At 72.3% G+C, this 115,343-nt stretch carries 94 protein-coding genes, 2 tRNA genes, 1 other RNA gene and 1 riboswitch (1 of these 98 running past the window's edge); of the genes, 62 read left to right on the top strand and 35 right to left on the bottom strand.

The window, feature by feature from the left end; all coding sequences use genetic code 11:
• Positions 1–869 carry the 5' portion of an ABC transporter permease gene (locus tag EST92_RS00490; protein WP_129278993.1) on the bottom strand. 67 nt of this gene lie to the left of the window's left edge, so 869 of the gene's 936 nt are visible here — the first part of the coding sequence; the start codon lies at positions 867–869; its stop codon lies beyond the left edge, outside the window.
• Between the two features lie 139 nt (positions 870–1,008).
• Here EST92_RS00490 and EST92_RS00485 point away from each other — a divergent pair, with 139 nt between their 5' ends.
• Entirely contained in the window at positions 1,009–1,632 is a 624-nt protein-coding gene (locus EST92_RS00485; RefSeq protein ID WP_129245769.1) for a TetR/AcrR family transcriptional regulator, read from the top strand.
• 90 nt (positions 1,633–1,722) lie between these two features.
• Here the strand turns inward: EST92_RS00485 and EST92_RS00480 are convergent, their stop codons facing one another.
• Positions 1,723–4,119 (bottom strand): bifunctional glycosyltransferase/CDP-glycerol:glycerophosphate glycerophosphotransferase, encoded by a 2,397-nt coding sequence (locus EST92_RS00480; protein ID WP_129278992.1) that lies wholly within the window; start codon positions 4,117–4,119, stop codon positions 1,723–1,725.
• Positions 4,120–4,332: 213 nt separating this feature from the next.
• On the opposite strand from EST92_RS00480, the gene EST92_RS00475 reads away from it, so the two are divergent.
• A complete protein-coding gene (locus EST92_RS00475) occupies positions 4,333–6,528 on the top strand; it encodes a PIG-L family deacetylase (RefSeq protein WP_129278991.1) in 2,196 nt (731 codons plus the stop codon).
• Here the strand turns inward: EST92_RS00475 and EST92_RS00470 are convergent.
• From EST92_RS00470 to EST92_RS00460, 3 genes are read right to left on the bottom strand one after another with little or no spacing between them, the layout of a single operon-like run.
• Positions 6,486–6,914 carry a GtrA family protein gene (locus EST92_RS00470; protein ID WP_129278990.1) on the bottom strand — a complete coding sequence of 143 codons (429 nt, stop codon included), beginning with the start codon at positions 6,912–6,914 and terminating at the stop codon, positions 6,486–6,488. The two genes, EST92_RS00475 and EST92_RS00470, sit on opposite strands and share 43 nt — an antisense overlap.
• Positions 6,914–7,888 carry a glycosyltransferase family 2 protein gene (locus tag EST92_RS00465; protein ID WP_129278989.1) on the bottom strand — a complete coding sequence of 325 codons (975 nt, stop codon included), beginning with the start codon at positions 7,886–7,888 and terminating at the stop codon, positions 6,914–6,916. The genes EST92_RS00470 and EST92_RS00465 overlap by 1 nt, the downstream gene beginning before the upstream one ends.
• Before the next feature lie 50 nt (positions 7,889–7,938).
• Positions 7,939–10,596 carry a YfhO family protein gene (locus EST92_RS00460; RefSeq protein WP_129278988.1) on the bottom strand — a complete coding sequence of 886 codons (2,658 nt, stop codon included), beginning with the start codon at positions 10,594–10,596 and terminating at the stop codon, positions 7,939–7,941.
• Between the two features lie 117 nt (positions 10,597–10,713).
• Between EST92_RS00460 and EST92_RS00455 the strand changes: the two genes are divergently transcribed.
• Both EST92_RS00455 and EST92_RS00450 read left to right on the top strand, forming a co-directional pair.
• The gene (locus EST92_RS00455) at positions 10,714–12,663 is read left to right on the top strand and encodes a glycosyltransferase (protein ID WP_129278987.1); all 1,950 of its coding nucleotides are present in this window, start codon (positions 10,714–10,716) and stop codon (positions 12,661–12,663) included.
• A gap of 131 nt (positions 12,664–12,794) precedes the next feature.
• On the top strand, positions 12,795–13,067 hold the full coding sequence (locus tag EST92_RS00450) for a DUF1876 domain-containing protein (RefSeq protein ID WP_129278986.1): 273 nt from the start codon (positions 12,795–12,797) through the stop codon (positions 13,065–13,067).
• A 120-nt stretch (positions 13,068–13,187) separates the two neighbouring features.
• Here EST92_RS00450 and galE read toward each other — a convergent pair whose 3' ends face one another.
• The 3 genes from galE to EST92_RS00435 form a co-directional block, all read right to left on the bottom strand.
• On the bottom strand, positions 13,188–14,165 hold the full coding sequence (gene galE, locus EST92_RS00445; RefSeq protein WP_129278985.1) for a UDP-glucose 4-epimerase GalE: 978 nt from the start codon (positions 14,163–14,165) through the stop codon (positions 13,188–13,190).
• 52 nt (positions 14,166–14,217) lie between these two features.
• Complete coding sequence (locus EST92_RS00440; protein ID WP_129279015.1) at positions 14,218–15,873, bottom strand: glycosyltransferase family A protein; 1,656 nt, start codon at positions 15,871–15,873, stop codon at positions 14,218–14,220.
• A 264-nt stretch (positions 15,874–16,137) separates the two neighbouring features.
• Positions 16,138–19,770 carry a bifunctional glycosyltransferase family 2 protein/CDP-glycerol:glycerophosphate glycerophosphotransferase gene (locus EST92_RS00435; protein ID WP_129278984.1) on the bottom strand — a complete coding sequence of 1,211 codons (3,633 nt, stop codon included), beginning with the start codon at positions 19,768–19,770 and terminating at the stop codon, positions 16,138–16,140.
• 250 nt (positions 19,771–20,020) lie between these two features.
• On the opposite strand from EST92_RS00435, the gene EST92_RS00430 reads away from it, so the two are divergent.
• The gene (locus EST92_RS00430) at positions 20,021–20,707 is read left to right on the top strand and encodes a class I SAM-dependent methyltransferase (protein WP_129278983.1); all 687 of its coding nucleotides are present in this window, start codon (positions 20,021–20,023) and stop codon (positions 20,705–20,707) included.
• Between the two features lie 40 nt (positions 20,708–20,747).
• Here EST92_RS00430 and EST92_RS00425 read toward each other — a convergent pair whose 3' ends face one another.
• From EST92_RS00425 to EST92_RS00405, 5 genes are all read right to left on the bottom strand, one after another.
• Positions 20,748–21,692: a class I SAM-dependent methyltransferase gene (locus EST92_RS00425; RefSeq protein ID WP_129278982.1), complete on the bottom strand. Its 945-nt coding sequence runs from the start codon at positions 21,690–21,692 to the stop codon at positions 20,748–20,750.
• A 375-nt stretch (positions 21,693–22,067) separates the two neighbouring features.
• Complete coding sequence (locus tag EST92_RS00420) at positions 22,068–22,982, bottom strand: carbohydrate ABC transporter permease (protein WP_129278981.1); 915 nt, start codon at positions 22,980–22,982, stop codon at positions 22,068–22,070.
• Positions 22,979–24,361 (bottom strand): sugar ABC transporter permease, encoded by a 1,383-nt coding sequence (locus EST92_RS00415; protein ID WP_254068364.1) that lies wholly within the window; start codon positions 24,359–24,361, stop codon positions 22,979–22,981. The genes EST92_RS00420 and EST92_RS00415 overlap by 4 nt, the downstream gene beginning before the upstream one ends.
• Positions 24,362–24,397: 36 nt before the next feature.
• The gene (locus EST92_RS00410; RefSeq protein WP_174243882.1) at positions 24,398–25,768 is read right to left on the bottom strand and encodes an ABC transporter substrate-binding protein; all 1,371 of its coding nucleotides are present in this window, start codon (positions 25,766–25,768) and stop codon (positions 24,398–24,400) included.
• Positions 25,769–26,025: 257 nt separating this feature from the next.
• Positions 26,026–29,364, bottom strand: a complete 3,339-nt coding sequence (locus EST92_RS00405) for an FHA domain-containing protein (protein ID WP_129279012.1) — start codon at positions 29,362–29,364, stop codon at positions 26,026–26,028.
• A 490-nt stretch (positions 29,365–29,854) separates the two neighbouring features.
• Here EST92_RS00405 and EST92_RS00400 point away from each other — a divergent pair, with 490 nt between their 5' ends.
• The 4 genes from EST92_RS00400 (at position 29,855) to EST92_RS00385 (ending at position 35,417) form a co-directional block, all read left to right on the top strand.
• Positions 29,855–31,486 (top strand): serine/threonine-protein kinase, encoded by a 1,632-nt coding sequence (locus tag EST92_RS00400; protein ID WP_129278980.1) that lies wholly within the window; start codon positions 29,855–29,857, stop codon positions 31,484–31,486.
• A gap of 196 nt (positions 31,487–31,682) precedes the next feature.
• Positions 31,683–32,990 (top strand): serine/threonine-protein kinase, encoded by a 1,308-nt coding sequence (locus tag EST92_RS00395; RefSeq protein WP_129278979.1) that lies wholly within the window; start codon positions 31,683–31,685, stop codon positions 32,988–32,990.
• Between the two features lie 145 nt (positions 32,991–33,135).
• Complete coding sequence (gene prfB, locus EST92_RS00390; RefSeq protein WP_129278978.1) at positions 33,136–34,242, top strand: peptide chain release factor 2; 1,107 nt, start codon at positions 33,136–33,138, stop codon at positions 34,240–34,242.
• A 323-nt stretch (positions 34,243–34,565) separates the two neighbouring features.
• Positions 34,566–35,417 carry a hypothetical protein gene (locus tag EST92_RS00385; protein WP_129278977.1) on the top strand — a complete coding sequence of 284 codons (852 nt, stop codon included), beginning with the start codon at positions 34,566–34,568 and terminating at the stop codon, positions 35,415–35,417.
• 123 nt (positions 35,418–35,540) lie between these two features.
• Here EST92_RS00385 and EST92_RS00380 read toward each other — a convergent pair whose 3' ends face one another.
• Positions 35,541–35,735, bottom strand: a complete 195-nt coding sequence (locus EST92_RS00380) for a hypothetical protein (protein WP_129278976.1) — start codon at positions 35,733–35,735, stop codon at positions 35,541–35,543.
• 273 nt (positions 35,736–36,008) lie between these two features.
• On the opposite strand from EST92_RS00380, the gene ftsE reads away from it, so the two are divergent.
• The 5 genes from ftsE to ssrA all read left to right on the top strand — a co-directional run bounded on the left by ftsE (position 36,009) and on the right by ssrA (position 39,941).
• A complete protein-coding gene (gene ftsE, locus EST92_RS00375; RefSeq protein WP_018091242.1) occupies positions 36,009–36,698 on the top strand; it encodes a cell division ATP-binding protein FtsE in 690 nt (229 codons plus the stop codon).
• 32 nt (positions 36,699–36,730) lie between these two features.
• Complete coding sequence (gene ftsX, locus EST92_RS00370) at positions 36,731–37,642, top strand: permease-like cell division protein FtsX (protein ID WP_129245731.1); 912 nt, start codon at positions 36,731–36,733, stop codon at positions 37,640–37,642.
• A gap of 68 nt (positions 37,643–37,710) precedes the next feature.
• Positions 37,711–38,931 (top strand): S41 family peptidase, encoded by a 1,221-nt coding sequence (locus EST92_RS00365; RefSeq protein WP_129278975.1) that lies wholly within the window; start codon positions 37,711–37,713, stop codon positions 38,929–38,931.
• 18 nt (positions 38,932–38,949) lie between these two features.
• The gene (smpB, locus tag EST92_RS00360) at positions 38,950–39,447 is read left to right on the top strand and encodes an SsrA-binding protein SmpB (protein WP_006605297.1); all 498 of its coding nucleotides are present in this window, start codon (positions 38,950–38,952) and stop codon (positions 39,445–39,447) included.
• A 124-nt stretch (positions 39,448–39,571) separates the two neighbouring features.
• Positions 39,572–39,941, top strand: a transfer-messenger RNA (tmRNA) gene (ssrA, locus tag EST92_RS00355).
• Positions 39,942–40,022: 81 nt separating this feature from the next.
• Here ssrA and EST92_RS00350 read toward each other — a convergent pair.
• The gene (locus EST92_RS00350) at positions 40,023–41,276 is read right to left on the bottom strand and encodes an MFS transporter (RefSeq protein ID WP_129278974.1); all 1,254 of its coding nucleotides are present in this window, start codon (positions 41,274–41,276) and stop codon (positions 40,023–40,025) included.
• Between the two features lie 160 nt (positions 41,277–41,436).
• Here EST92_RS00350 and EST92_RS00345 point away from each other — a divergent pair, with 160 nt between their 5' ends.
• Positions 41,437–42,411 carry a LysR family transcriptional regulator gene (locus EST92_RS00345; RefSeq protein ID WP_129278973.1) on the top strand — a complete coding sequence of 325 codons (975 nt, stop codon included), beginning with the start codon at positions 41,437–41,439 and terminating at the stop codon, positions 42,409–42,411.
• 92 nt (positions 42,412–42,503) lie between these two features.
• Positions 42,504–43,067, top strand: a complete 564-nt coding sequence (locus tag EST92_RS00340) for a DUF4232 domain-containing protein (RefSeq protein WP_254068363.1) — start codon at positions 42,504–42,506, stop codon at positions 43,065–43,067.
• Between the two features lie 6 nt (positions 43,068–43,073).
• On the opposite strand, the gene EST92_RS00335 is transcribed toward EST92_RS00340, so the two are convergent.
• Together EST92_RS00335 and EST92_RS00330 are read right to left on the bottom strand one after the other, a co-directional pair.
• Positions 43,074–43,394, bottom strand: coding sequence for a DUF397 domain-containing protein (locus EST92_RS00335; RefSeq protein WP_129278972.1), 321 nt, complete (start codon positions 43,392–43,394; stop codon positions 43,074–43,076).
• Complete coding sequence (locus EST92_RS00330; RefSeq protein WP_129278971.1) at positions 43,391–44,176, bottom strand: helix-turn-helix transcriptional regulator; 786 nt, start codon at positions 44,174–44,176, stop codon at positions 43,391–43,393. Before EST92_RS00330 ends, EST92_RS00335 begins: the two co-directional genes overlap by 4 nt.
• A gap of 334 nt (positions 44,177–44,510) precedes the next feature.
• On the opposite strand from EST92_RS00330, the gene EST92_RS00325 reads away from it, so the two are divergent.
• From EST92_RS00325 to EST92_RS00290, 8 genes are all read left to right on the top strand, one after another.
• Positions 44,511–45,965, top strand: a complete 1,455-nt coding sequence (locus tag EST92_RS00325; protein WP_254068362.1) for a nitrate/nitrite transporter — start codon at positions 44,511–44,513, stop codon at positions 45,963–45,965.
• A 202-nt stretch (positions 45,966–46,167) separates the two neighbouring features.
• Positions 46,168–47,358, top strand: coding sequence for a uroporphyrinogen-III synthase (locus EST92_RS00320; protein ID WP_129278970.1), 1,191 nt, complete (start codon positions 46,168–46,170; stop codon positions 47,356–47,358).
• Between the two features lie 176 nt (positions 47,359–47,534).
• Entirely contained in the window at positions 47,535–48,176 is a 642-nt protein-coding gene (locus tag EST92_RS00315; RefSeq protein ID WP_129278969.1) for an ABATE domain-containing protein, read from the top strand.
• A 118-nt stretch (positions 48,177–48,294) separates the two neighbouring features.
• Complete coding sequence (locus tag EST92_RS00310) at positions 48,295–48,816, top strand: sigma-70 family RNA polymerase sigma factor (protein ID WP_275540835.1); 522 nt, start codon at positions 48,295–48,297, stop codon at positions 48,814–48,816.
• Complete coding sequence (locus EST92_RS00305; protein WP_129278967.1) at positions 48,813–49,559, top strand: zf-HC2 domain-containing protein; 747 nt, start codon at positions 48,813–48,815, stop codon at positions 49,557–49,559. The genes EST92_RS00310 and EST92_RS00305 overlap by 4 nt, the downstream gene beginning before the upstream one ends.
• 266 nt (positions 49,560–49,825) lie before the next feature.
• Positions 49,826–52,327: a UvrD-helicase domain-containing protein gene (locus EST92_RS00300; protein WP_129278966.1), complete on the top strand. Its 2,502-nt coding sequence runs from the start codon at positions 49,826–49,828 to the stop codon at positions 52,325–52,327.
• A gap of 515 nt (positions 52,328–52,842) precedes the next feature.
• Positions 52,843–54,276, top strand: coding sequence for an NAD-dependent malic enzyme (locus EST92_RS00295; RefSeq protein ID WP_129278965.1), 1,434 nt, complete (start codon positions 52,843–52,845; stop codon positions 54,274–54,276).
• 305 nt (positions 54,277–54,581) lie between these two features.
• Positions 54,582–54,863, top strand: a complete 282-nt coding sequence (locus EST92_RS00290; RefSeq protein ID WP_006605312.1) for an HU family DNA-binding protein — start codon at positions 54,582–54,584, stop codon at positions 54,861–54,863.
• A 459-nt stretch (positions 54,864–55,322) separates the two neighbouring features.
• Here EST92_RS00290 and murA read toward each other — a convergent pair whose 3' ends face one another.
• Positions 55,323–56,672: a UDP-N-acetylglucosamine 1-carboxyvinyltransferase gene (gene murA, locus EST92_RS00285; protein ID WP_129278964.1), complete on the bottom strand. Its 1,350-nt coding sequence runs from the start codon at positions 56,670–56,672 to the stop codon at positions 55,323–55,325.
• A 297-nt stretch (positions 56,673–56,969) separates the two neighbouring features.
• Between murA and EST92_RS00280 the strand changes: the two genes are divergently transcribed.
• The 9 genes from EST92_RS00280 (at position 56,970) to EST92_RS00235 (ending at position 70,267) form a co-directional block, all read left to right on the top strand.
• Complete coding sequence (locus EST92_RS00280) at positions 56,970–57,650, top strand: YqgE/AlgH family protein (RefSeq protein ID WP_129278963.1); 681 nt, start codon at positions 56,970–56,972, stop codon at positions 57,648–57,650.
• A 201-nt stretch (positions 57,651–57,851) separates the two neighbouring features.
• Complete coding sequence (locus EST92_RS00275) at positions 57,852–58,532, top strand: hypothetical protein (RefSeq protein WP_129278962.1); 681 nt, start codon at positions 57,852–57,854, stop codon at positions 58,530–58,532.
• Positions 58,533–58,622: 90 nt separating this feature from the next.
• A complete protein-coding gene (locus tag EST92_RS00270; protein ID WP_078568732.1) occupies positions 58,623–58,916 on the top strand; it encodes a DUF3039 domain-containing protein in 294 nt (97 codons plus the stop codon).
• A 758-nt stretch (positions 58,917–59,674) separates the two neighbouring features.
• A complete protein-coding gene (locus EST92_RS00260) occupies positions 59,675–60,571 on the top strand; it encodes an FAD binding domain-containing protein (RefSeq protein WP_129278960.1) in 897 nt (298 codons plus the stop codon).
• 100 nt (positions 60,572–60,671) lie between these two features.
• Positions 60,672–62,861 carry a 2Fe-2S iron-sulfur cluster-binding protein gene (locus EST92_RS00255; protein WP_129278959.1) on the top strand — a complete coding sequence of 730 codons (2,190 nt, stop codon included), beginning with the start codon at positions 60,672–60,674 and terminating at the stop codon, positions 62,859–62,861.
• Positions 62,862–62,961: 100 nt separating this feature from the next.
• Positions 62,962–65,292 (top strand): xanthine dehydrogenase family protein molybdopterin-binding subunit, encoded by a 2,331-nt coding sequence (locus EST92_RS00250; protein WP_129278958.1) that lies wholly within the window; start codon positions 62,962–62,964, stop codon positions 65,290–65,292.
• 269 nt (positions 65,293–65,561) lie between these two features.
• Positions 65,562–66,326: a DUF2071 domain-containing protein gene (locus tag EST92_RS00245; protein ID WP_129278957.1), complete on the top strand. Its 765-nt coding sequence runs from the start codon at positions 65,562–65,564 to the stop codon at positions 66,324–66,326.
• A gap of 321 nt (positions 66,327–66,647) precedes the next feature.
• On the top strand, positions 66,648–68,732 hold the full coding sequence (locus tag EST92_RS00240; RefSeq protein WP_129278956.1) for an ATP-binding protein: 2,085 nt from the start codon (positions 66,648–66,650) through the stop codon (positions 68,730–68,732).
• On the top strand, positions 68,729–70,267 hold the full coding sequence (locus EST92_RS00235; RefSeq protein WP_129278955.1) for a hypothetical protein: 1,539 nt from the start codon (positions 68,729–68,731) through the stop codon (positions 70,265–70,267). Before EST92_RS00240 ends, EST92_RS00235 begins: the two co-directional genes overlap by 4 nt.
• Positions 70,268–70,290: 23 nt before the next feature.
• Here the strand turns inward: EST92_RS00235 and EST92_RS00230 are convergent.
• Together EST92_RS00230 and EST92_RS00225 are read right to left on the bottom strand one after the other, a co-directional pair.
• A tRNA-Cys gene (locus tag EST92_RS00230) sits at positions 70,291–70,365 on the bottom strand.
• A 169-nt stretch (positions 70,366–70,534) separates the two neighbouring features.
• Entirely contained in the window at positions 70,535–71,398 is an 864-nt protein-coding gene (locus EST92_RS00225) for an alpha/beta hydrolase (protein ID WP_129278954.1), read from the bottom strand.
• Between the two features lie 141 nt (positions 71,399–71,539).
• Here EST92_RS00225 and EST92_RS00220 point away from each other — a divergent pair, with 141 nt between their 5' ends.
• The 4 genes from EST92_RS00220 to EST92_RS00205 all read left to right on the top strand — a co-directional run bounded on the left by EST92_RS00220 (position 71,540) and on the right by EST92_RS00205 (position 77,169).
• Positions 71,540–73,162 (top strand): MFS transporter, encoded by a 1,623-nt coding sequence (locus EST92_RS00220; RefSeq protein ID WP_254068361.1) that lies wholly within the window; start codon positions 71,540–71,542, stop codon positions 73,160–73,162.
• 171 nt (positions 73,163–73,333) lie between these two features.
• A complete protein-coding gene (locus EST92_RS00215; protein ID WP_129245686.1) occupies positions 73,334–75,130 on the top strand; it encodes a DEAD/DEAH box helicase in 1,797 nt (598 codons plus the stop codon).
• Positions 75,131–75,622: 492 nt separating this feature from the next.
• Positions 75,623–76,264, top strand: a complete 642-nt coding sequence (locus EST92_RS00210; protein WP_006605329.1) for a helix-turn-helix domain-containing protein — start codon at positions 75,623–75,625, stop codon at positions 76,262–76,264.
• A gap of 119 nt (positions 76,265–76,383) precedes the next feature.
• Complete coding sequence (locus EST92_RS00205; RefSeq protein WP_129278953.1) at positions 76,384–77,169, top strand: S16 family serine protease; 786 nt, start codon at positions 76,384–76,386, stop codon at positions 77,167–77,169.
• An 83-nt stretch (positions 77,170–77,252) separates the two neighbouring features.
• On the opposite strand, the gene EST92_RS00200 is transcribed toward EST92_RS00205, so the two are convergent.
• The 5 genes from EST92_RS00200 to EST92_RS00180 form a co-directional block, all read right to left on the bottom strand.
• On the bottom strand, positions 77,253–78,302 hold the full coding sequence (locus EST92_RS00200) for a glycine betaine ABC transporter substrate-binding protein (protein ID WP_254068360.1): 1,050 nt from the start codon (positions 78,300–78,302) through the stop codon (positions 77,253–77,255).
• Positions 78,299–79,096 carry an ABC transporter permease gene (locus EST92_RS00195; protein ID WP_254068366.1) on the bottom strand — a complete coding sequence of 266 codons (798 nt, stop codon included), beginning with the start codon at positions 79,094–79,096 and terminating at the stop codon, positions 78,299–78,301. Before EST92_RS00195 ends, EST92_RS00200 begins: the two co-directional genes overlap by 4 nt.
• Before the next feature lie 92 nt (positions 79,097–79,188).
• Entirely contained in the window at positions 79,189–80,454 is a 1,266-nt protein-coding gene (locus EST92_RS00190; protein WP_129278951.1) for a betaine/proline/choline family ABC transporter ATP-binding protein, read from the bottom strand.
• The gene (locus EST92_RS00185) at positions 80,447–81,094 is read right to left on the bottom strand and encodes an ABC transporter permease (protein WP_129278950.1); all 648 of its coding nucleotides are present in this window, start codon (positions 81,092–81,094) and stop codon (positions 80,447–80,449) included. The genes EST92_RS00190 and EST92_RS00185 overlap by 8 nt, the downstream gene beginning before the upstream one ends.
• A 14-nt stretch (positions 81,095–81,108) precedes the next feature.
• Positions 81,109–81,576, bottom strand: a complete 468-nt coding sequence (locus tag EST92_RS00180; RefSeq protein WP_129278949.1) for an Lrp/AsnC family transcriptional regulator — start codon at positions 81,574–81,576, stop codon at positions 81,109–81,111.
• Positions 81,577–81,705: 129 nt separating this feature from the next.
• Here EST92_RS00180 and hppD point away from each other — a divergent pair, with 129 nt between their 5' ends.
• The 5 genes from hppD (at position 81,706) to EST92_RS00155 (ending at position 87,686) form a co-directional block, all read left to right on the top strand.
• Positions 81,706–82,860, top strand: coding sequence for a 4-hydroxyphenylpyruvate dioxygenase (gene hppD / locus EST92_RS00175; protein WP_129278948.1), 1,155 nt, complete (start codon positions 81,706–81,708; stop codon positions 82,858–82,860).
• A gap of 77 nt (positions 82,861–82,937) precedes the next feature.
• The gene (locus EST92_RS00170; protein ID WP_129278947.1) at positions 82,938–84,302 is read left to right on the top strand and encodes an FAD-linked oxidase C-terminal domain-containing protein; all 1,365 of its coding nucleotides are present in this window, start codon (positions 82,938–82,940) and stop codon (positions 84,300–84,302) included.
• A gap of 240 nt (positions 84,303–84,542) precedes the next feature.
• A complete protein-coding gene (locus EST92_RS00165; protein ID WP_129278946.1) occupies positions 84,543–85,679 on the top strand; it encodes a M4 family metallopeptidase in 1,137 nt (378 codons plus the stop codon).
• 189 nt (positions 85,680–85,868) lie between these two features.
• Positions 85,869–86,159, top strand: coding sequence for a ribosomal protein L7/L12 (locus tag EST92_RS00160; RefSeq protein ID WP_129278945.1), 291 nt, complete (start codon positions 85,869–85,871; stop codon positions 86,157–86,159).
• Between the two features lie 81 nt (positions 86,160–86,240).
• Positions 86,241–87,686, top strand: coding sequence for an NAD(P)/FAD-dependent oxidoreductase (locus EST92_RS00155; protein WP_129278944.1), 1,446 nt, complete (start codon positions 86,241–86,243; stop codon positions 87,684–87,686).
• A 50-nt stretch (positions 87,687–87,736) separates the two neighbouring features.
• Here the strand turns inward: EST92_RS00155 and EST92_RS00150 are convergent, their stop codons facing one another.
• Positions 87,737–88,213, bottom strand: a complete 477-nt coding sequence (locus tag EST92_RS00150) for an SsgA family sporulation/cell division regulator (RefSeq protein WP_129278943.1) — start codon at positions 88,211–88,213, stop codon at positions 87,737–87,739.
• Positions 88,214–88,448: 235 nt separating this feature from the next.
• Between EST92_RS00150 and EST92_RS00145 the strand changes: the two genes are divergently transcribed.
• Together EST92_RS00145 and EST92_RS31470 are read left to right on the top strand one after the other, a co-directional pair.
• Positions 88,449–89,951, top strand: coding sequence for an RDD family protein (locus EST92_RS00145; RefSeq protein ID WP_129278942.1), 1,503 nt, complete (start codon positions 88,449–88,451; stop codon positions 89,949–89,951).
• A gap of 169 nt (positions 89,952–90,120) precedes the next feature.
• The gene (locus EST92_RS31470; protein WP_174243881.1) at positions 90,121–90,960 is read left to right on the top strand and encodes an RDD family protein; all 840 of its coding nucleotides are present in this window, start codon (positions 90,121–90,123) and stop codon (positions 90,958–90,960) included.
• Here the strand turns inward: EST92_RS31470 and EST92_RS00135 are convergent.
• Positions 90,952–91,308: a hypothetical protein gene (locus EST92_RS00135; protein ID WP_129278941.1), complete on the bottom strand. Its 357-nt coding sequence runs from the start codon at positions 91,306–91,308 to the stop codon at positions 90,952–90,954. The two genes, EST92_RS31470 and EST92_RS00135, sit on opposite strands and share 9 nt — an antisense overlap.
• A 408-nt stretch (positions 91,309–91,716) precedes the next feature.
• Here EST92_RS00135 and EST92_RS00130 point away from each other — a divergent pair, with 408 nt between their 5' ends.
• A complete protein-coding gene (locus EST92_RS00130; RefSeq protein ID WP_129278940.1) occupies positions 91,717–94,107 on the top strand; it encodes an immune inhibitor A domain-containing protein in 2,391 nt (796 codons plus the stop codon).
• A 116-nt stretch (positions 94,108–94,223) separates the two neighbouring features.
• The gene (locus EST92_RS00125; RefSeq protein ID WP_040899147.1) at positions 94,224–94,598 is read left to right on the top strand and encodes a hypothetical protein; all 375 of its coding nucleotides are present in this window, start codon (positions 94,224–94,226) and stop codon (positions 94,596–94,598) included.
• Positions 94,599–94,679: 81 nt separating this feature from the next.
• Here the strand turns inward: EST92_RS00125 and EST92_RS00120 are convergent, their stop codons facing one another.
• Complete coding sequence (locus tag EST92_RS00120) at positions 94,680–95,276, bottom strand: isochorismatase family protein (protein WP_129278939.1); 597 nt, start codon at positions 95,274–95,276, stop codon at positions 94,680–94,682.
• Positions 95,277–95,445: 169 nt separating this feature from the next.
• Positions 95,446–96,774 (bottom strand): nicotinate phosphoribosyltransferase, encoded by a 1,329-nt coding sequence (locus EST92_RS00115; protein ID WP_129278938.1) that lies wholly within the window; start codon positions 96,772–96,774, stop codon positions 95,446–95,448.
• Positions 96,775–96,926: 152 nt separating this feature from the next.
• Between EST92_RS00115 and clpS the strand changes: the two genes are divergently transcribed.
• The 8 genes from clpS to EST92_RS00075 all read left to right on the top strand — a co-directional run bounded on the left by clpS (position 96,927) and on the right by EST92_RS00075 (position 103,065).
• On the top strand, positions 96,927–97,280 hold the full coding sequence (gene clpS, locus EST92_RS00110; protein WP_129245651.1) for an ATP-dependent Clp protease adapter ClpS: 354 nt from the start codon (positions 96,927–96,929) through the stop codon (positions 97,278–97,280).
• The gene (locus tag EST92_RS00105) at positions 97,277–97,873 is read left to right on the top strand and encodes a DUF2017 domain-containing protein (protein WP_129278937.1); all 597 of its coding nucleotides are present in this window, start codon (positions 97,277–97,279) and stop codon (positions 97,871–97,873) included. The genes clpS and EST92_RS00105 overlap by 4 nt, the downstream gene beginning before the upstream one ends.
• Positions 97,874–98,194: 321 nt before the next feature.
• A complete protein-coding gene (locus EST92_RS00100) occupies positions 98,195–99,655 on the top strand; it encodes an amino acid permease (RefSeq protein WP_129278936.1) in 1,461 nt (486 codons plus the stop codon).
• A 152-nt stretch (positions 99,656–99,807) separates the two neighbouring features.
• A complete protein-coding gene (locus tag EST92_RS00095; RefSeq protein ID WP_129245644.1) occupies positions 99,808–100,233 on the top strand; it encodes a M67 family metallopeptidase in 426 nt (141 codons plus the stop codon).
• 84 nt (positions 100,234–100,317) lie between these two features.
• On the top strand, positions 100,318–100,491 hold the full coding sequence (locus EST92_RS00090; RefSeq protein ID WP_329150806.1) for a putative leader peptide: 174 nt from the start codon (positions 100,318–100,320) through the stop codon (positions 100,489–100,491).
• A gap of 132 nt (positions 100,492–100,623) precedes the next feature.
• The gene (locus EST92_RS00085; RefSeq protein ID WP_129278935.1) at positions 100,624–100,902 is read left to right on the top strand and encodes a MoaD/ThiS family protein; all 279 of its coding nucleotides are present in this window, start codon (positions 100,624–100,626) and stop codon (positions 100,900–100,902) included.
• A 1-nt stretch (position 100,903) separates the two neighbouring features.
• Positions 100,904–101,854, top strand: coding sequence for a cysteine synthase (locus tag EST92_RS00080; protein WP_129278934.1), 951 nt, complete (start codon positions 100,904–100,906; stop codon positions 101,852–101,854).
• A 458-nt stretch (positions 101,855–102,312) separates the two neighbouring features.
• Complete coding sequence (locus EST92_RS00075) at positions 102,313–103,065, top strand: MBL fold metallo-hydrolase (RefSeq protein WP_093483429.1); 753 nt, start codon at positions 102,313–102,315, stop codon at positions 103,063–103,065.
• 68 nt (positions 103,066–103,133) lie between these two features.
• On the opposite strand, the gene EST92_RS00070 is transcribed toward EST92_RS00075, so the two are convergent.
• Positions 103,134–104,405, bottom strand: a complete 1,272-nt coding sequence (locus EST92_RS00070; protein WP_129278933.1) for a PTS transporter subunit EIIC — start codon at positions 104,403–104,405, stop codon at positions 103,134–103,136.
• A gap of 396 nt (positions 104,406–104,801) precedes the next feature.
• Positions 104,802–106,115, bottom strand: a complete 1,314-nt coding sequence (locus tag EST92_RS00065) for a PTS transporter subunit EIIC (RefSeq protein ID WP_129278932.1) — start codon at positions 106,113–106,115, stop codon at positions 104,802–104,804.
• Between the two features lie 40 nt (positions 106,116–106,155).
• Between EST92_RS00065 and EST92_RS32520 the strand changes: the two genes are divergently transcribed.
• From EST92_RS32520 to rdgB, 3 genes are all read left to right on the top strand, one after another.
• The gene (locus tag EST92_RS32520) at positions 106,156–106,587 is read left to right on the top strand and encodes a PTS glucose/sucrose transporter subunit IIB (RefSeq protein WP_275540834.1); all 432 of its coding nucleotides are present in this window, start codon (positions 106,156–106,158) and stop codon (positions 106,585–106,587) included.
• A gap of 98 nt (positions 106,588–106,685) precedes the next feature.
• Positions 106,686–107,417 (top strand): ribonuclease PH, encoded by a 732-nt coding sequence (gene rph / locus EST92_RS00055; RefSeq protein WP_129245634.1) that lies wholly within the window; start codon positions 106,686–106,688, stop codon positions 107,415–107,417.
• Positions 107,418–107,526: 109 nt separating this feature from the next.
• The gene (gene rdgB, locus EST92_RS00050; protein ID WP_129278931.1) at positions 107,527–108,159 is read left to right on the top strand and encodes an RdgB/HAM1 family non-canonical purine NTP pyrophosphatase; all 633 of its coding nucleotides are present in this window, start codon (positions 107,527–107,529) and stop codon (positions 108,157–108,159) included.
• 73 nt (positions 108,160–108,232) lie between these two features.
• Here rdgB and EST92_RS00045 read toward each other — a convergent pair.
• The 3 genes from EST92_RS00045 to EST92_RS00035 all read right to left on the bottom strand — a co-directional run bounded on the left by EST92_RS00045 (position 108,233) and on the right by EST92_RS00035 (position 111,174).
• A tRNA-Leu gene (locus tag EST92_RS00045) sits at positions 108,233–108,316 on the bottom strand.
• A 40-nt stretch (positions 108,317–108,356) separates the two neighbouring features.
• The gene (locus EST92_RS00040) at positions 108,357–109,370 is read right to left on the bottom strand and encodes an HNH endonuclease signature motif containing protein (RefSeq protein WP_129278930.1); all 1,014 of its coding nucleotides are present in this window, start codon (positions 109,368–109,370) and stop codon (positions 108,357–108,359) included.
• 271 nt (positions 109,371–109,641) lie between these two features.
• Complete coding sequence (locus EST92_RS00035; RefSeq protein ID WP_129278929.1) at positions 109,642–111,174, bottom strand: MFS transporter; 1,533 nt, start codon at positions 111,172–111,174, stop codon at positions 109,642–109,644.
• 340 nt (positions 111,175–111,514) lie between these two features.
• Here EST92_RS00035 and EST92_RS00030 point away from each other — a divergent pair, with 340 nt between their 5' ends.
• Both EST92_RS00030 and EST92_RS00025 read left to right on the top strand, forming a co-directional pair.
• Positions 111,515–112,024, top strand: a complete 510-nt coding sequence (locus EST92_RS00030; RefSeq protein WP_129278928.1) for a hypothetical protein — start codon at positions 111,515–111,517, stop codon at positions 112,022–112,024.
• Positions 112,024–113,289, top strand: a complete 1,266-nt coding sequence (locus EST92_RS00025) for a HAMP domain-containing sensor histidine kinase (protein ID WP_129278927.1) — start codon at positions 112,024–112,026, stop codon at positions 113,287–113,289. Before EST92_RS00030 ends, EST92_RS00025 begins: the two co-directional genes overlap by 1 nt.
• A gap of 61 nt (positions 113,290–113,350) precedes the next feature.
• Here the strand turns inward: EST92_RS00025 and bcp are convergent, their stop codons facing one another.
• Positions 113,351–113,818 carry a thioredoxin-dependent thiol peroxidase gene (bcp, locus tag EST92_RS00020; protein ID WP_129278926.1) on the bottom strand — a complete coding sequence of 156 codons (468 nt, stop codon included), beginning with the start codon at positions 113,816–113,818 and terminating at the stop codon, positions 113,351–113,353.
• A gap of 226 nt (positions 113,819–114,044) precedes the next feature.
• Between bcp and EST92_RS00015 the strand changes: the two genes are divergently transcribed.
• The 3 genes from EST92_RS00015 to EST92_RS00005 all read left to right on the top strand — a co-directional run bounded on the left by EST92_RS00015 (position 114,045) and on the right by EST92_RS00005 (position 115,316).
• Complete coding sequence (locus EST92_RS00015) at positions 114,045–114,362, top strand: DUF3618 domain-containing protein (RefSeq protein WP_129245618.1); 318 nt, start codon at positions 114,045–114,047, stop codon at positions 114,360–114,362.
• Between the two features lie 130 nt (positions 114,363–114,492).
• Entirely contained in the window at positions 114,493–114,795 is a 303-nt protein-coding gene (locus tag EST92_RS00010) for a co-chaperone GroES (RefSeq protein ID WP_048828920.1), read from the top strand.
• Between the two features lie 108 nt (positions 114,796–114,903).
• Positions 114,904–114,963, top strand: a riboswitch (guanidine-III (ykkC-III) riboswitch).
• Positions 114,964–114,995: 32 nt separating this feature from the next.
• The gene (locus tag EST92_RS00005; RefSeq protein WP_129245616.1) at positions 114,996–115,316 is read left to right on the top strand and encodes a multidrug efflux SMR transporter; all 321 of its coding nucleotides are present in this window, start codon (positions 114,996–114,998) and stop codon (positions 115,314–115,316) included.
• Positions 115,317–115,343: the final 27 nt, after the last annotated feature.

Here is a 115,343-nt window from a genome sequence, read left to right as displayed (position 1 = left end):
GCCCAGCCGGCGGCGAAGGCCCAGACGTGCGGCGGCAGTTGCTTGTGCGTGAAGCTGTCGATCAGGGCGAAGCGCATCAGGTCGATGTAGACCGCGGCGGGGTTGCCGTTCAGCAGCACCACCACGAACTGCGGGAGGTGCTTGCCCTGGAGGATCAGGCTGATGCTGAACATCACGCCGGACGCGTACATCCAGGTCCGCATGATGAAGGGCATCAGCTGCGCCAGGTCCGGGGTCTTCGCCCCCAGCCGCGCCATGACCATCGCCAGACCGGTGTTGAAGACGAACTGCAGCGTCAGCGCCGGGACGACCAGCAGCCACGACCACGTCGGCACCTGCCCGAAGCACAGCAGGATGACCACGAGCACGCCCATGGAGTACAGCAGTTGCTGCAACTGCGCCAGGCAGAACGAGATCGGCAGACAGGCCCGCGGGAAGTGCAGCGCCCGCACCAGGCCGAGGCTGCCGGAGATCGCCCGGGTGCCGGCCATCACCGAGTTCTGCAGGAAGGTGAAGACGAAGACGCCGGTCACCAGGAACGGGACGTAGTCCGGGACGCCCTTCCGGGTGCCGATCAGCACGCCGAAGATCAAGTAGTAGACGGCCGCGTTGAGCAGCGGGGTCAGTACCTGCCAGAGCTGCCCGAGCTTGGCGGTGGTGTACTGCGCGGTCAGCTTGGCGCTGGCGAACGAGGTGATGAAGTGCCGCCGGTGCCACAGCTGGCGGGTGTACTCCGACAGTGAGGGGCGGGCGCCGCTCACCGTGAGGCCATGGCGTTCGGCCAGCGCGCGCAGCTCGGGGTCGGGGGCGGTGCCGGGCGCGGGCGCCGGGGTGGGCGTCGCGACCGGGGGCGCGAGGGTCTGGGGCATGGAGGAGGCCGCTTTCGTTTGCGTACAGGGGCCGCACACGGAGGGCGACGATGGGACGGGTCCGTATCGTCGCGACGTCGAGCCTAGAGGGAGCCCGCGTCGAAACGCAACCGTAGCGTCGTGACGTTATGCTCAAGCCATGGCACACGACGGCAGCGGAAGCGAGACCGCGGCGGCGCGCCGGAGCCCGGCAGGCGCCGCCGTACTGCGCGAGGACAAGACCGCGGCGATCCGTGCCGCGGTCTTCGAGGAGCTGGCCGCGGTGGGCTTCGCCCGGATGTCGATCGAGGGCATCGCGCGGCGGGCCGGCGTGGGCAAGACCGCCGTCTACCGGCGGTGGCGCTCCAAGCTGCACCTGGTCCTCGATGTGGTCTCCGCGGTGGCCGCGGCCGGCATGCCGACGCCGGACACCGGGTCGCTGTCGGGCGATGTACGGGTGCTGCTGGAGGTCGCGGCCCGTGCGCTGCGCCACCCCATGGCCTCGCAGATCATCCCGGACCTGCTGGCGGAGGCGGCCCGCAGCCCCGAACTGGCGGCCGCACTGAAGTCCGCGCTGCACGACAGCCAGGAGGGCGTCGCCACGGCGATGGTGGCGCGCGCCGTCGAACGCGGCGAGATCCCGGCCGGCGCGGACGGCCGGCTGGCCCTGGACCTGCTGACCGGGCCGCTGTACTGGCGGCTGCTGGTGGTCCGGGACGAGGTGCCGGCCGGCTATCTCGACGAGCTGACCGCGGCCGTGGTCAGCGCGCTCGGCGGCCGCTGAGCGGACCGGCCCCGGCCGAATCCGGAAAAGGGGAAGGGTGCCGCGGCGCCATCCCCGCCCGCGGCACCCCGCCGTGGGGGCGTGGCCGGTTCAGCCCGCGAGCTCGATGTCCGTCGCCTCGGCGGACGGCCTCGCGTCGGACGTCGCCACGTCGGACGTCGCCTCGTCGGACGGGCTGCCCTCCCGCTGGGCGGGCAGCCGGGTGCCCGCGAGCGGCAGCCGGCCCGCGCCGGCTGCGGCGCGCGGGGACGGGGCGACGGTCCGCTCGGCCGGCGGCAGCGGGGCGGGGGTCGCCTCCTGGCCCAGGAAGACCCGGCGGACCACCCGCTCGGCCGCGTGCCCGTCGTCCCACTGGCAGAAGCGCGCACGGAACGCGGCGCGCAGCCCGGTGGCCCGCTCGTCGTCCCAGCGGCCGCTGCGGAACGCCTCGATCAGCTCGTCCTCGGTGGTGGCGAGGGTGCCCGGGGTGTCGCCCGGCCGGCCCGAGAGCAGGTCGAAGGTGACCCCGCGGGAGCGGACGTAGGTGTCCCAGTCGTCGGCGTAGGTGAGGATCGGCCGGTCGAGGTTGGCGTAGTCGAACATGATCGACGAATAGTCGGTGATCAGGGCGTCGGCGGCCAGGCACAGCTCCTCGACGACCGGGTGGCCGGAGACGTCGATCAGCGCGCCGCGCTCCTGGAGCGCCTGGAGACGCGGGTCCTGGTCGTAGAAGTAGTGGGTGCGCACCAGCAGGACGAAGTCCTCGCCCAGCTCGCGGGAGATCCGTTCCAGGTCGAGCCGGGGGACGTAGCCGACCTGGTAGTCGCGCATGGTCGGGGCGTAGAGGACCGCGATCCTGCCGGGCGCGATGCCCAGCCGGGCGCGGATGTCCAGGACGTCCTGGGCGGTGGCCCGGTAGTAGACGTCGTTACGGGGGTAGCCCGCGTTCAGCGCCTCGAAGTCGCAGGGGTAGACCCGCTCCCACTGCTCGGTGGTGTGCTGGTTGGCGGAGAGCGAGAAGTCCCAGCGGTCGGCGCGGGCCAGCAGCTTGCGGAAGCTCATGCCCTTGGCCGCGGCCGGGTAGCGCTTCTGGTCGGTGCCCATCGACTTCAGCGGGGTGCCGTGGTGGGTCTGCAGATGGATCTGGCCCTCGCGCTTGACCACGCCGTCCGCGAAGTTGACGTTGTTGACGAGGTACTTGGCGCGGGCCATCACCTCCCAGTAGCGCGGGGAGTTCAGCACGACGTGGTCGATGCCGGCCGGGATCTCGCCGGCCTCGGCGAGCTGCTTCTTGACGACCCAGACGCCGTGGATCCCGGGCGCCAGCTCCTTGGCCTTCTCGTAGACCGCCAGCGGGTTGCAGGCCGGCCGCCGGTTCCAGTACGCGGAGTAGACGGCGAGGTTCTCGTCCAGCGGCTGCCGCAGCAGCGCCTGGTAGCGCAGGTCCATCGCCTTGCGCTTGGCCTGCCGGACCCGTTTGCCGGTGTGCTTGCGCACCGTGCGCCGCAGCTTGCCGGCGGCCTTGAGGCCGGCCAGTGCCGGGTAGGCGTCCTTGGCGAGCAGCGCGTACTTGCCGCCGGCCGTGCCGGTGGGGCGGACGAAGCCGGCCGGTATCCGCAGGCGGTAGTCGCGGGCGGCACGGTGGAAGAACTCGGCGGTGGCGTTCCGCGGCAGCCGGCCCGGCTTGTCCAGGACGGTCAGATAGTGGTCGACCATCTTGCGGAACATGTCCGGGCGCCAGCGCGACAGCTCGGGGTGCGCGTCCAGGTGGGCGAAGACCCGGGCGTACTGGTCGAAGACGTCGAAGTGCTTGCGGCTGGTGGTGCGCAGGATGTTGCCGCCCTGCCGGCGCTGGCGGTAGTGGAGACAGACCCGGTCCAGGACCGCGATCCGCCGTGCGGTGATCAGGGTGCAGAAGGTCCAGGGGGCGTCCTCGTAGTAGCCCGGGGGGAAGGTGAAGCCGTGCTCCTCGACGAAGTCGCGGCGGTAGGCCTTGTTCCAGACGATCTGCAGCAGATCGAGCAGCCGGGGGCGCTCGGCCAGCGAAAAGGTGGGCGCACCGGACTCGTCGAGCAGCCCGGAGAGGGTGTTGCGCCGGGTGGCGCCGTCCCAGTAGGTCCGGGCGTAGTCGAAGATCAGGATCTCGGGGTCCCCGGTGGCGGCCAGCCGGTCCGCCAGGGCGCCGAGCGCGCCGGGTACGAGGGTGTCGTCGCTGTCGAGGAAGAGGACGTAGTCGCCGCGGACCTGCTCCAGGCCGGCGTTGCGGGCCGGGCCCAGACCGGCGTTCTCCGGGAGGTGGAGCACCTGGACACGGGCGTCGCGGGCGGCGTACTCGTCCAGGATGGCGCCGCTGTGGTCGGGTGAGCAGTCGTCGACGGCGAGGAGCTCGAAGTCCGTGAACTCCTGGGCCAGCACCGAGTCCAGGCACGCGCGCAGGAAGCCCTGCACGCGGAACACGGGGACGATGATGCTGAACCGGGGTACGGCGTCAAGGCCTGTCTCGGACATGCGGTGCTACTCCTCGTAATGAGCTGAGTACAGAACGCAGAAATCTCCCCAAAGGGGTCTCGTGCGTTGTCAGCCGTACGACTCTTGTTCACCCAAAAAGGTTGTTCTTCGTCATCTGAATGTTCTGTGGGCCCGGTCACAGATCCGAGGAAGTGGGGAATTGTCGGGCAGGCAGGAACTCCCCGGTGACCGAATACTGAGGGTGTGTCACCCGTGCCCGTGCCCCTGCTGTCCCGCCGCCGGCTGCTTCAGGTCGCCGGCGGCGGGCTGTTCGCCGCGACGGCGGGCGCCGCCGTCTGGGCCCGGCTGCCGGACGGCGCCTCCCGTACGGCCGGACCGGCGGGCCCCGGCCGCTCCCTGGTGGACCCGGCCGGCCAGTCCTTCGTGCACATCGTCGCGCACGCCGACGACGGCCTGTACTTCATGAACCCCGACCTGGAGCAGTCCCTGCGCGGCGGGGCGCGCTCGGTCACCGTCTGCCTCACGGGCGGCGAGGCGGACGGCCACAACGTCAGCCTGCGGGCCCCCGACCCCGAGCGGGTCCCGGTGGACCGGGCCGCCTTCGCCCGCGCGCGGGCCAACGGACTGCGGGCCGCGCACGCCGCGATGGTCACCGGCAGCCCGGCCGCCCGCTGGGACGTCGCGGCCCTCTCCCTGCTCCCCGGCTTCGAGGCGGAGATCCAGACGCTGCACGACGCCCCGCAGCACCAGCTGATCTTCCTGGAACTGGTGGAGTCCCGGGCCGTCTGGCAGGCCCGCACGGTCAGCCTGCGTGGCCTGTGGCTCGGGGCCGCGCCCACCCTCCCCACGCTGCGCCCCGACGGCACCCCCGTGCGGCGGCAGTTCCACTACACCCGCGACCAGGTCATCCGGACCCTGGTGGCGGTGCTCGACCGGGTCCGGCCCACGGTCGTACGGACCCTGGACCCGAACCCGGTGCACGCGCGGAAGCGGCCGCCGGCCACCCCGGATCACGATCCCCGGCTGGCCGGGCCGCGCTACTACGACCATCAGGACCACACCGCTTCCGCCTACTTCGCGCAGGCCGCGCTGGCGGCGTACGCCGACCGCGGGCGGCCCCCGATCGTGGAGCACTACCTCGGCTACGAGGCCGGAGTGCTGCCCCACGACCTCGACCTGGCCACCGCCCGCCGCAAGGCCGCGCTGCTGTCGGTCTACGGCTGGGCCGACCACCGCGCCTGCGGCGACCCGGCCGGCTGCGGCGACCGCAAGGTGGGTGGCTCGGCGCTGTACGGCGGGTCCCGCAACTGGACCCGCAGCACGCGGCTGCGGGCGCCCGGTTCCAACGCCTGGCTCCGCCCGGCGCAGGACGGCCGGCTCGCGGCCTTCGCGGTCCTGGGCGGCCGGGCGTACTGCTGGGCCGAGACCCGGCCGGGCAGCGGCAGCTTCGGCGCGCCGGTACCGGTCGGCGGTGCGCTGTTGCAGGGGCAGCTCCATGTGGTGCGCCGGCCGGACGGCACGCTCCAGCTGTTCGCCTCCCGCACCGTTTTGCCGGGTCGGCACGCCGACCACCACCGGGAGCTGCTGACCGCGCCGCAGACCGGCACCGGCCCGGACGGGGTGCCCGCGTTCGCGCGCTGGGAGTCGCTGGGCTCCCCGGACGCGGACCCGGTCAGATCGCTGGAGATCGGCTTCCCGGCGGCGGTGGCCACCCCGGACGGCACGGTGCACGTCTTCGTCCGGACCTGGGACGGCAACATCGCGCACCGCAGCGGCCCGGCCGGGCGGGGCTTCTCGCCGTGGCAGCGGCTGGAGGGCACGGTCAGCACGCTGCTGGCGTCCCCGCGGATCATCGACGGGCTGGACGCCTGCGTGGACTCCGCCGGGCTGATCCATCTGGCCGCGCCCGGCGCCGGGACCGTGGAGCACTGGGTGTCCAAGGAGGCCGGGGGGCCGCCGCGGCCGGCCGCGGCCACCGGGCTGCCGCAGCCGGCCGGTCCGGTCAGCCTGGTCCCGCTGGCCGACGGCGTGGTGCGGGCCGTCTTCCGCCGGTCGGCCACCGCCCAGGTACTGATTGCCGAGCGGCCGCGGAGGATCGGCGGCTGGCGGGTGTCGGCGCGGTGTGCGGCGGTCGGCGGGTACGGGCGGGTGGCGGCGGCGCCGGTCGGCGGGGCCGGCCGGATGGTGCTCGCGGCCCGTGACGATGCCGGCGAGGTGCGGATGGCGATGGCCCAGGACGCCCCCGGGCCCTGGCAGCGGGGCAGGGTGGCGCATTCGGCGGCGGCCGGTGTCGCCCAGGATGTCGCCGGGCGCGCGGTGGTGGTCGCGCTGGGCACCGACGGCAGGCTGTACACGGCCCGTCAGACCTCGGTCGGGCAGCGTGCGCTGTTCGGGGGCTGGCGGGCTCAGACGGGCCCGACGGAGCGGGCCGGCGGCGGACCGGGCTGAGCGGGCGGGCGCAGGATGCGCTGGGAGACCAGAAAGGTGAACGGGAGGGCGGCCAGCGCCGCCGCCAGCGGCGCCACCGCGGTGTTCAGCCCGCACCAGCTCACCAGCAGCACCAGCCCCACGCTCTGCGCCGCATAGTTGGTGACCTGCGTGAGCGGGAAGAGCAGGAACTTCTTCCAGGTCGGCCGGGTGCGGTAGGTGAAGTAGGTGTTCAGGAGGAACGAGCAGACCATGCTCAGCGCGAAGGCGCCGGTGTAGGCCGCGAAGTACGGCAGTATCCGCCGCAGCGGCAGGTAACAGGCGTAGAACGTGAGGGTGTTGATCCCGCCGACGGCGGCGAAGCGCACGATCCGGCCCCAGGGGGCGAGCGTCGGCAGCCCGCGCATCAGCCGGCCCGGGAGCCGGCCCGGGCGGCGTCCGCGGGCGTGGGCGCGGGAACGGCGGTGTTGCTCTCCTTGACCAGGAAGTGCGGCCGCCGCTTGGCCTCGTAGTAGATCCGTCCGATGTACTCGCCGATCAGCCCGAGCATCACCATCTGCAGCCCGCCCAGGCCGACGATGATGGCCACCAGCGTCACATAGCCCGGCGCGGTGACCCCGCCGACGAGGGCCGCGCCGATGATCCACAGGGTGTAGAGGGCGGCGAGCGAGGCCAGGGCGAGCCCGGCGTAGATGGCCAGCCGCAGCGGGCGGGAGTTGAAGGACAGCATGCCGTCGATGCCGTAGTTGACCAGCGAGCCGACGTGCCACTTGGTCTCGCCCGCCTCCCGGGCGGCGTTGCGGTAGTCGAAGGTGACCGTGTCGAAACCGATCCAGGAGAACAGGCCCTTGGAGAAGCGGTTGTACTCCGGCAGCGAGAGCAGCGCGTCCACGGCCGTACGGGACAGCAGCCGGAAGTCGCCCACGCCATCGGTGAGTTCGACATCCACCCACCTGTTGACGGCGCGGTAGTAGAGCCTGCTCAGCGCGGTCCGCACCGGCCGGTCGCCGTGCCGGGTGCGCTTGGCGACGACCTGGTCGTGGCCGAGTTGGTAGAGGTCGAGCATCTTCTCGATGAGCTCGGGCGGATGCTGCAGATCGGCGTCCATGAGGATCACCGCGTCGCCGTCGGCCGCCCGCAGGCCGGCCAGTATGGCGGGTTCCTTGCCGAAGTTACGGCTGAAGGAGAGGTAGCGGGTGGTGCCGCGGTGCTGCTGGGCGAGGCTGCGCAGCCGGGCCAGGGTGCCGTCGGAACTGCCGTCGTCGACATAACAGAGTTCGTACTCGACGGCGAGCCCGGCGAGGACCGCGCGGATCGTGTCGTCGAAGCGGCTCAGGACGGCCTCTTCGTTGTAGCAGGGGACGACGATGGAGAGCTTCATGAGCAGGCCTTTTCGCCGGGGGCGGGGGCGGTGCGGACGCCGTCCCCGGGCTACGGATCCGGTGCGAGGTCACGAGGGGAAGGGCGCGGTGGTGTGCCGCGCCGGCGGCCGCGGACCGCCCCGGCCGTGGCCACCGCGGCGAGGGCCGGCGCCGCCGCGGCGCTCGCCGCCAGTCCCGTCCGCAGGCCCGGCGGCTCGTAGGAACACGACAGCCGGGAGGCCCCGGAGCCCAGCGGGACGGCCAGCAGGCCGGCGAACGAGCGCGGCGCGCGGCGGGGGCCGCCGTCCACCGCACAGCCCCAGCCCGCGACCGCCGGCATCGCCAGCACCGCGCTGCCCCTGCTGCCGGGCCGCAGCCGGGCCGTCAGGCGGTGGCCTTCGGCGGTCAGTTCCACCGGTCCCCGGGCACGCAGCGCGTCCACCGCCGCCGTCAGCCCGCGCCGGGACAGACAGCCGACGGCGTGCCCGGGGACGTGCTGCGGGCCCCGGCCGGTGAAGCGCACCGACACCGTGCCGTCCGCGGGCACCCGGCCCAGCTCCCGCACCGGATTGGCGGTGACATCCGCGTTGCCGATCGCCTTGCTGTGCCCGCCCAGCCCGCTGACCCGCCCGGCGAACCACGGCGCCGACCACACCGCGGTGCTGCCCGGGGCGCAGTGCGCCGTGAAGATGGTCCCGGGGCCGTGCGGGCCCGCCGCCGGGTGCCGTGCGGCGGGCGGCTGTGCGGCGGGCGGCCGTGCCGGGCGCAGCAGCCAGCCGTCACGGTCGGGCACCGCGGGCGCGCCCGCGGTCGGCCGCAGGGCCGGCACCTCGTAGACGGCCGCGCCCAGCACCCGCTCCTGACGGGCGAACACGGTCTCCCCGGCGCGCGGGCCAGGGAGCGTGCTCCGTACGGTCAGCAGCGGGGCCGGGCGCGCGCGGTGTGTGAGGTAGCGGGTGCGGCTCTCCCACACCGGGGACAGCGAGCTGCTCACGCCCATGATCGCCTGGCCCGCCGGGTCCTCGAAGCTGAGCGTGTGGCGGCCCCTGATGTACCACCCGGCGCCCAGGCGTTGCAGGGTGCGGGCGGTGGCCGCGGGCACGTAGCTGCTGTAGTACGCGCCGCCCTCGCCGCCGAGCAACAGCGGGTCGTTGTTGGCGAACTCGTGCGGGCCCGGATCGGTGCGGGAGCGGGGCCAGTCGGTGCGGGCGGCCAGTTCGTCCCGGGCCGCCAGCGACGGTCCGGCCAGCGTGATCTTGGGCTGGAACCAGGGGATCCGGTCCCGCGCCGCGGTCACCGAGAACGCCGTGTACGCCGAGCCGAGCAGGACGGTGCCGGTCAGCGCGGCGGTGGCCGCGGACCGGGCGCGGCCCCCGGCGGTGCGCGCGGTCAGCGCCAGGAGGGTCACGGCGCCGCCGCCGGCCACCAGGACCCACGTGGCGGTGGTGACCGCGGCCTGCTGCCGGCAGAGCCAGGCCAGCGCGGCGACCAGCCCGGCGCCCGCGGCGAGTTCACCGGGCCGCGGGCGGTGCGCCAGCGCGAGCCAGGAGATCATCACGAGGATCCCGCTGAGCACGAAGGCGGCACGGTAGGGGCTGCCGTTGGGCAGCGCGAAGCCGTGCCAGAGCAGGATCGTCGGCTCCCGGACGAACGAGACGGCGACCCCCGCCGCCAGCGCGGACCAGCCCAGACGCACCCGCAGCGGCACCGCGCGCACGAACGGGAAGGCCGCCACCAGCAGCAGCCCGGGGACCCCGATGAAGAGGTTCGGCGCCGGCGTCGGGTCGTGGCCGCCGGGCAGCAGCTGGGACACCTGGTGGAGCAGGGACGGCCCGCCGGTGTACGACACCGCGGGGGCGGGCTGGGCGGCGTGGCTGGCCCGGAAGGTGACGGTCAGGACGGGCGCGGTGAGCAGGATGCCGGTCAGTGTCATCGAGACGGCCCGGCCCGCCGCGCGCAGGCGGTCGCGGCGCGGCATCCGGGTGGCCGTCAGCAGCCGCAGGCCCAGGACCAGCGCCGTCGCCAGGGTGGCCATCGCCGCCGTGTAGAAGTTGCCTGCCCAGGCGAGGGCGACCAGCAGGGTGCCGGCCACCCATCGGGTGCGGCGCAGACACCAGTCCGCGGCGATACCGGTCAGCGGCAGCGCGACCAGGCCCCACATCCACATGGGGTCGGCGAAACCGTCGTTCAGCACCCAGGCGCACAGTCCGTACCCCACCGACAGCAGCGCCCGCAGCGTGCCGGAGCCCGGCCGCAGCCGGCCGAGGAAGACGGTCATCAGCGCGCTGCCCAGGCCGATGCTGAGCAGGGTGACCAGGAAGACCGGGAGGTCGACCAGCCCGCGCGGGAAGAGTCCGACGAGCCAGGAGAACGGGTTCATCAGATAGCTGAAGAAGTCGGCGAGGAACGGGACGCCGTAGCCGCTGCCCCAGTTGAAGAACAGATCGCCGCTGGCGGTGCCGTGCATCAGGTCCCACAGCCGGGCGTGGAAGGGCACGAACTGATTGCCCAGGTCATTGACGGCACGGGAGTGCGGACCGAAGGGGTAGCTGCCGTAGAGGGCGAGCCCGAGGCAGTACGCGCCCATGGCCAGGGCCGCCGCGAGGCCGGGTGCCGTCAGCCGCCCGAGGGCCCGGCGCGCCGCCGCCGGGCGTTCCCTTCCGGGAAGGGGACGGGCAACCTCCAGGGGCCGGACCGCCTCTTGTGGGGTGGCGGGCGTCGGAGCCACCGGCTCTCCTCCACGATCGGCGAACGTTCACCCCACGTTATATGTCTAGATAGTCCCCTTTGCTCGGCTGCGCCGCCGGGTCTTTCGGGGGATTGCAGAAATGAACGGAGGGCACGGGTGCCCGTCTCAGACGACCTCGCGGCCGCGGTCCCCACCGGGCCGGACGCCGCGGCGCCGACCGTCTCGGTGATCATGCCGGTGCACAACACCCGGCGTTACCTCGACCGCAGCCTCGGCTCCGTCTTCGCCCAGACGCTGGACCAGCGGCAGATAGAGGTGATCGCGGTCGACGACGGCTCCACCGACGGCAGTGCGGAGTGGCTGTTCGAGCAGGCCCGCAGCCATCCCAACCTGACGGTGCTGCGCCAGGAGGCCTCCGGCGGCGCCGGCCGGCCGCGCAACGCCGGGCTGGACCTCGCCACCGGCGACTACGTCTTCTTCCTCGACTCCGACGACCGCCTCGACACCGAGGCGCTGTTCTGGCTCACCCGCACGGCCCAGGAGAGCGGCTCGGACGTCGTCTACGGTCGGATAGCCGGCGCCGACGGCCGCGGGGCCCCCGTCGACCTGCGCACCACCAGCGCGGCGGTCTCCGTCTTCGACTCCCCCGTGTACTGGTCGCTGGCCGCCTACAAGCTCTTCCGCCGGGCCTTCCTCGAACAGCACCGCCTGCGCTTCGTCGAGGGCCGGCTGCTGGCCGAGGACCTCCCCTTCGGCATCACCGCGCTGCTGCGCGCCGAGGTCGTCTCCGTCTTCGCCGAGCGCACCTGCTACTACCTGCACGGACGCGACGACAACAGCAACGCCACCCGCCAGGACATCGACTGGTGCGAGTACCTCGCCTACATCGGCACCGTTCTCGACCAGGTCGCCGCCGAGGTCCCGCCCGGAGCCGACCGCGACAAGCTGATGGTCCGGCACTTCCACGGCGAGATACTCATGCCCTTCGGGGCCCCCTACCTCGGCCGCGACGGGGCCGGCCGGCGGGCGATGGCCGCCGCCGCCCGCCCGCTCGTCGAGCGCTACCTCACCGACCGGGTGCTGGCCGCCCTGCCGCCCGCACTGCGGCTGCGCGCCCACTGCCTGCGCGCCGGGCTCGACGACGAGCTGACCGCCGTCGTCCGGGCCGACACCGGCTCCCGCCCGGGCCCGCCGCACCTCGACGACGACGGGCGGGTCTACGCCGGCTACCCGTACTTCCGCGATCCGCGGCGCGCCCTCCCCGACGCCTGCTACGACCTCACCGACCGGGTGGCGCTGCGCCAGCGGCTGGTCCACCTGCACTGGGTGGGCGGCGTCCTGCACCTGCGGGGCACCGCGGCCCTTTCGCCGCTCGGCGGCGACACCGTCGAGATCCACCTGCGCCGCGGCGGCACCACCCACCGCGTCCCGGCCCGCTACGAGGACGGCGCGTGGCGGGCCGCCGTCGACCCGGCGACCGCCGCGGACGGCGGCCCGCTGCCCGGCGGCACCTGGGGCTTCAAGATCGCACTCACCGCGCACGGCACCGGCGCCGCCCGCCCCGCGCTGCGCCGCGAGGCCTGGCTGGTCCCGGAGCACCCGGAGGACGGGACGGGCCACCCGGACTTCGCCCCACGGATCGTCGGCCGGGGCACCGCGGCCCCCGCCGTCGCCGCCCTCTTCCTCTCCCGGCCGCACGGCCATCTGAACCTCGACCTGGACGGAACGAGCCGTCCGCTCGGCGCGGATCTGCGGGGCACCGCGGACTGCACCCGCTCCGGGCGCGCCACCCTCACCGTGCACCTCACCCTGCCCGGCTGCCCCGCCGACGCCGAGCTCCGGCTGATCCTCCGCGACGCGACCCGCACGGTGGCGCTGCGCACCACGGCCACCCGGGACGCCGGCGACCACTACACCGTGCGCTCCCTGCTCCGCCCCGGCCCCCCGGGCACCTGGCGGGTGGCCCTGCGGGTGACCGCGGGCCCCCTCCGCCGCGAACTCCCCGTCCACCCCGCCGACGCCCCGCCCGACGGCCCGATACCGCTGACCCTCAATGTGCCCGACACCAGCTTCCGGAAGCGGCTCGCGCGCCGGCTCCGCGGGTGAGCGACGGGGCGGGCGGCGGGGCGTACGGGGTGGTCGGTCCGGCTTCCGGCTCAGGCCGCCTTGCGGCACGCCGTGCATACGCCGAGCGGCAGGCGCACGCTGGAAACACAGGGGTTCCGGAGGTGATCGTGATGCTGCAGACCGCTGTTGGATGGCATGTCGAGCTGGAATTCGACGAGGACACCCACCGCACGCGCGCCGCGGCCCTGGTCCGGCTCGCCGACGGGAGCGAGGTGCGGGCCCATGGCTACGCCAGCCGCCACCCCGCCGATTCGAACCAGCCGAGGGTCGGCGAGGAGGTCGCGGGGGCCAGAGCGCTCAACGAGCTGGCGATGAAGCTGCTGACCAAGGCGCACGACGAGATCGACGAGGCGTCCGGCCGGACCTCGCACCCGCTGCACTGAGGCGGACGGACGGGCCGGGCCCCTGCCTGGCGGTGCGCTCTGAGGGGCCCGCACGCCGGTGAGCGGCCGCGCCCCGCCGTGCCGGACGGGCACGGCGGGGCGTCGACAGCCGGGCTCCGGTCAGGCCTGCGGGTGGTGGTGCTGCCAGCCCGCCCAGGCCGAGGTGATCATGTCGCGGACATCGTGGTGGGCCTTCCAGCCCAGCTCGGCGGTGATCCGGTCGGCGGCCGCGACCACCCGGGCCGGGTCGCCCGCGCGGCGGGGGGTGACCTCGGCGGTGACGTCGGCGTGGCCGGTGATCTCGGTGATCAGGTCGATCATCTCGCGCACCGAGACGCCCTCGCCGCGGCCGATGTTGAGCGTCAGATCGCGCACCGGGCCCGGCTCGGCGAGCCTGCGGGCGGCCGCCACATGGGCCTCGGCGAGGTCGGCGACGTGGATGTAGTCGCGGATGCAGGTGCCGTCGGGGGTGTCGTAGTCATCGCCGAAGATGCGCGGCGCGGTGCCCTCGGTGAGCCGCTCGAAGACCATCGGGACGATGTTGAAGACCCCCGTGTCGGCCAGCTCGGGGGTGGCCGCGCCGGCGACGTTGAAGTAGCGCAGGCAGGCGGTGCTGATGCCGTGCGCCGCGCCCACCGCACGGGCCATCCACTCGCCGACGAGCTTCGTCTCGCCGTACGGGTTGATCGGCACGCAGGGGGTGTCCTCGGTGACCAGGTCGACATCGGGCATGCCGTAGACCGCGGCCGAGGAGGAGAAGACGAAGCGGCCGACGCCGCCCGCGGCCATCGCCTCCAGCAGCGTCTGCAGACCGTGGACGTTCTCGCGGTAGTAGAGCAGCGGCATCTCGACGGACTCGCCGACCTGCTTCTTGGCGGCCAGATGCACGACATCGGTGATGCCGTGCCCGGCGATCGTCTCGTCGAGCAGCGCGCGGTCCAGGGTGGAGCCCACGACCAGCGGGACGCCCTCCGGGATCCGGGCGGCCACGCCCGTCGTCAGGTCGTCGAGCACGACGACCGACTCGCCCGCCTGGCGCAGGGCCCGTACGACATGGGAGCCGATGTATCCGGCACCACCCGTGATCAAGTAAGACATGGGTCAATCCTAGGGTCGGGGTCGGACAGGGAAGAGAAACGGGACGCGGCGGTCAGCGGCGCAGCCGCCGGGCGGCGATCCGCCATACGCTGCGCACACCCGAGGCGACCCGGAGCGACAGCGCTCCGCCGGTCGTCGCGTACGGCTGCACCAGCAGGACGAGATGCTGCCGGCTGGGCAGCACCCGGCGGCGCAGCCCCGGCCCCTTGGCCCGCAGCGAGGCGCGGAAACCGGCCCCGTTCGCGCAGCTGACCTGCGCCATCAGGTCCCAGGGCTCGGGGTCGGCGCCCTGCCCGTCCGGTGCGACCAGCGCGGCGAGGTCCAGCGTGACCTCGGCGGTCCAGCTGGCCGTGGAGCCGGGGGCGGTCGGGGCGGCCCGGGTGAGCGAGGCGGTGTGGACCGGGCCGCGCTGCTCGTCGCGGCGCCGGTGCAGCTCGATGTCGATGCTCTGCGGTTCGGACGCGGCCAGCCGCCCGTACAGATCGTGTATGCGCAGCCGGAGCACACCACGGCCGGTGACGGAGGGTTCGGCGTCGATGGTCACCGGCAGCCGGTGCGTCGGCTTGGTGCCGACGGCGTCCAGCTCGACCTCGGGCAGGTCCGGGGACCACACCGGACGGCCGTCGGCCTCCGCGTACGGCGGCAGCAGCCGGCCGGGGCGGGCCGCGAGCTGGGTCAGGCGGTCCAGGTCCCGCGGGGCGGGAGAGGCCAGCACCACGCGGGCCAGCCAGCGGGCCGGGGCGCGGGCCGCGCGCAGATCGACCTCGTCGAAGTTGGCCAAATAGTCGCGGGTCAGGCTCCACCACTCGGCGCGGTAGTCGGCGCCGCGGGTGTGCAGCTCGCGGACGTACATCCGCAGGTCGTGGTCGAGGAACTTGGTGTGCGCGGCGTGCGCCAGCGCCTTGAGGCCGGCGTCCTTGAAGATCTGCACGCTGGCGCGGTGCGCCGCGATCCGGGCCTGCCAGTTGGCGACGTCGTTGCGGTCCAGCGAGATCGACTGCTTGGCGGCCGAGCGGCGTACGTGCCAGATGTAGACGCTGTCGGGGATGGTCACGATCCGCGGGTCGGCGGCGAGCACCCGCGCGGTGAAGACGAAGTCCTCGTAGGTGAAACGGCCCTCGGGGAAGGTGACGGCGTGCTCGTCCAGGAACGCCCGGTCGTAGAGCTTGTTGACGCACAGCGTGTCGCGGACCAGCTGGGGGCTGGTTTCGGCGGACTCGTGCACGGCCGGCTCGCGGTAGAGGGCGGGCTGCCAGGGGATGTCGCGGTGCGCGGGCAGTTCACGGCGTACGCAGGCGCCGGCCGCGACCGGGGCGTCGTGCTGAAGTGCGGCGGCCAGCAGCGCCCGGGCAGCGCCCGGGGGCAGCACATCGTCGCTGTCCAGGAACATCACGAAGCGCCCGGTGGCGGCGCGCAGCCCCTCGTTGCGCGGGGTGCCGCAGCCGCCGCTGTTCCGCTCGCGGTGCAGGACGCGGAGGCGTGGTTCGGTGCGGGCGAGGTCGTCCAGGGCGGCGCCGGTGCCGTCGGTGGAGGCGTCGTTCACCGCGATCACTTCGGTGACCGTTTCGCCAGGATTCCCCTGCGCGAGTGCGGAGCGCACCGCGTCGCAGACGTGGCCGACATCGTTGAAGGCGATGACAACGATGCTGACCTGCGCGGACGGCGTGATGTTGGGCCCGGCCGGCAGTGGCTCAAGGGCTTCTTTCACAGTCACTGAATCTACATTTCGTGTCGACAGCATCTCTTGGCGCGAGCGGGTTCCGAACCCCTTTCCGATGGTTCAGAGGGCGAATCCCGTCGAGCGGTTGCACCCGCCGCTCCGCTTTTCCCGCCCTCTTGCCGTCTTCTTACCCGGCGGGAAGTCAGGGGTTGGGTGTGCATCGCCCGTAAGAGCACCTGCACATGCTGTAACGACGCGAGCGCCGCACGATGTCGATCCAGCCGCCACCACCTTGCGGCGGACCGGCCCGCCTCAACGCTCCATCAGATCCGCGACCCGCCCCGCCGCCCCGCCGTCGTCCCGGTGGCAGAACGTCTCCCGGAAGTCCGCGTACGCCTCCGCCCCCGCCGCCGCGATCGCCTCCAAGTCGCCCAGCGCGTCGATCAGTTCACCGGTGGAGGTGAGCAGCGGACCCGGTACCCGCGCCTCGAAGTCGAGGGTGAAGCCGCGCAGGGTGTCGCGGTAGTGCGGCAGATCGGGGGTGAGGAAGAGCATCGGGCGGCCGGTGTTGGCGAAGTCGGCGGCCAGCGAGGAGTAGTCGGTGACCAGCACGTCCGCGGCCAGCAGCAGCTCGGTGGCGTCGGGGTGGGCGGAGACGTCGAGGGCGAAGGGCGCGTGGTGGGCGGGCAGCCGGTCGGCGACCAGCGGATGGCCACGGACCAGCAGGACGTGGTCGTCCGCCAGCTCCTTGCGGGCCAGCTCCAGGTCGAGCGGCAGATGCAGCCGGTGGTGGCCCGCGTCGTAGGCCAGGTCGTCGCGCGGGGTCGGCGCGTACAGCACGACCTTCCGTCCGGGCTCGATGCCCAGCCGCTCGCGCACCGCGGCCGCGATCCGGTCGCGGTCGGCGGCGAAGAAGGCGTCGGTACGCGGCAGCCCGGTCTCCAGCAGCCGGCCGGAGTAGCCGAGCGCGGCGCGCAGCACCGGGGTGCTGTGGGCGTTGGGCGACAGCAGCACGCTCCACTGCCGGCTCACCCGCGGCCGCGGCGCCAGATGCGCCAGGCCCGCGCACAGCGTCCCGGCCAGGTCGGCGCCGATCCGCTTGAGCGGGGTGCCGTGCCAGGTCTGGATGATGCGCTGGCCGCCGCGCCGGGTGAACCACCGGGGCAGATGGGTGTTGGTGACCACCCAGCGGCTGTGCGCCAGCGCGCCGTGCCACTCGGCGCTGCCCACGATCACCGCCCGGGCCGTCTCCGGCACCGCGGTCTGGGCGTCGCGCACCGCCCACAGGTGCTCGACGTCCATGTCCCGGCGGACCAGCTCCTCGTGCACCGCGCGGGGCGAGTCCCCGTACGCGCGGCCGCCGAAGCTGCTGTACAGGACGGTGTCGCGCAGCGGACGGGAGCGGTGCAGCGCGTAGTGCTGTTCGCGCAGCATCCGGCGGCGGTAGGGGCCGCGGTCGGGCGCGGGCAGCGCGGGCCCCGCCGTGACCAGGGCCTCGTCGTGCCGGTGCCGGTCGAGGGCGAGCGGCTTGCCGCGGACCGTACGGGCGGCCGGCAGCCCGTCCAGGACGGTCGGTGCGCAGCGGACCGGGGCGTCCAACGGGGAGCCGGGCGCGCCCTGCTCGCGCAGGTGCAGCGTCCAGCGGCCCTCGCGCAGCGGCACCGTCCCGGCGAGCGAGGGCAGCGCGCCCAGCGGCAGCGCGCAGTGGAAGCGGCCGTCGTCGTGGGTGGTGGGGAAGGCCAGCTCGGCGGCGTGCGCCCCGTGTTTGAGGACCAGTTCGGTGGTGTGCGGGGCGGCGTCCGGCAGCCGGCCCGCCACCAGCAGGGTGCCGTCCGGACGCCACAGTGCCCGGTCCAGGTACGGCTGCGGGATGCGGTCGTGCAGCACGAGGTCGCCGGCCGGGGTGGCCGCGACGATCAGCTCGCGGCCGTGCGGGAGCGGGCAGGCGAGCGGCGCGAGCCAGGGGTCGCAGGCGATCGGGTCGGTGCCGCCGCCGGGCAGGACCAGTTCGGGCACCCAGCTCTCGGTGTGCGCCGGCGGGACGGCCCGCGGCGCCCCGTCCCGGGTGGGGCGCGCGGCGGCCAGGGCGTCGAGACGGATCCGGAAGGTCAGCCGGGGGGCGGGGGAGCGGCGCGCGCCGGACGCGGGGGGCGCGGCGGCCGCCTGCTCGGGATCCGGCTCGCTCGGCGGCTCCGTCTCCACCGGGAACGACACCACCGTGCCTGTTCCCTGGTGGGTCACCCGCAGCGCGGCGGGCGGCCGGCCGGGCGCGGTGACGGTCAGGTCCAGGGTGCCGGCCGCCGCCGCATGCCGGCCGGCCAGCCACCGGGTACGCCGGGCCACCGACAGCCGCAGCTGCCCGTCCGCGTACCGGGGCGTGATCCGTACGGCGCCGTCCGCGCCGTCCGCGGCCACCTCGTGGGTGCACGGGGCGGCGCCGGAGCCGGTCTCGGGCGCGCCCAGCGGCGCGGTCCGCAACACGCCGGCCGACGCCAGCAGCACCCCGACCGTCCACTCGCCCTCCTCCCAGCGCCCGCCCCTGCGCAGCCGGGCCGGATCGAGCCGTACCTCGAAGCCCGACCAGTCGTAACAGTGCAGCTCCTGACCGGACTCGGTGGTCGCCTCCGGCATCAGGACCGGCCGCAGCGGCAGCAGCACCCGCCGCCGCCCGCACGACAGCACCGCCGTCCTGAGGTAGCTGTGCCGGGCCGCGGCGTCCAGATTGCGGATATGGGCGTGGCCGCGCAGCACCAGCACGCCGTCCTGCCACGTCGCCGCCACGACCCGGGCGTGTACCGGGAAGTCGGCGCCCGCCAGGCGGGTCACGCCCGGCGGCAGCTCCAGCGGCGGCGTCAGCGGCAGCACCGCCCGCTTGCGCAGCGGCGGTCCGGCGACGGTGAACCCGGCCGGGTTGCGGGCCTCATAGGTGAGCAGGGCGAGCAGATCGGTCAGCCGTCCGGTGCGGACCAGGTACCAGCGCATCCGCAGCTCCACGGGGAGCGTGGGGAACAGCCGCGGGTCGACGCCGGAGAGGAAGTCGCGGGCGCAGTCCAGGAACGCGGTGCGGTACTCGGGCGAGGCCCCGGGCAGCGCGTCGACCAGGTCGAGCAGCCCGTCGGTGAGCTGGGCCCGGTCGTAGTCCCGCCGGTGGGCGGCGAGCCGGGGGCGGGTCGGGTCGCCGAGGAAGCGCCGGATGCCTGCCACCACCGCGAACCGGTCCCGCACGCCCCGGGCATCGGGCCGCCGGTGCCGGTCGGGCCCCTCCGGCAGCCGCCAGTAGCAGACGTGCTCGTGCAGCACGTCGACCGCGTCGGCGAGGAAGTGCGCGGGCAGTGTCGCCGCGGCGTCATGGCAGAACTCCCCCTCGGGAAAGGCGAGTTCGTGGGTGTCCCAGAAGGTGCGCCGGAAGACCTTGTTGCGGGCGAAGTGGTCGGCCAGCAGCGTGCGGTCCTCGCTGATGTGGGTGCGCAGGACGGTCTCGCGGCCGGCCGGATGGTGTGCGGACTGGCTGCGGCCGCCCGCGCCGAGCCGGTAGACGTTGCCGGTCGCCAGGTCCGCACCGGACTTGTCCAGCAGGCCGGTGAGGTCCTCGTACGCGCGCGGCAGCAGCACATCGTCGGCGTCGAGGAAGGCCAGGTACGCGGTGTGCGGATAGGCGTGCCGGACACCGGTGTTGCGGACCGCGCCACAGCCGGGGGCCGGGTCGCCGCCGGGGTGGTGGACGATCCGGAACCGCGGGTCCCGCTCGGCGAAGCGGCGGGCCAGGGCCGCGGGCGTGCCCGGCGCGGCGGTGTCCTCGCCGCCTTGCGCGGGCGGGCCGTCCACCATCACCACATCCAGCGCGGTCAGCGTCTGTGCCGCGACCGACTCCAGGCACTCCTCCAGATTCCGCTCGGATCCCTCGGTGCGATGGACCGGGATGACGACGGTGAGCCGAGGCTTCATACGTGGACCAAGCCTTTCCGGACGGGCAATGCACAAGACCGGTCCGTTCAACTCGCGCGTGGCGGCACGGTCACCGCTACTGCGCTGAAAGGGTGAGAGTCCCCGTCGGCGGTGCGTGCTTGCGCGATGACGTTCCGTGCGCAAAGGTCGGCGCGCCGTAGTGCCGGGCCGCGTTCGATGCCGTAGACCCGTTCACAGCTTGCCGGCGCCCCGTGCGCCCCGATTCCTCAGGGAAGGTGACCGCGTCCTGATGCCCGGCCGAACCGACAGCTCCGCCGCCACCGACAGCCTCGACGCCGGGCCGCCGGGCGGTGACACCCGGCCCGCGCGCCCCCTTCGCCCCGCGGGGACCGCGCCGTCCGCCTCCACCGCGCGGCTGCCGGCCGACCGCGGGCGCGGCGGTCCGGCGCGGCTGCTGCCCGCCCGGTCCCCGTTCCGCAGCCAGCTGCGGCGGATCGGCGCCGGCCGGGTGCTGGAGATCGGCTGCGGCGACGGCGACACCCTCGCCGGCTGCGCGCCCGGCAGCGTCGGGGTGGACCACGACCCGCAGTCCGTGGAGCGCTGCCGGGCCCGCGGGCTGACCGCCTATACGGCCGAGACGTTCCTGGCCAGCGCGCACGCCAGGCCCGGCGCCTTCGACGCGCTGCTGACCGCGCACGTCCTGGAGCATCTGGACGACGAGCAGGTCGAGAGCCTGCTGCGGGCCTACGTCCGCTATGTCCGGCCGGGTGGCGGGGTGCTGCTGATCACCGCGCAGGAGGCCGGGCACCGGGCCGGCCCCACCCCGGTGCGCTTCACCGACTTCGCGCTGCTGCGGGCCTTCGCCGCCACCGCGGGCCTGGCGGTGCGGCGGACGTACTCCCATCCGCTGCCGCGCCCGGCCGGGATGCTGCTGCGGTCCAATGTGTTCGTCCTGGTGGGGCAGGTGCCGAGGTAGCGCGGACCGGGCCGGGGCGCTCCGGCCCGCGCCCGGCGCCTCAGTGCCCGCGGGCCCGCTTGCGGGCCTTCACCAGGGCGCGGGTGACGATCGGCGGCAGGACGTCCAGGGCCAGCCGCCGCACCGTGCCGCGCGTCGGGAGCGGCGGGCGCGGTCCCGGGCGGGCCGCGGAGGCCGCCGGGGACTGTGCCGACCGCGGGGCGGAGGCGCCCGCGGAGCGGTGTCGCGAGGCCGGCTGGGCGGGTTCCCTGGCGCCCTTGGCGCTCAGCCGGATCAGCGGGGCGTCGTTGACGAACTGCACCTCGTGCCAGATGTCGCCGCGGGCCGCTATCCACTCCAGCAGCGCCTTCTGGAGCGGCTCGGGGTCGCCCCAGGTGCCGTAGAACTTGGTGCCGGTGATGCAGATGGGGCGCAGCCCCTCGTTCGCGACGGCCTGCCAGGTGGCGGCGGCCACCCCGGGGCAGTGCTCGGCGCGGTAGTCGTCCATCACCACGACGCCGTGCGGGGTGAGCAGCGTGCGCACCGCGAGGATGTCGCCGTGCACATGCTCGTAGAGGTGTGAGGCGTCGATGTGGGCGAAGCGCACCGAACCCTCGTCGACGTGGTCGGTGACGACCGAGCTGAGGCCCTGGACGATGGTGGGCAACTCCTCATGGAACGCACGGTAGTTGGCCTCGAAGGCCCGCCGCGTCAGGGTCGCGTAGGACTTCTTCATCTCCTTGGAGTTGGAGGCGTCCTCGGCGGGGGAGTCGAAGAGATCGCAGACCGTGAAGCGCTCGCCGGCGCGCAGCCGGGCGCCGAGGAAGATCGCGCTCTTGCCCATGTACGCGCCCAGTTCGAGCAGATCGCCCGGCTCGGATTGCTTCTGCTGGTGTGCCAGGAACCAGTCGAACATCAGCTGGTCGGCGGTGAAGAACCAGCCCTTGACCTCGGACAGCCGGGTGGGGCGCGGCAGTGCGGCACTCTCTGCGATGGGGGCAGTCATGTGCGGTCCGTCTCCAGACGGTCGGGAACGTAGGACGAATGACGACGCGTAGGTGAGGGGGATGCGAGCGGTATGTTCCGGCGTTGTCCGCCGTGGATATGCGGGTGCTGCTCGGTGCTGCCTGTTGTCGTTGTCTCCGCGGTCCGGGGCGCACCCGGGTGTCGCGGCCGCTGCGCACGGGCGCGGCCCTGCCGGGCCGGGGGCGCCACCGCTCGGTGCGAGAGTCGTGCGCGCGCCGCTCCGGCAGTCTCCATGACGAAGCCGGGTCACACCATGCGCTTCACGGGACCCGCATCGTAGGGGGAGGAAGATGAACAGGAGATGGCGTGCGGTTCCTCGCCCCGTCTCCCGCGGTCTCACTTCACCGCGCCGTACTCACTTCACCGCGCCGGCCATCACTCCCGAAACGAACTGGCGCTGGAAGGCGAAGAAGACGATCAGCGGCACCACCATCGACAGGAACGCACCGGGCGCCAGCACATCGATGTTGTTGCCGAACTGCCGCACCTCCTGTTGCAGGGCGACGGTGATCGGTGGATGGCCGCTGTCCGCGAAGATCAGCGCGATCAGCATGTCGTTCCACACCCACAGGAACTGGAAGATCCCCAGCGAGGCGATCGCCGGACCGCCCAGCGGCAGCACGACGCGGGTGAACAGCCGCAGCTCGCCCGCCCCGTCCAGCCGGGCCGCCTCCAGCAGCTCGCGCGGGATCTCGGCGAAGAAGTTCCGCAGCAGGAACACCGCGAACGGCAGCCCGTAGGCCGTATGGAAGAGGATCACCCCGGCCGTCGTCTCGAAGAGCCCCACCGCGCCGAACAGCTTGGCCACCGGGATCAGCGCCACCTGCACCGGCACCACCAGCAGCCCGACAACCACCAGGAACCAGCCGTCGCGGCCGGGGAAGTCCAGCCAGGCGAAGGCATGGCCGGCCAGCGCTCCGATGACGACGACCAGCACCGTCGACGGCACGGTGATCGTCGCCGTGGTCAGCAGCGAGCCCATCACCTTGCCGTTGGACAGCAGCTGGCTGTAGTTGTCCCAGGTGAGCTGGGCCGGCTGGGCGAAGACCCGCCACCAGCCGGACTCGGCGATCTGCCGCGGGTCGCGCAGCGAGGACAGCAGCAGCCCCACGGAGGGCATCAGCCAGAACAGCGCGACCAGGAGCAGGAAGAGCCGCAGCGCCCCGCCGCCGGCCCGCGCCGCGATCCGGGCCGTGAGCGGCTGCCGGGCGCGTACCGGACCGGCCGCCCGGCGCCGCTCGGCCCCTACGACTCCGTCGGCGGTCGTCATCGGCGACGCTCCTTCCGTATGCGCCGGAGGTTGACGTACATCACCGGCAGCACGAGCAGCAGCAGGAAGACGGCGATCGCGCTGCCCAGCCCCTCGTCGACATCCGTGCCGAACGACGACTGGAAGAGCTGCAGCGCCAGCACATTGGCTGACCGGAGGCTGGAGCCCGGCGCGATGATGTAGACCAGGTCGAAGATCTTCAGCACATTGATCATGAGGGTGACCAGCACGACCACCAGGACCGGGGCCAGCAGCGGCACGGTGATCCGGCGGAAGACCTGCCACTCCCCGGCGCCGTCCACCCGGGCCGCCTCCAGCAGCTCACGCGGGACGCCCGCCAGCCCCGCCGCGATCAGGACCATGGCGAAACCGGCCCACATCCAGACGTAGGAGCCGATGATGGCCGGGGTGACCAGTGCCGGGCCGAGCCAGTCGACGCCGCGGTAGGCCTCGGCGAAGTCGGCCGCGGGCAGCCGGAGCCGGGCGCCCCCGGTCCGCTCGACGGGCAGCGTGAAGGTGCCGTCGGCCGCCGTCGTCGCCGAGGCGACCACCCGGCCGCCCTCGACCGCCTCGATCGTCAGCCCGGCCAGCCCCTTCTCGTTGCCGTCGAGGACGTTCGGGCGGCCGCCGCCACCGCGGGTGAAGTCCAGCCACACGGTGCCGGTGATCGCTCCCGGCCGGGGCCGGGCGGCGGCCGCGGGCCGGGCGTCGCGCAGATCGCCCGGCCGGACGGCGACCAGCGGCAGCGGGACCGGGGACCCCGTACGGGCGGCCGAGCGCGTGGTGAACCCGCCGTCGCCGGACGGCGCGAGGCCGGACCCGGGCCGCGGCTTGGCGCCCGGGAACGGCGCCGGGTCGGCGAACGTGTCATGGACGCCGACCCACATCGCGTTGGCGACACCGCGCTGCGGGTCCTGGTCGTAGACCAGCCGGAAGATGATGCCGGCCGCCAGCATGGAGATCGCCATCGGCATGAACACGATCAGCTTGACGGCGGTGCCCCAGCGGATCCGCTCGGTCAGTACCGCGAAGATCAGCCCCAGCACCGTCGAGACCGTCGGCGCCACCACGACCCACACGACGTTGTTCTTCAGCGCCGTACGGATGCCGTCGTCCGAGAACATCGCGCCGTAGTTGCCCAGCCCCACGAACCCCGTGCCGGAGGCGTCGAACAGGCTCCGCCGGACGGAGAAGGCGATGGGGTAGGCGACCAGCGCCCCGAGCAGCAGCAGGGCCGGCAGCAGGAACCCCGCGGCGATCCACGGCCGGGTGGCCGGCACGCGCGGCCGCCCGCTACGGGGCCGCCCGCTGCTGGATCGCCCGCCGTTGGGCCTCCCGCCGTGCCCGCTGCTGACCTTGCCGACCTGTGCGTCGCTCATCGTGAGGTCCCCCGGTCCCGGTCGATTCGGTCGGCGTCAGTGCCCGAACGACCGGGCGGCGTCCTTCTCCAGCCGGCTCTGGATGCCCGCGACGTCCTGGGGGTTCTTCAGGAAGTCCTGGAGGTCCTTCCATTCGCCCTGGCCCGGCTTGCCGCCGAAGGAGGCGGGCGCCTGGTCGGACATGTCGAAGCGGAAGTCGTCGCCCGCCGCGATCAGCGCCTTGGCGATCGTGCGCAGCACGTCATTGGCGTACGCGGCCTGGTCGAGCGCCTTGTTGGGCGAGAGGAACCCGCCGGCCCGCGCCCAGATCCTGGCGGCGTCCGTCGACGCCAGGAACGTCAGCAGTGCCTGCGAGGCCTTGGTGTCCTTGAGGGCCACCGCCACATCGCCGCCGGTCACCACCGGGGACTTCGCGCCCACCGCGGGGAACGGGAAGACCTTGGCGTCCGTGCCGATCCTGGCCTTGGTCTGGCTGATGGTGGCGGCGGCGAAGTCGGCCGAGGAGACCATCGCGGCCTTGGGCGCGTCACCGCCGCTGAAGGTCCGGGTCACCGACGTCGGGAAGTCCGTCTGCAGGGCACCGGAGTTGCCGCCGGCGAGCAGATCCTTGTGGCCGACGAGCTCGCCGAGGGTGGTCAGCGCCCGGGTGACGGACGGGTCGGTCCACTTGAGCTCGTGCCGCGCGAGCTGGTCGTACTTCTGCGGTCCCGCCTGCGAGAGGTAGATGTTCTCGAACCAGTCGGTCAGCGTCCAGCCGTCCGCGCCGCCCACCGAGACCGGCTCGACGCCCGATTCGGCCAGCGTCCGCGCCGTCGTGAGGAACTCCCGCCAGGTCTTCGGCTCCTTGACGCCGGCGTTGTCGAACGCCCGGGCGTTGTACCAGACCAACGACTTGTTGCTGGCCTTGAAGTAGACGCCGTACGGCGTGCCGTGGTGCGTGCCGAGGTCCTGCCAGCCCTTGGCGTAGTTCTTGGTGAGCTGTGCCTTGGCGTCCGCGCCGAGCGGCTTGAGCCAGCCCTTGCGCGCGAACTCGTGGAGCACACCGACCTGGGGGAGCATCGCGACGTCCGGCGGTCCGCCACCGGCGATCTTGGAGCCGACGAAACCGGCCAGGTCGTCGCCGCTGGGCACGAAGTCGACGGTGGCTCCGGTGCGCTTTTCGAACTCGTCCAGCACCTTGCCGAAGTTCTCCCGCTCCGGCCCCGTCCAGACCGCGGTCACCTGCACCTTCTGGCCGTCGAGGTGCGGGAGTCGGACGGTGGGGGCGGTGCCGCGGTCCGTGCCGCCGCCGTCCGCGTGGTCCGTGCCGCCGCCGCTGCCGCAGGCGGCCAGCGCCAGGGCGAGCGCCGCGGTCGCGGCCACCGCGGTCGTGGTGCCGAGCGTCGTCCGGTCGAGTCGTCTGCGCATCCCCGTAGCCCCTTGTCGCTGCGCCTGCCGTGCGGGTGCGAAGGGAGCGCCGTGTCACGTCGTGCCGCGGCGTCCCTGCGGTGCCGTTCGCGTCGTGCCGAGCGGTGGTGCGGTGTCGCGCTGCGCCTCGTCGTGCGGGTCGGTGTGCGACAGTCCTACGCCCCGGCCGCGGGGTCCGCAATACCGCGTTCCGCGTCAACTGACTTTCATGGCGGTGGTGTTGTGGACGGCAGCCGGGTTCCACGGCAGGTCGGGGCTCACAGCAGGGGTGGGGCGGCCGCGGCGCCCGAGGACTGCGCGGCCCGCTGGAGCGCACTGGCCAGCAGCGCCAGGTCCGTCGGACCGTTGCCCAGCTCGCGCAGCGGCCGCCGGGCCGGCGGGTCGCCCATCCGCGCCCACTCCAGGGGGACGACCGTCGGCCGGAGGGTGGACGTCCGGGGTATCCGCCCGGTCACCCGGCCCGCCTGGAACGGCGTCGAGGAGCCGTCCGCCACGCGGTGCAGCCGGCCGCGGCCGGGGGGCACCGGCTCGGACGCACCGTCGGCGGCGCCCAACTGCACCCGCAGACCGGCCCGTTCACTCGTCGCGGTCTCGTCCGTACGGTCCGGATGGCCGGTCGCGGCTATCAGATGGACCCCGAGCGCCGCCCCGTCCCGGGCCACCGCCTCCAGGGCCCGTACGACCGAACCGGCGGCCGGCCGGCCCATGCTGCCCAGTGCCGGCGCCACCAGCGCGTCGAAGTCGTCGACCAGCACGAACAGCCGCGGCATCGGCACCGCCGCCGGCGCACCGTCCGCCGCGGGTGCCCCGCTGCGCGCCCGCAGCCGCAGCGTCCCGGTCGTCGACGGGTCCGCGTCACCGGCCGCCGACCCGCTGGTGCCCTCGGTCGTCCGCCGCGGGGCGACGACCCGCGGCGCCGGCAGATGCCGGCTGCGCCACTCGGCGAACGGGGTGCCACCGAGTATCTCCGTGCGCCGCTTCAGCTCGGAGGACAGCGCCTGGGCGAACTCCCGCATCCGGACCGGCTCCGAGGCCGCGAGGTACGTCGTGACGTGCGGCAGGTCCGTACACACCCGCAGCCCCTCGCCGCGCTCGCTGCCCCCGCCGTCCACCAGCACCAGCGACAGCAGATCCGGACGGTCGGCGGCCGCCAGCGAGGCGGCCAGCGCCCGCAGCAGCTCGGTCTTGCCGGTGGCCGCCGCGCCCGCCACGAGCAGAGGTGCGCCGTCGGCGGCGAGGTCGGCGCCCAGCGGGCCGTGCGGGCCGGCGCCGAGCACCGCGACGGCGCCCGCCCGGTCGGTGTCCAGCGCGGCGGCCCAACGGGCCATCAGGGACGCCGGGGTGGCGCGGGCCAGCCCCAACTCGTCCAGCAGCCGCGCCGCGTCCGGCAGCGGGACGGCCGCACGGGGAACCGCGGCGCCCCCGGCCGGCGCACCGTCCTCGCGCAGCGGCGCCAGCGCCCGGGCGAACCGCTCGGCCCAGGCACCGGAGACCGCGTCCACCGTCGCGACCGTGCCCTTGGGGCCGGAGCCCGGCTGGACGACGCGCAGCGCCGTGGCGACATCGCCGCTGAGCACCGCGACCGCCCCGCACTCCCCGAAGGCGGGGGACGCCGCCCGGGCCGCCTCGTACGTCGCCGACAGCGGGAAGGCGGGGGAGGCGGCCGGGGTCTCGGCCAGACACAGCAGGTGGATGCCGGCCGCCGGGCCGCCCGACGCGAGCCGGGCGGTGGTCTCGCGCAGCGCCGCGGAGCCGGGGTCGCCGTCCACGATCACCAGGGTGAACGGGCCCCGGTGGCGGGCCGCGGCGGCGGCGGTCTCCGCTCGTCCGGCGTCGGCCCAGCCGGGACCCAGCGGGCCGTCGTCGAGCCGGCGCACCAGCTCGGACGTACGGGCCGCGGCCTGCTCCTTGTCGTACGCCAACAGCAGCCGGCAGTCCTGGCCATGGGCCGGGCGGACCTGCGGCAGCCAGCCGAGCCAGGACCATTCGGCCACCCGCTCCTCGGTGGAGCGCGCCCGGTCCGCGCTGATCAGCACGATGTCGAGGGTGCCGGGGGAGTGCAGCGCGGCGAGCTGGGCGAGGGCGCAGCGGGCCAGCCCGGTCAGCCGGGCCCGCGGTCCGGCCAGCCCCAGCGAGCCGGCCCGGCGCAGCCCGACGGTCACCGGCGCCGCGGCCCGGCCGCCGCCGCGGGCGGCCGTCCCCAGCCGGACGGTCAGTGCGTCGGGGTGGTCCGGGCCGCGCTCCCAGAGCCGGGGGCCCGGGCCCAGGGCGGTGAGCAGGATCGCGGCGGGGTCCGGCCACCGCTCGTCCGCGGCGGGCCCGGACACCTCGTCCGCCGCCCAGGTCTCCCCGGCGTCGTCCGCGGGGGCCGCCGGGTCGCCGGCCGGTGGGTACGCCACCGGGAGGGTCTCGGGCCGCTCCACGGCGGGCCGGCCGCCGGCCAGCCGCCGCGCCCAGGCGCCGATACCGCCCCGCCGCCCGCCCTTACGGGAGGACTCCTCGGCCGGCGCGAGCGCCTGCTGCCCGCCGTGCGTGCGGTCCTGCGCCCCGCCGGGGAAGCCGTCGGCGCGCGGGGCGCCGAAGCCGTCGGTCCGGGCGCCCTCGTCGGTCCGGTCGTAGACCTGGCCGCCGGAGAGATCCGGGAAGGGGGCGGCGGCGGGAGCCCGCCAGGCGTCCGGGCCGGGGTCCGGCGCGCCGAGCCACGACTGGTCGCCGCCGGCCGGGGTGCCGCGCAGCGGGGTGTCCCGCCGCCCCGTCCCCGCCGCCGGGCGGGTCGGCGGTACGGGAGCGGAGGCGGCTGCCGGGCGGCCGTACCCGGCTCCTGCGTACGCCCCGCCGGCCGCGGCGGTGGCTCCCTGCGGACCCGGTGCCGCTGCGTGGTCTCCGCCGGCCGCCGCCGGCGCCGCGGACGCGCTCGCGCCGGCCGCCCCGGGGGTGATCCGCAGCTGTCCCTCGCCGTCCGGCGCGGTCGCCAGCGCCGGGTCCGGGGCGCCGGGCGCGGACTGCAGGCGCAGCGCGGACTCGCCGATCCGCAGCAGCGCGCCGGGCCGCAGCGGCGCGGGCCGTTCGCCGAGGTCGGCGCCGTCCACCGCCGTGCCGTTCGTGGAGCGCAGGTCGGCCACGGTCACCGCGCCGTCGGGCCCGACCGTCACGGCGCAGTGCAGCCGGGAGACATCGGGGTCGTCGAGCGGGACATCGGCGTCGGCGGAGCGGCCGATGCGGATCTGGCCGCCGTGCAGCAGATGCACGCCGCCGGCATCGGGGCCGGAGACGACGCGCAGCCGCGCGGAGCCGTGCGGCAGGCCGTGCGCCGGGGAGGGGCCGGGGTGCTGGAGGGAGAGCACCGCGCCGTCGATCAGCGGGGGCTCGCCGAGCGCCGCCCGCTGCGGATCGAGCCGCTCGGTCCCGGCATACAGCACCACGGGGGCGCCGCTGCCGCCCGCGCCGCCGACATCCGCACCGGAGCCCGCCACGGAGGCCGCGAGCGAGCCGGCCACCGCCGCCAGCGCGGTCCCGGCGGGGGCCGTCACGAGCACGTCGCAGGCCCGAGTGGTGTGGCCGCTGCGCGGCCCGAGGACGGTCAGCCGGATCTGCATCGCCGTCAACGGTCCCTTCTGCCGGGATCGCAGGGGGTCCGCTCCTCCCCCCACCGCACCCGGGCACGTCGGCACGGACAAGTCCCAAGTGCACGGCGCGACAAAGACCGCCCGCCCCCACCGCATCGTGCTGGGAGCATCCTCGCACCTGGCACTGACAACACGCCCGCCGACCGCCGTTCAGTGATCTTGATTGGTCTTCTAAGGGCGAAAAAGTGCCTGCTTGCGTGCCGTGCCCGGCCGGAATTCGACCGGCGTGGTCAGCTCGGAACGGTTCCCGGCCCGGACGTGCGGGCGGTGTGCGCACCGGCCGGCCGCGGCGGGCAACCATCCGCCGCGAAGGTGCGTCTTTCCCACAAGCCTGTACCGAGCCGTCCGGACCGAAAAGATTGTGCGACGGCACTACAGTGGGTCGGACGGCCGTGCGGTGGCGCACCATCCGATCCGGCGGGCCAGGCAACGAGAACCACACCACCAGGGAGCGCATGACGTGCGGCCGGTAGGCAGCAAGTACCTGCTCGAGGAACCGCTGGGACGCGGCGCCACGGGCACCGTCTGGCGTGCCCGCCAGCGGGAGACGGCGGGCGCCGAGGCCGCCGTGGCAGGAGAGCCCGGTGAGACGGTCGCGATCAAGGTCCTCAAGGAGGAGCTGGCGCACGACGCGGACGTGGTGATGCGCTTCCTGCGGGAGCGCTCCGTCCTGCTGCGCCTGGCCCACCCCAACATCGTCCGCACCCGCGACCTCGTCGTCGAGGGCGATCTGCTGGCCCTGGTCATGGACCTGGTCGACGGCCCCGACCTGCACCGCTACCTCCGCGACAACGGCCCCTTCAGCCCGGTGGCCGCCGCCCTGCTCACCGCCCAGATCGCCGACGCGCTGGCCGCCAGCCACGCCGACGGCGTGGTGCACCGCGACCTCAAGCCCGCCAACGTGCTGCTCGCCGGGTCGGACGGCAGCGGCGAGATGCACCCGATGCTGACCGACTTCGGCATCGCCCGCCTCGCCGACTCCCCGGGTCTGACCCGCACTCACGAATTCGTCGGGACCCCCGCGTACGTGGCCCCGGAGTCCGCCGAGGGCCGCCCGCAGACCTCCTCCGTGGACATCTACGGCGCCGGGATCCTGCTGTACGAACTCGTCACCGGCCGGCCGCCGTTCGCCGGGGCGACCGCCCTGGAGGTGCTGCACCGTCACCTCAGCGAGGAGCCGCGCCGTCCCAGCACGCTCCCCGAGCCGCTGTGGACGGTGATAGAGCGCTGTCTGAGCAAGCGCCCCGAGGAGCGGCCCGGCGCCGAGAACCTCGCGCGGGCACTGCGCGCCGTCGCGTCCGGCATCGGGCCGCACGCCTCCCCGGCGCAGGCCGAGGCCGCGCTGGGCGTGGCCGCGCTGCTCGCCCCCGACCCCGCGCCCGCGACCGTCCCCGGGACGGGCGGCGACGGCGGGACCGGCGGCGACGCCGACCCCACCCAGGTGCTCCCGTCCGGTGCCGGTTCCTACGACCCGGCCGCGGCGACCAGCGTGCTGCCGTCCACCGGCGGCCAGGGCGGCCAGGGCGCCCCCGGCGGGCAGGGCGACCCGACCCGTGCGATGCCGCCGATGCCCATGGGCGCACCGGCCGGCGGACCGCAGAATCCTGACGGCCCCCATCCGTGGGAGTCCCAGATGCGGGCCGCCCGCGACCGCAACGAGCAGACCCAGGTGCAGTATCTGGACCCCACCGAGGATCCGCTGCGCCGCCGTCCGCAGCGTCAGCCCGCCCCCCAGCGGCCGCAGCAGCCCCCCTACCGGCAGCAGCCGGCGCCGTACCAACAGCAGCAGCCGCAGGCGCCGCAGCGCCGTCAGGAGCCGCCGCCGCAGCGCTATGAACCACAGCGGCCGCCCGCCCCGGAGCCCCGGCCCCGGCGCGAGCCCCGCCCGCGCAGCGCCAACCCGATGAAGATCCCGGGCCTGGGCTGCCTCAAGGGATGTCTGTTCACGATCATCCTGCTGTTCGTGGCGGCCTGGCTGATCTGGGAGCTCACCCCGCTCCAGGAGTGGATCGGCACGACCAGGGGTTTCTTCGCCCAGGTCGGCCACGTCTTCACCAGCGTGCAGCACTTCGTGCAGAAACTCGGCGGCTGACGCCGGCCGCCCGCGGGGGATGCCGCGGGCGGCACCGAACCCACTCAGTGGATTTGTCGACTTCTGACGGGCAATTTCGCCCGGAGAAGTGAAGGTTGCCGCCGTACGGGGCACGAACTCCCCTGGCATCCGCGTAGCTTTGACGCCAACCTCAGCCCTCGCAGGACGCTCGGGGGCCCGACACGTCGGAGCAGTCTTGGCACGGAAGATCGGCAGCCGGTACACCGCCCACCAGATCCTGGGGCGCGGCAGTGCCGGCACGGTATGGCTGGGCGAGGGTCCCGAAGGGGCCGTGGCCATCAAGCTGTTGCGTGAGGATCTCGCGGCCGACCAGGAGCTCGTCGGCCGCTTCGTCCAGGAGCGGGCGGCCCTGCTGGGCCTGGCGGACCCGCATGTCGTCGGCGTCCGCGACCTCGTCGTCGACGGCAACGACCTGGCGCTGGTCATGGAGCTCGTACGCGGCACCGACCTGCGCACCCGGCTGGAGCGCGAACGCCGGCTGGCCCCCGCGGCGGCCGTCGCGATCGCCGCCGACGTCGCCGACGGGCTCGCCGCCGCGCACGCCGCCCGGATCGTGCACCGCGACGTCAAGCCCGAGAACGTCCTGCTGGACATGCAGGGACCGCTCGGCCCCGGCGGCGCGCACCCCGCGCTGCTCACCGACTTCGGCATCGCCCGGCTCGTCGACGTGCCGCGCCGCCTCCCCCAGACCCCGGCCGGGGGGAGCACCGTCCCGCTGCGCTCGACCAAGGTCATCGGCACCCCCGACTACCTCGCCCCGGAGATCATCGAGGGCCTGCCGCCCCGCGCCTCCGTGGACGTCTACGCCCTGGCGACCGTCCTGTACGAGCTGCTCGCCGGGTTCACGCCGTTCGGCGGCGGCCACCCCGGGGCGGTCCTGCGCCGCCATGTGACCGAGAGCGTGGCGCCGCTGCCCGGGATCCCCGACGAGCTGTGGCAGCTGCTGCTGCAGTGTCTGGCCAAGGCGCCGGCGTCCCGGCTGCGCGCCCCCGAGCTCGCCGCCCGGCTGCGCGAGCTGCTGCCCTCTCTGGCCGGCATGCCGCCGCTCGACATCGACGAGCCGGAGGACGAGCAGCCGGAGGACGCCCCGGAGAGCGCCGCCGGGTCCCGTGACGAGGCGTTCCCCGCGCCGGCGGCATCGGGCGAGGCCACCCCGCCGCGGGGCGCCGTCCCGCTCGTCCAGGGCGCGGCCCCCGACTCCAACCGGGACACGCACACCAGCATGCGGGTACCGGGCCCGGACGAGCTGGCGGGCGGCGCCCACGGCACCGCCCGCGCCCCGCGCGCCACCGGCGAGCGCCGGGCGGGCTCGGCCCGGCACCGCGCCTCGACGGAGGCGGTGCGCCGCCGCCGGATCAAGCTCGGCGCGGCCGCCGCCGCGTTGGTCGTGGCGGCCGGCCTGGGCGGCTGGCTCGCCTCGGGCGACGACGACGCGGGCGACGCCACACCGGGCGTCCACCGGTCCGGACCCGACGCCCCGTGACGGTGCCCGGGGCGCGCCGGGCCCGGCGGTGAGCGGCCGGGCGGACGGCGCGGAACCCCTTCCCGGCACGGTGCGGGCGGCTCCCGGCAGGTTCGACCTGTCGGGGCCGGGTCACGCAGACGGTGGCAGCCGTTAGGCTGGGTGCGTGGCAGTCGTGGATGTATCCGAAGAGCTGAAGTCCCTCTCCTCGACCATGGGGTCGATCGAGGCCGTCCTGGACCTCGACAAGATGAGGGCCGATGTCGCCGTGCTCGAGGAGCAGGCAGCGGCGCCGTCCCTGTGGGACGACCCGGAGAGTGCCCAGAAGGTCACCAGCCGGCTGTCGTACCTCCAGGGCCAGCTGCGTCGGGCCGAGCAGCTGCGCGGCCGCGTCGACGATCTCGAAGTGCTCTTCGAGCTCGCCGAGGCCGAGGACGACGAGGACACCCGCACCGAGGCCGAGGCCGAGCTGGAAGCGGTCCGCAAGGCCGTCGAGGAGATGGAGGTCCGCACCCTCCTGTCCGGCGAGTACGACTCCCGAGAGGCGGTCGTCAACATCCGCGCCGAGGCCGGTGGCGTGGACGCCGCCGACTTCGCCGAGAAGCTCCAGCGCATGTATCTGCGCTGGGCCGAGCGGCACGGCTACAAGACCGAGCTCTACGAGACCTCGTACGCGGAAGAGGCCGGCATCAAGTCGACCACCTTCGCCGTGCAGGTGCCGTACGCCTACGGCACGCTCTCCGTCGAGCAGGGCACGCACCGCCTGGTGCGGATCTCGCCGTTCGACAACCAGGGCCGCCGCCAGACGTCGTTCGCCGGCGTCGAGGTGCTGCCCGTCGTCGAGCAGACCGACCACATCGAGATCGACGAGTCCGAGCTGCGGGTGGACGTCTACCGCTCCTCCGGACCCGGCGGCCAGGGCGTCAACACCACCGACTCCGCGGTCCGGCTGACGCACATCCCCACCGGCATCGTCGTCTCCTGCCAGAACGAGCGCTCGCAGATCCAGAACAAGGCGACCGCGATGAACGTCCTCCAGGCCAAGCTCCTTGAGCGCCGCCGCCAGGAGGAGCAGGCGAAGATGGACGCGCTCAAGGGCGACGGCGGCAACTCCTGGGGCAACCAGATGCGTTCGTACGTCCTGCACCCGTACCAGATGGTCAAGGACCTGCGGACGGAGTTCGAGGTCGGCAACCCCACCGCGGTGCTGGACGGCGACATCGACGGCTTCCTGGAGGCCGGGATCCGCTGGCGCAAGCAGCAGGAGAAGTGACGGGCCCGGCCCGGATCTGAGCACCGGACAACTGCCTCCCTCGGGGAGGCAGTTGTTTTTGCTGTGGCGGTTTGGTCACAGTCGTATGTCCATGTACCGCCCAACTCTTGCCAATTCGGACGCCGGGACTTTATTCGGCCTTGACGATGATGGTCGAACTGGGAAGGGTGAGCGCGGCATGCGTATGTCATGGGGCGCGTGGTGCAACGGGGAGATGAGGGGCCGGCAGCTGTGCTGCGGCCGTGACTCGCGTACCCCCATCGGCTCGTCGCCCCGTACAGCGGTGCTCCAATGACGAGTTCAGCTACTGGGGGTAGCAGTACATGACGAAGAAGACGCGGCTGCGCGTAGCGCGCATTGCGGCCGGTGCGGTGATCGCGGCCGGTGCGTCGCTCACCGCGGCCGGCGCGGCTTCCGCGGCCAGCCCGGGTGAGACCCCGAGCCAGGACGGCGGCATCATCGGCGGCATCATCGGCGGCATCATCGGCGGAGGCGACTCCGGCGGCGACAGCACCGGCACGACCGGTGGCGGCGACGCCACCGGTGGTGAGATCGGCGGCGACGCCACCGGCGGCGAGATCGGTGGCGACACGACCACCGGCGGTGAGATCGGCGGTGACACCACCACCGGCGGCGAGACCACGGGTTCCACCACTACGGGTGGCGACACCACCACGGGCGGTGACACGACCGGTGGTGACACCACGGGTACCACCACCGGGTCCACCACGGGCGGCGACACCACCACCGGTGGCCAGACGACCGGCGGCGACACCACGGGTTCCACCACGGGTGGCCACAGCACGGGCGGCCAGACGACCGGCGGTGACACCACGGGTGGCCACAGCACGGGCGGCCAGAGCACCGGTGGCGACAGCACGGGCGGTCACGGCAACAGCGGTGGCGGCAACAGCGGTGGCGGCGACTCCACCGGCACCGGCACCGACAACGAGGGCTCCAAGCCGATCGAGCAGCCCGGCCAGGGCAAGGAGCAGATCGCTGACACGCCCGGCCAGGCGAAGCAGCAGGCCAAGGGCGGGGAGCTGGCCGAGACCGGTTCCTCCGGCACGACCGTCCTGCTCATCGGTGCGGCGACGATGATCGCGGGCGGCGTGGGCTTCCGTATGCTGCCCCGCCTGATCAACAAGAACGGCGGCGGTGCCGCGGCGGCCTGATGCCGGCGCGGAACAGCTGGAGGGGCCCGGGACGCGGCAGCGTCCCGGGCCCCTCGGCGTTCGTGGTCCGGCCGCCATTCGGGCGGTGGTCGGGGCTGCCGGGCAGGCAGCCGTACACCGGTCTCAGGCGACCTGGTGGAGCAGCACGCCCAGCGCGATCAGCAGGATCATCAGCGCCACCAGCACTGCGGGGCTGAGCTGGGCGAAGATACCGCCTGACTGCTGCTGAAGCCGTTCTCTGCTCGCCCGGCACACGGCGCAGCGGCCCTCGCTCACAGGGGCCGCGCAGTTGGCGCACACCAGTCGGTCGTACGTCATGCGACCTCCTTCTCCACTGCGCCAACGCACCGGAAGGCGCATTGGTTCCCTCTTCCACTGTGCCAGCTCGCCGCTGGAACGGCGCGCCCCGGCCGGTGCGCGGCTGCCGGGCCGCGGGATTGTGCGCCTTTTGTCCCGTAGGTGCCGTGAGGAAAGGCACCAACCCTCCACGCCGACTGCACCACCCCGTGAGGTTCGCGTATGGTCACGCACACCGACGGGAGCCGCAACTCGGCAACCCGTGCCGCTATCCAGGTCGACCGTGGTGCATCAGTGATCCGATTCGACAACGTCTCCAAGACCTACCCGAAGCAGAACCGTCCTGCACTCAGGGATGTCTCGCTCGAAATCGAGCGCGGCGAATTCGTCTTCCTGGTGGGCTCCTCCGGGTCCGGAAAGTCCACCTTTCTGCGGCTGCTGCTGCGCGAGGAGCGGGCCAGCCACGGCCACGTCCACGTGCTCGGCAAGGACCTCGGCAAGCTCTCCAACTGGAAGGTTCCGCAGATGCGGCGCCAGGTGGGGACCGTCTTCCAGGACTTCCGGCTGCTCCCCAACAAGACCGTCGGGGAAAATGTCGCCTTCGCCCTCGAGGTCATCGGCAAGCCGCGCGGCCAGATCCGCAAGACGGTGCCCGAGGTCCTCGAACTGGTCGGCCTCGGCGGCAAAGAGGACCGTATGCCGGGCGAGCTCTCCGGTGGTGAGCAGCAGCGCGTCGCCATCGCACGGGCCTTCGTCAACCGTCCGATGCTCCTCATCGCGGACGAGCCCACCGGCAACCTCGACCCGCAGACCTCGGTCGGCATCATGAAGCTGCTGGACCGGATCAACCGGACCGGTACGACGGTGGTCATGGCCACCCACGACCAGCAGATCGTCGACCAGATGCGCAAGCGGGTCATGGAACTCGAAAAGGGCCGGCTCGTCCGCGACCAGTCGCGCGGCGTCTACGGCTACCAGCACTAAGCGTGTACGGCCCCCAGCACTGAAAGGACGCCATGCGCGCCCAGTTCGTCCTGTCGGAGATCGGCGTCGGTCTCCGCCGAAACCTCACGATGACCTTCGCCGTCATCGTCTCCGTAGCCCTGTCACTGGGCCTGTTCGGCGCCTCGCTGCTGATGCGCGACCAGGTCAGCACGATGAAGGGCTACTGGTACGACAAGGTCAACGTCTCGATCTTCTTCTGCAACAAGAACGACGCCGACTCCGGTGCCAACTGCGCCAAGGGTGCGGCCACCCAGCAGCAGAAGAACGACATCAAGGCCGAGCTGAACCGGCTGCCGCTCGTGCAGAACGTGCAGTACGAGTCCAGTGACCAGGCCTACAAGCACTACAAGGAGCAGTTCGGTGACACCCCCGTCGCCGGACTGGTGACGCCCGACCAGCTGCCGGAGTCCTTCCGCGTCAAGCTCAAGGACCCGACGAAGTTCGCGGTCATCAAGTCGGCGTTCTCCGAGCGGCCCGGCGTCCAGGAGGTCCAGGACCAACGGGACACCGTCGAACCGCTCTTCAACCTCCTCAACGGCATGAACATCGCCGCCCTCGTCGTGATGGGGCTGATGCTGGTCGTTGCGCTGATGCTGATCGTCAACACCGTGCGGGTGTCGGCGTTCAGCCGTCGGCGGGAGACGGGGATCATGCGGCTGGTGGGAGCGTCCAGCTTCTATATCCAGATGCCGTTCATCCTGGAGGCCGCCATTGCGGGGCTGCTGGGCGCCGCCTTCGCCTGCGTGTTGATCGTCGGCGGCAAGTACGTCCTCGTCAACAACTGGCTGGCGAAGAAGATCCAGGTGATCAACTTCATCGGATGGGACTCGGTCGCCGCGGTCCTCCCGCTGGTCCTCCTGATCGGGCTGCTGATGCCCGCGCTCGCCGCGTTCTTCGCGTTGCGCAAGTACCTCAAGGTGTGAGCTTTGCCAAGGGGCGCCGTACGGTCAACTCGCCGTACGGCGCCCTTTTGTCCCTTAGACTCACCGGCATGTCGGGCCCGTGTTCGTACGACCGGCCTCGCCGCATTCGCCGCGGGGCGGCCCTGACGTTGTTCCTCGCCGGTGTGCTGGCCACCGGCGCTGTGACCGGCACCTGGAGCGATGAGGCGGCCGGCGCCGCGGCACCGACCGCCCCGGACGGCAAGGCCTCCCGGGCGCACGCCCCGGCCTCCGCCTTCGCGGACCGCGAGGCCGTCGAACGCGCCGCCTCCCAGGCCGTCGAGGACGGCAAGTCCGGTGCCCAGGCCGCCGCTGACGTCGTCAGCCGCAGCGGCGACCGCTGGTCGACGATCTACACACCGGGCCAGTTCGAGGACTTCCAGGAGCAGTTGGGCGGCGCCTATGTCGGTGTCGGGCTCTGGGTCCGGCAGGCCGACGACGGGCGGATCGAGGTGTCCCGGGTCCAGCCCGACTCTCCCGCTGCCCGGGCCGGTATCGCCCGTGGCGACCGGCTGCGCGCCGTCGACGGGCACCCCACCCTGGACACCCCGGTCACCGAGGTCGTCAGCCGGCTGCGCGGCGTGGCCCCCGACGGTTCCCGCGCCTCCGCCGCCGCTGCCGGCACCCCCGTCTCGCTGGACCTCCAGCGCGGCGCCCGCCGGTGGACCGCGACCGTCCACCGCACCCGGATCGGCTTGCGCAACGTCGTCACCGATCACCCCGACGGGGTCCACGGCCCGACCCGCGTCAAGGTCGGCGCGTTCGCGAAGGGCACCGGTAAGGCGGTCCGCCGTGCGGTGCGCCAGGCCTCCCCCCGGCACGGCCTGCTGCTCGATCTGCGCGGCAACACCGGCGGCCTGGTCACCGAGGCCGTCACCGCCGCCTCCGCCTTCCTGGACGGCGGCCTGGTCGCGACCTACGACGTGCGCGGCAGCCAGCGGGCCCTGTACGCCGAGCGCGGCGGCAACACCCGGGTGCCGCTGGTCGTCCTCGTCGACGGCGGCACGATGAGCGCCGCCGAGCTGCTGGCCGGCGCGCTCCAGGACCGTGGACGGGCGGTCGTCATCGGCTCCCCGACCTTCGGCAAGGGCTCGGTGCAGATGCCCAGCACGCTGCCGGACGGCTCGGTCGCCGAGCTGACCGTCGGCCATTACCGCACCCCGGCCGGCCGGACCGTTGACGACGCGGGGATCACCCCCGACCTGGTCGTCGGGCACGGCGCCGAGAAACGGGCCCGCACGGTATTGAGTGGCCTCGGGGGCGGTGCATAGTGCGAAAATGGCCGCACTATGGCTAAGGACAAGGGCAAGGACAAGACTCCCGGGCGCAAGCTCGTGGCGCAGCACAAGAAGGCGCGGCACGACTACCACATTCTGGACACCTATGAGTGTGGCCTGGTGCTGACCGGCACCGAGGTGAAGTCGCTGCGGCAGGGCCGGGCCTCGCTGGTGGACGGATTCGTCCAGATCGACGGCAATGAGGCCTGGCTGCACAACGTACATATCCCGGAATACACCCAGGGCACCTGGACGAACCACGCGGCACGGCGCAAGCGGAAGCTGCTGATGCACCGCGCCGAGATCGACAAGCTGGAGTCCAAGAGCCAGGAGTCGGGGCACACCATCGTGCCGCTGGCCCTCTATTTCAAGGACGGCCGGGCGAAGGTCGAGATCGCGCTGGCCAAGGGCAAGAAGGAGTACGACAAGCGGCAGACGCTGCGGGAGCAGCAGGACCGCCGTGAGACGGACCGGGCGATCTCGGCGGCGCGGCGCCGGCAGCGGGCCTGAGGAGCCCCCGCGGCCCGGGCCCCGTCGCCGCTGCCACGGAATACGCTGGCAAGGGCACGCGTTGTTCACGTACGATGGCTCCGCACCCCACGAGGGGTGTGGCACCACCTTGATAAATCAACATGGGGATGATCGGTTTCGACAGCGGATGTCGAAGCAGGGGAAGCGAGTCGAGGAAGCGGCAATGATCTCGTTAACCATATGTCGCAACCAATAATCGCCAACACCAAGCGCGATTCCTTCGCCCTCGCTGCCTAAGTAGCGACTTGCGAAGTGTCAGCCCGGGGATGTTCCCGACCCGGATCCTGGCATCAGCTAGGGAACTAAACTTCTAGGCCCGGTCACGGGGCCTGGGAGGAAATCAAACAGTGACTGAGCCCGTCGGAGACTTGTTCGCGTGATCTCCGGGGCCGAGAAAATCGCAGCGAACTGCACTCGGAGAAGCCCTGATTCTGCACCGTTGGACGCGGGTTCGATTCCCGCCATCTCCACTCATCCCATGTAAAGCAGCGGCCCGCGAGATTCTCGCGGGCCGCTGCTTTGCGTGCGGCCGGTCACGCCGGGTGCCGGCCCGCTCACGCCCGGTGCCGGAGCGAGGTGCACAGCGCCAGGGCGGCGGCCGCGGCCGGGACCGCATAGCCGAGGCCGGGCCCGGTGAGCCGCTCCACGGCCCAGCCGCCGGTGGCGGAGCCGGCCGCAATACCCGCCAGCAGGGCCGTCACGGCGAGCGTCATCCCCTCGTTCAGCCGGCTCGCGGGGGTGCGGGACTGGACCAGCCCCATGCCGGTGACCATGGCCGGCGCGGTGGCCATCCCGGCCGCCATCAGCGCGACGGCCAGCGCCGCCGGGCCGCCGGTCGTGGCGGCGAGCAGCGGCAGCAGCATCAGCGCGGCCATCGCGGCGACGCAGCCGCGGAAGCGGCGGGTGGCCCGGCCCGCGGGGCGCCGCAGGCCGTAGAGCAGCCCGGCGGCGGCGGACCCGGCGGCCTGGAGGGACAGCAGGGCGCCGGCGGCGGAACGGATGCCGTGCGCGTCGGCGTAGGCCAGGGTGACCACCTCCATCGAGCCGAAGACCGCGCCGGTGCAGACGAAGGTGAGCAGCAGCGGCGGGAGGCCGGGCAGGCGCAGCGGCGAGCGGGTGCGGGCCGCGGGCCGGGCGGCCACCGGGGGTTCGGTGCGGCGCTGGGCCGCGAAGAGCAGCATCCCGGTCAGCAGCAGGACCGCGGCCACCGCCGTGCCGGCCTCCGGGAAGAGGGTGGTGCACAGCAGCGTGGCGAGTACCGGACCGAGGAGGAAACACAGCTCGTCCGCGGCCTGTTCGAAGGAGTGGGCGGTGTGCCGGCCGGCCGGGTCGTCCCGGAGGAGATGGGCCCAGCGGGCACGGGAGAGCCCGCCGGTGTTGGGGGTGGTGGCGGTCGCGGCGTACGAGGCGAAGAGGGTCCAGTCGGGTGCGCCGTAGTGGACGCAGAGCAGCAGCGAGAGCGAGCCGAGGACGGCGAGTGCGGTGGCCGGGACGGCGGCACGGGCCTGGCCGTGCCGGTCGATCAGCCGCGCGGTCCACGGCCCGGCCAGCGCCGTTGCCGCCAGTCCGGTCGCGGTGACCGCCCCGGCCAGCGCATACGAGCCGCGCGAGCCCGCGATCATCAGCACCGCGCTGACGCTGAGCATGCCCATGGGCAGCCGGGCCAGGAGGTTGGCGGCGGTGAAGGCGCGGGTGCCGGGGTGGGCGAAGATCCGGCGGTAGGGCGCCGGCAGGCGGAGTCCGCGACGCCGCGGGGTCGGGCGTACGGGCGGGGCCGTCACCGGCCGGGCGGCGAGGAAGAGGATCATGCCTCTACGGTCGCGGCCGCCCCCGCGGCCCGTCCAACACCTGATCAGCGCACATTGACGCACCTGAGTTGTCAATGGGCGGCGGGCGACAGGCGGTTGGCGGCAACGGTTGACGGCGGGCGGCGGATGGTGGCACCCGGCGGACTGCCAGGATGGCCCGATGCCGTACGACATCGATCCGCGTCTGCTCCGCGCGTTCACCGCCGTCGCCGAGGAGCTGCACTTCACCCGTGCCGCCGCCGGGCTGCACGTCGCCCAGCAGGCGCTCAGCCGCGACATCCGGCGGCTGGAGCGGGAGGTGGGCGCCACGCTGTTCGTCCGGAGCACCCGGCAGGTCGCGCTGACTCCGGACGGGCAGCGGCTGTTGCCGTACGCGCGGCGGGTGCTGAGCGCGCACGACGAGCTGGCCGCGGCGTTCCGGCCGGCCCCCGAGCGGCCGCTGCTGGTGGACGTGCGGGCCCCGGTCGGCACCGCGCACCGGCTGCTGGCGGCGGCCCGGGAACGGGTCGCGGCCAGCGTGGAGCTGGTCGCCCGGTTCCACAGCGGGCTGGCGGGGGCGGCGTCCGAGGTGGCGGACGGCCGGCTCGATGTCTCCTTCGGCCGGATCGCCGCGCTGCCGGCCGCTGTCCGGGCGCGGCTGAGCCATCAGCCGGTCCGGCTGGAGCGGATGGCGGTGCTGCTGCCCGAGGAACACCCGCTGGCCGCCCGTCCGACGGTCCCGCTCGCGCGGCTGGCCGGCGAGACGCTCTACGCGGGTGCCGGCAATCCGCGCACCGCCGAGTGGACGGAGCTGGCCGCGCGGCTCTTCGAGGGCCGCGGCATCGCGATGGCCGCGCCGTTCCCGGAGATCGAGGGCTCGCAGGAATTCGTCCGGGTGGTACGCAAGCGGGGCTGGTCGGTGCTGGCGAGCGAGGAGTTCATCGAGGTGCCGGGGATGGTGCTGCGGCCGCTCGTGGAGCCGGTACCGCTGTCGCCCGTCTCGATGGTGTGGCGGCGGGGACTGCGGCATCCGGGGCTGGACGCCCTGCGGGCGGCCGCCCGCGAACGGGCCGCGCGGCACGGCTGGCTCGCGCCGCCCGACGACGCGTGGTGGCTCCCCGAGGCGGACGCGCAGACGATGGGCCTCGCTGCCTGACGCCCCGACACGATGTAAGAGGCAGCGAAAACGTGCGGCAGGCCCAGGCAACCCCGGGCGCCCGGAAGCTTTCCTTAACGGCAGGGAAGTGTGTGAGCAACGAACAGGGGAAATCCGTGCAACGGCGTTCACTTCTTGCGACGGTGGCGGCCGCGCTGATCTTCAGTGTGACGGCCGGCCTGGCAGTGACGGGCTGCGGCTCGTCGCGGATGGCGGCCCTGCACGCCAACTGCACCACCAAGGGCCTGCGGTGGAAGCTCACCGTCCTGAAGAAGAAGCCGCACACCCCGCACCGCGATGCCCGGCTGTCCGTCGTCAACACGGGCGACAAGCCCTGTGTGTTCCGCGGCTTCCCGGCCTTCGAGGTTCACCTCGGCAAGGGCCCGGAGTCCGATGCCCACGGGCACGGCCGGATCATGCCGATAGACCTGCGACGCGGCGGCACGGTGGTGACCAGCCTGCGCTACAAGGACTGCCGCAAGGGCGCGGCGTCGGACCCCTTCATGATCAGCAACGATGTCGCCGTGGTGTCCGCGCCGCGCGATTACCCGGGCCGGCGGGCGGTCGAGGTCCGCGACGAGGCGGGCAAGCGCCAGGCGATGAACGTCTGCGCGGCCTCGATATGGATGGGCGCGCCGTACGAAGCGGCCGAGTAGCCCCGGTTACGGGGTAGTTGTGGCGGCAGCGGAGCGTGCGGCGAACGAGGTAAACGCGGCCCAGGCACCGGGCGGGAAGTCGAGGTGCGGGCCCTGGGGGTCCTTGGAGTCGCGGACGTGGATGGTGGTGGGGTGGGCGGCGACCTCTACGCAGTTGCCGCCCTCATCGCCACTGTGGCTGGACTTGTGCCAGTCGTAGGCGACTTCGAGGCAAGCGCCGCCTTCACTACCGCTGTAGGTGGACTTGTGCCAGTTGTACGCCACTTCGAGGCAGGCGCCGCCTTCGTCGCCGCTGTAGCTGGACTTGAACCATGTCAGATGGGTCATCGCTCTCCTAGCAGCCGGTCCAGCAGACCCATGGTCTCTTCGGCGTTGAGGGCCTGCATTCGCAGCATTCCATACTTCTGAGTGAGGATGCTGACCTCATCGGGGTCCGATGTCAGCTCGCTGCTGCGTTGCGCCTCGGTATAGGCGAAGTGCTGATGGTCGGCGGTTTCCAGCAGGACGAACGGTCCGTTGAGACCGGCATGATGCTCGCGGTTCAGCGGCAGGATCTGGAGCGATACGCCGGTGAGTTCCGCGCATTCCCGCAGGTGGATGAGCTGGGCCCGCATGACCTCGCGGCCTCCGAGGTTGCTCCGCACGATGGCTTCGGAGAAGACGAAGCTGGCGGTGAAGTCGTCTTTCCTGTGCAGGATTTGCTGGCGCTCCAGTCGTGCGGTGACGCGTTGCTCGATGGTCTCTTCGCTGAGCCCTGGGATATTGCTGCGGAATGTGGCGAGTGCGTAGTCCCCGGTCTGGAGCAGGCCGGGGAGGACGCCGTGCTCGTACCAAGAGAGCGAGATGGCCTCCTGTTCAAAGGCGATGAAATCCTCCGCCCAGATCGGATACTTCTCCTTCCGCGGCAGCTTCGTGACGCCCGCGGCCAGCGCCCCGCCCGTGCGCAGGAGTTGGTCGAATTCGGAGGCGAGGTGCGGCATCAGGGCACGCCTGCCCTGTTCGATGGAGGCGATGGTCTCCTCGGACGCGGTGGTCCGTTCCCCGAGGCCACGCTGGGTGAGACCGGCATTGATGCGGAACAGCGCCAGTTGTGCGCCGATGACTTCCATGGCTGCGGAGTGCCGGTTCCTGGGCTTCATTCGCGGCTGCATGGCCTTCCACTCCCCGTGGGCGGACGTCTGTGACCGTGTGTGCGCCCGTACTCACCAGGAGTACGGGTTCGCCTGGTGGAGCAGCGTAGTTACGCAGCGCGACGGCCGCCGCGGGAACGCGGGGATCCCGTTCGATGGGGGACCCCTTCCGTCCGGTCGACGGGTGGTCCCCGCCTCACCACCCCCCGCCCCGCCACGTGAGTGCAAGGTTTCGTCCGCGTCACCGGGCGGCACGGTACGGAAATCCGCCCTCCCTAGCGTCAAGGAGACGACCTGACCCCTGGGAGGCGCGATGACGGCCGAGGCCGCGGAGACCCGTAGTAACAGCCCCGATGACACGACCGCCGAGAGCCGTGGCGACGGCCGTACCGACGGCCGTGCCCGGCGGCGCGGCCGGCGGTGGATCGAGCACTGGGACCCCGAGAACGAGACCTTCTGGGCCGAGAAGGGGGAGCGGATCGCCCGGCGGAACCTGGCGTTCTCCGTGCTCTGTGAGCACATCGGGTTCTCCATCTGGAGCCTGTGGTCGGTGATGGTGCTGTTCATGGGGCCGGAGTACGGGATCGACCCGGCCGGGAAGTTCTTCCTGGTGGCGATGCCGACGATGGTGGGCGCGGTGCTGCGGGTGCCGTACACCTTCGCGGTGGCGCGGTTCGGCGGCCGCAACTGGACGGTGCTGAGCGCGCTGCTCCTGCTGGTGCCGGCCTCGGTGGCCGCGGTGGTGATCGAACCGGGTACCTCGTACACCACGTTCCTGCTGGTCGCGGCGCTCGCGGGGGTCGGCGGCGGGAACTTCGCCTCGTCGATGACGAACATCAACTCCTTCTTCCCGCTGCGGAAGAAGGGGTACGCACTGGGGCTCAACGCCGGTGGCGGCAACATCGGGGTGCCGGTGATCCAGCTGCTGGGGCTGCTGGTGATCGGGACGGCGGGGGCCGCCCAGCCGCGCATCGTACTGGCCGTCTATCTGCCGCTGATCGTGCTCGCGGCGGTGCTCGCGGCGCTGTTCATGGACAATCTTGCCCCGGTGACGAACGACACCGGCGCGGCCGTCGACGCCGCCCGGGAACCGCACACCTGGGTGATGTCCCTCCTCTACATCGGCACCTTCGGGTCGTTCATCGGCTACAGCTTCGCCTTCGGGCTGGTGCTGCAGACCCAGTTCGCGCGCACGCCCCTCCAGGCGGCGTCGCTGACCTTCATCGGGCCGCTGCTGGGTTCGCTGATCCGGCCGGTCGGCGGGCGGCTGGCGGACCGGTTCGGCGGCGCCCGGATCACGCTGGGCACCTTCGCGGCGATGGCCCTGGCCACCGGGGTGGTGATCGGGGCGTCGGCGATGAAGTCGCTGCCGGTGTTCCTCGTCGGGTTCATCTCGCTGTTCGTGCTGTCGGGGCTCGGCAACGGCTCCACGTACAAGATGATCCCGGGGATCTTCCAGGCCCTGGCGCTGCGCCGCGGGCTGGCGGGGGAGGCGGCCGCGGCGTACGGGCGGCGGCTGTCGGGCGCGGCGATGGGGCTGATCGGGGCGGTGGGCGCGGTCGGCGGGCTGGCCATCAACCTCGCCTTTCGCCAGTCGTTCCTGACGACCGGCTCGGGCACGCCCGCGTTCGTGTCCTTCCTGGTCTGTTACGGAGTGTGCGGCGCGGTGACCTGGGCCGTATACCTGCGGCCCGCGGCGCGCGAGCGGCGTACGGCGCAGGTCCCGGCCGCGGACGGGGAGCCGCGCCCGGCGTACGCGGAGGTGTGAGCGCCGGTCCGGGCGCGGGGGCGGCCGCAGGGAGGGTGCCGCGGCCGCCCCCGCGCGACGCCTCGTAACCGCGGGGAAATACTGGAGGACCGGGGCTGTCACGTGCCGTTGGCAGGCTGGGCACTCGGCACCGTGTGCCGCCCGAGCCGCGGCGGTACGGAGCCGGACGGCAGCACACCACTCTGGGCGAAGCGGGACGACCATGTACGAACAGCAGCAGGAACACGGTGAGCAGGAGCAGACGGCGTCGGCGTCGGCACCGGCCGTCCGGCCGCTGGACGGGTTCACCGTCGGCGTGACCGCGGCCCGGCGGGCGGAGGAACTGGGCGCCCTGCTGGAGCGGCGCGGCGCGCAGGTGCTGCACGCGCCTGCCCTGCGCATCGTCCCGCTTCCGGACGACACCGAGCTGCTCGCGGTGACCCGGGATCTCATCGGCCACCCGCCGGACGTCGTCGTGGCCACCACCGCCATCGGCTTCCGCGGCTGGGTGGAGGCCGCGGAGGGGTGGGGGCTGGGCGAGGAGCTGCTGGACCGGCTGACCGGGGTGGAGCTGCTGGCGCGCGGGCCCAAGGTGCGCGGCGCGATCCGGGCCGCGGGGCTCACCGAGAAGTGGTCCCCGGCCTCCGAGTCGATGGCCGAGGTGCTGGACCGGCTGCTGGCGGAGGGCGTCTCCGGCCGCCGGGTGGCGCTCCAGCTGCACGGGGAGCCGCTACCGGGGTTCGTCGAGGCGCTGCGGGCCGGCGGCGCGGAGGTCATCGGCGTCCCCGTGTACCGCTGGATGCCGCCGGAGGACATCGGTCCGGTCGACCGGCTGCTGGACGCGGTGCTCACGCGGGGCCTGGACGCGGTGACCTTCACCAGCGCGCCGGCCGCCGCTTCGCTGCTGCGCCGGGCGGGGGAGCGCGGTATGCGCGAGGACGTGGTGGCCGCGCTGCGGCGGGAGGTGCTGACGGTGTGCGTGGGACCGGTGACCGCGCTCCCGCTTGAGGCGGAGGACATCCCCACCCTCCAGCCGGAGCGCTTCCGGCTCGGCCCGCTGGTGCAGCTGTTGTGCCGGGAACTTCCTTCCCGGGTGCGGCCGTTGCCGGTGGCCGGGCAGCGGCTGGAGATCCGCGGGCACGCCGCGGTGGTGGACGGCACGCTGCGTCCGGTGCCGCCGGCCGGGATGGCGCTGCTGCGCGCACTGGCCCGCCGGCCCGGCTGGGTGGTCTCCCGCGCGGACCTGCTGCGTGCCCTGCCGGGCGCGGGCAGCGACGAGCACGCGGTGGAGACCGCGATGGCCCGGCTGCGGGTGGCGCTGGGCGCGCCCAAGCTGATCCAGACGGTGGTCAAGCGCGGCTACCGGCTGGCGCTCGACCCGCATGCGGACACGGACAAGTACGGCGGGGAGTAGGCAGGTACGGCGGGGAGCGGGCACCTACGGCGGGGAGCAGCGGGAGCGGCAGGGCGGAAGCGGCGGGATGCGGTGCGGTCGCGCCACGGAGTGGCTGACTCCGGAGGGTTCCGGCCGGACCGTGCTCCGGGCACTCTGGGGGCACAGGTGTGTGGTCCCTAAGGAGTGACAGGCACATGGCGGCGCATGGTGACCTGCGGTTCGACTGCGGGCGGATCTGCCTGGACCTGGCGGCCACGGCCGACGGCGCCCCGGCCGAACGGCTCGTCGGCCCCGAGGAGTTGCGGGCCTGGCTGGTCGGCGCCGGCCTGGTGCCGCCCGGCACCCCGCTGGACGGGGTCGACGTCCGCTGGCTCGGCCGCTTCCGCGCGCTGCGGGAGCTGCTGCGCCGGGTGGTGCACGATGAGCTGCGGGGCCGGGCGGCCGACGCCGATCTGGCGCTGCTCAACTCCGCGGCCGGGGCCGGGGTGCCGCCCGCCGTATGTGCCGTACGGACCGCGGACGGCGCCCTGGCCCGCGCCCTCCCCGGCCCGCCCGACTGCGCGGGACTGCTGGCCGCGGTGGCCCGGGACGCGATCGGGCTGCTGACCGACGCGGGATCCCGCCGGCAGCTGCGCGAGTGCGAGGGCGAGAGCTGCACGCTGGTCTACCTGGACACCTCCCGTGGCCGGCGCCGCCGTTGGTGCTCCAGCGAGGTGTGCGGCAACCGGGAGCGGGTGGCGCGGCACCGCCGGCGTACGACGGTGCGCAGGAAGCAGGACACAAGTGCCGGTCAGGGGCCCGGGTCCGGCGCGGAAAAATATTCCGCCGGCCGCTGAACACCCCGTCCGTAGCGTCCGTACTCCTCACTGCAAGTCCGATTCATGGCGCGGTCCCCGGCGATCTTGGGCGATCTGGGCTATCGACCCGGGAGTTGGAGTGCGTAAGGATGCCGTCGTGGCAGACAGGACGACACCTGACGAGGAGCTCATGCGAGCCCTCTATGACGATCATGCGGGCCCGCTTCTCGCCTTCGTCCTGCGCTTGGTGGCGGGCGACCGGCATCGCGCGGAGGACGTGGTGCAGGAGACGCTGGTCCGTGCCTGGCGCAACGCGGATCAGTTGCAGCGGGCGACCGGATCCATCCGGCCCTGGCTGGTGACCGTCGCCCGGCGGATCGTGATCGACGGGCACCGCAGCCGCCAGGCGCGGCCGCAGGAGGTCGACGCGACGCCCCTGGAGACGATGCCCGCCGCCGATGTGATCGACCGGGCGCTGCGGCTGATGACGATCTCCGAGGCGCTGAGCGATCTGAGCAAGGCCCACCGAGAGGCCCTCGTCGAGACGTACTTCAAGGAGCGTACGGTCAGCGAGGCGGCACAAGTGCTGCGGGTGCCGGCCGGGACCGTGCGGTCCCGGGTGTTCTACGCGCTGCGCTCCCTGAAGCTCTCGCTTGAAGAACGAGGAGTAACGGAGTGACCTCGCCCCTGCCGCCGGACCGGCACACCGACGTCGGCGCTTACGCCCTGGGCGTCCTGGACGCCGCCGACGCGGACCGGTTCGAGGCGCATCTCGTCGGCTGCGACCGGTGTGCGGCCGAGCTCGAACAGCTGATGCGGCTCACGCCGCTGATGGCGGAGTTCAAGCAGTCCGCCCCCACCCCGCAGACGATCACCGCCGTCCCCGGGCCGGCGATGCTGGACGGGCTGCTGGACGTGGTGACCACCACCCGGCGCGGCCGCGCCCGGCGCCGGCTGTTCCTGGTCGCCGCGGCGGTCGTACTGATCGTCGGCGGCCCGCTCGCCACCTTCGCCCTGAAGGGGACGGAGGCTCCGCAGAGCCCTTCGGCGCCGCCCCTGGCGAACGCCGTCCGGGCCCAGTACGCGGCGGGCGAGAAGGTGAGCTCCGTCGACCCGGACACCAAGGTGTCGGCGGGCGTCTCCATGGCCGCCAAGCCCTGGGGCACCCAGGTCGTCCTTGAGCTCGCCAACGTCAAGGGGCCGCTCGCCTGCGATCTGGTCGCCGTCGGCAAGGACGGCAAACGGCAGACCGTCACCACCTGGGCCGTCCCCAAGGGGGGATACGGCATCCCGGGCAGCACCGCGAAGTGGAACCGCGAGCCCCTGTACGCGGCGGGCGGCGCGGCCCTCAACCGCGGCGACATCGACCACTTCGAGATCAACACGCTGGACGGCAAGCGGCTGGCGAAGGTCGACGTCTGAGGCCCGTCCCCGGCGCCCCGGCCCGCCGCGGCCCGGGGCGCCGGCCACGCACCTCCCCGCGCCGGACCGGCAGCTCCCCCGACCGGCCCCACCAGGAGCCATGGTCCGCCTCGCCGGCGGAGCCGCGGTCCGCGTCCACACCGGAGCCGCGGTCCGCGTCGCCCTCCGACCGAACTCGTCCGACTTCGTCCTTCTGACCAGGTGCGCATGATGCCCGGTTCGCGTACGGTTGACGGCTGCCCTACGCACAGCAGAAGGGGGCCTGGGTGGCCGCGCACAACGCCACGCACGCACCGGATCACGCCTCGGATTCCGTTCGCGACCGCGAGATCGAGTCCGAGCAGACGCATCTGGACCGCGTCTACCGGCGCCTTGAGGAGAAGATCCACGAGGCCGAGTTCCTGATGGACGATGCCGCCAAGCGCGGCCAGGTCGGCACGCCCGGCGCGCTCGCCGAGCGCGACGCCCAGGTCTTCCAGGCCGGCGTCCATCTGCACCGGCTGAATTCCGAGTACGAGGACTTCCTCTTCGGCCGGATCGACCTGCTCCTCGGCAAGGACGGCAAGAAGGGCCCGGACGGGGCCTTCACCTCCGTCGAGCCCGCCGACGGCGCGATCGAGAACAACCGCGCCGAGATCGCCGAGACGCTGCACATCGGCCGCCTCGGTGTCCTCGACGCGGACTACTCCCCGCTGGTCATCGACTGGCGGGCGCCGGCCGCCGCGCCCTTCTACCGGGCCACCCCGGTCGCCCCCGGCCGGGTCGTCCGCCGGCGCGTGATCCGCTCCAAGGGCCGCAGGGTCCTCGGCGTCGAGGACGACCTGATGCGCCCGGAGGTCACCGCGACGCTGGCCGGCCGGGAGCTGCCGGCGATCGGTGACGGTGCGCTGATGGCCGCGCTGGGCCGGGCCCGCAGCCACACCATGCGGGACATCGTGGCCTCCATCCAGGCCGAGCAGGACATGGTGATCAGGGCCCCCGCCGCCTCCGTCACCGAGGTCGAGGGCGGGCCCGGCACGGGCAAGACCGCGGTCGCCCTGCACCGCGCGGCCTACCTCCTCTACCAGGACCGCCGCCGCTACGCGGGCGGCATCCTGATCGTCTCCCCGACGCCGCTGCTGGTCGCGTACACCGAAGGCGTGCTGCCCTCCCTCGGCGAGGAGGGCCAGGTCGCCATCCGGGCCCTGGGCTCGCTGGTGGAGGGCGCCGAGGCGAGCGCCTACGACCCGCAGGCCGTCGCCCGGATCAAGGGCTCCGCGCGGATGCAGAAGCTGCTGCGCAAGGCCGCCCGTGGGGCGCTGGAACTGGCGGCTCCGGCGGCGTCGCCGGACGGCACCGGTCCGGCCGCCGCGGCGGACGAGGACGGCCAGCTGTCCCTGGAGGACCTCTTCGCCCCGCCCCCGGACAGCGGCGCCGCGCAGGAGACCCGCCGCGCCCGCCGCACCCGCTCCAGATCCCCGCGGCCCGCCGCGGCCGCCCCCGCCCGGCTGCGGGTCGTCGCCTTCGGCGGCCGGATCGAACTGGACGCCGACGAACTGCACGCCATCCGGCAGTCCGCGCTCGGCGGCACCGCACCGGTCAACCTGCTGCGCCCGCGCGCCCGCCGGCTGATCCTGGACGCGCTGTGGGCCAAGTCCGGCGCCGCCCGCCGCTACACCGACCCCGAACTCGCCGCCGAGGCCCGCGAGGGCTTCGACGAGGACATCACCACCGAGCACGACTTCCAGGAGTTCCTGGACGCCTGGTGGCCCGAGCTGACCCCGCGCGGCGTCCTGGCCGCGATGGCCGACGAGCGGCTGCTGGGCCGCTGGGCACGCCGGACCCTCAACCCGCGCGAGGTACGCCAACTGGCCCGTTCCCTCCAGCGGTTGGACGCGCAGGGACACGGCCCGCTGTCGGTGCACGACGTCGCGCTGCTGGACGAGCTCCAGCTGATCCTCGGCGCCCCGATGCGCCCGGCCCGCCCCCGCGAGGCCGATCCGCTGGACCATCTGACCGGCCTGGAGGAGCTCACGACCTACGCCGACCGCAACGGCGGCGGCCGCGGCCGGCGCGAGCGGCTGGAGGAGGAGCGCACCGACTACGCCCACGTCATCGTCGACGAGGCACAGGACCTGACGCCGATGCAGTGGCGGATGGTCGGCCGCCGCGGCCGGCACGCGACCTGGACCGTGGTCGGCGACCCGGCGCAGTCCTCGTGGTCCGACCCGGACGAGGCCGCCGTCGCCCGCGACGAGGCGCTCGGCACCCGCCCGCGCCGCCGCTTCACCCTCACCGTGAACTACCGCAACCCCGCGGAGATCGCCGACCTGGCGTCCCGGGTGCTGGCGCTGGCGATGCCCGGTATGCAGTCCCCGAAGGCGGTCCGCTCCACGGGCCTCGAACCCCGCTTCGCGCTCACCTCCGACGGCGGCGGCCCGGCCGGCGACGAGGCGCTGGCGCGGACCACGGTCGCCGAGGCCGAGCGGCTGCTGGGCGAGGTGGACGGCACGGTCGGCGTCGTGGTGGCCATGAACCGCCGCGAGCAGGCCCGCAGTTGGCTGGCCCCGCTCGGCGACCGGGTGGTGGCGCTGGGCTCCCTGGAGGCCAAGGGGCTGGAGTACGACGCCACCCTCGTGGTCTCGCCGGCCGAGATCGCCGACGAGTCCCCGGCCGGCCTGCGGGTCCTGTACGTGGCGCTGACCCGGGCCACCCAGCAGCTGACCGTGCTGTCGGCCGAACGGGACGAGCCGGACGCGTCCGCGGTGCCCGATCTGCTCCGGGACTGACCCCCGGCCGGCGGTGCCCGGCACCCGTACGGCGGCCCCGCCGGGCGCCGGGGACCGCCGTACGAGGGGTCTTCAGATCGGCCCCCCTGGACGGGATTCGCTTCCGGGGATGGTTTGTTAGCCTGGGTGACGGCACCGGCTCGATCCAAGCCCCCGGGCCCAACCATCGTCGCTACGAGCGACCACTTGCCGCGAGGCGAGCATGGCGGGTCGGTGCCGCTTGATCGTCGACTACGGGCGTCTCTCCTGCGGGAGAGGCGCCCGCAGTCGTTCGGTGCCCGCTGAACGGCGGGCGACGGGCGGATGACCGTTGCCGCAACGTTCCGCAGGTCCGCTCCCCGGGGGTTCCGCGCCTCGGCTACTTCTCGTATGGTGGAATAGTCTTTCCGAAAGTCATGGCTGGTTACCGCGTACCGGCTGGTAGGTGCGACGATCGGTCAACATTGCTCCGGACCGGGTACCCCCGGGCCACGGAGCCGCTGAGAGAGAACCAGGGAAAGCAGAGGAAGTCGGCCATGGCAACGGCGCCAAGCGTCTCGTACTCGATGACGGTTCGGCTGGAGGTCCCTGCCAGCGGGACCGCGGTCAGCCAGCTCACCACGGCCGTGGAGTCCTCCGGCGGCTCGGTCTCCGGCCTCGACGTGACGGCATCCGGCCACGAGAAACTCCGGATCGACGTCACGATCGCCGCGTCGTCCACCGCGCACGCCGACGAGATCGTCTCCAAGCTGCGCGGCATCGAGGGCGTCTCGCTCGGCAAGGTCTCCGACCGTACCTTCCTGATGCACCTCGGCGGCAAGATCGAGATGTCGTCGAAGCACCCCATCCGCAACCGTGACGACCTGTCGATGGTGTACACCCCCGGCGTCGCCCGCGTCTGCCAGGCCATCGCCGACAACCCCGAGGACGCCCGCCGCCTGACCATCAAGCGCAACAGCGTCGCGGTCGTCACCGACGGCTCCGCCGTCCTCGGCCTCGGCAACATCGGCCCCAAGGCCGCGCTGCCCGTCATGGAGGGCAAGGCGGCCCTCTTCAAGCGCTTCGCCGGCATCGACGCCTGGCCGCTGTGCCTGGACACCCAGGACACCGACGCCATCGTGGAGATCGTCAAGGCCATCGCCCCCGGCTTCGCCGGCATCAACCTGGAGGACATCTCCGCCCCCCGCTGCTTCGAGATCGAGGCGCGGCTGCGCGAGGCCCTGGACATCCCGGTCTTCCACGACGACCAGCACGGCACCGCCATCGTGGTGCTCGCCGCGCTCACCAACGCGTTGCGCGTCGTCGGCAAGAAGACCGAGGACGTCCGGGTCGTGATGTCCGGCGCCGGCGCGGCCGGTACCGCCATCCTCAAGCTGCTGATCGCGGCCGGCGTCCGGCACGCCGTCGTCGCCGACATCCACGGTGTGGTGCACGCCGGCCGGCCGGACCTGGTCGACGCCGACCCGGACTCGCCGCTGCGCTGGATCGCCGACAACACCAACCCCGAGGGCGTGACCGGCACCCTCAAGGAGGCCGTGGTCGGTGCGGACGTCTTCATCGGCGTCTCCGCGCCCAACGTCCTGGACGGCGACGACGTCGCGAAGATGGCCGACGGCGCGATCGTGTTCGCGCTCGCCAACCCCGACCCGGAGGTCGACCCGGTCGTCGCCCGGCAGACCGCCGCCGTCGTGGCCACCGGCCGCTCCGACTTCCCCAACCAGATCAACAACGTCCTGGTGTTCCCCGGTGTCTTCCGCGGCCTCCTCGACGCCCACTCCCGTACGGTGAACACCGAGATGATGCTGGCCGCGGCCGGCGCCCTCGCGGACGTCGTCCTGGAGGACGAGGTCAACCCGAACTACATCATCCCCAGCGTCTTCAACGAGAAGGTCGCGGGCGCGGTGGCCGACGCGGTCCGGAACGCGGCGAAGAGCGGCGAAGCGGCTGTGACGGCTGCCACGACCGTCTGAGTCGGCGCGTCGCTGGAACACCGCCGTTGAGCCGCCCATAGGGTGGCGGGCAGCAAGCGACCGCCGCCCTGTGGGGCCGGCCCGGAGCGGGATTGATACGGAGCGTGACCACTAACGAGGCAGTGGCGCTTTTCGTGTGACCCTCCTGGGTGCCGGATTGGCTTTACCGCCGCAGGTAGGGGCAGGATGCGTAATCGGGCGCGAGGGTCTGGCACCAGACCCGGGTCCGGGGACTGTCCGAGGACCCTGGCAGCATCGGCTTCGATCTCACGCCTCATTGGCAAGAAGAACACGGGAGTACAAACATGAACCGCAGTGAGCTGGTGGCCGCTCTGGCCGATCGCGCCGAGGTGACCCGTAAGGACGCCGACGCCGTTCTGGCCGCCCTCGCCGAGGTGACCGGCGAGGTCGTCGCCAAGGGCGACGAGAAGGTCACCATCCCCGGCTTCCTGACCTTCGAGCGCACCCACCGTGCCGCTCGCACCGCGCGCAACCCGCAGACCGGCGACCCGATCCAGATCCCGGCCGGCTACAGCGTGAAGGTCTCCGCGGGCTCCAAGCTCAAGGAAGCCGCCAAGGGCAAGTAAGACCCTCAGCACGGCACGCCAGGGCGGCCATCCCTTCCAGGGGTGGCCGCCCTGGCGCGTCCCACGGCACGGGCGGCCGGTGGACGGCCGGAGACGGCCGGCCGCACCGAACGGGAAGTCCGCCGGGCGCACGCCCCCCAGCGAAGCCGCCAGGGCCCCGCAGGAGCCGGAAATGCCACCCGGTACGCCCGGAGATGCGCCGGCGGTCCGCAACCGGCGCCGCCGGGGCGCCCCTGGGGCTGTCGACGGCCGGGCGGTCCGTGCGACCTCGGCGGTGCCGTCGCGGTCCCGTACGGGGCCGCCGTACGGGTGAGACCCGGGGCCGCGAGGACGGACGGCGCGAACGGTGCGCCGCACCCGCCGAGTTGTCCGCGGCGTGCGGGACTCCGCACGGCAGCGGGCCCCGGCGGTGTACGCCGGGGCCCGCTGCCGTCTGTCGGGAAGACCGCTGTGCCGTGGTCAGTTGCTGCGCAGGGCGCCGTTCGGGAGCTCGACCTTGCCGCCCAGCTCCACGAGCTTCTCCATGAAGTTCTCGTAGCCGCGGTTGATCAGGTCGATGCCGTGCACCCGGGAGGTGCCCTGCGCCGCCAGCGCCGCGATCAGATACGAGAAGCCGCCGCGCAGGTCGGGGATGACCAGGTCGGAGCCCTGCAGTCGGGTCGGTCCGGAGACGACCGCGGAGTGCAGGAAGTTGCGCTGGCCGAAGCGGCAGGCGGAGCCGCCCAGGCACTCGCGGTAGAGCTGGATGTGCGCGCCCATCTGGTTGAGCGCGGAGGTGAAGCCGAGCCGGGACTCGTACACCGTCTCGTGCACGATCGACAGACCGGACGCCTGGGTCAGCGCGACGACCAGCGGCTGCTGCCAGTCGGTCTGGAAGCCGGGGTGGACGTCGGTCTCCAGGGCGATGGCGTTGAGCGAACCGCCCGGGTGCCAGAAGCGGATGCCCTCGTCGCCGATCTCGAAGGCGCCACCGACCTTGCGGAAGGTGTTGAGGAAGGTCATCATCGACCGCTGCTGCGCGCCGCGGACGAAGATGTTGCCCTCGGTGGCCAGCGCCGCGGACGCCCAGGAGGCGGCCTCCAGGCGGTCCGGGAGGGCGCGGTGGGTGTAGCCGTCGAGTTTGTCGACACCGGTGATCCGGATCGTCCGGTCGGTGTCCATGGAGATGATCGCGCCCATCTTCTGCAGGACGCAGATGAGGTCCTCGATCTCCGGCTCCACGGCGGCGTTCGACAGCTCGGTGACGCCCTCGGCCAGGACGGCGGTCAGCAGCACCTGTTCGGTCGAGCCGACCGACGGGTACGGCAGCCGGATCTTGGTGCCGCGCAGCCGGTGCGGGGCCTCCAGGTACTGCCCGTCGGCGCGCTTCTCGATCGTCGCGCCGAACTGGCGCAGCACGTCGAAGTGGAAGTCCACCGGGCGGCCGCCGATGTCGCAGCCGCCCAGACCAGGGATGAAGGCGTGGCCGAGGCGGTGCAGCAGCGGGCCGCAGAACAGGATCGGGATCCGTGAGGAGCCCGCGTGGGCATCGATGTCAGCGACGTTGGCGCTCTCGACGTGCGACGGGTCGAGGATCAGCTCCCCCGGCTCGTCACCCGGGCGCACCGTGACGCCGTGCAGCTGCAGCAGCCCGCGCACCACGCGTACGTCGCGGATGTCGGGCACATTGCGCAGCCGGCTGGGGCCGCTGCCGAGGAGGGCGGCGACCATGGCCTTCGGTACAAGGTTCTTCGCGCCGCGAACCCGGATCTCGCCCTCGAGCGGGGTGCCGCCGTGGACAAGCAGTACGTCGTCAGTAGAGACGGTCATGGATCTCGCGTTCCTGGAGACGGGCAGGGGCCAAGCTGAAATGGTAAGGGCGCCCGGGGGTGAGTCCGTAGGCCCGTGCAGGCTTCGCGCGTGTAATGGCTTTGCGACAACACGCTCCGCTACGTTCCGCCTTAGATCTGTCATCAACCTTTGGCTGAAATTGCCGGGGAATGTCTTGAATGGGCTATACGGTGCCGAGGACGTGCGCCGGTGCTGCCGCCGTACGCCCTGCCCTGCTCTCGCACGGGCTCGGGCGTTGACTCCCCGCTCCGGGCAGAAGTGCGGGATCATGTGGCCATGACCGAGGTGTCCTCGCTCACAGGGCGGCTGCTCGTCGCGACACCCGCGCTCGCCGATCCGAACTTCGACCGCGCGGTGGTGCTGCTCCTCGACCACGACGAGGAGGGCTCCCTCGGCGTGGTCCTCAACCGCCCCACCCCGGTCGGCGTCGCGGACATCCTCGCCCCCTGGGCCGCACTGGCCGGCGAGCCGGGGGTGGTCTTCCAGGGCGGCCCGGTGTCGCTGGACTCCGCGCTCGGGGTGGCCGTGGTGCCCGGCGGGCTGTCCGGCGAGGGCGGCATCCCCTCCGTGGACGGCAGCACGCCGGCGGGCGGTGACGGCGCGGAGCCGGCCGGCGCCCCGGCCGCCCCGGCCGCGGACCGGGCGGACGTCCAATCGGGTGACGAGCCGCTGGGCTGGCGCAGGGTGCACGGCGCGATCGGCCTGGTCGATCTGGAGGCCCCGCCGGAACTCCTCGCGGCGGTGCTGGGCAGTCTGCGGATCTTCGCCGGGTACGCGGGCTGGGGCCCGGGCCAGCTGGAGGACGAGCTCGTCGAGGGCGCCTGGTACGTGGTCGAGTCCGAGCCCGGCGACGTCTCCTCGCCCGATCCGGAGCAGCTGTGGCGCGCGGTGCTGCGCCGTCAGCGCAACGAACTGGCGATGGTGGCCACGTATCCGGACGACCCGTCGCTGAACTGAGCCCCGTCCGGGTGCGGGCGGGCGTCGGGCGGGCGGCTTCCCGCAATCCGGCGCGGGGGCCCGAATTTTGTTGACGACTGGATTATTGTGACGGCTTCGGCATGGGGAATTGTCGGACCCCGTCGCTAGGGTCCGGACGTAACAGGCGAGGTGTGCGGGCCGCGTCGGCGGGGCCGCGCAGGACAAACGGGGGAGAGCGCCATGCAGAGGCCGAGCGTGCCCGAGGACCTCGACCATCCGGAGCGCCTGTGGGCGCGCGCCGCGACCCTGGCCGTGGTGGCGGCCGGCGCGGACGACGGGGACGAATACAGCTGGGGCCGCAACGGCCTGGAGTGCTGGAACGGCGGCGGCAGCTACTGGTGGCGGCTGCAGCTGTTCGAGGGCGGCCGGGCACTGCTGTGCGGCCAGGACTCGGACGGCAGCTACACCCACGAGGGCGACCGGCGGATCGACTTCCTGGCCGGCGGCCCCGAGTGGCTGCCCTGGGAGCGGCTGCGGGAGGACGCCGAGGGCAATCTCCTCGGGTTCGTCTACTGGTGGCAGGACGGCGGCTGGGCCCGTGCGCCCTATCCCGCGAAGATGCCGGACGACGGCCTGGAGATGGCCATGAACTGGGCGGCGCCCGGTGACGCCGCGATCGACAAGCTCGTCGAGGACCTCGTGGCACGGGCGGAGACGGAGGTCGACCCCGGTGCGGCGGTCCGTGCCTTCCTCGCCCTCGCCGCGGCCCGCACGGTAGGGGCGGCGGACATCGCGGCGCTGCTGGACGCGGTCTGCGACAAGGACTCCTGGTACGACGTCCGGCCGGACGCCGCGCTGGCCTTCGCCGTGCGGCTGGGCCTGACGGCCGGGGACCGGGGCGGTATGGCGGTCGCCTCGTAGCGGCCGTGCCCCGGGGGCGTGCGCCCGGCCCGGCACCGGCACCGGACCGACGCTCCCGGCTTGTGGCGCGCGTGAGTACCCTTGGCTGTTATGAGCACTGTTGAGCCCGAGCGCGGGGCAGGTACGGGCACCCTCGTAGAGCCGACACCGCAGGTGTCGCACGGCGACGGCGACCACGAGCGCTTCGCCCACTATGTCCAGAAGGACAAGATCATGGCGAGTGCGCTCGACGGGACGCCCGTCGTGGCGCTGTGCGGAAAGGTCTGGGTTCCGGGTCGCGACCCGAAGAAGTACCCGGTCTGCCCCATGTGCAAGGAGATCTTCGAGTCCATGGGTGCCGGCGGCGACAAGGACAAGGGCGGCAAGGACGGCGGCAAGAAGTAGCCACCGCGGACCGTAACTCCCGGCCGGCGACGGCCGGTCGTGTGCGCGCGGCGTAAGGACGGTGACGGGCTGCGGACGCGGCCCGTCCGGCACTGCGTCGTGCGGCGGTGACGCACCTGCCTCGGTACGGGCCCGGGTCCCTCGTGGACCGGGGCCCCTCGGCGTTCCGGGCCCGTGCAGGGAGTCCAGGACCTCCCCGCGGCTCCCTCGACGAACCCCCTCCGCCACCACGGCAGTTACGGGCCCGAAGGCGCCCCGTCATGGCCGCATCGGCCGTGACGACCGCCCCGCGCCGGCCGTCTCCTTCGTCACGACGCCCTCGGCGTCGACTGTCCACCACCGCCCGCCCGGCGGCCCCCACCCCTGGCAGAAACGGCCCGGAGCGCTCGGACGCCCGATCGACGGGGCGCCCCCAAACGTGTGAGCCCCGGTGCAAGGAGGGCGCCCGTGCGGCCGGTCCCTGGGACGGTGGTGCGGTACGGCGGTCCCCCCGCACCGCCGTACCGAGCACCGCAGTGCCCGCGGGCGCGTCCCGCTGCACCCCGCCGGAGGCCGCCGCCGACGTGCCACACCGCAGTGCCCGTACCGTCGGTGGCGGACGAAACCGGACGAGAACCCTGTCCCGGGACCGACCGCCGCTTCGTGGACCCTCGCGCCGAGGGCCCGGGAAGATGTGCCAGAGTTGCCACGTCCGGGCTGTGAGCACGTACCGTACGGCGGAGCGGAACTGCCGGGACACCGGGGAAGGGGCAGCTGGCTTGACCACGCACGCACCGCACGCGTCGCACACGGTGACGTTGCCGGCCTCGCTCGACGAGGCGGTGGCGGCGCTCACCGCCATGCCCACCGCCGTGCCCGTCGCGGGCGGCACCGATCTCATGGCGGCGGTCAACGCCGGACACCTCAGACCCGCAGCCCTGGTGGGTCTCAACCGGATCAGTGAGATGCGCGGGTGGCAGTACCTGGACGGCCATGCGCTGCTCGGTGCCGGTCTGACCCTCGCCCGTATGGGACGTCCCGACTTCGCCGCCCTGATCCCCGGCCTGGCCGCGGCCGCCCGCGCGGCCGGTCCACCGCAGATCCGCAACGCCGGCACCCTCGGCGGCAACATCGTGACCTCCGCGCCCACGGGGGACACCCTCCCGGTGCTCGCCGCCCTCGAAGCCACGGTGATCATCGCCTGCCCCGGGGGCGGCCGCCGGGAGATTCCGGTCAGCCACCTCCTGGCCGGCCGCGAGATGCTCAGCCCCGGCGAACTCGTCGGCTTCGTACGGGTGCCGCTGCTGCACGCCCCGCAGACCTTCCTCAAGGCCACCGGCCGCACCGGCCCCGGCCGTGCCACCGCGTCGGTGGCGCTCGTCCTGGACCCGGCGCGGCGCGGGGTGCGCTGCGCGGTGGGCGCGGTCGCGGCCATGCCGCTGCGCCCCCTGGAGGCCGAACAGTGGGTGGCCTCGCTCATCGACTGGGACGGTGAACGCGGCCTGGTCCCCGAGGCGCTGACGGCCTTCGGTGACTACGTCGCCGCCGCCTGCATCCCGGACCCGGCGCCGCCCGAGGACGGTTCGGAACCGGCCACCCTGCCGCCGGCCGCACTGCACCTGCGCCGTACGGTGGCAGCCCTGGCCCGCCGCGCACTGGGGAGGGCGCTCTCATGAGCGGGCGCGGCATGGGGATCCCCTCCGTCGGAGACCGGGGGATCATCATCGAAGGGTGCGCGCCTCGCGATTGCGGGGCCGAGCGAAGTGAGGGCTCGGCATGAGTGACGCCGACAACCGCCATCCGTACCAGCCGCACCCCGACCAGGGCTGGCAGCCACTGCCGCAGGGTGGCGAGTACGAATCGGAGGCAACGGCCTTCGTGCAGCTCCCGGAAGGCTTCACCAGCGGGATCTACCAAGGACGGGCGCCCCGTTACGGCACCCCGGGCGCCGAACCCCTGGAGGCCCCCGGCCACGGCTACACCCCGCCGTCCTCCTTCACCCCGCACGCCGGCACGCCACCGGTCCCGGACGCGGGCGCCGACCCGGCCGCCACCGGCCAGTGGACGATGCCGTTCGCGGACCCCTCGGCCGGATACGCCGACCCGTCCGCCGGATACCCGGCCCATGCCGAGCAGGCGCCCCACCAGGGCCACTCGACGGCTTACCACAGCGGCACCCCCGAGGCGGCCCCGCCGTGGGGCGAGCAGGTGGACTGGCCCGTGGCGGGCAGTCCGGAGGCGGGCGGTACGGGCACCTGGTCCATCCCCGCGGCGGCGGACGACGGACCGGAGGAGTCCGGCGAGTATCTGCTCGGCGACGACGAACTGACGGGGCATACAGGGCATTCGGGGTATGCCGGCGGCTATCCGGGCGTCCATGGCTACCAGCGTCACCCAGGGCATCCGGGGCATCCGGGTCCTACGGGGCACGGCGCTGCCGCCGGCTACCAGGACGGCGGATACCCGACCGCGTACGACGGGGCTCCAGGTCCGGCGGACGCCGAAGAGGCCGCCCGGACCGGGCACTGGAACTTCACCGCCGGGCCGGACGCCGCGGGCGGGCCGGAAGCGCCCCCCGCGCAGCCGCAGGATTCCGCGCACGGCGAGGAGGTGCACGAGGAGGCGCACGGCCCCTTCGGCGTCCCCGCGGGCGACCCGTACGCGCACGAGCGCGGTCTTTCCGGCCACGGCGCCGAGTCCGAACCGCCCGGCGCCGCCGACCCGTACGCGACGGGCGGCGGCCGGCACCCCGCGGCCGGCGAGGCGACCGGGCACTGGTCGCTGCCGGCCGATGCGCTGGCCCAGTGGCCGCCGGCCACCGAGGCGGCACAGCCGTCGCACGACGGGGCGCCGGAGCGGCAGGAGGCGGCGGCCGACCTGTCCGACGCGATGGCGAACATGCCCGACATGACCGGCACGCACGGATGGCCGGTCCCGGGAGCCGACGGCGAACAGCCGCCGGAGTCAGACGAATTCGCGCACCCCGACACCCCGGCCGAGTCCGCCGCGCCGGACGACGACGGCGCCGCGCCGGACGCCCCGCAGGAGACCAACGGGCCCGGCGCGCACACCGAGCCCGACGCGCACCCGGCCCCCGACGACTTCGCCGGCACCAACGACTCCGCGGACTCCGACGACCTCGCGGGCCCGGAGGCCTTCGCGGGCCCGGAGGACGGCAGGGACGCCGCCGACGCCGCCGGTACGGACGACCGCACCGTCGACAGCGCCGCCGACCGTATTGCCGACGGCGCCGCCGGTGACGGGGAGTCCCTCGCCGGCATCGAGCCCCTCGCCGACGCCGGCGCCGACGCCGCTGCCCCGGTGTCCGGCTCCGGCCTCGACGGCCACGACGAACACCCCGCCGCCTCCTTCGTGTTGCGGGTGAACGGCATCGACCGGCCGGTCACCGATGCCTGGATCGGCGAATCACTGCTCTACGTCCTGCGCGAGCGCCTCGGCCTGGCCGGCGCCAAGGACGGCTGCTCGCAGGGTGAGTGCGGGGCGTGCTCGGTCCAGGTGGACGGCCGGCTGGTGGCGTCCTGTCTGGTGCCCGCGGCCACCACGGCCGGCAGCGAGGTCCGTACCGTCGAGGGGCTCGCGGAGAACGGCGTGCCCTCCGACGTGCAGCGCGCGCTCGCCGCCTCCGGTGCGGTGCAGTGCGGCTTCTGCGTACCGGGGGTGGCCATGACCGTCCACGACCTCCTGGAGGGCAACCACGCCCCCAGCGAGCTGGAGACCCGCAAGGCGCTGTGCGGCAACCTCTGCCGCTGCTCCGGCTACCGGGGTGTACTGGACGCCGTCGAGGAGGTCGTCAAGGCCCGCGCGGAAGCCGCCGATACCGCGGAGGGCGAAATGGACGGGGAGACGCCGGCGGACACCGCCCGTATTCCCCACCAGGCGGGCCCCGCCGATCCCATGGGCCACGCCCCGCACGACCAGGATCCGCATACGGGAGGCTCCGCATGAGCGAGCGCAGCACGGGGGTCCCCCCGGCCGGCGGCCGGGGGAGTGGCAGGGAGAGGTGCGCGCTGAGCGGATGCGAGGACGGGCGAAGCGAGGTTTCGGCATGAGTGGCACGTCCGACGGCGCGAGCGCCGTCACCGCGACCCCTGCGGCGGGCGTCCAGATCCCCGACGAGCCGCCGCCGCACGGCCTGGGCGTCTCCCTGCCGTCCGAGGACGCGCCGGCCAAGACCGAGGGCACCTTCCCGTACGCCGCCGACCTGTGGGCCGAAGGGCTGCTGTGGGCCGCGGTGCTGCGCTCCCCGCACCCGCGCGCACGGATCCTGTCCATCGACACCAAGCACGCCGTGGAGATGCCGGGCGTACGCGTCATCGTCACCCACGAGGACGTCCCCGGCGACGCGGCGCACGGCCGCGGCACCGCCGACCGCCCGGTCTTCGCCAAGGACGAGGTCCGCCACCACGGCGAGCCGATCGCCGCCGTGGCCGCCGACCACCCCGACACGGCCCGGCTGGCCGCCGCCGCCATCGCCGTCGAGTACGAGGTCCAGGAGGCGGTCACCGACCCCCAACTGGCCTTCGAGGCCGAGCCGCTGCACCCGGACGGCAACCTCATCCGGCACATCCCGCTCCGCTTCGGCGACGCCGACGCCGTGGGCGAGGTGATGGTCGAGGGGCTCTACCGGATCGGCCGGCAGGACCCGGCGCCCATCGGGGCCGAGGCGGGGCTCGCGGTGCCGCGCCCCGATGGCGGCGTGGAGATCTACACCGCCTCCACGGACCCGCACACCGACCGCGACCTGGCCGCCGCCTCCTTCGGTCTCGCGCCGGAACAGGTCAAGGTCGTGGTGACCGGCGTCCCCGGTGCCACCGCCGACCGCGAGGACCCCGGAGTCTCGCTCGCGCTCGGCCTGTTGGCGCTGCGTACGGGCTGCCCCGTCAAGCTCGCCGCCACCCGTGAGGAGTCCTTCCTCACGCACGCCCACCGCCACCCCACGCTGCTGCGCTACCGCCACCACGCGGACGCCGACGGCACCCTGGTCAAGGTGGAGGCGCAGATCCTGATGGACGCCGGCGCCTACGCGGACACCTCCGCCGATGCCCTGGCCGCCGCCGTCTCCTTCTCCTGCGGCCCGTACGTCGTCCCGCACGCCGTCGTGGACGGCTGGGCGGTGCGCACCAACAACCCGCCGTCCGGCCATGTGCGCGGCGAGGGCGCGATGCAGGTCTGCGCCGCTTACGAGGGCCAGATGGACAAGCTGGCCGCCCGGCTGGGCCTGGAGCCCGACGAGATCCGGCTGCGCAACGTCATGGCCACGGGCGACCTGCTCCCCACGGGGCAGACGGTGACCTGCCCGGCCCCGGTGGCCGAACTCCTGCATGCCGTCAAGGAAGCGCCGCTTCCCGAGCTGCCCAAGGATGCACCCGAAGCGGAGTGGCTCCTGCCGGGCGGACCCGAGGGCGCGGGAGAGCCGGGCGCGGTGCGCCGCGGCGTCGGCTACGGGCTGGGCATGGTGCACATGCTCGGCGCGGAGGGCACCGACGAGGTCTCCACCGCCACCGTCAAGGTCAGCGGCTCGGTCGCCACCGTCATCTGCGCCGCCGTCGAGACCGGTTCGGGGTTCTCCACCCTGGCGCGGCAGATCGTGCAGGAGACGCTCGGCGTCCAGGAGGTGCACGTCGCGCCCGTCGACACCGACCAGCCGCCGGCCGGCCCGGCCTGCCACGGCCGGCACACCTGGGTCTCCGGAGGCGCCGTCGAGCGCGCGGCGAAGATGGTCCGTACGCAGCTCCTCCAGCCGCTGGCCCACAAGTTCGGCATGTCCACCGAGCTGCTGCAGATCAACGACGGCAAGATCACCTCGTACGACGGGGTGCTCAGCACCACCGTCGCCGAGGCGCTGGACGGCAAGGAACTGTGGGCCACCGCCCAGTGCCGGCCGCATCCGAGCGAACCGCTGGACGAGAGCGGTCAGGGCGACGCGTTCGTCGGTCTCGCCTTCTGCGCGATCCGCTGTGTCGCCGATGTCGACATCGAGCTCGGCACCATCCGGGTCGTGGAGATGACCGTTGCCCAGGACGTGGGGCGGGTGCTCAACCCCCGCCAGCTGCGGGCCCGTATCGAAGCCGGTGTCACCCAGGGGCTGGGCGCCGCCCTGATGGAGAACCTGCGGACCACCCGCGGTCAGGTCCGCCATCCCGACCTGACCGGCTACGCCCTGCCGACGGCCCTGGACGCGCCGGACATCCGCATCGTCAAGCTCGTCGAGGAGCGGGACGTGGTCGCCCCCTTCGGCGCCAAGCCCGCCAGCGCCGTCCCGGTCGTCACCTCACCGGCCGCCGTGGCCTCCGCGGTCCGCGCCGCCACCGGCCGCCCCATCGGCCGCCTCCCGATCCGCCCGCAGGCGGCGGTGGCACAGGTGGTGCAGCAGTAGGGGGCCCGCTGGTAGGGGAGTCCCGCTGGTAGGGGGAGTTCCCCGTCGCGGGGGTTGCTTCCTCGCCGCGGGGGTTGTTTTCCCGCCGCAGGGTTGTTTCCCCTCCGCCCACCCCCCTTCGGGGGGTGGGCGGGTGTATGTGGCCCGGTTTCGGGTTCGGTTCGTGCCTGCTTGCGTGCCTGCCTGCGTGCCTGCGTGCCTGCGTGCCTGCGTGCGACGGGCCGGCCGGGGCCCTGTCGGCGGTCGAAGGCGTGTGCGATGCTGGCGCGATGTCGCACTCCCCTGTCCCTGCGGAGCCGATAACGCCCGATCCGGTGCACGAGGTTCCGGACACGCTGCTCACCCAGTCCTGGCTCGACCTGTCGTTCCTGCACTGGGCCGCCGACCCCGCGGACGTGGCACCGTTGCTGCCGGCCGGGACAGTGCCCGACACCCACGACGGGCTCACCTACATCGGCCTGGTGGCGTTCCGGATGCACCGGGTGGGCTGGTTCAGGGTGCCGGGTGTCCCGTACCTCGGCACCTTTCCCGAGACCAACGTGCGGCTCTACTCGGTGGACCGGCACGGCCGACGCGGTGTGGTGTTCCGCTCGCTGGAGGCCTCGCGGCTGCTGCCGGTGGCCGTCGCCCGCAGCGCCTTCCGGCTGCCCTACATGTGGGCCAGGATGGCGATCCACCGTGACGCGGACACCATCAGCTACACCAGCAGCCGACGGTGGCCGGGGCCGCGCGGGGCGCGCTGTCGGATCGCGGTGCGGATCGGCGAGCGGATCGAGGAGCCGACCGCCCTCGAACACTTCCTGACCGCCCGCTGGGGCATGCACAACGCCTTCTTCGACCGACCGGTGTATCTGCCCAACACCCACCCGCGCTGGCCCCTGCACCGGGCCGAACTCCTCCACTGTGAGGATGAGTTGGTGACCGCCGCCGGGCTGCCGTCGCCGACCGGGCCGCCGGTCAGCGTGCTGTACTCCCCCGGCGTACCGGTTCGCTTCGGCCGCCCTGCCCGCCCGGGCGGCCTGCCCACCCCCTGAGCCCGGCGCGGGGCGGCGGTCCACGACCGCTTCCACCCCTCTCGCTCCTTTTCGGGTGGCCGGGCCACTGACCTGCGATTGCACCCTCCGTCACGGGAATTGTCAGCGGGGTCACTTAGAGTGACTTCCGATGGGTGAGGCGGTGCCCGGCGAGGGGAGAGAAAGCGAGGGGAAAGAAGCGGCCTGATGGGCCAAAGCTGCTTGCGGCGCACGGGGATCGGAGGATCCTGGGGCGGCCGGAGGGAGCGCCGCCGGAGCGCGGGTCGCGGGAAGCGCGGCATCGCAGGGTGTACGGGGAGCGCGAGGCCGAGGGGGAGCGGGATGCCGCAGGAATGGGCGGGGGAGTCCGGTCGGGACCGGGCCGTGGAGCGTTACGTCCAGGAGTTATTGGAACGCAGGCCGGGCAGCCGGCCCGAGTTGGCTGCCACGCTGTTGCTGGGGCCGCGGGGCAGCGGCAAGACGACCGTGCTGCGGCATCTGGCGGACTGGGCCCGGCGGGCCCCGGTGGCCCGCCTCGACCTGGCGGCGTTGGGGCAGGAGGGCCGTAAGCCGATCGATGTGCTGGCCGCATTGGTCTTCCAACTCAACGCGAAGAAGAAGGACTTCGCCCGGCTGCGTTTTCCGGCCTTCGGGCTGCTGACCATCGCGGTCGCGGCACGGGTCGAAGCGGCCGACCGGGACGCCGCCGTACGGCAGATGGAAGCGGCGCTGATCGGGCCGCCGAGCAGCCGCTCGGAGGTGATCAATCACCTCGCCGCCTATGCCGCGACGGTCCTGGGCGCCCCGACCGCGGTGACCGCCGCGCTCCCCCTGCTGCCGGAGTGGCAGCGGCACTGGGCGCGGCTGCGGGTGCGCTGCCGGCTGGCGCGCATCCAGCGCCGCAGCCGTGGCGCCGGTTCCGTCGACGGCTTCCTGATCGACCTCAACCAGCGCTACGGCGACCGCGAGGCGGCCGAGCGGCAGCGTGCCGAGGCGGTGCTCTTCGACGCCTTCCTGGACGACCTGCGGCAGGCGTACGGCTCACGCGGCGGCGACAAACGGCGTACGACGCAGTGCCTGGTGCTGTTGGACAACGTCGACAGCCCGCTGGGCAACGACTTCCTCAAAGCGCTGCTGGACGCCCGGCGGAAGGCCCAGGCGCCCGATCCGCTGCTGGTGCTCGCCACGGCCGGCAGCTATCCGGCGGCGCTGGAGGGTTTCGCGTTCGGCGGGCCGCGACGCCCCGGGGCACTGCCCGGCCAATGGCCCGCGGAGGAAGAGAAGTTCGTCCCCGAGCAGGTCGTCAAGGGGCTGGTGGTGGGCCGGTTGCGCGATCTCGCCCGGCATGAGGTCGAACAGCAGGCCGAGGAGGTGCTGCGGTCGGCGGGCCGCCGGGTGGCGGCGCCGGCCGCCGACAACGGCGTGCAATGGCTGGGCTGGGTGGTGCACGAAATCACCCGCGGGCATCCGGCGGGCACCGCACAGCTGCTGGCGGCCCTGCTGGAGTGCCCGGCGGAGACCGGTTGGGAGGCGCGGCTGCGGCAGGTCCTGCAACCGTCCTCGGAGCTCGTCGACGCCCTGCTGGAGCGGCTGTTGCCGATCGACGCGAGCGGCGAGCTGGCGCAGGCGCTGGCCCGCGCCGCGGCCGCCGTCGACCTGGCCCAGGCACAGGCGGGCCGGGCGCTGTGGGACGAGTCGGGGGCCCGCGTCCAGGAGGAGTTCAACGATTTCTGTACGGACGTGCTGCGCACCATGCATCTCGACAGCGGCGACGAGGAGTACGACGGCCGTACGGAAACCCCCCACCCCCTGCTGCGCCTTCTGCTGCTGCGCCGGCTCGCCGCGGTCCCCGAACCGGATGGGGTGACGGCGGGCGTGGCCGGAGGCGTCGAGGGGGCGTCCGGCGTGCGCGGGCGGCGTGCCGTGCATGCCGCCTTGCGGGACCGGGCGGCCGCCGCGGGGGACGAAGCCACCGCGGCCTACCACGCGCTGGCGGGAGGCGGGCTCGCGGCGGCGGCCGCCTATCTGGACGACGCCTTCGACCGGCTCGCCCCGGAGGAGTGGTGCACGGAGCTGTGCCGGTTGCGGAGGGCCCCGCTCGCCGAGACCGGCGACGCCCTCGAACAGCCGCTGTGGGAGCGCTACGAACGACTGGTGGACCACCTGAGCGACGGAGCCGTGGACCAGCGGCTGCGGACCATCACCCGGCTGCTCGCGGCGGTCTGGATCAGCCCCGAGCCGCCGGACGACCCCCGTACGGACCGGATCGGCGATCCCTACCGCGATCCGCTCGGCGACCCGGTGGCCGAGCTGTACGGCGAGATCCAGGCCCGCTTCCACACCTTGGCGGTGCACGCCGACAGCGTGCCGTGGACCTCGGCGCTGCTGCGGAAGACGAAGCAGTACGGAAAGGAGCCGTGGCTGTGAGCACCCGTCTCTTCGAACCGCCCAGGCCGCCGCGGCGCTGGGGGCTGTGGATCCTCTCGGCGCTGGTGGTGGCGGCGCTCGTGGCGGTGGCCGTGGTACGGATCGTCGACACGGCCGGCCGGTGCGGCGAGGGCGTCCGTGAGGTGGCCGGCGGCGAGTGTGTGGGCGTCACGGACGGCGCGTACGCCTTCGAGAACATGAAGGGGCTCAGCAGCAAGATCCATGACGAGAACGCCAGGGTGGCCAAGTCCGGGGAGCGGTCGGTGGCCATCGCCTACCTCGAGGCCATGGCGGGCGGTTCCACCGACCGGGGGCCGGAGGCCACCCGGCAGGCCGTCAGCGGCGCCTACCTCGCCCAGCGCGCCCTGAACGCCGAGCGTTCGACGATCCCCAAGATACGGCTGCTGCTCGCCAACACCGGCCGCGGTGACCGCCACTGGAATCAGGTCGTCGACCAGCTCATCGCGATGCGGGACAAGGAACACCTCGTCGCCGTGGCGGGATTCGGGCAGAGCAACGAGCGTACGGCCGGAGCCGTCAAGCGGCTGCGGGCCGCCGGGCTGCCGATGGTCGGTGCGACAGTGGCGGCCGACGGCCTGAGTTCCCGTATGGCCGGCTTCTACCGGGTCTCCTTCCCCAACCGCGACCAGACCGCGGCCGCCGCCGGCTACCTCAAGGAACAGCAGCGCAGGCACCCCGGCTACCGCGTCCAGGTGATCAGGGACGGCAACGAGCAGGACAGCTACAACACCTCCCTCTACGAGGACTTCTCCGCGGCGGCGCGGCGCACCGGCCTGACGGTGGCGGACGAGGTCATCCCCTTCCGCTCCGGGGAGGGCGAGCAGACGACGGCGGGCAACGCGCTGTCCCTGGTCGCCGACAAGGTCTGCGGTGCCCCGAAGCCACCGGACGCGGTGTATTTCGCCGGCCGGGGGCGGGAACTGCGCCGGTTCATCGAGGCGGCCGGCGAGGGCGGCCGGCACTGCCGTACGACGGTGCTCTCCGGCTCCAGCGCGCTGGGCGTCTACTTCGACACCGGAGGTGCCAAGCACCGCGCCGAGCTCGCGATGCTCGCCGAGCGCTGGAAGTACAGCCAACTGACGGTCTACTACACCGCCTTCACCCACCCCGCCATATCCAGGGAGGTATACGGCGGCACCGGGAACGGCCCGAGCGGCCCGTTCGCCGACTTCGCCCGCGCCTACCGCGAAGAGGTCGGCGGCCCCACCACCGCCCTCGCCAGCGGCCAGGCGATGCTCGGCCACGACGCCACGTACACCATCGGCAAGGCCGCGCGGAACGCCGTCGTCGTCTACGGCACCCACCAGGTCACCGCCCGTATGGTCCTGGCCATGCTGGAGCAGACCAACGGCAGATCCCGCGTCCGTGGCATCAGCGGCCACATAGCCTTCGACCCGGACACAGGCGAGCCCGTCGACCGCCCCCTGGCACTCGTCGAACTACGCCGCCCCACGGACGACGGCGAGGCCGATGACATCTATCGCTTCGTGGCCCCGCTGAGCATCGGCCGGTGAGAGCTGACGTGACATGCGGTGAATGGAGGCCGTGGCGGGATTCGAACCCGCGTTACTCGCTTTGCAGGCGAGCCCCTGAACCACTCGGGCACACGGCCGGGTTGGGGTGTGTTCCCGGTGTTCCCGACTGTAGGGCGCGGGGTCGGGTGGGGGGCAAGGGTATGGGGCCGGGTGTCACGGAGCTGCAATGGCGGGCCACGTGTGGCAATGGGCGGCAATGTGGGGCAATGCAGGGTTCACGGAGTGCGCAGAGTGCCCAGAGTGTGCTCAGGTGGTGTGGAGGAATTCCGCCACCATCGGGGCGAACAGGTCGGGTTCGTCCACCCAGGGGTAGTGGCCCACCTCGTGCAGGGGGCGTAGTTGTGCGTGCGGGAAGGACGCGGCCACGAGTTCGCCCGCTCGCATGCCGGCCACGGCGTCGCGGTCACCGGTCAGCACCAGCACCGGGCAGGTCACTTCGCGCAGCCCGGACAGCAGGGCCAGTCGCAGCTGCTCGTCCACGCCCTGCCAGAAGCCGGCCCGTGGGACCGGGCCCAACTGGGCGCCTTCCGTGGCGGCATGGGCGCGTTGCGGCTCGTCCCACCGGCCGTAGGCGAGCGGTGCCGCGGCGAACAGCAGCTCCCGTACGTCGCTCATGTCGGAGGCCTCGGTGAGTTGTTGCACCGCCACCGAGGCCTCCGGCCACCAGTCCTCGTGCGCCCGTGCCTCGAAGATCTCCCGGGCGTCGTCGGGGAGTTCGCCCTGGAGCCGGGAGCCGGGGCAGACCAGTACCAGCCGGCTCAGCCGCTGTGGGTGTCGGGTCGCGTAGGCCTGCGCGACCGCGGCTCCCGCGTCGTGTGCGAGCAGCGCGAAGCGCTCCAGGGCCAGATGTGCGCGGAGCGCCTCGATGTCCTCGGCGAGTTGCGGGAAGGCGTAGCGGGAGGGGTCGTCGGCGGCGGGGGAGGCGCCGGTGCCACGGCTGTCCGGAATGATCAGCTGCCGGTGTGCGGACAGCCCGCCGAGGTCGCCCAGGTACGCGGCGTCCCGGCCGGGTCCGCCGGCCAGGCAGACCAGGGGCGGCAGCGGCGAGTCGGCCGGGCCGAGCACGCGGTAGTGGAGCTCGGCGTCGTCATACGTGCGGAAGTGCGGCATACGGACAGCTTGCCCCACGTGGGGTGGTGAGGGGACGGAGCGGGCTGACCGGCGCGGGCCGGGCGGCCTAGGACCGATGACCGATCCGATTCCCGCCCCCCGACAGGGGCGCAGCCACCGGATGGCTCTTACGCTGGCCCGATGACCGCTGACCGCCCCCACGACACCGGCAGCACCACCGACATCGGCCCGACCAGCAACAGTGCACGAGCCAGTAGCAGTGGAACAGCCAGTAGCAGTGGAACAGCCAGTAGTACCGGAACGGCCGGCGGCATCGGCCCGACCAGTAGCGCCGGAACAGCAGGCGACATCGGCCCCGATCACCACCCCACCCCGTCCTCCCGCCACCAGGAGGCCACCGGCGGCGGGGTGTTCGGCCGGTCGTACCGGGGCCTTACCCTCGGCATCGTTTCCGTCGTCTCGTTGGTTGCCTTCGAGGCGATCGCCGTGAACACCGCGATGCCGGTTGCCGCCCGCGCCCTGCACGGCATCGGTCTGTACGCCTTCGCCTTCTCGGCCTGTTTCACGGCGAGCCTGTTCGCGATGGCGCTGGCGGGGGAGTGGAGCGACCGGCGCGGGCCGCTCGCGCCGCTGTTCGCCGGGATCGCCGCGTTCGGGGTGGGGCTGCTGGTCGCGGGCGGTGCGCGGAGCATGGGGATGTTCCTCGCGGGCCGCGGGGTGCAGGGCATCGGCGGCGGACTGGTGGTGGTCTCGCTGTATGTGGTCGTCGGCCGCGCCTATCCCGAGCGGCTGCGTCCCTCGATCATGGCGGCGTTCTCGGCGGCCTGGGTGATGCCGGTGATCGTCGGTCCGCTGGTCGCCGGGACCGTCACCGAACAGTTCGGCTGGCGCTGGGTGTTCCTCTCCATCCCCGTGCTGATTCTGCTGCCGCTCGCGGTGATGCTGCCCGCGCTGCGTACGCTGCCGCGCGCCCGCCCGGGCCCGGGCAACGGGGTGCGGCAGATCCTGGGCAACCGGCGCTGTCGGCTCGCGCTGGCCGTTGCGGTGGGCGCCTGCCTGCTGCAGTACGCGGGCCAGCACCCGGCATGGCTCGCGCTGTTGCCCGCGGCCGCCGGACTGGCCCTGCTGGTACCGGGCATCGTGCGGCTGCTGCCCCGCGGCACGTTCCGGGCGGCGCGCGGTCTGCCGACCGTCGTGCTGATGCGGGGGCTGGCCGCCGGGTCGCTGGTCGCCGCCGAGAGCTTCGTCCCGCTGATGCTGGTGACCCAGCGCGGGCTGTCCGCCACCCTGGCCGGTCTCTCCCTCACCGGGGGCGGGCTGACCTGGGCGCTCGGCTCGTACGTACAGAGCCGGCCGCGGCTGGAGCCGTACCGGGAGCGGCTGATGGGGCTGGGCATGCTGCTGCTGGCGGCGGCCATCGTGACGGTGCCGCTGGCGCTGCTCGACGGGGTGCCGTCCTGGATCGTCGCGGCGGCGTGGACGGTCGGCGGTTTCGGCATGGGCCTGAACATCTCCAGCGGCGGTGTGCTGTTGCTGGAGCTGTCCCGCCCGGAGGAGGCGGGCAGCAACTCCGCGTCCCTCCAGATGTCGGACGCGCTGGGCAATGTCACCTTCGTCGGCGTCAGCGGGGTGCTGTTCGTGGCCTTCGGCGGCGGCTCGATCGCGGTGGACGGGCCCGCGGCCACCGCCGGGGCCGGCGGGACGAGCCATCCGGCGGCGTTCGTGGCCGTGTTCGCAGCGATGGCGGTGGTGGCCGTGGCCGGAGCCGGGGTGGCGGGCCGGCTGCGGCCCGGGGAGGGGTGACGGCGCGGGCAGGGGTGACGGCGCGGAGCCGACGACCACCCGGCGCGGCCGGCGGACGAATGTGAGCTCGGTCCCACCCCAGGGTGACCCGGTGCGGTACCCCCGGAGCGTGAACCGGAGCACCGGTAGGCTGACGCGGTTGCCGATCGCCGACCTCAGCCGACGGAGACCGTGACTACCACCACCAGCGCCACCAATAACCATCACCTGTCCCCGGCCTTTCCGGGACGGGCCCCTTGGGGTACCGCGAACAAGCTGCGCGCCTGGCAGCAGGCGGCCATGGACCGCTACATCCAGACGCAGCCGAGAGACTTCCTCGCCGTCGCGACGCCGGGAGCCGGCAAGACGACGTTCGCGCTCACGCTCGCGTCGTGGCTGCTGCACCATCACGTCGTGCAGCAGGTGACGGTCGTCGCGCCGACCGAGCATCTGAAGAAGCAGTGGGCGGAGGCGGCGGCCCGGATCGGCATCAAGCTCGACCCCGAGTACAGCGCGGGGCCGCTGGGCCGCGAGTACCACGGCGTCGCGGTCACCTATGCCGGTGTGGGCGTACGGCCGATGCTGCACCGCAACCGCATCGAGCAGCGCAAGACGCTGGTGATCCTCGACGAGATCCACCACGCCGGTGACTCGAAGTCGTGGGGCGAGGCGTGCCTGGAGGCGTTCGAGCCGGCCACCCGGAGGCTGGCGCTGACCGGTACCCCCTTCCGGTCCGACACCAACCCGATTCCGTTCGTGACGTACGAGGAGGGGAACGACGGCATCCGGCGTTCCTCGGCCGACTACACCTACGGCTACGGCAACGCGCTGGGCGACGGCGTCGTCCGGCCGGTCATCTTCCTCTCCTACAGCGGCAATATGCGCTGGCGGACGAAGGCGGGCGACGAGATCGCGGCCCGGCTCGGCGAGCCGATGACCAAGGACGCGGTGTCGCAGGCCTGGCGCACGGCGCTCGATCCGCGCGGCGAGTGGATGCCGAATGTGCTGCGCGCCGCCGACCAGCGGCTGAGCGAGGTGCGCAAGTCGATCCCGGACGCCGGGGCGCTGGTGATCGCCTCCGACCAGGAGCAGGCGCGGGCGTACGCCAAGCTGATCCGGGAGATCACCGGCGAGGGCGCCACCCTCGTGCTGTCCGACGACTCCGGTGCCTCGCAGCGGATCGACGACTTCTCGCACTCCCAGGACCGCTGGATGGTCGCGGTCCGGATGGTGTCCGAGGGCGTCGACGTGCCGCGGCTGGCCGTCGGGGTGTACGCCACCACCATCTCGACCCCGCTGTTCTTCGCGCAGGCCGTCGGCCGGTTCGTCCGCTCCCGTAAGCGCGGCGAGACCGCCTCGGTCTTCCTCCCCACCGTCCCGATGCTGCTCGGCTTCGCCAACGAGATGGAGGTCGAGCGCGACCACGTCCTCGACAAGCCGAAGAAGGACGGGGAGGAAGACCCGTACGCCGAGTCCGAGAAGGAGATGGACGAGGCGAACAAGGAGCAGGACGAGGACACCGGCGAGCAGGAGCAGTTCTCGTTCGAGGCGCTGGAGTCGGAGGCGGTCTTCGACCGGGTGCTCTACGACGGTGCCGAGTTCGGGATGCAGGCCCACGCGGGCAGCGAGGAGGAGCAGGACTACCTCGGCATCCCGGGGCTGCTGGAGCCCGACCAGGTGCAGATGCTGCTGCAGAAGCGGCAGGCCCGGCAGATCGCGCACAGCAAGAAGCGGCCCGATGAGGAGGCCGACCTGCTGGAACTGCCGGCCGAGCGGCGGCCGGTGGTCACGCACAAGGAACTGCTGGAATTGCGGAAGCAGCTGAACACGCTGGTCGGGGCGTATGTGCACCAGAGCGGGAAGCCGCACGGCGTGATCCACACCGAGCTGCGGCGGGTGTGCGGCGGCCCGCCGAGCGCGGAGGCCACCGCCGGGCAGCTGAACGAGCGGATCAAGAAGGTACGGGAGTGGGCCACGCGGATGCGGTGAGCCCGCCGGTGGTCGGTGGGCCGTGGCTCGTGGGCCGTGGCCCGTGACCCTTCCGACCCGTGGCCCGTGGGCCGGTTTTCCGCAGTGGCGGGGCGCCGGCCCACGGTCGTCTCCGGGGGCGCGACGGCATCGCCTCCCTTTCCGCGGGAGCGAGGGTCCGGCGTTGCGCCCCGTGGCCGCTGTGTATCGCTTGCGTATCGCTCGGTGAACACGCGTACCCCTCCCTGGAACACACGTAGCGCTCGCTGAAACACCACAGGGCACGGTCTGGACGGACCTATCGGGATATTCCGGGCAGGGGAGACCGGATTCTGGACGGACTCTTCCGCTCATCGGACCGGATCGCTACTGTCCCGGTCACCTACACGCCCCGTGGCAGCGCCGCCGCGGAGCGCAGCCGGTGCCATGCGGCCGGCGGCCTCCCTCGCGCGCTGTTCCGGGACTCGCAGCGCGTCGCGTCGGAGCGCCGCCACTCACCTAGGAGGGGGCGTCGTGACCGCAGAGACCTCCCAGACACTCGACAGAGGACTCCGTGTCCTCAAACTTCTCGCCGACACCGACCACGGGCTGACCGTCACCGAGCTGTCCAACAAGCTCGGCGTCAACCGCACCGTGGTCTACCGCCTGCTGGCCACGCTGGAGCAGCACGCCCTGGTACGCCGTGACATCGGCGGCCGGGCCCGGGTCGGGCTGGGCGTGCTGCGCCTGGGCCGCCAGGTGCATCCGCTGGTCAGGGAGGCCGCACTCCCCGCGCTGCGCGCGCTCGCCGAGGACGTGGGGGCCACCGCGCATCTCACCCTGGTCGACGGTACGGAGGCGCTGGCCGTCGCCGTGGTGGAGCCGACCTGGACCGACTACCACGTGGCCTACCGGGCCGGCTTCCGTCATCCGCTGGACCGGGGGGCCGCCGGGCGGGCGATCCTCAAGGCCCGGCAGGGCCGTACCCACGACGCCGGTCTCGCCCTGACACACGGGGAGTTGGAGGCCGGGGCGAGCGGCGCCGCGGCACCGCTGCTCGGGGTGAGCGGCATCGAGGGGAGCGTGGGCGTGGTGATGCTCGCCGACACGGTCTCCGAACGGATCGGACCGCGGGTGGTCGACGCGGCCCGCGAGGTGTCCGAGGCGCTGCGCTGAGGCGGCCCGGCGCACGCCGGTCCGGCGACCGACCGCGGGGTGTGAAGGCGCGGTGGCTGTGTGGTGAGCCCGCAGCGCCTTAACGTCCTGGTGAGGCAGGTGTCAATTAGGGTGGCGGGGTGTCTTCACGTGCCCGCGCCCTGGCGGTCTGCAGCGCCCTCGTTCTCGCCCTCCTCGTCACCGCGGCGTTCGCGCCGTTGCCGTACTCGATCGCCTATCCGGGCATGACGGCCAATGTCCTCGGTGACGACAAGGGCAAGCCGGTGATCACCATCACCGGTGCCGCCACCCGGAAGACGAGCGGGCAGCTGCGGATGACCTCGATCGTGGCCACCGGCCCGGACGCCTCCGTCCATCTGCCGGACATGATCAAGGGCTGGTTCCGTACGGACCAGGCCGTGATGCCGCGCGAGGCGGTCTACCCGGTGGGCAACAACACCGAGGAGATCGCCGAGCACAACGCGCAGCAGATGCGGGAGTCCCAGAACACCGCCACCAGCGCCGCGCTCGGGGCGGTCGGCAAGTCCGCCAAGGACATCAAGGTCAAGCTGAGCCTCGCGGACGTCGGCGGGCCGAGCGCCGGGCTGATGTTCGCGCTCGGCATCGTCGACAAGCTGAACGGCGACGGCGCGGGCAAGGATCTCACCGGCGGGCGCACCATCGCCGGCACCGGGACCATCACCGCCGGCGGCGCGGTGGGCGCGGTGGGCGGGGTCCCGCTGAAGACCCAGGCCGCGCACCGCGACGGTGCCTCGGTCTTCCTGGTCCCGCGCAAGGAGTGCACGGACGCACAGGCGGAGCTGCCGAAGGGGATGCGGCTGATCCCGGTCACCACGCTCGACGGTGCGGTGCAGGCCCTGAAGGCGCTGCAGACCGGGGGCAAGGTCCCCAGCTGCGGCCGCTGAGCCGCGGACGGGACCGGGCCCCGGACGGGACGCCGTCGGGGGGCCCGCGCTCCGGCCCCCGGCCCCCGGTACCCGCCGGCTGATCACCCCGCCTTGATGAACCCCTCCTGGATCAGCCAGTTCTTCGCGACCTCGTGCGGGTCCTCGCCGTCCACGTCGACCTTGCGGTTCAGCTCCTGGGCGACGGTGTTGTTGAGGGCCTTGGTGACCGGCGCCAGGACCTCGGCCATGGCCGGGTACTTCTTCAGGGCCTTGGCGTTGATCTCGGGGGCGACGTTGTAGTTGGGGAAGAAGTGCTTGTCGTCGGCGAGGACGTGCAGATTCATCGCCTTGATCCGGCCGTCGGTGGTGAACACCTCGCCCAGCGCACAGGTGCCCTTCTGCGTCTCGGTGTAGACGACGCCACCGGTCATCTTGCGGATGTTGGCGGACGGCACGTTCATGCCGTACGCGCGCGCCATGCCCGGCAGGCCGTCGTTGCGGGTGGCGAACTCGTTCTCCACGCACATCGTCACGGCGGCGGGGTTCTTGTGGGACAGCGCCGCGACCTCCGAGAGGGAGTGCACGCCCAGCTTCTTCTGGTTGGCGGTGTTCAGCGCCAGCGCGTAGGTGTTGTTCAGGGTCGACGCGGGCAGCCAGACGATGCCGTTCTTCCGGTCCTCGTCGCGGACCGCCTTCCACTGCTGCCGGGGGCTGACGATCGGCTTGGTGTGGCCGAGGTAGGTGATCCAGCCGGTGCCGGTGTACTCGTACGCGGCGTCCGCGGTGCCGGTCTTGACGGCCTCCCGCGCACCGATCGATCCCTGGATGCTGGTCTTGTCGATGACCAGGGCACCGGCCGCCTCGAAGACCAGCCCCATCATCTGGCCCAGGATGATCTGCTCGGTGAACTCCTTGGAGGTCACGGTCAGATGGGCGCCGGTGAGCGGGCGGTCCGGGTAGCCGGCTTTCGGGCCGGGCAGCACGGTGTCGGACATCGCGCTGCCGCTGACCAGGCCGCATCCGCCGAGGCCGGCGACCGTGACGAGGGCGAGCAGTGCGGTGGCCGGGCGGGCCCGACGCGGTCCGGGGCCGCGTACGGCCGGGTGCCGTCCGGGGCGGCGCAGGGCCGGGTGCCGAGGGTGCGTCCTCATTCCCCCACCTCCAGACCCCGCGGCCGCAGCAGCAGTTCGGCGAGCGAGGCCAGCCATTCGACCAGCAGGGCGAGCGCCACGGTCAGCACGGATCCGAGGATCAGGACCGGCATCCGCTGGGTGACGATGCCCGCCGAGATCAGGTCGCCGAGGCCGCCGCCACCGCCGAAGGTGGCCAGCGTCGCGGTGCCGACGTTCAGGACCAGCGCGGTGCGGACGCCGGCCAGGATCAGCGGGACGGCCAGCGGGAGTTCGACCTTGGTCAGCACCCCGCCGGCGGACATCCCGATGCCGCGGGCCGCCTCGGTCAGCGTCGGGTCGATCCCGCGCAGCCCGGCGATGGTGTTGGCGAGGACCGGCAGCACGGCGTAGATGACCATGCCGACGATCGCCGAGCGGGCCCCGATACCCAGCCAGATGACCAGCAGGACCAGCAGACCCAGCGCCGGTACCGCCTGCCCGAGGTTGGCGAAGGCCATCGCGACCGGGGTGGCCCGGCTCAGCCTGCCCCGGGTCAGCGCGATGCCCAGCGGGATCGCGATGATCAGTACGAAGAAGGTGGAGATCGCGGTGAGTTGGATGTGCTGCTGCAGCGCCAGCCACACCCTGCCGTTGTCCACCGCCTGGTGGGCGATCGAGTCCAGCCGGGCGCCGCGGAACCACAGCCAGGTGAGGAGCAGCGCGACGACCAGGAAGGCCGGCATGAAGGTCCACTTCTGCCAGCTGATCCGGCGCGCACCGGGCGGCGCGGACGGGGCGGGCTCCTCACCGGCCGCCAGCTCCCGCTCCTCCATCTCGACCCCGTCGCGGAAGGCCAGCGCCTCGTGGTCGCTGGGGTGCCGGTGGCGGGGGCCGGTTTCGCCGGGGCTGCTCCCGTCGTGGGGGCTCATGCCCGGCCGCCTTCGGTGGCGCTCGCGTCGTCCAGGCCCTCCTGGGCCAGCTGGGTCTGCCGGGCCCGCTGTTCCCGGAGCCGGTGCTGCTGCTCGATGGCTTCGAGGCGGTCCGCCTCCAGCAGTTCGTGGACGTTGTTCATCAGCGTCACCATGTCGACGACGCCGGTGTACTCACCGCGCCGCCCGGTGACCGCGACCCGGCCCGCGTTGTCGGTGAGCACCGCCTCCAGGGCGTCGCGCAGCGTCGCGTCCCGGGTCACCGTGTCGGCCACCAGGGTGCCGGCCCGGGCCAGCGACTCCTTGGCGAGGGACAGATCGCCGCGGCGCAGCCATTTGTACGGGCGCCCGTTGTGGTCCAGCAGCAGCAGATCGTTGTGGGGGCCGGAGCGCAGCCGCTCGAAGATGGACTCCAGCGGGTCGTCCATGCTCGCGGTGGGGAAGTCGACCACGCCCACGTCCCGTACGCGGGTCAGATTCAGCCGCTTGAGTGCCGCTCCGGCGCCCACGAAGCCGGAGACGAAGTCGTCGGCCGGGTTGGTGAGGATGGCCTCGGGGGTGTCGAACTGGGCGATGTGCGAGCGCTCGCGGAGCACCGCGATACGGTCGCCGATCTTGATGGCCTCGTCGAAGTCGTGGGTGACGAAGCAGATGGTCTTGTGCAGCTCGTGCTGGAGCCGGATCAGCTCGTCCTGGAGGTGGTCGCGGGTGATCGGGTCGACCGCACCGAACGGCTCGTCCATCAGCAGGACGGGCGGGTCGGCGGCGAGCGCGCGGGCCACTCCGACGCGCTGCTGCTGACCGCCGGAGAGCTGGCGCGGATAGCGCCCGTGGAACTCGCCCGGGTCGAGGCCGACCAGGTCGAGCATCTCCTCGACCCGGTTCTTGACCTTCGTCTTGGACCAGCCGAGCATCTTCGGGACCAGCGCGATGTTCTGGGCGACCGTCATGTGCGGGAAGAGGCCGGACGCCTGGATGGCGTAGCCGATCGTGCGGCGCAATTTGACCGGATCCATGTCGGTGACGTCCTCGTCGCCGATCCGGATCCGCCCGGCGGTGGGCTCGATCAGCCGGTTGATCATCTTCAGGGCGGTGGACTTGCCGCAGCCGGAGGGCCCCACGAGGATCACGGTCTCGCCGGCCTTGATCTCCATGTTGACGTTGTCCACCGCGGGGGCTGAGCTCCCCGGGTAGACCTTCGTCAGATTCTCCAGCCGGATGCTCGCGCCGGAGGTGGTGGTGGTCTCGGGCGTCTCAGGCACGGATCCCCCTGGAGATGGTCAGGCGTCCGATCAGGACGTACGCGGCGTCGAAGAGCAGGGCGAGGATGGCGATCCCGAGGGTTCCGGAGAGCACCTGGTTGAGGGAGTTGGCGCTGCCCAGCGAGGCGATCCCGCGGAAGATCTCATTTCCCAGGCCGGGGCCGGAGGCGAAGGCGGCGATGGCGGCGATGCCCATCAGCATCTGGGTGGCCACCCGGATGCCGGTGAGGATGGGCGGCCAGGCCAGCGGCAGTTCGACGCGGAAGAGCTGGGCGCTGCGCGACATCCCGATGCCCCGGGCCGCGTCGACCAGCGCCGGGTCCACCCCGCGCAGCCCCACGATGCAGTTGCGGACCACCGGCAGCAGTCCGTACAGGGTCAGGGCGATCACCGTGGGCGGGACGCCCAGGCCGACGATCGGGATCAGCAGACCGATCAGGGCCAGGGACGGAATGGTCAGGATGGTGGCGGTGGACGTGGTGGCGAGGTTGCCCGCCCATTCGCTGCGGTAGGTCGCGACGCCGATGAAGACCCCCAGCAGGGTGGCGAGCACCATGCACTGGAAGACCGCGCTGGCGTGCTGATACGTATCCGTCAGCAGCTGGGCGTGCCGGGTGCCGACGTACTCCCAGAAGCTCACTCGGTCTCCTCGGTTCAGTCTCCCGATGCCTGTTTCACCAGCGGGATGATCCGCAACGGAACCGGATTTTCCATGACGATTGCCGTTGAGGCCCGCATGATCCCATCAAAGCCCACAACCCGGTCGATCACCCGCTGTAGATCGGCGTTCGACCGAGCGACGAGCCTGCAGAGCATGTCCCCGTGTCCCGTCGTTGTATGCAGCTCCAGCACTTCGGGAACGGTCGTCAAGTGGGCGCGTACGTCATTACCTTGCCCCTGTTTGATCTCAAGAGTGGCGAAAGCGGTCACCGGATAGCCGATCGCCGCCGGGTCCACCTCCGGTCCGAAGCCCCGGATCACTCCATTCGACTGAAGCCGGTCGAGCCGGGCCTGCACCGTCCCGCGCGCCACCCCCAGCCGCCGGGAGGCCTCCAGGACCCCGATCCGCGGCTCGCGCGCGAGCAGCTCCAGCAGCTCCCCGTCCAAATGATCGATCGCCATCGCCCGCTCCTTGGATTTCAATGGTCATCATGTACAGATAGCCCGACTGATCCAGCGCTTCGCTATGCATAATGCCCAGGGAATCCGCTAACTATTGCGCACCTTGTGGATCGGAGGGACTCTGCGGATATGGCAGACACCACGATGCACCCCCAGCCCGTCACCCCCGACACGGCCCGGCAGGCGGACCCGTTCCCGGTCAAGGGGATGGACGCGGTCGTCTTCGCCGTCGGGAACGCCAAGCAGGCCGCGCACTACTACTCCACCGCCTTCGGCATGAAGCGCGTCGCCTACCGCGGCCCGGAGAACGGCAGCCGCGAGACCGCGAGTTATGTGCTCGAATCCGGCGGCGCCCGGTTCGTGTTCACCTCCGTCATCAAGCCCACGACCGAATGGGGCCGCTTCCTCGCCGACCACGTCGCGGCGCACGGCGACGGCGTCATCGACCTCGCCATCGAGGTCCCGGACGCCCGCGCCGCCTACGAGCACGCCGTCGCGCACGGCGCCACCGGCCTGGAGAAGCCCCACGAGGTCGAGGACGAGCACGGCACCGTCGTCCTGGCGGCCATCGCCACGTACGGCACGACCCGGCACACCCTCGTCGAGCGCACCGGCTACCACGGCCCCTACCTGCCCGGCTTCGTGGCCGCCGAGCCCCTGGTGGAGACCGGGCCGCGGCGTTTCCAGGCCATCGACCACTGCGTCGGCAACGTCGAACTCGGCAAGATGAACGAGTGGGTGGCCTTCTACAACGAGGTCATGGGCTTCACCAACATGAAGGAGTTCGTGGGCGACGACATCGCCACCGAGTACAGCGCGCTGATGTCGAAGGTCGTCGCCGACGGCACGCTCAAGGTCAAGTTCCCGATCAACGAGCCCGCGATCGCGAAGAAGAAGTCGCAGATCGACGAGTACCTGGAGTTCTACGGCGGCCCGGGCGTCCAGCACATCGCGCTGGCCACCAACGACATCGTCGCCAGCGTCCGGGCGATGCGCGCTTCCGGTGTGGAATTCCTGGACACCCCCGACTCCTACTACGACACCCTCGGCGAGTGGGCCGGCGAGACCCGGGTGCCGGTGGAGACGCTGCGGGAACTGAAGATCCTGGTCGACCGCGACGAGGACGGCTATCTGCTGCAGATCTTCACCAAGCCGGTCCAGGACCGGCCGACGGTGTTCTTCGAGATGATCGAGCGGCACGGCTCCATGGGGTTCGGCAAGGGCAACTTCAAGGCCCTCTTCGAGGCGATCGAGCGCGAACAGGAGCGCCGCGGCAACCTCTGACGCGGCATGCGCCGCACGCACGCCGTGGGCCGTACACGCGCTTCCGTGTACGGCCCACGAATGCGAGGCTTGAGGGTATGGACCTCATCGCACGGCTGCGCGCCGGCCTCCCGGATGAAGCGATCCTCACCGACCCGGACGTCACCGGCTCCTACGCCACGGACATGGCGAGCTTCTGCGCGGCCGGGACGCCCGCCGTGGTCGTCCTGCCGCGCACCGTCGAAGAGGTCCAGCACGTCATGCGGACGGCCACGGAGCTGCGGGTCCCGGTCGTCCCGCAGGGGTCGCGTACGGGACTGTCGGGCGCCGCCAACGCCTCCGACGGCTGCCTCGTGCTCTCCCTGGTCAAGATGGACCGGATCCTTGAGATCAACCCCGTCGACCGGATCGCGGTCGTCGAACCCGGCGTCGTCAACGCCGCGCTGTCCCGCGCGGTCGCCGCCCACGGCCTCTGCTACCCGCCCGATCCCTCCAGTTGGGAACAGTGCTCGATCGGCGGCAACATCGGCACCGCCTCCGGCGGCCTGTGCTGCGTCAAATACGGCGTCACCGCCGAGTACGTCCTCGGCCTGGACGTCGTCCTCGCCGACGGGCGGCTGCTGACGACCGGCCGCCGCACCGCCAAGGGAGTGGCGGGCTACGACCTCACCCGGCTGTTCGTCGGCTCCGAGGGGAGCCTGGGCATCGTCGTCCGCGCCGTCCTCGCCCTCAAGCCGCAGCCGCCCGAGCAGCTCGTGCTGGCCGCGGAGTTCGCCTCCACCGCGGCCGCCTGCGCGGCGGTCTGCGAGATCATGGCCCGCGGCCACGCCCCGTCGCTGCTGGAACTGATGGACCGTACGAGCATCCGCGCGGTCAACGACATGGCGCAGATGGGCCTCCCGGACAGCACCGAGGCGCTGCTGCTGGCCGCCTTCGACACCCCGGATCCGGCCGCCGACCTCGCCGCCGTCGGCGCGCTGTGCACCGCAGCGGGCGCCACCCAGGTCGTGCCCGCCGAGACCGCCGCCGAGTCCGAACTGCTGCTGCAGGCCCGCCGGTTGACCCTGACCGCGCTGGAACGGGTCGCCTCCGCCACCATGATCGACGACGTCTGCGTACCGCGCTCCCGCCTCGCCGAGATGCTCGACGGCACCGCCGCCATCGCGGAGAAGTACGACCTGACCATCGGCGTCTGCGCCCATGCCGGCGACGGCAACACCCACCCCACCGTCTGCTTCGACGCCGCCGACCCGGACGAGTCGCGCCGGGCCCGCGCGTCCTTCGACGACATCATGGCGCTCGGCCTGCAACTGGGCGGCACCATCACCGGGGAGCACGGCGTCGGCGTCCTGAAGAAGGAGTGGCTGGCCCGCGAACTGGGGCCGGTCGGCGTGGAGTTGCAGCGCGGCATCAAGCAGGTCTTCGACCCGCTCGGCATCCTCAACCCCGGCAAGCTGTTCTGACCCGCCCGGCCCCTCCGGCCCGACCTGCCGCCGGTGCCCGGGGCCGCACTGTTCGGTGACCGGGTCCCGGGCGGCCGCACCACGTTCCGCGGACCCGCCGACGGTCCCGCGAAATATGCCGATTCCGCAACAGCGTCGCGATGCCGCGGCACGCCCCTGCCCCTTCCGCACTCTTCAGAAGCGTACGAGGCAGCAGAAGGTACGAGGCAGCGGGACAGCACCCTGAGGAGAGAGGCACGCATGAGGCGGAAGAAGCCGGCGCTGGTGGCCGTGGCGGGAGTGTCAGCGGCGCTGATCGCCGTACAAGCCGTACAAGGAGTCGCGGCCGCCGCCGGCCGCGCCGAGGCCCCGCCCCACGGGAGCGGCCCGGCGCAGGCCGCGAGCGCCGCGGCGTCCAAGGCCCGGACCGGTGTGGGCCACGGCGTACGCGTCGGCACGGTCACCCTCACCACGCGGGAGCACAACGGGACCTACGAGCTGGTCGACCCCACCCGAGGGAACCTGTCCACCCACGATTTCTTCGCCGACGACAACGCAAAGCCCCTCACCGACAAGGACAACGTGTGGGGCGACGGCACCATGAAGAACCGCGGGTCCGCGGCGGTCGACGCGCACTTCGCCGCCGAGCAGGCCTGGGACTACTTCAAGAACACCTTCGGCCGCAGCGGTGCCCACGGTGACGGCAAGGGCCCGGCCATGACCGTCCACTACGGCAGAAATACGGCCGACGCCTATTCGGACGACAACGGCGCGTTCTTCGGCGACGGCAAGGACGGCAAGAACCCGGTCACCGCGCTGGACGTCGTCGCGCACGAATACACCCACTCCCTCAACCAGGCCACCGCCCGGCTCGCCTCCAGCGGCGAAGGCGGCGGGCTCAACGAGGCGACCTCGGACATCTTCGGCACGATGGTGGAGTTCCAGGCCGATATCCCGGCGGACACCCCCGACTACCTCATCGGCGAGAAGGCCAACTACTACGGCGACGGCAAGCCGCTCCGCTACATGGACTTGCCGTCCAAGGACGGCAAGTCCCCCGACTTCTACCGGCCCGGCATCGGTCGCCTCGACAACCCCCACCTGGCCGCCGGGGTGGCCAACCACTTCTTCTACCTCCTGTCCGAAGGCAGCGGCAAAAAGGTCGTCAACGGCACCACGTACCACAGCCCCACCTACGACGGTTCGAAGGTCACCGGCATCGGCCGGGACAAGGCCGCCCGCATCTGGTACAAGGCGCTGACCACCCAGTTCACCGCCACCACCGACTACAAGGGCGCCCGGGCCGGAACCCTGAAGGCCGCGGCCGCGCTGTACGGCAAGGGGAGCACCGAGTACCGGACCGTCGCGAAGGCCTGGACCGCGGTCCACGTCGGGTAAGGGCGCGCCGGGGACGACGGCGGCGCGTCCGGCGCCGAGGAACGGCCGGCCCGCGAACGGGGGCCGGTCGGCGCGGAGTTGCCGCGCGGTGTCACGCACGTCGTCGACCCGCGCGGGACCCGCCCCCCGCACGCGGTTCCCGGCTCGCCGTGTTCATGGCACGTGCCCCGGCCTCGTAAAGTTTCCGCCATGGACTCGTTGCTCCCCGGAATAGCCCTGCTCGTGCTCGCCATCGGCATGGTGGCCTCGGCCACCGACCGCCGTTCCAAGACTCTGGAGCGCCGGCTCCAGCGGCTGGAGAAGAAGGCGGACCTGCTGCTCGCACACGCCGGGATCGCGGAGCCGGAGGACCCCCGGATGGCCGAGATCGACGAGCTGCTGACCCAGGGCAAGAAGATCCAGGCGATCAAGGTGCACCGCGAGCTCACCGGCTCCGGGCTCGCCGAGGCCAAGGAAGCGGTCGAACGCCGGATGCGCTGACGGCCCGTGGGGCAGAGGATGGCCAGAAGGACCGTCGGGCCCCACCGGGCCACCTCATGCCCACGCAGGAAGCGAGAGCCGATGGCAGCCACCGAAGCGACCGACGCCGCCGATGAGGCGTATGACGTGATCGTGCTGGGCGCGGGGCCGACCGGCGAGAACGTCGCCGACCGGGCGCACGCCGCCGGCCTGAGCGCGGTGATCGTGGAGAGCGAACTGGTCGGCGGCGAATGCTCCTACTGGGCCTGTGTGCCCAGCAAGGCCCTGCTGCGTCCGGTCACCGTCCGCTCCGAGGCGCGCCGGGCCCCCGGCTTCAAGGACGCGGCCGACGGCCCCCTGGACGCCCCCGCCGTCCTCGGCCACCGTGACGCCGTCGTCTCGTACTGGAAGGACGACGGCCAGGTCCGCTGGCTGGACTCGGCCGGTATCGACCTCGTACGCGGCCAGGGCCGGCTGGCCGGGCCCCGCCGGGTCGTCGTCGACGGCGGCCGGGTGCTCACCGCCCGCCATGCGGTCGCGGTGTGCACCGGCAGCCGCGCGGTGCTGCCCCCCATCCCCGGCCTCGCCGAGGCCCGGCCCTGGACCAGCCGCGACGCGACCAGCGCGAAGACCGTGCCGGGCCGCCTGGTGGTGGTCGGCGGCGGCGTGGTCGGCGTCGAAATGGCCACCGCCTGGCGGGCCCTGGGCGCGTCGGTGACCCTGCTGGTGCGCGGTGACGGGCTGCTGCCCCGGATGGAGCCGTTCGCCGGCCATCTGGTCGCCGAGTCGCTGGCCGAGGCGGGCGCCTTCCTGCGCACCGGCGTCGAGGTGCGGGAGGTGCGCCGGGAGGCACCCGGCGGGCCGGTCACCGTCGTGCTCGACTCCGGCGAGGAGATCGTCGCCGACGAGCTCCTGATCGCCACCGGCCGGGCCCCGCGCACCGAGGACATCGGTCTGGAGACGGTCGGTCTGCGGCCCGGCTCCTGGCTGGACGTCGACGACAGCTGCCGGGTGCAGGGGGTGACCGGCGGCTGGCTCTACGGCGTCGGCGACGTCAACCACCGTGCCCTGCTGACCCATCAGGGCAAGTACCAGGCCAGGATCGCCGGCGCGGCGATCTCCGCCCGCGCCCGGGGCGTGCCGATCCTGGAGTCCGACCCCTGGGGCGCGCACGCCGCCACCGCCGACATCCGCGCCGTCCCCCAGGTCGTCTTCAGCGATCCGGAAGCCGCCGCGGTGGGGCTGAGCGCCGCCGAGGCGGAGCGGGCCGGCTACCGCATCCGGGTGGTCGACCACGACCTGTCGGCCGTCTCCGGGGCGTCTCTCTACGCGGACGGCTACCGCGGCCGGGCCCGGATCATCGTCGACCTGGACCGCGAGGTGCTGCTCGGCGCCACCTTCGTCGGCCACGGCGTCGCGGAGCTGCTGCACTCCGCGACGATCGCGGTGGCCGGCGAGGTCCCCGTCGAGCGGCTGTGGCACGCGGTGCCCTCCTACCCGACGATCAGCGAGGTCTGGCTGCGGCTGCTGGAGGCGTACCGCGGCTGACCGCCGGGCGCCGGGCGGCCCGCTCCGGTCGAGTCCCCGTACCTCACCCGTCACGCCGCCCCGGGGTCCGGGGACTCCTCCGACGCGCCGCCGCCCGGCCGCAGTTCGTCCCCCGGCGCCAGGGTCAGCAGCTCGCTCAGCACTTTGTCGAGCGCGAGATGCTGCTGCTCGGACCCCGGCGGGACCACTCGCAGGGTGCGCTCCAGCCACGCGGAGACCGCCGCGGCCGGCGCCTGGAGCAGCGCCTCGCCGTCCGGCGAGGCCAGCGTCAGGCAGACCAGGCTGCGCCCGTCCACCCGGGTCGGCCAGGCCCGTACATCGCCGTCACCGCACGGCCGGAACACGCCCTCGACGAGCAGTTCGCGGGCGAAGGTCCACCGGATCGGGGAGTCCGAGCCGATGTGGAAGGTGACATGGACGGCGTAGGGGTCGTCCGTCCGGTACGTCAGCCGGGCCGGCACCGGAATGCTTCGCTCCGGGGATCGGACCAGGACCAACTCCAGCTCTCGCTCCACCACGGTGTACATGACGTCCGCCTTTCCTCGTTCCCTGCGGACGCCGAAACGCGGCCCGCAGAGGAGGAGAGCCGCCGGGAGCCGGACCATTACGCGACTTCGTACAACTTTTTTCCCGCGCCTCTTCCAGGTGGTCGTGGGCGGGCATGGGCACCGCACAACCCGGGGTCTGATAGATGTGGACGCCGCGTTGCGGCAGACTGCACTCCACATTCCACAGGCCGAGTACAGATACGGGACTTCGGACATGAGCGCCCCTACCTCAGGATCCGCCGGCGGTAGCCCCACGCCAGGCTTCTACCCGGACCCGTCCATCCCCGGCTACATCCGGTACTGGAACGGTGCCGCATGGGTGCCGGGCACCAGCCGGCCGGCCCCGGCCGACGGCGAGGCCATGCCCGCCCCGCCGCCCGGCGCGGCGCCGCCGTCCCCTGCCGTCGAGGAGACCGGCCCGGTCTTCTTCGACGAGGAGGACGCGGCCGGGGGCTCCGCGCTGCCGGTCGTCCGCCGCGCCGGCGAGCTCGCGGCCCCGCCCGCCGCGAACTGGGACGACACGGCCCGACTGCACGGCGCCGGCCCCGAAGCGGGCGCCGCCTGGGGGGCCGACGCCTCGCGCCAGGCCGGGTTCGCCGGCGAGGGCGACCACCGGGTCTCCTGGGGCTCGCCGGAGCAGGCGCCTCCCGGCACTCCGTCGGGCGCCCCCGCGTGGGGCGCGGTGCCGCCGCAGCGCGCGGAACCGGCCGGTGTGGAGGCGGCGGAGGCGTCCGCCCCCAAGCCCCCGTCCGACGGGACGGTCGCCATCCGCGCGGTGAACCCGGCCGCCCGCCGCGGCACGGGCTCCGGCGACCAGGGGACCACCGCGATCCGCGCGGTCCGGCCGGACGCCGGTGAGCCCGCCAAGGCCCACGAGACGATGACGTTCCGCGCCGCGGGCACCGGCCGTACGGCTTCCGCGGCGCCCGGTACCGGGTCCCCGCAGGCGCTCCCCTCCGTCGGCGCACCCCAGCAGCAGAGCCGCCCGGCACCGCAGCAACAGCCCCCGCAGCAGCAGGCCTCCCGCCCGCAGGCTTCGGCCCCGCAGGCGCCCGCCCCGCAGACCCCGGCACAGCAGCCGGCCGGTCAGCAGGGGCCCGCGGCCGGTTTCCCGGCGCAGGGCGGTGCCGCGTCGGCCGCGCCCGGACCGCAGGGTGCCGACGCCGACGGTGTCATCCCCTGGAAGCCGCCGGCCGCCGCCGACCCCTTCTACGAGGCCCTCCAGGCGGCGCAGGGTCACCCGGCGGGCCTCGGCCGCCGGTTCGCGGCCCGGCTGATCGACACCGTGGTGCTGGGCGCGGTCACCGCCGCGGTGGCCGTGCCCATGTGGGGCACCGTCACGGACCACCTCGCCGCCAAGGTCGAGGCCGCCAAGCAGTCCGGCCGCCAGGTGACGGTCTATCTCATCGACGGCACGACCATCCCGGTCTTCGCCACGATCCTGGCCGTGCTGCTGCTCGGCGGTGCGCTCTACGAGGCGCTGCCGACCCTCAAGTGGGGCCGCACCCTGGGCAAGAAGCTGTGCGGGGTCCGGGTCCTCGACATCGAGAGCCACGACACCCCGACCCTCGGCGCCGCGCTCAAGCGCTGGTTCGTCTACGGCGTGCTCGGCGTCCTCGCGATCGGCGTGCTGAACGCCGCCTGGTGTCTGTTCGACCGGCCGTGGCGCCAGTGCTGGCACGACAAGCTGGCGCGGACGTTCGTCGCGTCCGGCTGAGCATGCGCGCGGGACCGGCTGCCCGCCGTCCGGGTGGCCGGTCCTCGCGTGAGGGCCGGCGCCGGCGCGGTCCGGGGGCGGCCGGCGGCGTTCCCGTCCGGCGGGCAGCCGGTCCCCCGAACGGACTTCGCCGGATGCGGCGGGCCGCGACAAGCGGTCGACTCGGGCCATGAGTACCGACCAGCCCGGGCCCGGCGCCGGTGAGCCGCCGGAGGACGAGCCGTTCCTGAAGAAGCCCCAGGAGCCCCCGGCGGGCGGCGCTCCCCGCAACAGCTCTTCCCGCGAGAACGGCTCCCCGCGCAACAACCACGCCAACGGTTCGGGCGGCGGCGAGGGCGCCGCACCACCCCCGGGCGGCCAGCAGCCCCCGCCGCCTCCCGGTGGCACTCCGCCTCCCGGCGGGACGCCGCCCCCCGGAGGCGGCCCGTACGGCGGTGGTCCCTACCCGGGCGGCCCGTATGCCGGCGATCCCTACGGCGGGCAGTACGGGCAGCCGGCCGATCCGCTGGCCGGGATGCCGCCGCTGGCCAACCGCGGCCGCCGGCTCGTCGCGCGCATCATCGACGCGATCATCATCGGGGTGCCGGTGGGCATCATCATGTCCGTGATCGTCGGCGGGGTGAACTACTTCAGCACCGACAGCGATCAGGCCCGCGGGCAGTGGACGGTCTCGGGCGTCACCATGCTGGCGTATCTGATCTACGAGGGGCTGATGCTCAGCAGCCGGGGGCAGACCCTCGGCAAGATGGCGATGAAGATCCGGGTGGCGATGCTCTCGAACGGCTCGATCCCCACGCCCCAGGCGGGCTGGACCCGGGCCGCGGTCTACACGCTGCCGGAGATCGTGCCCTGCTGCGGCTTCGTCTTCTGGCTGATCAACGTCTTGTGGTGCACCTGGGACAAGCCGTATCAGCAGTGTCTGCACGACAAGGCGGCAAAGACCGTGGTGGTGTCCACGGAGCAGGCCCCGACCGCGGCTTCGCCCCCGCCCCCGCCCCCGTCAGCGTGAGTGCTCGCCGAGCCGGCCCCGGGCGGCCGCGGCCGGTTCGGTGACCTTCGCCCAGCCGCCACGGGAGGCGGAACCCGCCCGCCGGATGCGCCCGGACGGCGACGGGACGGCCCGCAAAGAGGCGGGTGCGGCGGGCGACTTGGCCCGTTCGGTACGCCGGCGGACCACCCGCGGCACCTCGGGCATCGGCACCGTCATGGCGACCAGCAGCCCGAGCCCGAGTCCGGCGATGGCGATGACCGCGATCCCGATCCCGGTCTGCGTCTGCGACAGCAGCAGCATCGCGAGGGTGGAGAAAAAGACGGTGGCCGAACCGTAGGCGAGCTGTGCGGCAGTCGGACGAGGCATGGCGGAATCCGTCCTCGGAGGGTCGGTAGGGGGGTCTCGGTCAAGCACGCGCCATCGAAGGAGCCTACGGTCCTGACTGCCCGGGCGGAACGCCAAGTAAGCGTGACCTAACCCACGGTTCCGAAGCACAGGGGCGCACGGAACGGCCTGCGGCGCGCGGGGGGTGTGGCGTCATGCCAGTTGGCGGCGGGGGCGCATGCCCAGCGGGCATATACGCCCGGTCCCTGCCCAGGTGGGTGGTGTGAGGTGACCTCCGCCACCGCGGCGCCGTCCGCTGTCCGATAGCCGCAACTGGCGGACCGAGTAACGTACTTCGCTGTCGTGCTCAAGTCAAGATCTGTCTTTTTCCCCGTACTTCCGGTCGAATGCCCTCGAACAGTGACCGGTCTAAGGGGAGGACAGCGCCAAGTGAGACAGCAGAGAACGGTGTTCAGATCGGCCGCCCTGGCCACGGCAATTGCTGCGATCGGGGCGGCCGCTTTGTCTTCGGGGGTGGCTTCGGCCGACCCGCAGGGTCCGTCGCCCGTCGCCAGGCGCCATGACCCGGCCCCTGAGCGGACCGTGGCCCACGACCTCAAGGGCCCGTTCAGCGACCGGCAGGCGGCCGAGCGCAAGGAAGCCCTCCAGCAGGTCCTCGCCGGTGACGCCAAGCCGACCGAGCGGGGCGGTTCCGCGGTCGTCAAGCTCGGCAAGAGCAAGTACGTCGAGCTGGCCCGGAAGAAGACCGACAAGATCTTCACGATCCTGGTGGACTTCGGCGACAAGGTCGACAACACCACGATGTTCGACCCGGACGGCGACGGCCCGCTGCCGCCGGTGAAGAAGTACGGCGGCGACCCCGGCCCGGCGCACAACCAGATAGCCCAGCCGGACCGTACCAAGGACAACAGCACAGCCTGGCAGAAGGACTTCGACCAGAAGCACTTCCAGGACCTGTACTTCTCCCACGACAAGAAGAAGCAGTCGCTGGCGAAGTACTACGAGAAGCAGTCCTCGGGCCGCTACTCGGTCAACGGCGAGGTCTCCGACTGGGTCAAGGTCGACTCGAACGAGGCCCGCTACGGCTCCAACTACTGCGGCCAGCACAACTGCAACAACGTCTGGGACCTGATCCGCGACGGCGTCAACCAGTGGGCCAAGGACCAGAAGGCCAAGGGCCGTACCGACGCCCAGATCAAGGCCGACCTCGCCAAGTACGACCAGTGGGACCGCTACGACCACGACGGCGACGGCAACTTCAACGAGCCCGACGGCTACATCGACCACTTCCAGATCGTGCACGCCGGCGAGGACGAGTCCGCCGGCGGCGGCGTCCAGAAGACCAACGCTCTGTGGGCACACCGCTGGTACGCCTACGGCACCGACGCGGGCAAGACCGGCCCGGGTGCCAACAAGGCGGGCGGCACCCAGATCGGCGACACCGGCATCTGGGTCGGCGACTACACGATGCAGCCGGAGAACGGCGGACTCGGCGTCTTCGCCCATGAGTACGGTCACGACCTGGGCCTGCCGGACGAGTACGACACCTCCGGCACCGGCGAATCCTCCGTGGACTTCTGGTCGCTGATGTCGGGCGGCTCCTGGCTCGGTACCGGCAAGGACAGCATCGGCAACCTGCCCGGTGACATGAGCGCCTGGGACAAGCTGCAGCTGGGCTGGCTCAACTACGGCAAGGCGAAGGCCGCGTCCAAGTCCTCCTACAAGCTGGGCTTCTCGGAGTACAACACCAAGAACAAGCAGGCCGTGGTCGTCAACCTGCCCGCCAAGCAGGTCAAGACCGACGTCGTGCAGCCCGCCGAGGGCTCCCACCAGTGGTGGAGCGGCCGGGGCGACGACCTGAAGAACACCCTGACCCGGCAGGTGGACCTCACCGGTAAGTCCAAGGCGTCCCTGGGCCTCAAGGGCTGGTGGGACATCGAGAAGGACTACGACTACCTCTACGCCGAGGTCTCGACCGACGGCGGCAACAACTGGACCGCGCTGGACGGCACCGCGGGCGGCAAGCCCATTGCGCGCGACGGCAGCGACAAGCCCGCCCTGACCGGCACCGTGGCCGCCTACCAGGACCTCGCCTACCCGCTGGACGCCTACGCGGGCAAGAAGATCGACCTGCGCTTCCGCTACCAGACCGACGGCGGCACCAACGGCAAGGGCTTCGCGGCCGACACCGTCAGCGTCACCGCCGACGGCACGCCGCTGTTCAGCGACAACGCCGAGAGCGGCGACAACGGCTGGACCAGCAAGGGCTTCTCGCGGATCGGGGCCTCGTTCACCAAGTCCTACCCGCAGTACTACATCGCCGAGAACCGCCAGTACGTGTCGTACGACAAGACCCTCAAGGTCGGCCCGTACAACTTCGGCTGGACCACGGCCAAGCCGGACTGGGTGGAGCACTTCCCGTACCAGAACGGTGTGCTGATCTGGCTGTGGGACACCTCGCAGCCGGACAACAACGTCGGCCAGCACCCCGGCTACGGGCAGATCCTGCCGGTCGACGCGCACCCCAAGGCCGAGCACTGGGCCGACGGCAAGCTGATGCGCAACCGCTTCCAGAGCTACGACTCGACCTTCACGCGGTTCCCGACCGACGCGCTGACCCTCCACCGGGACGGCACGCCGGTCAAGATCGCCTCGAAGAAGGGCGTCACGCTCTTCGACGACCGGCACGGGGTCTACTACGACAAGACCAACCCGACCGGTGGCGTGATCGTTCCTGACACCAACACCCGGATCAAGATCCTCAAGGAGGCCCGGGACGGCTCCACGGTGACGATTCAGGTGGGCCCGGCAGGTAAGTAGAAGGTAAAGCCCCAGGTCAGATGCTATTCGGCCGTTGCCCCCTAGCGGGCGGCGGCCGATTAGCGTTTAGATGCGTTCTACAGTTCCTTGTTGACGCGAAGTCTCACGGGGGAGAAATGACCAAGTCCGGTGGCGGTTACATCAGGCTCCCTGGAGGGAGCGTGGTGGTCGCCCTCTCACTGCCCAGGCCGGCGCACGGCCCGCGGCCCGGCCCGTACGACTGCGGGTGCCGGGTCCGGGTGCTGGTCCATGCGGTGAATCGCCAGCGCGCCCTGACCAGGCTGCGCAACCTCGGGCTGCGCAGGGTCTACCTGCGCGGCAACACCGAGCCACCCACGCCCGACGAGATCACGGCCGTCCTGCACCACCCCGACGGGGTGGTCTGGCGCGAGACCCCGGAGGACGACACCGAGTCGTGGCACCCGATACGGGCGCTGATGCGACCACAGATCCACCCGGCGCCCGCTGCCGACTACCGGGCCGCGGGGTAGGGCGCGCGGCCCGGAGGGCGCCCGCCCAGGGCCGCCGTGACGCCCGCTGCGACACCCGCCGGCGCAACGCCCCGGTGGGTGTCAGCCGCCGCGGAGCACCGGCTTCCCGGTCAGCTCGGCGCCCGCCGCGCGCAGCTCCGCCAGCGCCCGCTCGGTGGTGTGCGCGGCCACGCCGGCCGTCAGATCCAGCAGGACGTGGGTGCGCAGCCCGGCACGGACCGCGTCCAGGGCGGTGGCGCGTACGCAGTGGTCGGTGGCGAGGCCGACCACGTCGACCTCGGTCACGTCGTGCCGGTGCAGCCAGTCCGCGAGGGGGGTGCCGTTCTCGTCCTGGCCCTCGAAGCCGCTGTACGCCCCGGAGTGGGTGCCCTTGTCGAAGACCGCGTCGATCGCGCCGGAGGCGAGCGCCGGGGCGAAATTGGGGTGGAAGCCGCTGCCCTCCGTGCCGGCCACACAGTGCACCGGCCAGGAATGCTCGTAGTCCGGGTGGTCGGAGAAGTGGTCGCCCGGGTCGATGTGGTGATCACGGGTGGCCACGACGTAGCGGTAGCAGCCGCCGGCCGCCTGGCCCACCAGATCGGTGATGGCCGCCGCGACATCCGCACCCCCCGCCACCGCGAGGCTGCCGCCCTCGCAGAAGTCGTTCTGCACATCAACGACGATCAATGCCCGGTGCATGGTGCGTGCCTTCCGGCTGGGAATCGGGGGACCGGCCCGGAGTGTGGTGTGGTGGTGTGACCGAGGGTAGCCACTGGCGGGGCAATGTGGGAGTGGGGCGGAGCCCGGCCGCCGCCCCGGCGCACCGCGGCCGCCGGCGCTCCGCCGCGGGCGGCTCGGACGCCCCCGGTCAGACGTATTCGGTGGGCAGCACGGCCTCGCCCCGGGAGAGCTGGGTCGCCGACAGCGGCAGCTGGTCGCGGGCGGCGATGTGCCGGTCGCGGGCGGCGTCCAGCGGCTCGCGGGCCACCACGGTGCCGCCGCTCACCAGCGGCACCAGCAGCTGCCGGTCGGCCAGCTCCGCCGGGACCGGCCCGGTGCCGATGACCTCGGCCTCGGCGACACCCTCCGCGTCCAGCCGGCGCGCCGCCCACTTACGGCCGCCGAGCGAGCTCTTGGCGCCCATCGACTTCTTCGCCACCGGCCGCAGCGGGGCCCCCGGCTCGTCGCTGTCGGCGCGGGCGACCAGCTTGTAGACCATCGAGCAGGTCGGGTGCCCGCTGCCGGTCACCAGCTGGGTGCCGACGCCGTAGGCGTCCACCGGGGCGGCGGCCAGCGAGGCGATGGCGTACTCGTCCAGATCGCTGGTCACCACGATCTTGGTCTTGGTGGCGCCCAGCTCGTCCAGCTGCTGGCGCACCCGGTGGGCGATCAGCAGCAGATCGCCGGAGTCGATCCGTACGGCACCGAGGCCGGGCCCGGCCACCTCCACGGCGGTGCGCACCGCCTCGGCGACGTCGAAGGTGTCCACGAGCAGGGTCGTGCCGCTGCCGAGGGTGTCGACCTGTGCGGTGAAGGCGTCCCGCTCGGTGTCGTGCAGCAGGGTGAAGGCGTGCGCGCTCGTGCCGACGGTGGGGATGTGGTACCGGAAGCCGGCGGCCAGGTCGGAGGTGGTGTGGAAGCCGCCGACGTAGGCGGCCCGGGCCGCGGCCACCGCCGCCAGCTCGTGGGTACGGCGGGCGCCCATCTCCATCAGCGGGCGGTCGCCGGCCGCCACCGCCATCCGGGAGGCGGCCGCGGCCACCGCCGAATCGTGGTTGAGGATCGAGAGGATCACCGTCTCCAGCAGCACCGCCTCGGCGAAGGTGCCCTCGACCCGCATGACGGGGGAGCCGGGGAAGTAGACCTCGCCCTCCGGGTAGCCCCAGATGTCGCCGCGGAAGCGGAAGCCGGCCAGCCAGTCGAGGGTCGGCTCGTCGAGGATGCCGCGCTCGCGCAGAAAGCCGAGGATCGTTTCGTCGAAGCGGAAGTTCTCCACCGCGTCCAGCACCCGGCCGGTGCCGCCCACCACGCCGTACCGGCGGCCCTCGGGCAGCCGGCGGGTGAAGACCTCGAAGACCGAGCGCCGGTCCGCGGTGCCGGACCGCAACGCGGCCTGCAGCATGGTGAGTTCGTACTGGTCGGTGAAGAGCGCAGTCGACGGCACGGCCACCGGCAGCCCCAGGTCTGCTGTGTTCATGGAGATGATGCTACCTCCAATACTCGTCACTTTGACGATAGCGGGGTGCGGGCCTCCCGGGGCCCCTGTCGGCGGGCGACCGCGGCCCGCCGACGCGGCCCGCGCGAGGGGCATTTGTGCGTCGCAGGTCCCCGGGTGGCAGCATGGGGCCTGTGAGCGCCCACCCGTCACCCACGAACACGCTCCGGCCGCACCACTGCACCCTCAGTGTCCCGGTCGAGACCGAGCGTCCCGAGTCGAGCGAGGCTCCCTTCGAGGTCCCCGAGCCCGACCTCCCGTGGGTCACGATCGTCCACAACGACCCCGTCAACCTCATGAGCTATGTCTCCTACGTCTTCCAGACGTACTTCGGCTACTCCAAGGACAAGGCACACCAGTTGATGCTCGACGTCCATCACAAGGGGCGCGCGGTGGTCTCCAGCGGCAGCCGCGAGGAAATGGAGCGCGACGTGCAGGCCATGCACGGCTACGGCCTGTGGGCGACCCTTCAGCAGGACCGCCGATGACCGGGCACTTCGAGCCGCTGCCCGACGGCGGTGCATCGGTCCCCCTCGACGAGGTCGAGATCTCCATCCTGCGCAGCCTCGCCGTCCAGCTGATGGAGCTGATCGGCCCGGGCGAGGAGGCCGGGGAGCGCGAGGGCGACGACCTGCTGGCGTCGATCTTCAACGACGGACCCAGCGAACCGCCCGCCGACCCGGTCCTGGCCCGCCTCTTCCCCGACGCCTACGGCGGCCCCGACCTCGTCCCCGACGACGACGTCCGCGCCGCCTCCGCCGAATTCCGCCGCTACACCGAGAACGATCTGCGCTCCCGCAAGCGCGAGGACGCCCTCGCGCTGATCCGCGCGCTGGACACGCTGGCACCGACCGGCGGTGGCAGCGCGGAGCTGCGGCTGAAGCCCGAGGAGTGCCGGCAGTGGCTGGGGGCCCTCAACGACCTCAGGCTGGCCATCGGAACGCGGCTTGAAGTGACCGATGAGGAGGACGGCGGCGAGCTGCTGCGGCTGCCGGACAGTGATCCTCGCAAGCCGATGGTGATGGCCTACCTCTGGCTCGGCGGCCTCCAGGAGACTCTGGTCGAGTCACTGATGGGGTGAAATCCGGGCGTATCGCCCCGGTAGTTCACGCAGTGTTCGCTCAGCGGATGCTCAAATCCGCATAACGATCGCATCACCACCACCCAGCGAGTTGCGGCCACTTGCTGGGTTTGTCCCCTTTTCCTCGTGGTGCGGTTCACGCCATCCCTAGGCGATCTTCTGGGCGTCGTGTTAGATGTTCACGACCTGCCGTGAGTGACGCCACCCCTGTCGCTGCGGGAGCGCTCGGCCGGCCGACCGTCGGCGTGCAGGACTCCATCCGGGGGGGATCGGGACCCGATCCGGACAGACCGGGTCGGTATGGAGAAAGGCGCACCACACATGACCTCTGTGCAGGTCGACAAGCAACACGACGGCAACGAGGCAGCTGATCAGGCCCCCGAGGAGGGCTATCAGCGGGGACTGGGAAACCGTCAGATCCAGATGATCGCCATCGGCGGCGCCATCGGTACGGGTCTCTTCCTCGGAGCCGGTAAAGCGATCTCGATGGCCGGGCCGAGCATCATCCTCGCCTACGCCATCGTCGGTCTGGTCATCTTCTTCATCATGCGGGCCCTGGGCGAACTGCTCATGTACCGGCCCGTCTCCGGCTCCTTCTCGGAGTACGCGCGGGAATTCCTCGGCCCCTTCGTCGGCTTCGTGACCGGCTGGACGTACTGGCTGTTCTGGGTCGTCACCGGTATCACCGAAGTGACCGCCGCGGCCACGTACGTGCAGTACTGGAACAAGGGCATACCGCAATGGGCCGCAGCGCTGGTCTTCACCGTCGCGCTCTTCGGTATCAACCTGATCTCCGTGAAGATCTTCGGTGAGCTGGAATTCTGGTTCTCGATGGTCAAGGTCACCGCGATCGTCGGCATGATCCTGATCGGCCTCGGCGTGATCACCCTCGGCTTCTCCAACGCCGGTGACACCGCGTCCTTCACCAACCTGTGGTCCCACGGCGGCTTCTTCCCCAAGGGCATCGGCGGCACGCTGATGACGCTGCAGATCGTGATGTTCGCCTTCCTCGCCGTCGAGCTCGTCGGCGTCACCGCGGGCGAGGCGACCGACCCGAAGAAGGTCCTGCCCAAGGCGATCAACACCGTGCCGTGGCGGATCGGCCTCTTCTACATCGGTGCGCTGATCATCATCCTGTCCGTCGTCAGCTGGACGGTCTTCAAGCCGGGCGTCAGCCCCTTCGTGGCCGCCTTCCAGCAGATCGGCCTGCCGGCCGGTGCCGGCATCGTCAACTTCGTCGTGCTGACCGCCGCGCTCTCCTCGGCCAACTCCGGTATGTACTCCACCGGCCGGATGCTGCGCGACCTCGCGCTCAACGGCCAGGGCCCGAAGTTCTTCACCAAGCTCAGCAAGAACGGCCTGCCCACCTGGGGCACCGGCGTCTCGGTCGCGATGATGCTGTTCGGCGTCTACATCAACTACCAGTGGCCCGGTGACGCGTTCAACTACGTCGTCTCCTTCGCCACCATCTCCGGCATGTGGGCGTGGATCGTCATCCTGGCCTCGCAGCTGCGCTACCGCGCCAAGGCGAACCGCGGTGAGCTGCCGGAGTCCGAGTTCAAGGCCCCCGGCAGCCCCTACACCTCGATCTTCGCGCTGGCCTTCATCGCCATGGTGATCGTGATGATGGGTGCCGACCCGGACGCCCGGATCTCGCTCTACGCGGCTCCCCTCTGGGCGCTGATCCTGGGCGTCGGCTACCTCTGCATCAAGCGGCGCGACGCCGCCCTGGCGGCCGGCACGGCGGCCCAGGAGTCCCCCGCCGAGGACGCCAAGAGCTGAGGCAGCACCCCGGAAGGAACGGGTAAACCCCCGTCGGTCCAGCATGCGGGCCCGTACGTACCAGTCTTCGGTACGTACGGGCCCGCTGCCCGTCCGTCGCCCGCCGCCACCCTCGGCCGAGGGCTCCGCGGGCGCCTCTTATCCTTGGCGCCATGCTGACCCTCACCAAGGCCCTGTACGACCAGATCGTCGAGCACTCCCGGCAGGACCACCCCGACGAGGCCTGCGGCGTGGTCGCGGGCCCGGCCGGCAGCGGCCGCCCCGAGCGGTTCATCCCGATGCTGAACGCCGCCCGCTCGCCCACGTTCTACGAATTCGACTCCGCCGACCTGCTCAAGCTCTACCGGGAGATGGACGACCGGGACGAGGAGCCGGTGATCATCTACCACTCGCACACCGCCACCGAGGCCTACCCCTCGCGCACCGACATCTCCTACGCCAACGAGCCGGCCGCCCACTATGTCCTGGTATCCACCGCGGACACCGACGACGCCGGGCCGTTCCAGTTCCGGTCGTTCCGTATCGTCGACGGCACGGTGACCGAGGAAGAGGTCGAGGTCGTGGCGGCGTACGCCTGAGCGCGTCCCACCTGGCGTACACCAATCGTCCGCATCATGGGACGAGGTTCCAATACCCGGACCGGGAATCGATACGATGACCGCATGGTTGACCCTGACGTGAGCGAAAAGAGGCCGGGCATGCTGCTGCTCGCTCCGCTCGCCACGCGTCGCTCCGCATCTGCTCTGCTGGGCGCGTTCGGCTGCGGAGCCGCACGGCTGCACGTCGATCTGTGCCGTCTTTCCAGCGCGATCTGTCCGCGCTGCGCCGCCGCCTGACCCGGCCTGCCCCGGGCGCGGCGCGCGTCCCGGCACCCCGCACTTCCCGCGTCACCCGACGCCCTCCCGGCACGCCGTACGCCGTGCACCCGGGAGCACAGCCCCCACCCCGCACTCCGACTGGAGCACTCCATGGCCATCGAGGTCCGAATCCCGACCATCCTGCGCACCTACACCGACGGCCAGAAGGCCGTCGAGGGCAGCGGAGAGACCCTCGCCGACCTCTTCAGCGACCTGGAGAGCCGGCACACCGGCATCCGTGAGCGCCTCGTCGAGGGCGAGCAGCTGCGTCGCTTCGTGAACGTCTACCTCAACGACGAAGACGTCCGCTTCCTGGAAGGCATCTCCACCAAGCTCGCCGACGGCGACAACGTGACGATCCTCCCGGCGGTGGCCGGCGGAATGGTGTGACGTGCGGTACGACTCCCCGCTGGCGGCGGTCGGGAACACCCCTCTCGTCCGCCTTCCGCGCCTCTCGCCCTCCGACGACGTCCGTATCTGGGCGAAGCTGGAGGACCGCAACCCCACGGGTTCGATCAAGGACCGGCCCGCGCTGCACATGGTCGAGCAGGCCGAGAAGGACGGCCGGCTCACCCCCGGCTGCACCATCCTGGAGCCCACCAGCGGCAACACCGGCATCTCGCTCGCCATGGCGGCCAAGCTCAAGGGCTACCGCATCGTGTGCGTGATGCCGGAGAACACCTCGTCCGAGCGGCGGGAGCTGCTCGCCATGTGGGGCGCGGAGATCATCTCCTCGCCCGCGGCGGGCGGCTCCAACACGGCCGTACGGGTCGCCAAGGAGCTGGCCGCCGAGCACCCCGACTGGGTGATGCTCTACCAGTACGGCAACCCCGACAACGCCGGTGCGCACTACGCCACCACCGGCCCCGAGATCCTCGCCGACCTCCCCTCCGTCACCCATTTCGTGGCCGGTCTGGGCACCACCGGCACCCTGATGGGCGTCGGCCGGTACCTGCGCGAGCATGTCCCGGGCGTCCAGATCGTCGCCGCCGAGCCGCGCTATGACGACGTGGTCTACGGTCTGCGCAACCTCGACGAGGGCTTCATCCCCGAGCTCTACGACGAGTCCGTACTCACCACCCGCTTCTCGGTCGGCTCCGAGGACGCGGTCCGCCGCACCCGCGAACTCCTCGCCGAGGAAGGCATTTTCGCGGGCGTCTCCACCGGCGCGGCACTGCATGCCGCGATCGGCGTAGCCAAGAAGGCCGTCAAGGCGGGGGAGAACGCCGACATCGTCTTCGTCGTCGCCGACGGCGGCTGGAAGTACCTCTCCACGGGCGTGTACACCGCCGAGTCCACCGAGGCGGCGATCGAAACGCTGCACGGGCAGCTCTGGGCGTAGGGCCCCTGGGCCTGTCCGACGGGTCAGGGTCGGACAGGCCCGCGGAGCGGGGTCGCGGCACGCCGGGCGACGGGCGACACCCCGGGTGACGGGCGACACGCTCGGGCGTGCCGGAACGAATGCGAGCCCCCGGGCGCCCCGGTACATCCCGGGCGCCCGCGGTAGTCGGTAGCCGGGGGCGGCAGACGTGGACGGGGCAGTGACAGCGGCCACTGCGTACGGGCGTACGGGGCGTCAGCCCGGACTGGTGATTCCGCCCACAGCTCGCCCCGCTGGAGGAGCCACAGCCCCCATTGCGCCTTACGCTCGTGGGCACCGCACAGACTGCCAAGGACCCGGCAAAACCCGGCAGGGCCCCGCCGGGAAGCCCCGCATGGATCCTTCCCCAAGCTCTCCACCGCGCGAGAGCGAAGGGAGGCGCCTGACCGCCGCCCCCGCCCACGGAGGTTCACGCCCGTATGAAGCTCACTGTCGTCGGATGCTCGGGGTCGTTCCCTTCGATGGAATCGGCCTGTTCGAGCTACCTCCTGGAGGCCGACGGCTTCAGGCTGCTCCTCGACATGGGCAACGGCGCCCTGGGTGAGCTGCAGCGCCACACCGGCCTCTATGACCTGGATGCCGTACTCCTGTCGCACCTGCATGCCGACCACTGCATCGACCTGTGCGGCTATTTCGTCGTGCGCTACTACCGTCCGGACGGCGGACGGTGCGCGCCGATGCCGGTCTACGGCCCGGCCGGAACCGAGCGCCGGCTGACCGTGGCGCACGCCGACCTTCCGTACGACGGCGCGATGAGCGAGGTCTTCGACTTCCGCACCCTGTCCCCGGGCACCTTCACCATCGGGCCGTTCACGATCCGTACGGAGCGGGTCAGCCACCCCGTGGAGGCCTTCGGCGTCCGGGTCGAACACGGCGGCAGGTCGCTGACGTACTCCGGGGACACCGGCCCCTGCGACGCGCTGGAGATCCTCGCCGCGGGTACCGACTTCTTCCTGTGCGAGGCGTCCTTCACCTACGGCAAGGAAGACATCCCGGATCTGCACCTCAACGGGCGGGAGGCCGGCGAGGCCGCCCGGCGGGCCGGCGCGGGGCGGCTGGTGCTGACCCACATCCCGCCGTGGACCGATCCGGACATCAGCATCCGCGACGCCCAGAAGGTCTACGACGGGCCGGTCGAGGTCGCCAAGGCCGGCGCGATCTACGAGATCTGAAGCGGGCGGGCCCCGGAAACCGTACGGTCTCCGGGGGCCCTCGCCGTTGCGCTGCGGACCTGCCGGGGTCAGCCCTTGTACTGGGCCTTCTCCTCCGCGGCGACCTCCTCCTCGGACTCGCGTCCAGGGGTCGGGAGATTGAACTTGATGATCGCGAACCGGAACACCGCGTAGTACAGCGCCGCGAAGACCAGCCCCATCAGGGCGAGCAGCCAGGGCTTGGTGGCGATACCGAGGTTCAGCAGGAAGTCGATCGCGCCGGCCGAGAAGCCGAACCCGTCCTTCATCCCCAGGGCCCAGGTCAGCGCCATCGAGACACCGGTGAGCACCGCGTGGATGGCGTACAGCACCGGGGCGATGAACATGAAGGTGAACTCGATCGGCTCGGTGACGCCGGTGACGAAGGCGGTCAGCGCGATGGAGAGCATCATGCCGCCGACGACCTTGCGGCGCTCGGGCCGGGCGCAGTGCACGATCGCCAGGCAGGCGGCCGGCAGCGCGAACATCATGATCGGGAAGAAGCCGGTCATGAACTGTCCGGCCGAGGGGTCATGGGCCAGGAAGCGGGCGATATCGCCGTGCTTGCCGTGGTAGTCACCGGCCTGGAACCACGGGAAGGAGTTCAGCAGGTGGTGCATGCCGACCGGGATCAGGGCGCGGTTGGCGACACCGAAGATACCGGCGCCCACCGCGCCCGAACCGACGAGCCAGGCGCCGAAGCTGTGCAGACCGGCGCCGAGCACGGGCCAGATGTAGCCGAAGAGGATGCCGATGACCAGGCCGGCGAAGGCGGCGAGGATCGGCACGAGGCGGCGGCCGCCGAAGAAGCCGAGCCAGTCGGGAAGCTTCTTGCGGCTGTAGCGCTGGTAGAGCAGCGCGACCACGATGCCCATCACGACGCCGCCCAGCACTCCCGCGTCCACCGGCGGGGCGGCATCGGTTATCTTCCCGTCGACGATCTTCTGGACGGTGGGGAGGTTGCTGTCCGGGAAGGTGCCGAGGACCTTGCTGAAGACCAGGTAACCGACGACCGCGGCCAGGGCGGTGGAGCCGTCGGACTTCTTCGCGAAGCCGATCGCGATGCCCACGGCGAAGAGCATCGGCATGTTGTCGAGCAGGGCGCCGCCACCGGCCGCCATGAACTCGGCGATCTTGTTCAGGAACGCGGGGAACGCTTCCCGGCCGAGCATGTCCGGCTGGCCGAGCCGCACCATCAGCGCCGCCGCGGGCAGGGTGGCGATCGGTAGCATCAGGCTGCGGCCGATGCGTTGGGCCACTGCCATGGCGCCGGCGCCGCGGCCTTTCTTCTCGGGGGCCGCTGTCGCGGTGGCCGAACTCATCGGATTCCTCCTGGTGAGGCGGGGACTCGGTGGGGGCCCACTGGTCTCCTGGTCTATACCGGTCAGTGGTTTAGACCATTCTTACACGGTGGTTCGCCGCAACGGAATCCCCGTGAAGCGCCCGCAAGGCCGGTAACGGCCGGGGTGTCGGCGGGCTGCGGGTGACGGGCAGCGGCGCCCGCCGCACGGTGACGCACCAGGACGGGGCGGGGCGGCGGTACCGGCTCCGGGCCGTTCGGGCTCGTTCGGGCCGCTCGGTACGTCGGGACGGGCCGGGTAACCGGGGGCGCACCCGCACAACTCCCGCCGCTTCCAGGCAAGTTGACGACCGCGATGGGGTTCCTGGCCCTGCGTGCTCTTCGCTCGCCCCCGGGTGGCTCCCGGCTCCGCCGGCCCCTACTTCACGTTCTCCCGCTCCATCGCGTCCCCCACCTCATCCGGCTCCCGGCCGGGCGTCGACATGTTGAACTTCGTGATCACGAAGCGGAAGAGGGCGTAATAGACCAGCGCGAAACACAGGCCGATGGGAATGATCAGCCAGGGCTTGGTCGCCAGCCCCCAGTTGATGACGTAGTCGATCAGGCCCGCCGAGAAACTGAAGCTGTCGTGCACGCCCAGACCCCAGCTCACCGCCATCGACACACCCGTCAGCACGGCATGGATCACGTACAGCACCGGCGCGACGAACAGGAACGAGTACTCGATCGGCTCGGTCACGCCCGTCACGAACGAGGTCAGGCCGACCGACAGCATCATGCCGGCGATCTCCTTGCGGCGGTGCGGCTTGGCACAGTGCGCGATCGCCAGCGCCGCGGCCGGCAGCGCGAACATCATGATCGGGAAGAACCCCGTGGTGAACTGCCCCGCCGTCGGGTCACCCGCCAGGAACCGGTTGATATCGCCGTGCACCACCGTGCCGTCCGGCTTCGTGAAGCTGCCGAACTGGAACCAGACGAAGGTGTTCAGGAACTGGTGCAGGCCGATCACCAGCAGCGCGCGGTTGGCGACGCCGAAGAGCCCGGCGCCCCACGACCCCAGCCCCGTCAGCCACTCGCTGAAGCTCGTCAGCGCGTCACCGATCGGCTGCCAGACGAACAGGCACAGCACCGCGAAGACCAGCCCGACGAAGGCCATGATGATCGGGACCAGCCGGCGGCCGTTGAAGAACCCCAGCCAGTCCACCAGCTTCACCCGGTGGAAGCGCTGCCACAGCCAGGCGGACAGAAACCCCATGACGATGCCGCCGAACACCCCCGGGTTCTGGAAGGAGGCCTGCGTCACGGTCAGCGTCTTGTCGACGCACACCCCGCTCCACAGGCCGGCCTGGGTGTACGTCTGCCCCGCGGCGCAGCCCGCCGGGAACGCGTGCATCACCGAGAAGTAGACGAGGAATCCGGCCACCGCCGCCAGCGCCGTCGACCCGTCCGACTTCTTGGCCATACCGATCGCCACACCGATGCAGAACAGCAGCGGCAGCCCGAGCCCCGAATCCAGCAGGGCGCCGCCCGCGGCCGCGAAGACCTTGCCGACCGCGTCCCAGCCCAGCCCGTCCGCGCCGAACACGTCCGGCTGCCCGAGACGATTGAGAATTCCCGCAGCGGGCAGTACGGCAATCGGCAACTGCAGACTGCGTCCCATCTTCTGCAGCCCCTGGAAGAGGTTGGCTCCCCAGTGCCTCTTCGGTGCCGCCGCCGCTGCGTTCGAACTCATCGGTGTCCTCCCGGCAGTCGGCCCGTCGACAACCGCCCTGGTGCTTGCCGCATACTGGTGGTGTAGACCACTTGTGGGTGCGTTCCGGCAGGTCCGTCCGGGCCGTCCGGCGCGCACTCCGGTGATCGCCATCCTTCGTCACACAGCGGACAAACGCCCACATAGTTGGGCCGAACGTGCGTTACGGTGTGAAACCGCCCGGCGGAACCGTCGGCGGCCGAGACAAGCAGGAGTGGACATGGCCAGCAAGGCTGAGAAGATCGTCGCCGGGCTCGGCGGACTCGACAACATCGAAGAGGTCGAGGGCTGCATCACCCGCCTCCGCACCGAGGTCGTCGACCCCTCCCTCGTCGACGAGGCCGCCCTCAAGGCCGCAGGCGCCCACGGCGTCGTCAAGATGGGCACCGCGATCCAGGTCGTCATCGGCACCGACGCCGACCCCATCGCCGCCGAGATCGAAGACCTGATGTGACGACCTGAGCCCCGCTCAGCGCGCCTCCCCGAAGGCCCCGCACCGGACGGATCCACCGCCCGGAGTGGGGCCCTCACGTTGCCGATAGGGTCTACGCCATGTCTCGCATCGACGGCCGCACCCCCGAACAACTCCGCCCGGTCACCATCGAACGCGGCTGGAGCAAGCACGCCGAAGGCTCCGTCCTCATCTCCTTCGGCGACACCAAAGTCTTCTGCACCGCATCCGTCACCGAAGGCGTCCCCCGCTGGCGCAAGGGCACCGGCGAAGGCTGGGTCACCGCCGAATACTCGATGCTGCCCCGCTCCACCAACACCCGCGGCGACCGCGAATCCGTACGCGGCAAGATCGGCGGCCGCACCCACGAGATCAGCCGCCTCATCGGCCGCTCGCTGCGCGCCGTCATCGACTACAAGGCCCTCGGCGAGAACACCATCGTCCTGGACTGCGACGTCCTCCAGGCCGACGGCGGCACCCGCACCGCCGCCATCACCGGCGCCTATGTCGCCCTCGCCGACGCCATCACCTGGGCCCAGGGCAAAAAGCTCATCCGCCACGGCCGCAAGCCCCTCACCGGCACCGTCTCCGCGGTCAGCGTCGGCATCGTCGACGGCACCCCCCTCCTCGACCTCTGCTACGAAGAGGACGTCCGCGCCGAAACCGACATGAACGTCGTCTGCACCGGCGACGGCCGCTTCGTCGAGGTCCAGGGCACCGCCGAGGCCGAGCCCTTCGCCCGCGACGAGCTCAACGCCCTCCTCGACCTCGCCGTCGCCGGCTGCGCCACACTCGACGCCACCCAGCGGGAGGCGCTGGCCCGCACACTCTGAAGCACGACCGCAGGGGGGAGGGGAGGGCCCGCGCCCACCCCCCTGCGACCCGCTTCCCCTGTGACCCGGGGACACGGCCGGGATCTGCACACCGGGATAATCACTGCCCATGCAGCCTCACACCGGCCCTGAGCCCGCACCCCAGCGCCTGATCCTCGCCACCCGCAACGCCGGCAAGATCAACGAGCTCCGCGCCATCCTCGACGCGGCCGAGCTCCGCGTCGAACTCGTCGGCGCCGACGCCTACCCCGACGTCCCCGACGTCAAGGAAACCGGCGTCACCTTCGCCGAGAACGCACTGCTCAAGGCCCATGCCCTCGCCCAGGCCACCGGCCACCCCGCCGTCGCCGACGACTCCGGCCTCTGCGTCGACGTCCTCGGCGGCGCCCCCGGCATCTTCTCCGCCCGCTGGGCCGGCCGGCACGGCGACGACCGCGCCAACCTCGATCTGCTCCTCGCCCAGCTCGCCGACATCGCCGACGACCACCGCGCCGCCCACTTCGCCTGCGCCGCGGCCCTGGCCCTCCCCGACGGCACCCAGCGCGTCGTCGAGGGCACCCTTGAGGGCACCCTGCGCCACACCCCCACCGGCACCGGCGGCTTCGGCTACGACCCGATCCTCCAGCCCCTCGGCGACACCCGCACCTGCGCCGAACTGACCCCCGACGAGAAGAACGCCATCAGCCACCGCGGCAAGGCCTTCCGGGCACTGGCACCGGTGGTGCGGGAGTTGTTGGGCTGAGGCGGTAGCTCCGAGCCTGTACGCACGAAAACGGCCTGCGAACCGAACCTTCGATTCGCAGGCCTTTCAGATGTGCGGCCGGTGGGACTCGAACCCACATGGGATTTCTCCCACGACATCCTAAGTGTCGCGCTTATACCAATTCAGCAACGGCCGCTGGTCATCTGCCATAGTAGCGGGCTCGACATCTCGGGGGATCAGGTACCCGACGGCACTTCTGGTTGGTTCCGGCCTCTTCGGTTGCGGCACCACGTGTCGGTGAGCGCATGGCAATTGGGGCACAAATAGCGGAGATTCCCGGCGCGATTGTCGCGCCAACTGCCGTTGATGTGGTCGATCTGCAGAGTGATGGGCCGACCTCGCCATTCACCGGGGTTTCCGCAGGAGGCGCACTCGTAGGGGATGCCGATTTCGCCGAGCGCGCGGTGCAGCCGCTCGCGGTTGACGCGAGGTGAGCCCTCGGGGCGCACGCACAGTACCTGGACGGCGAGGGGCTTGGTGGGTGGCGGAAGGGCGGCGCGTCGTGACCTCCGTTTGAAATGCGATACATCCAGCCGGAGTTGTACGACCTTGCGGTGGATACGGCGATGACTCGCGTCGTTCACGGGCAGCGCGAGCGCTCGCATGACGTCTGCGTAGCTCGTGGCGGCGGCCACCGCCTCGCGCAGGCGGTCTTCGGGCAGCGGGCGGCGTTGGTAGGCGAAGTGCCCGGTGTCCACGCCGAGTTCGGCGAGCAGACGCCGTAGCGCGGCGCGTGTGCGGCTGTCGTCAGAGATGCCGAGAGCACGGGCCAAGGCTCGAACGCTGGTTGCCTCTGCGGCGGCCGCGCGTACCTCGTCCGGCGTGCACGGGAGTTCAGGCCTGGAGCGGCCCAGGCTCGGGAAGTGCCCGGTGTCGATGCCGGCTGCCGCGATACGCCGGCGCAGGTGAGAGAGCGTCCCGGTGGCGGGGATGGCACCCAGCTGCCGCGCGACCTCGTGCAGGGTGGTGGACGATGCCACGGCCCTGGCTATCGCTTCGTCAGGGTACTTACGCCACGGGCTCCGCCGTGTGAAATGGCTGGTGTCGATCTCGTACGCGGCAACCGTCTGCTGGAGGACCCGTCGCTGTCCACCGTTGATCCTCAGGCCGAGCCCACGCATCAGCTCGGACCAGTTCGATGCCCCGGCGACGGCCGTTGCCAGCTCGGTCGGCGTGAATCCGGTGGGCATGCGCTATGCCCACCTGTGCTGTCCTGGTGGCTCCAAGCATTCCGTGCTGTCCGGAGGCGCCATTCCCGCCGACCGGGTTGATTCCGCGGCGCCGTACTCGTGAACGCCTGTGACCGGCATGCTCTCCCCGTCCCGCGCACCAGGCCCGCCCCGTGCGCTCTCTTGAACGGAACAACGATCGAACGCATGGGCGGTTACGGCGGGTTATGGAGCAAGGGCAAAGGGCCTCGGGGAAGGATCCCCGAGGCCCGTACACGGCGCGACCCGTGGCTCAGAACCGCGGCTCCGCCGTCTGGGACGTGATGAGTTCCACCGCCTCCTCCTTGGTGGCCACGGAGGGTGGGGAGCCTTCGAGGGGCTGCTGGGCGGTTTCCTTCATGCAGGCGACGGCGATGACGCCGACGAGGGCGGCGCCCATCGTGTAGTAGGCGGGCACCATGACGTTCTGGCCGAAGGCGTCCATCAGGGCGGTGATCACCAGGGGGGTGGTACCGCCGAAGAGGGAGACGGCCAGGTTGTAGCCGATGGAGAGGGAGCCGTAGCGGACGTTGGTGGGGAAGAGGGCGGGGAGGGCGGCGGACATGGTGCCCAGGAGGCAGACCAGGGAGAGACCGAGGAGGGCCATGCCGCCGCAGACGGCGGGGACGCTGCCCTGCTTGACGAGGAGGAAGGACGGGATCGCCAGGACGAAGAAGCCGAGCATGCCGGTCATCAGCAGGGGCCTGCGGCCGTAGCGGTCGTTGAGCTTGCCGACGGTGCTGAGGACGCACATCAGGGCGACCATGGTGCCCAGGAGGATCAGCAGGCCGTGGGTCTCCTCGTAGTGGAGGGTGTCCGTCAGGTAGGTCGGCATGTACGACAGCAGCATGTAGTCGGCGATGTTGTAGGCGCCGACCAGGGCGATGCAGAGGATGAGGGTGGGCCACTGCTGGGCGAAGATCTCGCTGATCTTCTTCTTCGGGGCGTTCTCGGAGAGGTGGGAGAACTCGGCCTCGGCCTCGACGACGGAGCCGGTGGCGCTGTGGGTCTGCGCGGCCTCGAACTTCTGGAAGGCCGGGGTCTCGTCGAGCTTGACCCGGAGGTAGAGACCCACCAGGCCGAGCGGGCCGGCGATCAGGAAGGGCAGGCGCCAGCCCCAGTTGAGCATGGCGTCGTCGCCGAGCGTGGTGTTGAGCAGCAGCACGATGCCGGCGGCGCCGGTGTAGCCGATGAGGGTGCCCATCTCCAGGAAGCTGCCGAAGTAGCCGCGCTTCTTGTCGGGGGCGTATTCGGCGATGAAGGTGGAGGCACCGCCGTACTCACCGCCGGTGGAGAAGCCCTGGACCAGGCGGAAGAGGATGAGCAGGGCGGGGGACCAGAAGCCGATGGCGGCGTAGGACGGGATCAGCCCGATGCACAGGGTGCCCAGCGCCATCATGATCATGGTGAGGGCGAGGACCTTCTTGCGGCCGATGCGGTCGCCGAGGGGGCCGAAGTAGGCGCCGCCGAGGGGGCGTACGAGGAAGGCCACGGCGAAGGTCGCGAAGGACGACAGCAGGCTGGTGGTGTCGCTGCCGCCGGGGAAGAACACCTTGCCGATGGTGACCGCGAGATAGCTGTAGATCCCGAAGTCGAACCATTCCATGGCGTTGCCGAGCGCGGCCGCCTTCACGGCGCGCCGGACGACGCGTTCGTCGGTGACGGTGATGTCGGTGCGCCGCAGTCTGGGGTTCTTGCGCCGGGCGACGGCACGGAAGAGCACCCGGTGGCGCTTGCGCGCTTCCCGGTCCTGGTCGGGAGCGGCGTCAGTGCTGCCGGTCGGCACGAGGCGGTCCTCTCGGTCTGTCAGCGCGCGGGCGCGCGCGGGATACGACAGGTGCGCCTGCACAATCGCGCGCGGATCAAACCACTCTGGCGGGACGAAGCGAGGTACGTCACGCGCGGCTGCGCCGTACGGGGCACCGCGGTGTGAGGTCGAAAGTGCTCTCATGGGGGCACGCCAGGGGTTTCACAGGGCTTGTTACAGGACTGGTACACAGCCGCGCGGTCACCGCCGTGTTCGGGCAATCAGCTTGTGTCCAGGGGACGGGAGAGTGGCAGCGCCGGGCGCGGCATTCGTGTTTGCTGGTGGGGGAGCGGGGCCTGGTCCTCGGGAGGAGATCGTGATGACGGACCGCGGAGGGCCCCGGTGGGGTCGCGGGCGTACGGCGCTGGTGGCCTTTGCCGTGGTGACGGCGCTGGCGGCCGGTGGGGTGTGGCTCGGCCAGACCTCGGACCGGGCGTCGGCGGTGGATGCCGCGCCGAAGACGTCGGCGGCGGTGCAGGACGTGAAGGAGGACGGCAAGCCCTCGGACGGTCTGCCGACCGTGCGTGACTGCGGCATCGGTGCGCCCGAGGTCAAGCCGCGGGTGATTACGCTGACCTGCACGGACGTCGGGATGGTCGCGACCGGGATCAGCTGGAAGAAGTACGGCGCGAAGGACGCGTTGGGGGTCGGTGTGGTGCAGGTGGAGAAGACCGCCGCCGGGGCGGAGACGGATGCCGGGTTCCCGGCGACCTTCCGTCTCTACGGTCCGAAGCGGGTCGACGGCGGGCTGGCATTCACCAGCCTGGAGGTGACGTACGAGGGCTCGACGCCGCTCGGGGACACGACGGAGATGTACAACCTCGCGTGATGGGCATTCGAGGCCGGATCGCCCTGGCCATTTCCTGTATGACGGCTCTGGCCGTGGTGGTGCTCGGGTTTTCCGTGCACCACATAGCGGATGCGGAGCGGGAGCGGTCGGCGCGGGCGTATCAGGACGACCGGCTCAGTTCGGCGCTGCAGATCTACGAGCGGGACGGCACGCTGGCGCTGGGCGCGCAGTTGGACGACGGGACGCTGCCGTCGCCGTTGCGTGAGGCGGTGTTCAAGAAGCGTTCGGGGACGTATGTCAGCGGCGGTGAGGACCCGCGGGTGTGGGCGGCGACCGGGGTCGGTGACGGCACGGGGAGTGGGCCGGTGCGGTCGCTGTCGGTGTCGGCGCCGTATCCGGACGACGATCCCTCGCAGTTGGCGCTGGACCGGGCGTTGTTGATCGCGGGGTGCGGCACGGTCGTGCTGATGGCCGTGGTGTCGTGGTTCGTGTCGCAGCGGCTGTCGCGGCGGCTGCGGCTGAGTGCGGCGGCGGCGCGGCGGATCGCGGCGGGTGCGGAGCCGGACGCGGACGCGCTGGCCAGTCAGGGGCGTGACGAGGTGGCCGAGTTGGGCCGCAGTGTGCACCACATGGCGATGTCGCTGGCGGCGCGGGTGGAGGCGGAGCGGGAGTTCACCGCGGACGTGGCGCATGAGCTGCGGACGCCGGTGGCGGGTCTGGTGGCGGCGGCGGAGTTGCTGCCGCAGCCGCGGGCGGTGGAGCTGGTGCGGGACCGGGCGCAGGCGATGCGGCGACTGGTGGAGGATCTGCTGGAGGTCTCCCGGCTCGACGCGGGGGTGGAGCGGGCGGATCTGGACGCCTGTGAGCTGCCGTCGCTGGTGCGCGGGATCGTGCAGCGGGCGGCGCGGCAGCGCGGGGTGGACGAGGTGTCGGTGACCGTGGAGGGCGAGCCGCGGATCGTGGAGACCGACCGGCGCCGGGTGGAGCGGGTGCTGGTGAATCTGCTGGCGAACGCGGCCAAGCACGGCAAGCCGCCGATCGAGGTGGTGGTGGCGGGTGCGCGGATCGTGGTGCGCGATCACGGTCCGGGCTATCCGGCGGAGCTGTGCGCGGAGGGGCCGCGGCGGTTCCGTACGGCGGCGCCGGAGCGCGGGACGGGGCACGGTCTGGGGCTGACGATCGCGGCCGGGCAGGCCCAAGTGCTGGGCGCGCGGCTGGACTTCGGCACCGCCGCGGAGGGCGGCGCCGAGGCCGTGCTGGAGCTGCCCGAGCGGGCGGGCAGGGTGTGCCCGACCGATCCGTGAGGGAGCCCGTGAGGGGGCCCGGGGCCTGGGCCCTCACGGGCTCCCCGGTCGGGTGTGGTGCCTACAGCCCCAGATCCTTGATGATCTTGGCGACGTGGCCGGTGGCCTTGACGTTGTAGAGCGCGCGCTCGACCGTGCCGTCCTCGTCGAGGACGACGGTGGTGCGGATGACGCCGGTGACGGTCTTGCCGTAGAGCTTCTTCTCGCCGAAGGCGCCGTAGGCCGTCAGCACGGTCTTGTCCGGGTCGCCGAGCAGGGTGACCTTCAGGTCCTCCTTGTCGCGGAACGTGGCGAGCTTCTCCGGCTTGTCGGGGGAGATGCCGATGACGTCGTAGCCGTGGCCGGCGAGGAAGTCGAGATTGTCGGTGAAGTCGCAGGCCTGCTTGGTGCAGCCGGGGGTCAGGGCGGCCGGGTAGAAGTACACGATGACCTTGCGGCCCCGGTGGTCGGCGAGCGAGACCTGCTTGCCGTCCGCGTCGGGGAGGGTGAAGGCGGGGGCGGTGTCGCCGGGCTGGAGTCGCTCGCTCATGTCTCTCCTCAGGCATGGATCCGTACGCTCCGACATTAGCCAGCCCCGCCGGGCGGTGCGGGCCCGGGAGTCCGGGCGGCGCGAAACGGGGGTGCTGTGGGGCAGCCGGGGGTGGGAGCTGACAGACTGTCCATCACGAATCGGCAGTCAGCGAGGTGGCCGGTTCCGTACGGGGCCCTGTGCCCGGCCCCCGTACGCATCGGCGCGAGACGACGGAGGCAGCGCGGTGGCGGAAGCCAGGACCCCGGCGCAGATCGAGGCGGATATCGTCCGCAGGCGGCAGGAGCTCGCCGTCACGCTCGACGAGATCGGTGTGCGGCTGCACCCGAAGACGATCATGGATGAGGCGAAGGCGAAGGCGGCGGAGGCCGTGGACCGCACGGCGGGGCGGGCCTATGTGGCCGCCAATCGCGCGGTGTCGGACGTGCGAGCGCAGCTGGTGTCGGAGAACGGGACGCCGCGGCTGGAGCGGGTCGTTCCGGTGGCGATGATCGGGGTGGCCGTGGTCGGCCTGCTGGTCCTGCGCACGCGGCGGCGCCGGTAGGCCCCGTCCGGCGGACGCTCCGGAGCGCCCCCGCGACGCCCGTGGTGCGGGACGGACGGCGCCGGGCAGGTACGGTCGTGCCGTGAGCCCGAATAACACCAAGGACACCCACGACAAGCTGCCGATCCGGATGCTGCACGACCGTGTGCTGGTCCGGACGGACATCCCCGAGGGCGAGCGCCGCTCGTCGGGGGGCATCGTCATTCCCGCGACCGCGGCGGTCGGCCGTCGCCTGGCCTGGGCCGAGGTGGTCGCGGTCGGGCAGAACGTGCGGACCGTCGAGGTGGGCGACCGGGTGCTGTACGACCCGGAGGACCGGGCCGAGGTCGAGGTGCGCGGCGTGGCGTACGTGCTGATGCGCGAGCGCGATCTGCATGCGGTGGCCGCGGAGCGCCTGGAGGGCGCGGAGGACGCGACCGGGCTGTATCTCTGATTCCGTATCTCTGATTCCGTCTCTGTGCTCCCGTAGTTCCGGCAGGGCCCCTGAAGCGGGGTGGCGGCGGGCGGTGACCTCGGTCACCGCCCGCCGTGCTGCGCTTTGCTAGCGTCGGGGGACACCCGACGAGACGCGCCGTACCGGGTCAGGACAAGACGACGCACCCCTGTTGAAGCTCTTTTCGCGGAGGTGCCGTCATGGCATGGATCCTGCTTCTGGTCGCCGGTCTGCTGGAGGTCGGCTGGTCGGTCGGCCTGCGGTTCACCGACGGGTTCACCAGGCTGTGGCCCAGTGTGGGCACCGGCGCGGGCATCGTCGCCAGCATGCTGCTGCTCTCGTACGCGGCCCGGACCCTGCCGATCGGTACCGCCTACGGGGTGTGGGTCGGCATCGGGGCGGCCGGTGCGGCGGTGGCCGGGATGACGCTGCTCGGCGAGCCGGTGACCGCGGCCCGGATCTTCTTCATCGGTCTGCTGCTGGTGGCGGTCGTCGGGCTCAAGGCGACGTCGGGGCACTGAGGGCGGGAAGGCGGGGCGGGGGCGGAC

The sequence above is a fragment of the Streptomyces sp. TM32 genome, assembly GCF_004122755.1.
GTDB classification, from domain to species: domain Bacteria; phylum Actinomycetota; class Actinomycetes; order Streptomycetales; family Streptomycetaceae; genus Streptomyces; species Streptomyces sioyaensis.
Note: the sequence above shows the minus strand (reverse complement) of the source record. Positions and strands in the feature narration are given on the sequence as shown.

Excerpts from the sequence above, each read along its gene's own strand:
- EST92_RS00485 (WP_129245769.1), top strand. The coding sequence starts at position 1,009 with ATGGCACACGACGGCAGCGGAAGCGAGACCGCGGCGGCGCGCCGGAGC.
- EST92_RS00480 (WP_129278992.1), bottom strand. The coding sequence starts at position 4,119 with ATGTCCGAGACAGGCCTTGACGCCGTACCCCGGTTCAGCATCATCGTC.
- EST92_RS00470 (WP_129278990.1), bottom strand. The coding sequence starts at position 6,914 with ATGCGCGGGCTGCCGACGCTCGCCCCCTGGGGCCGGATCGTGCGCTTC.
- EST92_RS00465 (WP_129278989.1), bottom strand. The coding sequence starts at position 7,888 with ATGAAGCTCTCCATCGTCGTCCCCTGCTACAACGAAGAGGCCGTCCTG.
- EST92_RS00450 (WP_129278986.1), top strand. The coding sequence starts at position 12,795 with ATGCTGCAGACCGCTGTTGGATGGCATGTCGAGCTGGAATTCGACGAG.
- galE (WP_129278985.1), bottom strand. The coding sequence starts at position 14,165 with ATGTCTTACTTGATCACGGGTGGTGCCGGATACATCGGCTCCCATGTC.
- EST92_RS00435 (WP_129278984.1), bottom strand. The coding sequence starts at position 19,770 with ATGAAGCCTCGGCTCACCGTCGTCATCCCGGTCCATCGCACCGAGGGA.
- EST92_RS00430 (WP_129278983.1), top strand. The coding sequence starts at position 20,021 with ATGCCCGGCCGAACCGACAGCTCCGCCGCCACCGACAGCCTCGACGCC.
- EST92_RS00425 (WP_129278982.1), bottom strand. The coding sequence starts at position 21,692 with ATGACTGCCCCCATCGCAGAGAGTGCCGCACTGCCGCGCCCCACCCGG.
- EST92_RS00420 (WP_129278981.1), bottom strand. The coding sequence starts at position 22,982 with ATGACGACCGCCGACGGAGTCGTAGGGGCCGAGCGGCGCCGGGCGGCC.
- EST92_RS00415 (WP_254068364.1), bottom strand. The coding sequence starts at position 24,361 with ATGAGCGACGCACAGGTCGGCAAGGTCAGCAGCGGGCACGGCGGGAGG.
- EST92_RS00410 (WP_174243882.1), bottom strand. The coding sequence starts at position 25,768 with ATGCGCAGACGACTCGACCGGACGACGCTCGGCACCACGACCGCGGTG.
- EST92_RS00405 (WP_129279012.1), bottom strand. The coding sequence starts at position 29,364 with ATGCAGATCCGGCTGACCGTCCTCGGGCCGCGCAGCGGCCACACCACT.
- EST92_RS00385 (WP_129278977.1), top strand. The coding sequence starts at position 34,566 with ATGACGAAGAAGACGCGGCTGCGCGTAGCGCGCATTGCGGCCGGTGCG.
- EST92_RS00380 (WP_129278976.1), bottom strand. The coding sequence starts at position 35,735 with ATGACGTACGACCGACTGGTGTGCGCCAACTGCGCGGCCCCTGTGAGC.
- ftsX (WP_129245731.1), top strand. The coding sequence starts at position 36,731 with ATGCGCGCCCAGTTCGTCCTGTCGGAGATCGGCGTCGGTCTCCGCCGA.
- EST92_RS00365 (WP_129278975.1), top strand. The coding sequence starts at position 37,711 with ATGTCGGGCCCGTGTTCGTACGACCGGCCTCGCCGCATTCGCCGCGGG.
- smpB (WP_006605297.1), top strand. The coding sequence starts at position 38,950 with ATGGCTAAGGACAAGGGCAAGGACAAGACTCCCGGGCGCAAGCTCGTG.
- EST92_RS00350 (WP_129278974.1), bottom strand. The coding sequence starts at position 41,276 with ATGATCCTCTTCCTCGCCGCCCGGCCGGTGACGGCCCCGCCCGTACGC.
- EST92_RS00345 (WP_129278973.1), top strand. The coding sequence starts at position 41,437 with ATGCCGTACGACATCGATCCGCGTCTGCTCCGCGCGTTCACCGCCGTC.
- EST92_RS00335 (WP_129278972.1), bottom strand. The coding sequence starts at position 43,394 with ATGACCCATCTGACATGGTTCAAGTCCAGCTACAGCGGCGACGAAGGC.
- EST92_RS00330 (WP_129278971.1), bottom strand. The coding sequence starts at position 44,176 with ATGGAAGTCATCGGCGCACAACTGGCGCTGTTCCGCATCAATGCCGGT.
- EST92_RS00325 (WP_254068362.1), top strand. The coding sequence starts at position 44,511 with ATGACGGCCGAGGCCGCGGAGACCCGTAGTAACAGCCCCGATGACACG.
- EST92_RS00320 (WP_129278970.1), top strand. The coding sequence starts at position 46,168 with ATGTACGAACAGCAGCAGGAACACGGTGAGCAGGAGCAGACGGCGTCG.
- EST92_RS00315 (WP_129278969.1), top strand. The coding sequence starts at position 47,535 with ATGGCGGCGCATGGTGACCTGCGGTTCGACTGCGGGCGGATCTGCCTG.
- EST92_RS00295 (WP_129278965.1), top strand. The coding sequence starts at position 52,843 with ATGGCAACGGCGCCAAGCGTCTCGTACTCGATGACGGTTCGGCTGGAG.
- EST92_RS00290 (WP_006605312.1), top strand. The coding sequence starts at position 54,582 with ATGAACCGCAGTGAGCTGGTGGCCGCTCTGGCCGATCGCGCCGAGGTG.
- murA (WP_129278964.1), bottom strand. The coding sequence starts at position 56,672 with ATGACCGTCTCTACTGACGACGTACTGCTTGTCCACGGCGGCACCCCG.
- EST92_RS00280 (WP_129278963.1), top strand. The coding sequence starts at position 56,970 with ATGACCGAGGTGTCCTCGCTCACAGGGCGGCTGCTCGTCGCGACACCC.
- EST92_RS00275 (WP_129278962.1), top strand. The coding sequence starts at position 57,852 with ATGCAGAGGCCGAGCGTGCCCGAGGACCTCGACCATCCGGAGCGCCTG.
- EST92_RS00270 (WP_078568732.1), top strand. The coding sequence starts at position 58,623 with ATGAGCACTGTTGAGCCCGAGCGCGGGGCAGGTACGGGCACCCTCGTA.
- EST92_RS00255 (WP_129278959.1), top strand. The coding sequence starts at position 60,672 with ATGAGTGACGCCGACAACCGCCATCCGTACCAGCCGCACCCCGACCAG.
- EST92_RS00250 (WP_129278958.1), top strand. The coding sequence starts at position 62,962 with ATGAGTGGCACGTCCGACGGCGCGAGCGCCGTCACCGCGACCCCTGCG.
- EST92_RS00245 (WP_129278957.1), top strand. The coding sequence starts at position 65,562 with ATGTCGCACTCCCCTGTCCCTGCGGAGCCGATAACGCCCGATCCGGTG.
- EST92_RS00240 (WP_129278956.1), top strand. The coding sequence starts at position 66,648 with ATGCCGCAGGAATGGGCGGGGGAGTCCGGTCGGGACCGGGCCGTGGAG.
- EST92_RS00225 (WP_129278954.1), bottom strand. The coding sequence starts at position 71,398 with ATGCCGCACTTCCGCACGTATGACGACGCCGAGCTCCACTACCGCGTG.
- EST92_RS00220 (WP_254068361.1), top strand. The coding sequence starts at position 71,540 with ATGACCGCTGACCGCCCCCACGACACCGGCAGCACCACCGACATCGGC.
- EST92_RS00200 (WP_254068360.1), bottom strand. The coding sequence starts at position 78,302 with ATGAGGACGCACCCTCGGCACCCGGCCCTGCGCCGCCCCGGACGGCAC.
- EST92_RS00195 (WP_254068366.1), bottom strand. The coding sequence starts at position 79,096 with ATGGAGGAGCGGGAGCTGGCGGCCGGTGAGGAGCCCGCCCCGTCCGCG.
- EST92_RS00180 (WP_129278949.1), bottom strand. The coding sequence starts at position 81,576 with ATGGCGATCGATCATTTGGACGGGGAGCTGCTGGAGCTGCTCGCGCGC.
- hppD (WP_129278948.1), top strand. The coding sequence starts at position 81,706 with ATGGCAGACACCACGATGCACCCCCAGCCCGTCACCCCCGACACGGCC.
- EST92_RS00170 (WP_129278947.1), top strand. The coding sequence starts at position 82,938 with ATGGACCTCATCGCACGGCTGCGCGCCGGCCTCCCGGATGAAGCGATC.
- EST92_RS00165 (WP_129278946.1), top strand. The coding sequence starts at position 84,543 with ATGAGGCGGAAGAAGCCGGCGCTGGTGGCCGTGGCGGGAGTGTCAGCG.
- EST92_RS00160 (WP_129278945.1), top strand. The coding sequence starts at position 85,869 with ATGGACTCGTTGCTCCCCGGAATAGCCCTGCTCGTGCTCGCCATCGGC.
- EST92_RS00155 (WP_129278944.1), top strand. The coding sequence starts at position 86,241 with ATGGCAGCCACCGAAGCGACCGACGCCGCCGATGAGGCGTATGACGTG.
- EST92_RS00150 (WP_129278943.1), bottom strand. The coding sequence starts at position 88,213 with ATGTACACCGTGGTGGAGCGAGAGCTGGAGTTGGTCCTGGTCCGATCC.
- EST92_RS00145 (WP_129278942.1), top strand. The coding sequence starts at position 88,449 with ATGAGCGCCCCTACCTCAGGATCCGCCGGCGGTAGCCCCACGCCAGGC.
- EST92_RS31470 (WP_174243881.1), top strand. The coding sequence starts at position 90,121 with ATGAGTACCGACCAGCCCGGGCCCGGCGCCGGTGAGCCGCCGGAGGAC.
- EST92_RS00135 (WP_129278941.1), bottom strand. The coding sequence starts at position 91,308 with ATGCCTCGTCCGACTGCCGCACAGCTCGCCTACGGTTCGGCCACCGTC.
- EST92_RS00125 (WP_040899147.1), top strand. The coding sequence starts at position 94,224 with ATGACCAAGTCCGGTGGCGGTTACATCAGGCTCCCTGGAGGGAGCGTG.
- EST92_RS00120 (WP_129278939.1), bottom strand. The coding sequence starts at position 95,276 with ATGCACCGGGCATTGATCGTCGTTGATGTGCAGAACGACTTCTGCGAG.
- EST92_RS00115 (WP_129278938.1), bottom strand. The coding sequence starts at position 96,774 with ATGAACACAGCAGACCTGGGGCTGCCGGTGGCCGTGCCGTCGACTGCG.
- EST92_RS00105 (WP_129278937.1), top strand. The coding sequence starts at position 97,277 with ATGACCGGGCACTTCGAGCCGCTGCCCGACGGCGGTGCATCGGTCCCC.
- EST92_RS00100 (WP_129278936.1), top strand. The coding sequence starts at position 98,195 with ATGACCTCTGTGCAGGTCGACAAGCAACACGACGGCAACGAGGCAGCT.
- EST92_RS00095 (WP_129245644.1), top strand. The coding sequence starts at position 99,808 with ATGCTGACCCTCACCAAGGCCCTGTACGACCAGATCGTCGAGCACTCC.
- EST92_RS00090 (WP_329150806.1), top strand. The coding sequence starts at position 100,318 with ATGGTTGACCCTGACGTGAGCGAAAAGAGGCCGGGCATGCTGCTGCTC.
- EST92_RS00085 (WP_129278935.1), top strand. The coding sequence starts at position 100,624 with ATGGCCATCGAGGTCCGAATCCCGACCATCCTGCGCACCTACACCGAC.
- EST92_RS00075 (WP_093483429.1), top strand. The coding sequence starts at position 102,313 with ATGAAGCTCACTGTCGTCGGATGCTCGGGGTCGTTCCCTTCGATGGAA.
- EST92_RS00070 (WP_129278933.1), bottom strand. The coding sequence starts at position 104,405 with ATGAGTTCGGCCACCGCGACAGCGGCCCCCGAGAAGAAAGGCCGCGGC.
- EST92_RS00065 (WP_129278932.1), bottom strand. The coding sequence starts at position 106,115 with ATGAGTTCGAACGCAGCGGCGGCGGCACCGAAGAGGCACTGGGGAGCC.
- rph (WP_129245634.1), top strand. The coding sequence starts at position 106,686 with ATGTCTCGCATCGACGGCCGCACCCCCGAACAACTCCGCCCGGTCACC.
- rdgB (WP_129278931.1), top strand. The coding sequence starts at position 107,527 with ATGCAGCCTCACACCGGCCCTGAGCCCGCACCCCAGCGCCTGATCCTC.
- EST92_RS00040 (WP_129278930.1), bottom strand. The coding sequence starts at position 109,370 with ATGCCCACCGGATTCACGCCGACCGAGCTGGCAACGGCCGTCGCCGGG.
- EST92_RS00030 (WP_129278928.1), top strand. The coding sequence starts at position 111,515 with ATGACGGACCGCGGAGGGCCCCGGTGGGGTCGCGGGCGTACGGCGCTG.
- EST92_RS00025 (WP_129278927.1), top strand. The coding sequence starts at position 112,024 with ATGGGCATTCGAGGCCGGATCGCCCTGGCCATTTCCTGTATGACGGCT.
- bcp (WP_129278926.1), bottom strand. The coding sequence starts at position 113,818 with ATGAGCGAGCGACTCCAGCCCGGCGACACCGCCCCCGCCTTCACCCTC.
- EST92_RS00010 (WP_048828920.1), top strand. The coding sequence starts at position 114,493 with ATGCTGCACGACCGTGTGCTGGTCCGGACGGACATCCCCGAGGGCGAG.
- EST92_RS00005 (WP_129245616.1), top strand. The coding sequence starts at position 114,996 with ATGGCATGGATCCTGCTTCTGGTCGCCGGTCTGCTGGAGGTCGGCTGG.